This is a genomic window from Lentilactobacillus hilgardii (genome assembly GCF_009832765.1).
Taxonomy (GTDB): Bacteria; Bacillota; Bacilli; order Lactobacillales; family Lactobacillaceae; genus Lentilactobacillus; species Lentilactobacillus hilgardii.
In genome coordinates, this window is sequence record NZ_CP047121.1 from 2,479,876 (window position 1) to 2,595,218 (window position 115,343).

At 40.8% G+C, this 115,343-nt stretch carries 105 protein-coding genes, 1 tRNA gene, 1 pseudogene and 2 riboswitches (2 of these 109 only partly in view); of the genes and pseudogenes, 58 read left to right on the forward strand and 49 right to left on the reverse strand.

Features of this window, described 5'->3' with window-relative positions; translation table 11 throughout:
• From GQR93_RS11810 to GQR93_RS11820, 3 genes are all read right to left on the reverse strand, one after another.
• Positions 1-847, reverse strand: the 5' portion of a protein-coding gene (locus tag GQR93_RS11810) for an NAD(P)-dependent alcohol dehydrogenase (protein ID WP_004466519.1). 287 nt of this gene lie to the left of the window's left edge; the window shows 847 of its 1,134 coding nt (coding positions 1-847); it begins with the start codon at positions 845-847; the stop codon falls past the left edge of the window.
• Between the two features lie 247 nt (positions 848-1,094).
• Positions 1,095-2,123, reverse strand: coding sequence for a D-cysteine desulfhydrase family protein (locus GQR93_RS11815; protein ID WP_004466518.1), 1,029 nt, complete (start codon positions 2,121-2,123; stop codon positions 1,095-1,097).
• A gap of 43 nt (positions 2,124-2,166) precedes the next feature.
• Positions 2,167-2,985, reverse strand: a complete 819-nt coding sequence (locus GQR93_RS11820) for a transporter substrate-binding domain-containing protein (protein ID WP_035444661.1) — start codon at positions 2,983-2,985, stop codon at positions 2,167-2,169.
• A gap of 708 nt (positions 2,986-3,693) precedes the next feature.
• On the opposite strand from GQR93_RS11820, the gene trpX reads away from it, so the two are divergent.
• The 4 genes from trpX to GQR93_RS11840 all read left to right on the forward strand — a co-directional run bounded on the left by trpX (position 3,694) and on the right by GQR93_RS11840 (position 6,965).
• Positions 3,694-4,695: a tryptophan ABC transporter substrate-binding protein gene (trpX, locus tag GQR93_RS11825; RefSeq protein WP_003559135.1), complete on the forward strand. Its 1,002-nt coding sequence runs from the start codon at positions 3,694-3,696 to the stop codon at positions 4,693-4,695.
• Positions 4,692-5,591 (forward strand): ABC transporter permease, encoded by a 900-nt coding sequence (locus GQR93_RS11830; RefSeq protein WP_003559133.1) that lies wholly within the window; start codon positions 4,692-4,694, stop codon positions 5,589-5,591. The genes trpX and GQR93_RS11830 overlap by 4 nt, the downstream gene beginning before the upstream one ends.
• Positions 5,584-6,357 (forward strand): ABC transporter ATP-binding protein, encoded by a 774-nt coding sequence (locus tag GQR93_RS11835; protein ID WP_003559131.1) that lies wholly within the window; start codon positions 5,584-5,586, stop codon positions 6,355-6,357. Before GQR93_RS11830 ends, GQR93_RS11835 begins: the two co-directional genes overlap by 8 nt.
• A 95-nt stretch (positions 6,358-6,452) precedes the next feature.
• Positions 6,453-6,965 carry a ClbS/DfsB family four-helix bundle protein gene (locus GQR93_RS11840; RefSeq protein WP_004466512.1) on the forward strand — a complete coding sequence of 171 codons (513 nt, stop codon included), beginning with the start codon at positions 6,453-6,455 and terminating at the stop codon, positions 6,963-6,965.
• A 105-nt stretch (positions 6,966-7,070) separates the two neighbouring features.
• On the opposite strand, the gene GQR93_RS11845 is transcribed toward GQR93_RS11840, so the two are convergent.
• The gene (locus GQR93_RS11845; protein WP_225430324.1) at positions 7,071-8,033 is read right to left on the reverse strand and encodes a D-2-hydroxyacid dehydrogenase; all 963 of its coding nucleotides are present in this window, start codon (positions 8,031-8,033) and stop codon (positions 7,071-7,073) included.
• A 185-nt stretch (positions 8,034-8,218) separates the two neighbouring features.
• Here GQR93_RS11845 and GQR93_RS11850 point away from each other — a divergent pair, with 185 nt between their 5' ends.
• The 4 genes from GQR93_RS11850 to GQR93_RS11865 all read left to right on the forward strand — a co-directional run bounded on the left by GQR93_RS11850 (position 8,219) and on the right by GQR93_RS11865 (position 13,274).
• Complete coding sequence (locus GQR93_RS11850; RefSeq protein ID WP_004466508.1) at positions 8,219-9,055, forward strand: matrixin family metalloprotease; 837 nt, start codon at positions 8,219-8,221, stop codon at positions 9,053-9,055.
• Positions 9,056-9,485: 430 nt separating this feature from the next.
• Complete coding sequence (locus tag GQR93_RS11855; protein WP_004466506.1) at positions 9,486-11,006, forward strand: YfcC family protein; 1,521 nt, start codon at positions 9,486-9,488, stop codon at positions 11,004-11,006.
• Positions 11,007-11,172: 166 nt separating this feature from the next.
• Positions 11,173-12,522 (forward strand): M20 family metallopeptidase, encoded by a 1,350-nt coding sequence (locus GQR93_RS11860; protein ID WP_004466504.1) that lies wholly within the window; start codon positions 11,173-11,175, stop codon positions 12,520-12,522.
• 200 nt (positions 12,523-12,722) lie between these two features.
• The gene (locus tag GQR93_RS11865) at positions 12,723-13,274 is read left to right on the forward strand and encodes a MarR family winged helix-turn-helix transcriptional regulator (RefSeq protein ID WP_004466502.1); all 552 of its coding nucleotides are present in this window, start codon (positions 12,723-12,725) and stop codon (positions 13,272-13,274) included.
• A gap of 144 nt (positions 13,275-13,418) precedes the next feature.
• Here GQR93_RS11865 and ppdK read toward each other — a convergent pair whose 3' ends face one another.
• Entirely contained in the window at positions 13,419-16,076 is a 2,658-nt protein-coding gene (gene ppdK / locus GQR93_RS11870) for a pyruvate, phosphate dikinase (RefSeq protein ID WP_004466500.1), read from the reverse strand.
• Between the two features lie 273 nt (positions 16,077-16,349).
• Here ppdK and GQR93_RS11875 point away from each other — a divergent pair, with 273 nt between their 5' ends.
• Positions 16,350-16,973, forward strand: coding sequence for a CBS domain-containing protein (locus GQR93_RS11875; protein ID WP_035444660.1), 624 nt, complete (start codon positions 16,350-16,352; stop codon positions 16,971-16,973).
• Between the two features lie 97 nt (positions 16,974-17,070).
• On the opposite strand, the gene GQR93_RS11880 is transcribed toward GQR93_RS11875, so the two are convergent.
• From GQR93_RS11880 to GQR93_RS11900, 5 genes are all read right to left on the reverse strand, one after another.
• Positions 17,071-17,499, reverse strand: coding sequence for a hypothetical protein (locus GQR93_RS11880; protein ID WP_003559113.1), 429 nt, complete (start codon positions 17,497-17,499; stop codon positions 17,071-17,073).
• A 73-nt stretch (positions 17,500-17,572) separates the two neighbouring features.
• On the reverse strand, positions 17,573-18,061 hold the full coding sequence (locus GQR93_RS11885) for a GNAT family N-acetyltransferase (protein WP_035444659.1): 489 nt from the start codon (positions 18,059-18,061) through the stop codon (positions 17,573-17,575).
• A gap of 99 nt (positions 18,062-18,160) precedes the next feature.
• The gene (locus GQR93_RS11890; protein WP_166427833.1) at positions 18,161-19,516 is read right to left on the reverse strand and encodes a uracil-xanthine permease family protein; all 1,356 of its coding nucleotides are present in this window, start codon (positions 19,514-19,516) and stop codon (positions 18,161-18,163) included.
• A gap of 308 nt (positions 19,517-19,824) precedes the next feature.
• Positions 19,825-20,748: a hypothetical protein gene (locus tag GQR93_RS11895; RefSeq protein WP_003559107.1), complete on the reverse strand. Its 924-nt coding sequence runs from the start codon at positions 20,746-20,748 to the stop codon at positions 19,825-19,827.
• 410 nt (positions 20,749-21,158) lie between these two features.
• Positions 21,159-21,608: a GNAT family N-acetyltransferase gene (locus tag GQR93_RS11900; protein WP_004466492.1), complete on the reverse strand. Its 450-nt coding sequence runs from the start codon at positions 21,606-21,608 to the stop codon at positions 21,159-21,161.
• Positions 21,609-21,708: 100 nt separating this feature from the next.
• On the opposite strand from GQR93_RS11900, the gene GQR93_RS11905 reads away from it, so the two are divergent.
• The 10 genes from GQR93_RS11905 (at position 21,709) to GQR93_RS11950 (ending at position 33,023) form a co-directional block, all read left to right on the forward strand.
• On the forward strand, positions 21,709-22,335 hold the full coding sequence (locus tag GQR93_RS11905) for a hypothetical protein (protein ID WP_004466491.1): 627 nt from the start codon (positions 21,709-21,711) through the stop codon (positions 22,333-22,335).
• Between the two features lie 137 nt (positions 22,336-22,472).
• Positions 22,473-22,982 carry a YbhB/YbcL family Raf kinase inhibitor-like protein gene (locus tag GQR93_RS11910; RefSeq protein ID WP_004466490.1) on the forward strand — a complete coding sequence of 170 codons (510 nt, stop codon included), beginning with the start codon at positions 22,473-22,475 and terminating at the stop codon, positions 22,980-22,982.
• Between the two features lie 113 nt (positions 22,983-23,095).
• Entirely contained in the window at positions 23,096-23,578 is a 483-nt protein-coding gene (locus tag GQR93_RS11915; protein ID WP_004466489.1) for a universal stress protein, read from the forward strand.
• 192 nt (positions 23,579-23,770) lie between these two features.
• A complete protein-coding gene (locus tag GQR93_RS11920; protein WP_004466487.1) occupies positions 23,771-25,384 on the forward strand; it encodes an FAD-dependent oxidoreductase in 1,614 nt (537 codons plus the stop codon).
• A gap of 389 nt (positions 25,385-25,773) precedes the next feature.
• Entirely contained in the window at positions 25,774-27,171 is a 1,398-nt protein-coding gene (locus GQR93_RS11925; RefSeq protein ID WP_375711565.1) for a uracil-xanthine permease family protein, read from the forward strand.
• 14 nt (positions 27,172-27,185) lie between these two features.
• On the forward strand, positions 27,186-27,668 hold the full coding sequence (locus tag GQR93_RS11930; RefSeq protein ID WP_004466482.1) for a nucleoside deaminase: 483 nt from the start codon (positions 27,186-27,188) through the stop codon (positions 27,666-27,668).
• A 418-nt stretch (positions 27,669-28,086) separates the two neighbouring features.
• Complete coding sequence (locus GQR93_RS11935) at positions 28,087-29,706, forward strand: APC family permease (RefSeq protein WP_159298797.1); 1,620 nt, start codon at positions 28,087-28,089, stop codon at positions 29,704-29,706.
• 211 nt (positions 29,707-29,917) lie between these two features.
• Entirely contained in the window at positions 29,918-31,516 is a 1,599-nt protein-coding gene (locus GQR93_RS11940) for an APC family permease (RefSeq protein ID WP_004466478.1), read from the forward strand.
• Between the two features lie 507 nt (positions 31,517-32,023).
• Positions 32,024-32,452, forward strand: a complete 429-nt coding sequence (locus tag GQR93_RS11945; RefSeq protein ID WP_223800485.1) for a hypothetical protein — start codon at positions 32,024-32,026, stop codon at positions 32,450-32,452.
• A 142-nt stretch (positions 32,453-32,594) separates the two neighbouring features.
• Complete coding sequence (locus GQR93_RS11950; RefSeq protein ID WP_223802091.1) at positions 32,595-33,023, forward strand: hypothetical protein; 429 nt, start codon at positions 32,595-32,597, stop codon at positions 33,021-33,023.
• A gap of 96 nt (positions 33,024-33,119) precedes the next feature.
• On the opposite strand, the gene GQR93_RS11955 is transcribed toward GQR93_RS11950, so the two are convergent.
• Entirely contained in the window at positions 33,120-33,878 is a 759-nt protein-coding gene (locus tag GQR93_RS11955) for a sulfite exporter TauE/SafE family protein (RefSeq protein ID WP_004466472.1), read from the reverse strand.
• 229 nt (positions 33,879-34,107) lie between these two features.
• Here GQR93_RS11955 and GQR93_RS11960 point away from each other — a divergent pair, with 229 nt between their 5' ends.
• A complete protein-coding gene (locus GQR93_RS11960) occupies positions 34,108-34,857 on the forward strand; it encodes a DUF6612 family protein (protein WP_004466469.1) in 750 nt (249 codons plus the stop codon).
• Between the two features lie 226 nt (positions 34,858-35,083).
• Entirely contained in the window at positions 35,084-37,738 is a 2,655-nt protein-coding gene (locus GQR93_RS11965) for a YfhO family protein (protein WP_035444658.1), read from the forward strand.
• 79 nt (positions 37,739-37,817) lie between these two features.
• Here GQR93_RS11965 and GQR93_RS11970 read toward each other — a convergent pair whose 3' ends face one another.
• Positions 37,818-39,155: an APC family permease gene (locus GQR93_RS11970; RefSeq protein ID WP_004466465.1), complete on the reverse strand. Its 1,338-nt coding sequence runs from the start codon at positions 39,153-39,155 to the stop codon at positions 37,818-37,820.
• A gap of 619 nt (positions 39,156-39,774) precedes the next feature.
• On the opposite strand from GQR93_RS11970, the gene GQR93_RS11975 reads away from it, so the two are divergent.
• Positions 39,775-40,386, forward strand: coding sequence for a LysM peptidoglycan-binding domain-containing protein (locus tag GQR93_RS11975; RefSeq protein WP_187117482.1), 612 nt, complete (start codon positions 39,775-39,777; stop codon positions 40,384-40,386).
• A gap of 154 nt (positions 40,387-40,540) precedes the next feature.
• Here GQR93_RS11975 and GQR93_RS11980 read toward each other — a convergent pair whose 3' ends face one another.
• Both GQR93_RS11980 and kdsA read right to left on the reverse strand, forming a co-directional pair.
• A complete protein-coding gene (locus GQR93_RS11980) occupies positions 40,541-41,494 on the reverse strand; it encodes a KpsF/GutQ family sugar-phosphate isomerase (protein WP_159298798.1) in 954 nt (317 codons plus the stop codon).
• A complete protein-coding gene (gene kdsA, locus GQR93_RS11985) occupies positions 41,481-42,332 on the reverse strand; it encodes a 3-deoxy-8-phosphooctulonate synthase (RefSeq protein ID WP_035444657.1) in 852 nt (283 codons plus the stop codon). The genes GQR93_RS11980 and kdsA overlap by 14 nt, the downstream gene beginning before the upstream one ends.
• Positions 42,333-42,809: 477 nt before the next feature.
• Between kdsA and GQR93_RS11990 the strand changes: the two genes are divergently transcribed.
• Together GQR93_RS11990 and GQR93_RS11995 are read left to right on the forward strand one after the other, a co-directional pair.
• The gene (locus GQR93_RS11990) at positions 42,810-43,421 is read left to right on the forward strand and encodes an ECF transporter S component (RefSeq protein WP_004466455.1); all 612 of its coding nucleotides are present in this window, start codon (positions 42,810-42,812) and stop codon (positions 43,419-43,421) included.
• Complete coding sequence (locus tag GQR93_RS11995) at positions 43,422-44,864, forward strand: aminotransferase-like domain-containing protein (protein ID WP_004466453.1); 1,443 nt, start codon at positions 43,422-43,424, stop codon at positions 44,862-44,864.
• Between the two features lie 160 nt (positions 44,865-45,024).
• Here GQR93_RS11995 and recQ read toward each other — a convergent pair whose 3' ends face one another.
• Positions 45,025-46,788: a DNA helicase RecQ gene (gene recQ / locus GQR93_RS12000; protein ID WP_004466451.1), complete on the reverse strand. Its 1,764-nt coding sequence runs from the start codon at positions 46,786-46,788 to the stop codon at positions 45,025-45,027.
• 422 nt (positions 46,789-47,210) lie between these two features.
• On the opposite strand from recQ, the gene GQR93_RS12005 reads away from it, so the two are divergent.
• The 3 genes from GQR93_RS12005 (at position 47,211) to GQR93_RS12015 (ending at position 49,394) form a co-directional block, all read left to right on the forward strand.
• Positions 47,211-47,843 carry a DUF1700 domain-containing protein gene (locus GQR93_RS12005; protein WP_159298799.1) on the forward strand — a complete coding sequence of 211 codons (633 nt, stop codon included), beginning with the start codon at positions 47,211-47,213 and terminating at the stop codon, positions 47,841-47,843.
• A complete protein-coding gene (locus GQR93_RS12010) occupies positions 47,840-48,736 on the forward strand; it encodes a DUF4097 family beta strand repeat-containing protein (RefSeq protein WP_004466445.1) in 897 nt (298 codons plus the stop codon). The genes GQR93_RS12005 and GQR93_RS12010 overlap by 4 nt, the downstream gene beginning before the upstream one ends.
• Positions 48,737-48,998: 262 nt before the next feature.
• Positions 48,999-49,394, forward strand: a complete 396-nt coding sequence (locus tag GQR93_RS12015) for a hypothetical protein (protein ID WP_004466444.1) — start codon at positions 48,999-49,001, stop codon at positions 49,392-49,394.
• Positions 49,395-49,658: 264 nt separating this feature from the next.
• On the opposite strand, the gene GQR93_RS12020 is transcribed toward GQR93_RS12015, so the two are convergent.
• The 5 genes from GQR93_RS12020 to GQR93_RS12040 form a co-directional block, all read right to left on the reverse strand.
• Positions 49,659-50,873, reverse strand: a complete 1,215-nt coding sequence (locus GQR93_RS12020; protein ID WP_004466438.1) for an FRG domain-containing protein — start codon at positions 50,871-50,873, stop codon at positions 49,659-49,661.
• Between the two features lie 271 nt (positions 50,874-51,144).
• Positions 51,145-51,954, reverse strand: a complete 810-nt coding sequence (locus tag GQR93_RS12025; RefSeq protein WP_004466436.1) for a hypothetical protein — start codon at positions 51,952-51,954, stop codon at positions 51,145-51,147.
• A 325-nt stretch (positions 51,955-52,279) separates the two neighbouring features.
• Positions 52,280-53,872, reverse strand: a complete 1,593-nt coding sequence (locus GQR93_RS15460; RefSeq protein ID WP_225442032.1) for a DUF5776 domain-containing protein — start codon at positions 53,870-53,872, stop codon at positions 52,280-52,282.
• A gap of 412 nt (positions 53,873-54,284) precedes the next feature.
• Positions 54,285-54,356, reverse strand: a tRNA-Arg gene (locus GQR93_RS12035).
• 55 nt (positions 54,357-54,411) lie between these two features.
• Positions 54,412-54,735, reverse strand: coding sequence for a hypothetical protein (locus GQR93_RS12040; protein ID WP_035444656.1), 324 nt, complete (start codon positions 54,733-54,735; stop codon positions 54,412-54,414).
• A 180-nt stretch (positions 54,736-54,915) separates the two neighbouring features.
• Between GQR93_RS12040 and GQR93_RS12045 the strand changes: the two genes are divergently transcribed.
• Genes GQR93_RS12045 through GQR93_RS12055 form a run of 3 tightly spaced genes read left to right on the forward strand, consistent with a single transcriptional unit; the run spans position 54,916 to position 58,072 of the window.
• On the forward strand, positions 54,916-55,563 hold the full coding sequence (locus GQR93_RS12045) for an NAD(P)H-hydrate epimerase (protein WP_004466427.1): 648 nt from the start codon (positions 54,916-54,918) through the stop codon (positions 55,561-55,563).
• Between the two features lie 45 nt (positions 55,564-55,608).
• Positions 55,609-56,172: a M15 family metallopeptidase gene (locus tag GQR93_RS12050; RefSeq protein WP_004466425.1), complete on the forward strand. Its 564-nt coding sequence runs from the start codon at positions 55,609-55,611 to the stop codon at positions 56,170-56,172.
• Positions 56,173-56,191: 19 nt separating this feature from the next.
• Positions 56,192-58,072 carry an FAD/NAD(P)-binding protein gene (locus tag GQR93_RS12055; protein WP_004466422.1) on the forward strand — a complete coding sequence of 627 codons (1,881 nt, stop codon included), beginning with the start codon at positions 56,192-56,194 and terminating at the stop codon, positions 58,070-58,072.
• A 279-nt stretch (positions 58,073-58,351) separates the two neighbouring features.
• Here the strand turns inward: GQR93_RS12055 and GQR93_RS12060 are convergent, their stop codons facing one another.
• Positions 58,352-58,978, reverse strand: a complete 627-nt coding sequence (locus GQR93_RS12060) for an LVIS_2131 family protein (RefSeq protein ID WP_004466420.1) — start codon at positions 58,976-58,978, stop codon at positions 58,352-58,354.
• Positions 58,979-59,101: 123 nt separating this feature from the next.
• On the opposite strand from GQR93_RS12060, the gene GQR93_RS12065 reads away from it, so the two are divergent.
• Entirely contained in the window at positions 59,102-60,040 is a 939-nt protein-coding gene (locus GQR93_RS12065) for a linear amide C-N hydrolase (RefSeq protein WP_004466418.1), read from the forward strand.
• Here the strand turns inward: GQR93_RS12065 and GQR93_RS12070 are convergent.
• Positions 60,026-60,838, reverse strand: a complete 813-nt coding sequence (locus tag GQR93_RS12070; protein WP_004466416.1) for an HAD-IIB family hydrolase — start codon at positions 60,836-60,838, stop codon at positions 60,026-60,028. The two genes, GQR93_RS12065 and GQR93_RS12070, sit on opposite strands and share 15 nt — an antisense overlap.
• A gap of 163 nt (positions 60,839-61,001) precedes the next feature.
• A riboswitch (TPP riboswitch) is annotated at positions 61,002-61,090 on the forward strand.
• Positions 61,091-61,515: 425 nt separating this feature from the next.
• Here GQR93_RS12070 and GQR93_RS12075 point away from each other — a divergent pair.
• From GQR93_RS12075 to GQR93_RS12095, 5 genes are all read left to right on the forward strand, one after another.
• Complete coding sequence (locus tag GQR93_RS12075; RefSeq protein WP_003559037.1) at positions 61,516-62,106, forward strand: ECF transporter S component; 591 nt, start codon at positions 61,516-61,518, stop codon at positions 62,104-62,106.
• A 15-nt stretch (positions 62,107-62,121) separates the two neighbouring features.
• The gene (locus GQR93_RS12080) at positions 62,122-63,552 is read left to right on the forward strand and encodes an ABC transporter ATP-binding protein (protein WP_159298800.1); all 1,431 of its coding nucleotides are present in this window, start codon (positions 62,122-62,124) and stop codon (positions 63,550-63,552) included.
• A complete protein-coding gene (locus GQR93_RS12085) occupies positions 63,552-64,205 on the forward strand; it encodes an energy-coupling factor transporter transmembrane component T family protein (protein WP_004466413.1) in 654 nt (217 codons plus the stop codon). The genes GQR93_RS12080 and GQR93_RS12085 overlap by 1 nt, the downstream gene beginning before the upstream one ends.
• A 112-nt stretch (positions 64,206-64,317) precedes the next feature.
• Positions 64,318-64,632, forward strand: coding sequence for a hypothetical protein (locus tag GQR93_RS12090; RefSeq protein ID WP_003635468.1), 315 nt, complete (start codon positions 64,318-64,320; stop codon positions 64,630-64,632).
• Positions 64,633-64,691: 59 nt separating this feature from the next.
• The gene (locus GQR93_RS12095; protein ID WP_003559029.1) at positions 64,692-64,889 is read left to right on the forward strand and encodes an LBP_cg2779 family protein; all 198 of its coding nucleotides are present in this window, start codon (positions 64,692-64,694) and stop codon (positions 64,887-64,889) included.
• 114 nt (positions 64,890-65,003) lie between these two features.
• On the opposite strand, the gene GQR93_RS12100 is transcribed toward GQR93_RS12095, so the two are convergent.
• From GQR93_RS12100 to GQR93_RS12115, 4 genes are all read right to left on the reverse strand, one after another.
• Complete coding sequence (locus GQR93_RS12100; protein ID WP_004466411.1) at positions 65,004-65,870, reverse strand: SDR family oxidoreductase; 867 nt, start codon at positions 65,868-65,870, stop codon at positions 65,004-65,006.
• Positions 65,871-66,237: 367 nt separating this feature from the next.
• The gene (locus tag GQR93_RS12105; protein ID WP_004466409.1) at positions 66,238-66,474 is read right to left on the reverse strand and encodes a zinc-ribbon domain-containing protein; all 237 of its coding nucleotides are present in this window, start codon (positions 66,472-66,474) and stop codon (positions 66,238-66,240) included.
• Between the two features lie 118 nt (positions 66,475-66,592).
• Entirely contained in the window at positions 66,593-67,765 is a 1,173-nt protein-coding gene (locus GQR93_RS12110; protein ID WP_004466406.1) for a hypothetical protein, read from the reverse strand.
• Positions 67,766-67,825: 60 nt separating this feature from the next.
• Entirely contained in the window at positions 67,826-68,800 is a 975-nt protein-coding gene (locus GQR93_RS12115) for an asparaginase (RefSeq protein WP_035444655.1), read from the reverse strand.
• A gap of 92 nt (positions 68,801-68,892) precedes the next feature.
• On the opposite strand from GQR93_RS12115, the gene GQR93_RS12120 reads away from it, so the two are divergent.
• From GQR93_RS12120 to GQR93_RS12150, 7 genes and pseudogenes are all read left to right on the forward strand, one after another.
• A complete protein-coding gene (locus GQR93_RS12120) occupies positions 68,893-69,264 on the forward strand; it encodes a hypothetical protein (RefSeq protein WP_003559016.1) in 372 nt (123 codons plus the stop codon).
• 62 nt (positions 69,265-69,326) lie between these two features.
• Positions 69,327-70,412, forward strand: coding sequence for an ABC transporter ATP-binding protein (locus GQR93_RS12125; RefSeq protein WP_003559014.1), 1,086 nt, complete (start codon positions 69,327-69,329; stop codon positions 70,410-70,412).
• 13 nt (positions 70,413-70,425) lie between these two features.
• Positions 70,426-71,235 carry an ABC transporter permease gene (locus tag GQR93_RS12130; RefSeq protein ID WP_004466401.1) on the forward strand — a complete coding sequence of 270 codons (810 nt, stop codon included), beginning with the start codon at positions 70,426-70,428 and terminating at the stop codon, positions 71,233-71,235.
• Entirely contained in the window at positions 71,235-72,056 is an 822-nt protein-coding gene (locus GQR93_RS12135) for an ABC transporter permease (RefSeq protein ID WP_004466399.1), read from the forward strand. The genes GQR93_RS12130 and GQR93_RS12135 overlap by 1 nt, the downstream gene beginning before the upstream one ends.
• Positions 72,053-73,124 (forward strand): annotated as a pseudogene (locus GQR93_RS12140) (ABC transporter substrate-binding protein). Before GQR93_RS12135 ends, GQR93_RS12140 begins: the two are co-directional and overlap by 4 nt.
• 78 nt (positions 73,125-73,202) lie before the next feature.
• Positions 73,203-73,532, forward strand: coding sequence for a hypothetical protein (locus tag GQR93_RS12145; protein ID WP_003559007.1), 330 nt, complete (start codon positions 73,203-73,205; stop codon positions 73,530-73,532).
• Between the two features lie 444 nt (positions 73,533-73,976).
• Entirely contained in the window at positions 73,977-75,428 is a 1,452-nt protein-coding gene (locus GQR93_RS12150; RefSeq protein WP_035444654.1) for an MFS transporter, read from the forward strand.
• A gap of 67 nt (positions 75,429-75,495) precedes the next feature.
• Here the strand turns inward: GQR93_RS12150 and GQR93_RS12155 are convergent, their stop codons facing one another.
• The 8 genes from GQR93_RS12155 to lysA all read right to left on the reverse strand — a co-directional run bounded on the left by GQR93_RS12155 (position 75,496) and on the right by lysA (position 86,167).
• Positions 75,496-78,222, reverse strand: a complete 2,727-nt coding sequence (locus GQR93_RS12155; RefSeq protein ID WP_004466392.1) for an HAD-IC family P-type ATPase — start codon at positions 78,220-78,222, stop codon at positions 75,496-75,498.
• A 268-nt stretch (positions 78,223-78,490) separates the two neighbouring features.
• Positions 78,491-79,573 (reverse strand): aspartate-semialdehyde dehydrogenase, encoded by a 1,083-nt coding sequence (locus tag GQR93_RS12160; protein ID WP_003559001.1) that lies wholly within the window; start codon positions 79,571-79,573, stop codon positions 78,491-78,493.
• 99 nt (positions 79,574-79,672) lie between these two features.
• On the reverse strand, positions 79,673-80,860 hold the full coding sequence (locus GQR93_RS12165) for an aminotransferase class I/II-fold pyridoxal phosphate-dependent enzyme (RefSeq protein ID WP_004466390.1): 1,188 nt from the start codon (positions 80,858-80,860) through the stop codon (positions 79,673-79,675).
• Between the two features lie 17 nt (positions 80,861-80,877).
• Positions 80,878-81,651, reverse strand: a complete 774-nt coding sequence (gene dapB / locus GQR93_RS12170; protein WP_004466388.1) for a 4-hydroxy-tetrahydrodipicolinate reductase — start codon at positions 81,649-81,651, stop codon at positions 80,878-80,880.
• Positions 81,652-81,738: 87 nt separating this feature from the next.
• Positions 81,739-82,629: a 4-hydroxy-tetrahydrodipicolinate synthase gene (dapA, locus tag GQR93_RS12175; protein WP_004466386.1), complete on the reverse strand. Its 891-nt coding sequence runs from the start codon at positions 82,627-82,629 to the stop codon at positions 81,739-81,741.
• 48 nt (positions 82,630-82,677) lie between these two features.
• Positions 82,678-83,838, reverse strand: coding sequence for an N-acetyldiaminopimelate deacetylase (locus GQR93_RS12180; protein WP_003558994.1), 1,161 nt, complete (start codon positions 83,836-83,838; stop codon positions 82,678-82,680).
• Between the two features lie 4 nt (positions 83,839-83,842).
• Positions 83,843-84,553: a 2,3,4,5-tetrahydropyridine-2,6-dicarboxylate N-acetyltransferase gene (dapD, locus tag GQR93_RS12185; protein WP_004466383.1), complete on the reverse strand. Its 711-nt coding sequence runs from the start codon at positions 84,551-84,553 to the stop codon at positions 83,843-83,845.
• A gap of 306 nt (positions 84,554-84,859) precedes the next feature.
• Positions 84,860-86,167, reverse strand: a complete 1,308-nt coding sequence (lysA, locus tag GQR93_RS12190) for a diaminopimelate decarboxylase (protein ID WP_004466378.1) — start codon at positions 86,165-86,167, stop codon at positions 84,860-84,862.
• Between the two features lie 114 nt (positions 86,168-86,281).
• Positions 86,282-86,464: riboswitch (Lysine riboswitch) on the reverse strand.
• Between the two features lie 414 nt (positions 86,465-86,878).
• Between lysA and GQR93_RS12195 the strand changes: the two genes are divergently transcribed.
• Complete coding sequence (locus GQR93_RS12195; protein ID WP_004466376.1) at positions 86,879-88,282, forward strand: aspartate kinase; 1,404 nt, start codon at positions 86,879-86,881, stop codon at positions 88,280-88,282.
• A 31-nt stretch (positions 88,283-88,313) separates the two neighbouring features.
• Positions 88,314-89,303 carry a diaminopimelate epimerase gene (gene dapF / locus GQR93_RS12200; protein ID WP_004466374.1) on the forward strand — a complete coding sequence of 330 codons (990 nt, stop codon included), beginning with the start codon at positions 88,314-88,316 and terminating at the stop codon, positions 89,301-89,303.
• A 96-nt stretch (positions 89,304-89,399) separates the two neighbouring features.
• Here dapF and GQR93_RS12205 read toward each other — a convergent pair whose 3' ends face one another.
• Positions 89,400-89,609: a hypothetical protein gene (locus tag GQR93_RS12205; RefSeq protein ID WP_004466372.1), complete on the reverse strand. Its 210-nt coding sequence runs from the start codon at positions 89,607-89,609 to the stop codon at positions 89,400-89,402.
• 1 nt (position 89,610) lies between these two features.
• Complete coding sequence (locus tag GQR93_RS12210) at positions 89,611-90,204, reverse strand: hypothetical protein (protein ID WP_004466370.1); 594 nt, start codon at positions 90,202-90,204, stop codon at positions 89,611-89,613.
• Positions 90,205-90,334: 130 nt separating this feature from the next.
• Between GQR93_RS12210 and GQR93_RS12215 the strand changes: the two genes are divergently transcribed.
• Together GQR93_RS12215 and GQR93_RS12220 are read left to right on the forward strand one after the other, a co-directional pair.
• On the forward strand, positions 90,335-92,701 hold the full coding sequence (locus tag GQR93_RS12215) for an ATP-dependent DNA helicase (RefSeq protein WP_004466368.1): 2,367 nt from the start codon (positions 90,335-90,337) through the stop codon (positions 92,699-92,701).
• 61 nt (positions 92,702-92,762) lie between these two features.
• The gene (locus GQR93_RS12220) at positions 92,763-93,614 is read left to right on the forward strand and encodes a fumarylacetoacetate hydrolase family protein (RefSeq protein ID WP_004466366.1); all 852 of its coding nucleotides are present in this window, start codon (positions 92,763-92,765) and stop codon (positions 93,612-93,614) included.
• A 397-nt stretch (positions 93,615-94,011) separates the two neighbouring features.
• Here GQR93_RS12220 and GQR93_RS12225 read toward each other — a convergent pair whose 3' ends face one another.
• The gene (locus GQR93_RS12225) at positions 94,012-95,064 is read right to left on the reverse strand and encodes a lactonase family protein (protein WP_004466364.1); all 1,053 of its coding nucleotides are present in this window, start codon (positions 95,062-95,064) and stop codon (positions 94,012-94,014) included.
• 35 nt (positions 95,065-95,099) lie between these two features.
• On the opposite strand from GQR93_RS12225, the gene GQR93_RS12230 reads away from it, so the two are divergent.
• The 5 genes from GQR93_RS12230 (at position 95,100) to GQR93_RS12250 (ending at position 100,161) form a co-directional block, all read left to right on the forward strand.
• Complete coding sequence (locus GQR93_RS12230) at positions 95,100-95,666, forward strand: hypothetical protein (RefSeq protein ID WP_004466362.1); 567 nt, start codon at positions 95,100-95,102, stop codon at positions 95,664-95,666.
• Between the two features lie 149 nt (positions 95,667-95,815).
• Positions 95,816-96,289: a Fur family transcriptional regulator gene (locus GQR93_RS12235; RefSeq protein WP_003635435.1), complete on the forward strand. Its 474-nt coding sequence runs from the start codon at positions 95,816-95,818 to the stop codon at positions 96,287-96,289.
• A gap of 300 nt (positions 96,290-96,589) precedes the next feature.
• Positions 96,590-97,555, forward strand: a complete 966-nt coding sequence (locus GQR93_RS12240; protein WP_004466358.1) for a peptidoglycan recognition protein family protein — start codon at positions 96,590-96,592, stop codon at positions 97,553-97,555.
• 453 nt (positions 97,556-98,008) lie between these two features.
• On the forward strand, positions 98,009-98,854 hold the full coding sequence (gene proB / locus GQR93_RS12245) for a glutamate 5-kinase (protein WP_004466357.1): 846 nt from the start codon (positions 98,009-98,011) through the stop codon (positions 98,852-98,854).
• A gap of 62 nt (positions 98,855-98,916) precedes the next feature.
• Positions 98,917-100,161: a glutamate-5-semialdehyde dehydrogenase gene (locus tag GQR93_RS12250; protein WP_004466355.1), complete on the forward strand. Its 1,245-nt coding sequence runs from the start codon at positions 98,917-98,919 to the stop codon at positions 100,159-100,161.
• A 478-nt stretch (positions 100,162-100,639) separates the two neighbouring features.
• Here the strand turns inward: GQR93_RS12250 and GQR93_RS12255 are convergent, their stop codons facing one another.
• From GQR93_RS12255 to GQR93_RS12265, 3 genes are all read right to left on the reverse strand, one after another.
• Entirely contained in the window at positions 100,640-101,419 is a 780-nt protein-coding gene (locus GQR93_RS12255) for a YibE/F family protein (RefSeq protein ID WP_004466351.1), read from the reverse strand.
• Complete coding sequence (locus GQR93_RS12260) at positions 101,419-102,534, reverse strand: YibE/F family protein (RefSeq protein ID WP_003558963.1); 1,116 nt, start codon at positions 102,532-102,534, stop codon at positions 101,419-101,421. The genes GQR93_RS12255 and GQR93_RS12260 overlap by 1 nt, the downstream gene beginning before the upstream one ends.
• 209 nt (positions 102,535-102,743) lie before the next feature.
• Positions 102,744-103,181: a universal stress protein gene (locus GQR93_RS12265; protein ID WP_003558961.1), complete on the reverse strand. Its 438-nt coding sequence runs from the start codon at positions 103,179-103,181 to the stop codon at positions 102,744-102,746.
• 117 nt (positions 103,182-103,298) lie between these two features.
• On the opposite strand from GQR93_RS12265, the gene GQR93_RS12270 reads away from it, so the two are divergent.
• The gene (locus tag GQR93_RS12270) at positions 103,299-104,108 is read left to right on the forward strand and encodes a glucose 1-dehydrogenase (RefSeq protein WP_004466350.1); all 810 of its coding nucleotides are present in this window, start codon (positions 103,299-103,301) and stop codon (positions 104,106-104,108) included.
• Positions 104,109-104,242: 134 nt separating this feature from the next.
• Here GQR93_RS12270 and GQR93_RS12275 read toward each other — a convergent pair whose 3' ends face one another.
• Positions 104,243-104,683, reverse strand: a complete 441-nt coding sequence (locus GQR93_RS12275) for a hypothetical protein (protein WP_004466348.1) — start codon at positions 104,681-104,683, stop codon at positions 104,243-104,245.
• Positions 104,684-104,953: 270 nt separating this feature from the next.
• Here GQR93_RS12275 and GQR93_RS12280 point away from each other — a divergent pair, with 270 nt between their 5' ends.
• Positions 104,954-106,024, forward strand: a complete 1,071-nt coding sequence (locus GQR93_RS12280) for a 2,3-butanediol dehydrogenase (RefSeq protein WP_004466347.1) — start codon at positions 104,954-104,956, stop codon at positions 106,022-106,024.
• Between the two features lie 158 nt (positions 106,025-106,182).
• On the opposite strand, the gene GQR93_RS12285 is transcribed toward GQR93_RS12280, so the two are convergent.
• The 3 genes from GQR93_RS12285 to GQR93_RS12295 all read right to left on the reverse strand — a co-directional run bounded on the left by GQR93_RS12285 (position 106,183) and on the right by GQR93_RS12295 (position 107,874).
• Complete coding sequence (locus GQR93_RS12285; RefSeq protein WP_004466345.1) at positions 106,183-106,653, reverse strand: GNAT family N-acetyltransferase; 471 nt, start codon at positions 106,651-106,653, stop codon at positions 106,183-106,185.
• 194 nt (positions 106,654-106,847) lie between these two features.
• Positions 106,848-107,180, reverse strand: a complete 333-nt coding sequence (locus GQR93_RS12290; protein WP_003558951.1) for an AzlD domain-containing protein — start codon at positions 107,178-107,180, stop codon at positions 106,848-106,850.
• Positions 107,167-107,874: an AzlC family ABC transporter permease gene (locus GQR93_RS12295; protein WP_004466342.1), complete on the reverse strand. Its 708-nt coding sequence runs from the start codon at positions 107,872-107,874 to the stop codon at positions 107,167-107,169. Before GQR93_RS12295 ends, GQR93_RS12290 begins: the two co-directional genes overlap by 14 nt.
• Before the next feature lie 169 nt (positions 107,875-108,043).
• On the opposite strand from GQR93_RS12295, the gene GQR93_RS12300 reads away from it, so the two are divergent.
• A complete protein-coding gene (locus GQR93_RS12300; protein ID WP_187117481.1) occupies positions 108,044-108,610 on the forward strand; it encodes a helix-turn-helix domain-containing protein in 567 nt (188 codons plus the stop codon).
• Between the two features lie 133 nt (positions 108,611-108,743).
• Positions 108,744-108,998, forward strand: a complete 255-nt coding sequence (locus tag GQR93_RS12305) for a hypothetical protein (protein WP_004466338.1) — start codon at positions 108,744-108,746, stop codon at positions 108,996-108,998.
• Between the two features lie 99 nt (positions 108,999-109,097).
• On the opposite strand, the gene GQR93_RS12310 is transcribed toward GQR93_RS12305, so the two are convergent.
• The 4 genes from GQR93_RS12310 to GQR93_RS12325 form a co-directional block, all read right to left on the reverse strand.
• Entirely contained in the window at positions 109,098-109,832 is a 735-nt protein-coding gene (locus tag GQR93_RS12310; protein ID WP_004466337.1) for a sulfite exporter TauE/SafE family protein, read from the reverse strand.
• A gap of 196 nt (positions 109,833-110,028) precedes the next feature.
• Positions 110,029-110,262, reverse strand: coding sequence for a hypothetical protein (locus GQR93_RS12315; RefSeq protein ID WP_004466334.1), 234 nt, complete (start codon positions 110,260-110,262; stop codon positions 110,029-110,031).
• Positions 110,263-110,340: 78 nt separating this feature from the next.
• Complete coding sequence (locus GQR93_RS12320; RefSeq protein WP_004466333.1) at positions 110,341-111,666, reverse strand: replication-associated recombination protein A; 1,326 nt, start codon at positions 111,664-111,666, stop codon at positions 110,341-110,343.
• A 168-nt stretch (positions 111,667-111,834) separates the two neighbouring features.
• Complete coding sequence (locus GQR93_RS12325) at positions 111,835-112,170, reverse strand: hypothetical protein (protein WP_035444652.1); 336 nt, start codon at positions 112,168-112,170, stop codon at positions 111,835-111,837.
• Between the two features lie 276 nt (positions 112,171-112,446).
• On the opposite strand from GQR93_RS12325, the gene GQR93_RS12330 reads away from it, so the two are divergent.
• Positions 112,447-112,671 (forward strand): hypothetical protein, encoded by a 225-nt coding sequence (locus GQR93_RS12330; RefSeq protein ID WP_223800322.1) that lies wholly within the window; start codon positions 112,447-112,449, stop codon positions 112,669-112,671.
• Positions 112,672-112,949: 278 nt separating this feature from the next.
• On the opposite strand, the gene GQR93_RS12335 is transcribed toward GQR93_RS12330, so the two are convergent.
• The gene (locus tag GQR93_RS12335; RefSeq protein ID WP_004466325.1) at positions 112,950-113,831 is read right to left on the reverse strand and encodes a polyphosphate kinase 2 family protein; all 882 of its coding nucleotides are present in this window, start codon (positions 113,829-113,831) and stop codon (positions 112,950-112,952) included.
• Between the two features lie 506 nt (positions 113,832-114,337).
• Between GQR93_RS12335 and GQR93_RS12340 the strand changes: the two genes are divergently transcribed.
• Positions 114,338-115,343, forward strand: the 5' portion of a protein-coding gene (locus GQR93_RS12340; RefSeq protein WP_004466321.1) for a M13 family metallopeptidase. 998 nt of this gene lie beyond the right edge of the window; only the first 1,006 of its 2,004 coding nucleotides appear in the window; the start codon lies at positions 114,338-114,340; its stop codon lies off the right edge, out of view.

A 115,343-nucleotide genomic window follows, 5' to 3' on the forward strand; every position in this document is an offset into this window, starting at 1 on the left:
CGCCCGAAGCCAACGCGGTAATTGCTTGGTGCATAATTGCAGAAATACCAGTCGTATCAATAGCGAAGTTAACGCCTTCACCATTTGTCAATTCTTTAACCTTATCAACCCAATTCTCTTTCAAACTGTTAATCGTATCGGTAGCACCAAGCTCTTTTGCCATTTCCAGACGACTATCATGGATGTCGACACAAATAATCTTGGAGCATCCCTTGATCTTTGCAGCCATTAAAGCACCTGAACCAACGGCACCGGTCCCGACAATTGCAATCGTGTCGCCCTCTTTTGGTTTCAACCCGTTAAAGACGGTTCCCGAACCGGTAACAAAGCCACAGCCTAACGGTCCGACTTTTCGTAAGTCAATATCCTTATCAATCACGGTGACGTTACGCTCTTGAACCAGTGTTTCTGTCGTGAACGATGATTGATTAAAGAAGTTGTGGATAGGTGACCCATCATCACGGGTAAATGCGAATGAGCCGTCTGGACGGGTTCCAGCCATGTTCAATTTGGCCCAATTAATACAGGAAGACGGATGACCGGTCAGGCAGTTGTGGCAAGTACCATCGTAGTCATATGACAGAATAACGTGATCACCAACCTTAACCGTGCTGACCTGTGAGCCGACTTTTTCAACGATTCCGGCGCCTTCGTGTCCGACAACGCCTGGATAAGGATACTCTCCGGCAGAACCGTTTCGAACAGCTTCGTCGGTATGACAAATTCCGCTGGCAACGATGTGCACCAATACTTCGTGGGCTTTCGGCTGATCATCGACTTCCAAACTTTCCAACTTGAATTCAGCATTCAACTTTTCGATGACGGCACCTGTAATTTGTTTAGCCATAATTAAAACTTCCTCTCAAAAATAAAACCGAACTATAATCATCCTGTAAGCCCTTCCACCATTTTCAGAATACAACGATTTTTATGCGGTCACAATCATTTAGACTTGTAATTTTATGCACAATTAACAATGACACAACAAAAAAACAAGCGGCCTACCTGTAACCGCTTGTTATAAGGCGTGGATAATTATTCACATAAGAAATAATCAAAAGTCGACTTTTTCCTGTCACCGTGCTATTGATTAACTACACAATTTCCCCAACAATTTTATGTTCCGCAAACAGTGCTGAAACACCTCCCGTATGCCAGAAAACAACGTTACTTCCGGGCTTGATTTTCCCGGTTCTGACATAGTCCAGCAATCCGGCAAAGGCTTTTCCGGTATACACAGGATCAGTTAAAATACCTTCAGTTCTTGCCAGTAATCGAATGGCATTCGAACCGGCTTCACTCGGAATTTCGTATCCGTCACCAAAGTATGACTGATCAAAATGGGCATCTGTCAGTGAAATTCTGGTCTCAAGATCCAATAACCCCAACGCATCATTTCCCAGATCAACTACTTTTTGATAGTGGCTTTCCGGCTTGGGACTCACATTTATCGACAATATTTGAGTTGGATGGGCTTCTTTGGAAAATACTTTTGCGCCTGCAATCAATCCGGCTGCCGTACCGCCTGTCCCACTGCCATGGACAACATAATCGATCGCCACATCGGGAAGTCGGTCAACCAGCTCTTTGAAGCCAAGCACAAATCCAACCGACCCAATCGGTGTTGCCCCGCCTACCGGAATAATATAAACGTGATGCCCGTTCGCTTCCAAATGCTTCTTTTCTACCAGGGCCTGCTGCATCGATATCTCATCGGCTTGTGCTTCGGTACGACCCTTCATCGAAACATAGTGGATTTGAGCGCCTAAAATTTTATCCAGTAAAATATTTGCCCGATCATCCTGTTGATCATTTGGCGTAATGGTCTCCAAATATAAAATCGTGTTTAGGCCAAGTCGATTGGCTGCCACAGCCGTTTCCATCGCGTGGTTGGACTGGGTGGCCCCAAATGTTATGACCGTATCAGCTCCTTTTTGACGCGCATCCCCCAACAAATATTCAAGCTTACGGATTTTATTGCCGCCGAATAGATTGGGACCCGTGAAATCATCCCGTTTTAAGTACAGATTAATGCCCAACTGTTTGGACAAACGATCCAGGCGATGGACCGGTGTTGGGAAGAAGCCGAGTTTCTCTTTAGGAAGCTGTTTACAAACTGTCATTTCTATTAATCCTTTCTGCTTACCTTAACGATTAATGTCATTTCTATTTAGTCGTAATGTCCTTGCTGAAATACTTTTGCGACAAACGCTTCAATGTCCCGTCTTTTCTGAGTTGGTCGAGAACTTTGTTAAACTTATCTTTTAATTTTGGTGACTTTTTATTAAAGAGGCCGGAAATTTTTGCCGGCTTCTGTTCGGAATCCTTCAGTAATCGATACTTAAGCCCTTTAATCGAGTTGTCTTTGGCATATGTCAGCAATGCCGATTCCGCATTAATTGCGCCCTGTGCCCGACCCTGTTTGATTAAATCCAAGCTGGTCTGGAACTGCTCCTGTGGCACGATAACTGCGCCAAATTTCTTGGCAATCAGCTCATTATCCGATCCTGTCGCTTCGGCAAATTTCTTGTCTTTAATATCCGCAGTCGTTTTAATGGCATTACTTCCGGAACGGGTAATTAAGACATAACGTGAATACACATAGGGCTTTGAGAACAGGTACTGTTTTCGGCGCTCCGGTGTTTGGGTGATATTATTCAATACCACATCGTACTTGCCGCTGCCCAGACCGGCAATCAAACTATCCCATTTTGTTGGAACAAAGTTTGCCTTGACCCCCAGTTTCTTAGCGACTGCCTTTCCAAGTTCAACCTCAAATCCGGTAAGCTTGCCATCTTTTCGATAGGAATACGGCGGATACGTCCCCTCAAGTCCGATCGTCAGCTGCTTGGATTGTTTAAGTTCCGATCGATAAGTACCATTTTTTGATGACGATGAGCTTGAACCACAAGCAGTTAAGGCCACACCTGCTAACGCAATCCCCACAACCAACAGTGATCTTTTTAAAGCCAACTTTAATTTCATGACAATTTCCTCCCGATATCCCGACTGACTTCTAACGACTACCCTGATTTTAAAAAAAAGTCCGCCCCCATGCACCAAAATGCATAGGGACGGACTTTCCGTGTTACCACCCATATTTGCGTCAATCAACGCCTCTAATTGTTAACGTGACCAATCTCACGTACCTTGAGCTTTCACTCTTGGTAATCACTCCGAGTTCATCTTCAAACAACGTTCTGCTCTGCCCTCTCACTAACGACAGTCGCTATCAGCATCTTTATTGCCCTACTCTTCTCATCACAGTGATAATGATTAAATATTGATTAGATTCTTAAATGTTAATAAGTATTCTACACTAAGAATCCGGATTGTCAATATAATTGCGTCATCCGGCTTCGAAATCTTGACACCATCCCCGCCTTCCGCTAAAATTAATGTATTCTATGCGAAAGGAAAGATAGCAATGACATCTCACGTTTATCAAACTTGGCAAAGCCGGTAAACAGGTCACACGGACGGGTGCGACTTGATCTTAAGCATGCGATCATGAACGCATCTGTGCCGGCAATCTTTCCGAAAAGAAACGGTCTGTGCAGATGATTCCGGACAGGCCGAGTTAATTAACGAGTACTTCGGTCAAATCCGGGTACTCGTTTTTTTGTTCGCAATAATTCTCAATCGTTAAGCAATTTATTATTATTTCATATTATTGAAGGGAAGTTATTCATCATGAGAAAGAAATTAACCATACTTGGCGTTATTTTCATTATTTTTGCAATTTTAGGTTACGCTTACTTTGATAATCAAAAGAAGCAGCAGTCCCAATCAAAACCAACCATAGGCATTCTGCAATTAATGTCCCACCCTGCTCTTGATTCCATTCATAAGGGTATCATTGCCGGATTAAAGGACGAAGGCTATACGCCTGGTAAAAACATTAAAATCGATTTCCAAAATGCGGAAAATGATCAAAGCAATTTAAAGACAATGAGCACCAAATTTGCCAATGAAAATGCTGACCTTACCATCGGTATTGCCACACCTGCCGCACAGGCACTGGCTAATACCATGAAAAAGAGTCCGGTTATTCTTGGCGCCATTACCGATCCGAAAGGTGCCGGCCTGGTTAAAAACAATCAAAAACCCGGTGGCAATATTACCGGCGTTTCAGACCAAGCACCTTTAAAGGAACAACTTGGTTTAATCAAACAGTTTATGCCAAAAATGAAGACGTTGGGCATTATCTATACATCAAGTGATGATTCAGCAGTGGCCCAATATAAGAAATTCGTCGTACTGTGCAAGCAGGAACATATCCGTTTAAAGGCTTATTCAATTGCCAACACCAATGATTTAACCCAGGTCGCCGAACAGGCCGCTCACTCAGTTGATGCGATCTACGTTCCAACCGACAACACAATTGCCGGTGCAATGCAAACGCTGGTTGGTGCTGCCGACAAGGCCAAGGTTCCTGTTTTCCCAGCTGTTGATACAATGGTTAAGGCCGGTGGTGTTGCCACTTATGGCATTAACCAATACGAATTGGGCGTTGCAACCGGTAAGATGTCTGCTCAAATTTTGAAAGGCAAGAAGAAACCGTCAACCACCCCGGTTAAGTTCTTCCGTCATGGTAAATTAATCATCAATCAAAAGCAGGCTGATAAATTAGGGATTAAAGTGCCCGCCAACCTGCTTAAAGAAGCGCAGCAAAAAGGAGAAATTATTAAATGAGTATTATTGTCTCGGCTATCGGGCAGGGCCTGATCTGGGGAATTGTCGGAATCGGATTGTTTCTGACATTTCGAATTCTTGATTTTCCCGATATGACCGTTGAAGGTACATTTCCAATGGGAGCGGCAGCGTGTGTGGCCGCAATCTATCACGGCTTTTCTCCATTGACTGCCACTTTGATTGCGTTTGGTGTTGGGATGATTGCCGGGTTTGTAACCGGCATTCTTTACACAAAGGGTAAGATTCCGGTGCTTTTAGCCGGCATCCTTGTCATGACCGCCGCATACTCGGTTAACTTCCGAATTATGGATCGGGCAAACCTGTCCCTTTTTGACAAGCCATCATTGTTAACCGGTAAATTTATGGATTCCTTGCCAAACTACTTTAACAGTGTTGTTCTTGGACTCATCTTTGTCACCGTCGTGTCACTGTTAATTATTTATTTCTTGCAGACCAATTTAGGTCAGGCCTTTATTGCAACCGGTGATAACCCGACAATGGCCCGTTCACTTGGTATTAGTACGGATGCCATGCAGATTATGGGATTAAGTGTTTCCAACGGCTTAATTGCCCTGGGTGGTGCTTTGGTTGCTCAAAATAACGGCTTTGCGGATGTTAACATGGGAATCGGTGTCATCGTTGTTGCTTTGGCTTCCATTATCATCGGTGAAGTTGTATTTGGCGATTTAACAATGAATGAGCGGCTAATTGCGGTTACAATCGGTAGTATTTTGTACCGGTTCGTTATCCTGATTGTTTTAAAACTGGGCTTCAACGCCAACGACCTAAACTTGATTTCAGCAATTGTCCTAGCGCTCTTCATGATGTTCCCGGTATTCGAAAAACGTTTCAGGATTCGCCAAACACTATCAAGGGGGCTAAGCAAACATGACTGAACCGATTTTTGAATTAAAAGATATTGTGGTGACCGTCAACCAAGGAACCCCTGAACAAATCAATATCATGGACCATGTCAATTTTGCAATCTACCCTGGTGACTTTATCACCATCTTAGGGTCTAACGGAGCTGGAAAATCCACACTGTTTAACGTTATCGGTGGTAATATTCGGGTCACAAGCGGCCAAATTTTACTGCATAATCGTGATATTACCAACATGTCCGTTGAACGACGTACCCGATTTCTCAGCCGGGTTTTTCAGGATCCAAAGATGGGCACTGCGCCCCGAATGACCGTTTCAGAAAATTTGTTATTGTCAATGAAACGTGGTCAGCATCGTGGCTTGGGCCCTCGTGGCTTAAAACAAAACATGGCGCAGTTTAAAGAGCTTACCTCGGTTATGAATAACGGCCTTGAAGACCGGCTTAATACTGCTACCGGAAAATTGTCAGGCGGTCAGCGACAGGCTCTAAGTTTCTTAATGGCAACAATCAAGCGACCGGAAATCCTCTTACTGGATGAACATACGGCTGCTCTTGATCCACAAACGTCACAAGAATTAATGAATGCAACCAATAATCAAATCACAACCAATCATTTGACTTGTTTGATGATTACCCACCATTTGGATGATGCGCTGAAGTATGGCAATCGATTGATTGTTCTGGATCACGGTAAAATCACCTATGACATTTCAGGCAGCGAAAAAGATCATTTAACCAAGGAAGAATTGCTAGGATTCTTTAACGAAATCGAAAGTTAACAATCCTAATAGTGGCATTATCTGATCACTCTTCGATATACTAATAAAGATAAGTAACCAGTCAACTCTTACTCATGATATCGAGGTGATCGAAAATGGCACGTCCACAAACCAAAAGGGCTTTGCTTTCACAATCTCAAGATAATTTCAAAAAAATGTCGTCCTTAATTGATCAATTCACACCTGAGCAGGAACAGCAAATTTTTTCGTTTGAGGATCGGGATCGTAATGTTCGTGATGTGTTAATTCACCTATACGAGTGGCATCAACTGTTACTCAACTGGGTTGAAGAAAATCACGTCAATCATCATCAGGCAGATTTTCTGCCGGTTCCTTACACTTGGCGAACCTATGGTGATATGAATGTTCAATTGCAAAAAAAGCATCAGGATACGTCATTAAATGACGCCAAAGCGATGATTGCCGAAAGCCACACAAAGGTGATGACTTTAATTAACCAATTTAGTGATGAGGCGTTATTCACCAAAAGATATTTTCCTTGGACCGGTACCACTTCTGTCGGCAGTTACTGTGTTTCAGCCACTTCCAGTCATTATGATTGGGCATTAAAAAAATTAAAAAAGCATCAACGAACTTTAAAAGAATAAGAAAAAGACGCATCGAGACAGTCGGACGGCAAGGGTTTGCCCACCACTGTCTTGATGCGCTTTTTTGTTTAGAGATCAAAAAATGTGACGCCCTGATTAAGGCTGTTACTTGTTTACCACATTCCTGGATTGACCGGCAATAAAGGCTTTTAGATTTTCAACTGCAATTCCCATAAGACGTTCACGAATTTCAGTTGCCGCCCATGCAATATGCGGTGTCAGGAACACGTTTTTAGCCGTTAATAGTGGATTGTCAGCATTAATCGGTTCCTGGGTAGTGACATCTGCACCATAAGCGTATATTTTGCCGCTATTTAGTGCATTTGCCACATCATTTTCGTTGATCAACCCACCACGGGCTGTATTGAGAAGAATAACGCCATCCTGCATTTTCGCAATTGTCGCTTGATTTATCATTTCTTCAGTTTGAGGTGTTTGCGGTGTATGCAAACTAACAATATCCGATTTGGTCAATACATCTTCCAAACTGACCTGTTTGAGCCAATCCTCACTTACTTCCCGTTCATGATGATTATAAAAGATTATGTTCATCCCGAATGAATGGGCAATTTGAGCCGTTGCCTGACCAATATGACCATATCCGATAATCCCAAGTGTCTTTCCTGTTAACGAAATAAGTGGCGTTTTCCAAAAAGTAAAATCAGTTGCCGAACTCCATTCACCATTCCGAACGGCTTCACTGTGCAATCCGACCTGATTTGTAATTTCAAGCAGCAGCGCAAAAGTGTGTTGGGCAACTGCATCCGTGCCATAGCTTGGGATATTGGTGACCACGACATTATTGTCTTTGGCAGCTGCTATATCAACCACATTATACCCTGTCGCAAGAACACCGATGTACTTTAACTTTGGTGCCTCATTAATCACTTTTTTATCCAGAGGCGTTTTATTTGTCAGTACAATTTCAGCATCCCCAATGCGTTCAAGAATGGTCGCATCGTTTTCTTCCGTCCGGTCATAATTTTTGAAATCCCCGAATTGCTTAAATCCATCCCAACTCAAATCACCGGGATTGAGTGCAAACCCATCCAAATCTATAATTTTCATCTCTAGTCGCCTCCATAAATAGTTATGCCTATCATACCGCACCACCATTTTAATTTGTGGGCAAAAGATCGTTTTTTGTGCCGAATGTTAACCGCTTTGCTGCGCACACTTGTCCTTGCGCTTGAATCACTATAATCACAATGATATGATCTTGTTGAAATAGATGTTATCTTGGGAGGTTTATCATGGGAAAGAAAGAATGGCTGTTATCACTCGCTGTCACAATTTTATTAGCACCAACACTACCGTTTGCGCAAGCAGTTTTACCTGATTCTGTTGCCGTTACTCAGACAGTGGCTGCTAAATCAAAAGCTACATCTAGATCAACCGTTGTTTCTGCCATTAAACAAACACCGGATCTCAATCCAACCGCCAAAGTGCGCCACTTTAGCCAGGCAACCTACGCAAAATACGGTGCACTATTCGATAAAAACTATAACGTTGAGAAAATGAGCCCCTACAGCGTTTTCGGAGACGCCCAAGAAGCCTACGTTTACACGTCATCACCTATACTGAAGAGATACATGTACGCCGCTATGCAGAACTGGAACAAGGCGTTGGGCACCAAAGTATTTAACCTTGGTACCAAATCCCACAAAACCATCACCGTAAAATGGAAATATAATGGCGCCAGTGAAGAATGGGACGGTATGTATCAGGATAACAGCCTTTGGATCAACAAAGACGATTTTGACAATGTAAACTACGTCCCCAACACTTACCAAGCAGCTCTCAATAAAGAGATGCCCGGCGCTGGCAATCCCAATTCAAGTACCTATAAACAGCAATACATTAACTACTGGATCGCCATTATCACCCATGAATTAGGTCACAGTCTCGGCCTTGATCATTCACCGTACACAACCGATATCATGTTTTCGGATTCCGAAACTGCCGGACCTGATTTTAAATACACATGGAAACGGGCTAAAGTAGACGGAAGTTACGCAGAATTTAAAAATTCCCTGTCACAACGGGATATTAATCGAGCAAAGCTGACTAAATTACTTGGTTACTGGTAAGCTTTATTAATTTCGAGAAAAAGTCACCTCATACTTACATTTCAAATAACTAAATGAATGACTCCCAAGAGAGGTTGTGACAAACATCGCTTTGTCCATCCCCTCTTTTTTGTAGCAACAATCTTCTTATTGCCATAATGACTTATCCTTGCGGCTCTACTTTTTATGACAAATTGGTACAAACAATCAAGAAAGAAGGGTTTCTCAGCTTCTTCACGATTAATTCACACTTTTTTCTAGATTGTGCAAATTTAAAGATGCAAACATTTCACATTTGTAAGCGTTTGAAATACACTGATACCGTGCAGAAGGTATCTTCTTTATTAAAGTTAATTGTGAAATACTATATAAATTCTTCTTTATTTGTTCACGGAAAATTAATAGATATTTTGTAAAATTAACTCAGATAAAAGAAAAGGAAGTGAACAACATGGAAAACAAACAACAAGCAACACCAAGAAAGAAATTTAAGATGCCTTCTGCGTATACCATCTTATTTCTGATTATCATTCTTGTTGCTATTTTGACTTGGATTATTCCTGCCGGTCAGTATTCAACTGACAAAGCGGGAAACATTATTGCGCATACCTATAAAGCGGTAGCGTCTAATCCTCAGGGAATCTGGGATGTTTTCACGGCTCCGATTTATGGGATGATCGGTAATGATCATACTGAAGGGGCCATCTCAATTTCACTGTTTATTCTGGTAATCGGTGGTTTCTTGGGCGTTGTTAATCAAACCAAAGCATTGGACGACGGCATCTCGTCGGTTGTTTCCAAATACAAAGGCAAGGAAAAGATTTTAATTCCATTATTAATGATCTTATTTGCCCTTGGTGGTTCAACATACGGTATGGCTGAAGAAACCATTGCCTTTTATCCACTACTCATTCCGGTTATGATCGGGGTTGGTTTTGATAAAATGGTGGCTGTCGCAATTGTTCTGGTCGGTTCTCAAGTGGGATGTCTAGCATCAACGGTTAACCCGTTTGCAACGGGGGTTGCTTCACAAACGCTTAACATCTCACCGGGTGATGGCATTCTGTCACGAATTGTGTTGTTAATTATCACTGTTGCAATTAGTATTTTCTACGTTTATCGTTACGCTTCGAAGATTGAAAAGGATCCAGCTCAGTCAATCGTCTTTGATCAAAGAGAAGACGATCTCAAACGATTCGCATTGGATCATAAAGATCAATCCGGTGCAAAGATGTCCGGTCGTCAAAAAGCTGTTCTCTGGTTATTCGGATTAACCTTCCTGCTAATGATTATCGGGTTGATTCCTTGGGATCAAATCAATGCCAAATGGACATTCTTTGCCAGCTTCACTAAGTGGTTGCAAGGTATTCCTGTCTTAGGCGACTTGATTGGGTCAAATCTGGTACCATTCGGTTCCTGGTACTTCACTGAAATTACAACCCTATTCTTCTTGATGTCGGTCATTATTATGTTCGTCTTCAAGATGAAAGAAAGTACCTTTGTAGACTCATTCCTAAACGGTATGGGCGAATTCTTAGGTGTTGCAATCATCGTGGCTGTTGCTCGTGGAATTCAAGTAATCATGAACGACGGAAACATCACTGCAACGGTTCTTCACTGGGGTGAAATGGGGCTTTCAAATCTCGGCTCAGTTGTCTTCATCATTCTTGCTTATATCTTCTACATTCCAATGTCCTTCCTGATTCCATCCACATCCGGCCTTGCTGCCGCTACGATGGGTATCATTGGACCAATGGGTAAGTTTGCCGGCGTTGACCCAAGCCTGGTTGTCACTGCCTATCAAAGCGCCTCTGGTTGGGTTAACTTGATTACCCCAACTTCCGGTGTCGTTATGGGTGCCTTGGCAATCGCCAACGTCAACATCACCGTTTGGTGGAAATTCATGTTCAAGTTAATGATTTACTTGTTCCTGACAACCGCTATCTTCCTTGGTGTTATGGCATTACTGTAATGTAAGATTTAATAAAATTCATTGGTCATCTTTGGTCAATGAATTTTATTGTGTCGCTAAAATTCGACTAATGATAAGTGAATGATCTGATTCTCATTAACAACTCTTTGCGCTAATCAGCCAAAAAATCAAGTCTACATTGTTAACTTAACAGGAGGTCACTATTATGCAAAAAATTGTTACCGAAACACAACAAAATCAAGCTGTCGACGCTTTAAAACGCCTTGTCAGCAAGCCATCCGTTCACGATGACGATACCGTCACAGAGACAACCCCGTTTGGCAAGGGCATCGATGACGCTTTAACAGAGGTTTTAAAGATTGCCGATGAAAATGGCTTTAAGACCTACAAAGATCCAAAAGGTAATTATGGTTATGCAGAAATCGGTTCCGGAGACGAAACATTTGGGATTATCGGCCACGTTGATGTTGTGCCAACCGGTGATCCAAATGATTGGGATCATAACCCCTTTGACGCAACCGTTGTCGATGGCCATATCTTCGGTCGGGGCACCCAAGATGACAAAGGGCCTTCAATGGCAGCCATGTTTGCCGTTAAAGCCCTTGTGGATCAAGGCTACCACTTTAATAAGACGATCCGTTTTATCTTTGGAACCGACGAAGAAACGTTATGGCGTGACATGAAAGTTTATAACAAGAACGAAAAGCCGATTAATTTAGGAATTGCGCCGGATGCAGAATTTCCACTGATTTACGCTGAAAAGGGATTGGAACAAGCCTACTTGGTTGGTCCCGGACAGGACGATCTCACAGTCGACCTACAAGGCGCATTCAATGCAGTTCCTGCAAAAGCCAGTTATAACGGGCCAAAATTAGTAGAAGTTAAGCAGGCACTGGATGTCCACCATTTCAAATATGAGAATAACGGTGCTGACGGTATTACCGTATTGGGCAAGTCCGTTCATGCCATGAATGCACCACAAGGGACCAACGCTGTCTTGAGATTGGCTATCGCATTGGACGAAGTCTTTCCAAGCAAAACCCTTGATTTCCTTGGTAAATTATTCAAAGAGGACGCAACCGGTACCAATGTTTTAGGTAATATCGAAGACAAACAATCGGGGCATCTGACATTTAATATTTCCAGCTTGAAGATTGATAAGCAAGAAACCCGGATGCAAATCGACATGCGGATTCCGGTAACGGTTGACCGCGATGATTTGATTGATAAATTAAAGACCGCCGTTGATCCATACGGGTTACACTACGAAGCATTTGACTATCTGGCACCACTCTACGTGCCAACTGACAGTCACTTGGTCAAAACGTTGATGGCTACCTATAAAGATCTTACCGGAGATGATACTCAGCCACAGATTTCCGGAGGTGCCACTTACGCCCGAACAATGCACAATTGTGTTGCATATGGCGCCATGTTACCCGGCACGCCGGACTTCATGCATCAAGTCAACGAAAACTGGGAACTCAAATCCATGTTCAAAGCCATGGACATCTATGCCGAAGCGATTAAACGACTTTGTGTGGATGATAAATAATAGATACTAACCGGTCATTCAGCACGATTAAAAGGTTCAAGCAAATTTTGCCTGAGCCTTTTTTACTGTCTTTTTATCAACCTATATTGTTATTTTTACACTAATTAGGTACCGAAACAAAATCGTTGACCTTTTTTGTCCAAGGGAATATACTACTCATTGTTAGGTACCTAAGAAAATAATTTGAAGGAGATTTTTATATGACAGACAAAAATGATTTATTGCGAAAAATCTTTGGTTTCCTTCACGGCTCACAACGCCTTGCTCGGCATTCGGCTCGTCCTTACCAGTTAAGAGGACAGCACCGGGTACTGCACGTTTTGGCTAAAGAAGGATCTTTGATTCAATCACAACTAGCTGAAATTTTGGACATTCGTCCATCCTCGCTAACCGAATTATTGTCCAAGTTGGAAGATCGCGGTTTGATCAACCGCACCCCCGACGAAAACGATAAGCGTGTTACCAATGTTTCCCTGACGGATGAAGGTAAAAAAGCAATCGAAAGTGACGACAGCTCTTCCGACGATTTGATTAATTCGATTTTTGATGGTCTTTCCGACGAAGAAATCGACCAATTAAACGGTCTGTTCGATAAATTGAACGGATCACTTAAAGAGAAACTCCCTGCTCGTGATGAACGACCAGATGGTTTTCCAGGTCATCGTCATCACCATCATGGCTTTGGCGGTCCCGGTTTCGGTGGCCCTCATGGTGGACCTCACGGACACGGTTTTGACCGTCCAAGATTCTAAATTAGAATACGCTTAAAAGGTCTTTACAATGATACTTTGACAGCGTGAACGGGACTGAGACAAAAGTAATTTTGTCCAGTCCCGTTTCATTTCATCACGATGATGACACTCTGAAAGTTAACCGCCCTTTTCCCACTCTCTTTTTTATCTAACCGGATTGACACTCACAGATTGAGAAACCACCCGCTTATTCCTTAGATGGGCCTGAGCAGCAGCCAATCTGGCAACCGGTACTCGAAATGGCGAGCACGAAACATACGAAACATCAAGTTGTTCAAAGAATTCAATTGATTTGGGATCGCCACCAATTTCACCACAGACACCGATAGGCAATCTTGGTTTGGTAAAGCGCCCCTTTTCTACCGCCATCTTCATCAGCTGACCGACCCCCTCAACATCAACTGTTTGGAATGGATCGGCCGGTAAAATACCTTGTTTGATATATTCCGGCATAAAAGAACTCACATCATCCCGTGAAAATCCGAATGTCAATTGTGTCAGATCATTTGTGCCAAAACTGAAGAAGTCGGAAACCTCCGCAACTTTATCAGCCGTCAGGCAAGCCCGTGGCATTTCCATCATTGTGCCAACCGTGTATTGCAGACGGGCATTCTTCTCATCAAAGAGCTGTTCAATCTGCTTCACAACTAACTCTCTAACCCAACTCATTTCCGCTTTTGAACCGGTTAACGGAATCATAATATGTGGTTCAATAATCACATTTTCGTCTAACAGTTGCAGGGCAGCACCAATAATTGCCCGAACTTGCATCTGATAGATATCCGGGAAGGTGACCGCCAATCGATCCCCACGATGTCCCAACATTGGGTTCAATTCCTTTAAGGCGTCAACCCGCTGCGCCAGGTACGCTGGTTCGATATCCAGTTGTGCCGCAACTTCATGAATCTCTTTTTCATCATGCGGCAAGAATTCATGTAGAGGTGGATCGAGCAATCGAATTGTTACTGAACGGCCTTCCGATAATTTATACAATCCGTAAAAATCGCCCTGTTGCATGTCCAATAATCGCTTTAGCGGCAACTTTCTTGCTTCGGCATTTTCTGCAATAATTAAACGACGCATCTCGAGTAACCGTTCCGGCTTGAAAAACATATGCTCGGTTCGCGCCAACCCAATGCCGTCAGCATCAAACTTCAAGGCCTGAGAAAAATCTGCCGGCGTATCAGCGTTTGCATAAACACCAAGGTGACTTTCCTGTTTTGCCCATCCCAACAGCGTCGATAAATTCTCATTAACGGCCATATCAGTGGTTTTAATCTGACCGATATAAATGTTACCCTGTGTGCCATCAACTGAAAGCCAATCGCCTTCATGTAACTGATGACCTGAAAATGATGCAGTTTTGTGCTGATAATCCACTTGTAAATGATTGACGCCCACTGTAGCCGGTGTTCCCATTCCCCGCGCTACCACAGCCGCATGAGAAGTCATACCGCCACGCGACGTCACGATTGCTTCACTAACAACCATTCCTTCAATATCTTCCGGGGAGGTATCTTGACGGACCAGAATAACTGCCTGGTGTTTCTCATCATGAGCAGCCTTAGCTGCCTCAGCCGTGAAATAAACGCGACCGGTGGCGGCACCAGGAGAAGCCGGCAAGCCACTGGCGACAATGTCATTTTTAGCAAGCTCCTGCTCATCGAATTCGGGATAAAGAATTGCCTGTACGGACTCTGGTTTAATCCGCATAAGTGCCTCCTGCCTGGAAATCAGGCCCTCATCAACCATATCCACAGCAATCTTAACGGCAGCTGTTGGCGTACGTTTACCATCCCTGGCCTGAAGCATATAAAGCTTCCCGTTTTCAATTGTAAATTCCAAATCTTGCATATCACGATAATAAAATTCAAGCTTGGCCGCAATTGCTACAAATTGCTCATAGAGATGCGGCATTGTTTCCCTTAATGTACTGATTGGCTGCGGTGTTCGAATCCCAGCAACTACATCTTCTCCCTGCGCATTCAATAGGTACTCACCAAATAACTGTTTTTCCCCAGTAGCAGGATCTCTGGTAAAGGCCACACCGGTGCCGGAATCTTTGCCGGCATTTCCGAAGACCATCATCTGCACATTAACGGCGGTCCCTAAAAAGCTGGGAATATTATTCTCACGACGATAAATTTTGGCCCGATGATTATTCCATGATTCAAATACCGAGTTAATGGCTGCCAATAACTGTTCTGTAGGGTCTTGAGGAAATTCCCGATGCAACTCATTCATATAAATCTTTTTGAATTCGCTTACAATTTGTTTTAAATCATCGGTGGTTAGATCCAAATCAGATTGATAGTGATTTTGTTGTTTCAAATTCTCAATGACCATATCAAAAGTTGCTTCCGAAATACCTTCGACCACGTTGCCAAACATGGCCAATAGCCGGCGATAACTGTCATAGGCAAATCGTTCATTAGCCGTTATTTTAGCAAGAGCTGCCACTGTCTGATCGTTTAGCCCAATATTTAAAATCGTATCCATCATACCGGGCATTGAAATTGCGGCTCCAGAGCGAACCGATACCAGTAATGGTGCGCTTGGACTGTCAAAGCTTTTACCGACCTTTTGGCTTAACTGATCCAGTGCTTCTTTTATTTGATCTAAATTATCATCATTTAATTGATTGTGATTCTTATAAAAGGCGTTGCAGGCTTCTGTTGAAATTGTAAAACCACTTGGCACCGGAAACCCCAGATTGGTCATTTGAGCCAAATTAGCTCCCTTTCCGCCTAATAAACGACGCATATCCTTATTGCTTTCTTCAAACGTATAAATATATTTCATTCTATTACGCCCTTTCTCAATTCACTAAAACATTTCATTAAGTGTCATTATCATATATGAGACGTTCTAATAATGCAAGTCGTCCTTAAAGGAACGTTTTAATAAAGTGTCGATCAAGGCTCGTCACTCTGCGTTTTATAACAATCAAAAAAATATTTTAATCAATCTATTAAGAATCAATAAGACGTTTTATTTAACTTATTTTATGATATGATAAACTTGTCAATTAAATGCTTGTCAACAGACCTCAATTTAAAATTTGGAGAGATTACTTTGGAATTAACCCCACGTCAAGAACAAATTATCAACATTGTCAAAACAGCGCAACCGATTACCAGCCAAAGAATTGCCGACAAACTCCAGCTCAGCATGCCGACAATTCGAACCGATTTGAGACTTTTAACGGCTTTCGGTATTTTGGATGCCAAGCCTAAAATCGGCTACACCTATGATGAATCACCGGACAAGGTTTTAAATTACCAGCAATTATTTGAAACGTCTATTTCAGAAATTCTCCAAAAACCAACTAAGATCATGGAAGCGGCTACCTTGACAGAAGCCGTTAACACCCTCTTTATCGAAGATGTTGGCTCACTATATGTGGTAGATGAACATCTTCATTTGGTCGGTCTTATTTCACGTAAGGATTTACTACGGGCAACACTAAACAACACAAACGCTTCCTTAACGCTCGCAAGCACCGTGATGACACGAATGCCCAACATCTTCACTGTCACGCCGGATATGCCAATTATTAAAGCCGGTCAACTATTACTGGATCGAAAAGTAGATTCACTCCCTGTGGTTGACCAAAATGATCATCAAAAAGTCATCGGCAAAATTACTAAAAATCGCATTTTCCAGCATTTTATCAAAATCGGGTTAGCAAAAAAATAGGATGATATCAATCTGACAATATGCCAGAATTGATGTCATCCTATTTTGCGAAACAACTATTAATTTTTAATCTTAAGAGATAATAGCTAACCCAATCTTACTTTTGATAGAACCATCCCGCGTAATGTTTTGTCCATTTTAACTGGCCATTGACTAAATGACTGCTTTTATACGAAATTCTGGTTTTACCCTGGTATGGGCCAAACATCATTCTCAGATACGTCTGACCACCGTTCTTATAAGTTCCTTTAACTAAATAGGAAACCGGCGTACTTCGCCGGTAAGACACCTTTTCAATGGTAGTCGTCGACTTCGGCAATGTCTTAATCGTCACACCCTTGGCATCAACAGACAAAGTGGGATAAAAGCCCCCGTTTTTGGAATACCGGGACGTAAACGTTCCCTTCAAAATTTTAGGCATCCCGCTTGTCCATTTTGCCGCCATCGTTGGCGTTTGTAGTGCAATGACACCACCTAACGCAATCATCGAAGTCACTAAAACCCTGTATATTTTTTTATCCTGCATTCAACTCACCCCTCACATAGCATCATACCATGTCAGGAATCATTAGGATTAATAAAGTCATTGGCAAAATAATCTACTCATCTAATGAACATTCCAAATAAATCGTGCCGGCAACCGGATTATAACGGTAAGGCGCAATCTCTTTAAAGCCGGCTTCCCGATAAATCTTCTGGGCCGCTTTCATTTGAGGAATCGTATCCAGACGAACGGTTTTATATCCCATGCTCTGGGCGCTTGCCAAAATTCTGGCAACCAATTCATGACCGAGTCCCAGGCTTCGAAACTGCGTTCTAACATATAACCGCTTCATTTCCGCAACCCCGGATTCAAACCGATGGATTGCAATGCCGCCGGCCAACTGTTGATCAACGTATGCCAAAATTAGGTCACCCGTTGATCCCCCATACCGTTTGGGTAATTCATTCAACTCATCGTCAAAGTTTTGAAAGCTTAAATCCATATGCAATGACTGACCATATTCAATAAATAACGCCTTGGCAATTTCGAAATCACGCGACGTTTTGGCATGTCGATAAGTAATCTGTGCATTTGGTTGTTCCATAAGATCCCTCCATATCTGAATATTAGGGGCCATTTTACAATAAGGACGATGAAAAAATCAAGGTTGTGTTGAAGGCCGTTCAGCTGTCCAAGTGCGTCTTCACTTTTTGTCTTGTCCCGTCACATCTTCGGAAACTTCATGCAATTTCTTGTCCAACGCCAATTTTGCTTCATGTTCTCTTTCACTGGCTGCCTTTTGTGGCAAAATCAAATTCAAAACAATGCCAATGACTGTTGCAAAGGCCAATCCTGTAAATTGAAATTTACCAAGTTGAAGATAGGCATTCCCAATGCCGATCACCATCACCGTTGAGGCAATCATCAAGTTTCGTTTTAAGCCCATATCAATCTTGTTTTCAACCATGACCTGAATGCCGGCAGTCGCAATCGTACCAAACAGCAGGAAGCTGATCCCGCCAATAACCGGTAACGGCATCTGCATGATCAATACATTCAATTTGTTCACAAAAGCAAACAGGATAGCAAACCCGGCAGCTCCCATTAACACATAAACACTGTGGATTTTGGTAATGGCCATAACCCCAATATTTTCACCATAACTGGTCATGGCGGGCGCACCAACCAAACCGGCAAACAGTGAAGCTGCACCATCACCGGCCAAGGTTCTGTTCAAACCCGGATCCTTGAAGAAGTCCCGATTGGTTAATTCGTCCAAGACCATAATATGACCCATGTGCTCTGTCATCGTGACAAACGCAATTGGCGTGATCGATAAAATTGCTGCCCAATCAAGTTTAAAATGATAAGACAAACCGGGAATTTCAAAGGCCGGCATTTTAAACCACGGGGCAACCGCGATCGCATGCAGATTCACCAATCCGAAAATCGCTGAAATGACATAACCACAAACAATAGCAAGTAAAACGGGAATCAGCCCAATAAAGCCCTTAAAGAGCATGTTGAATCCGATTGCCAAAAATAATGTGACCAATGCAATAATGAAATATTCCAAATTATAATGTGTGCCTTTCATCATGGCATCTTTAGCGGCACTACCGGCAAGTGAGAGCCCAATCACCATCACAATGGGGCCAACCACAATTGGTGGCAATATCTTATCTACCCAATCCGAACCAATCGCCCAGATAATGCCGGCAACAATCATATAAACAATTCCGACACCAACAATTCCTTGACCGACCGCCGGATAGCCGGCGGTATGCATTAGCGCATACATTGGTGTAATAAAGGCAAAACTTGATCCCATGTAAGCCGGGATCTTTCGTTGCGTAATCATAATATGTAGCAATGTTCCGACACCGGAAGCAAACAACGCAATACTTGGACTTAAACCAACCAGTAAAGGCACAATTACCGTTGACCCAAACATTGAAAACATGTGTTGAAGAGAAAGGCCAACCCACGGCCAGAACGGCGGCATATCGTGAATATCCAAAATTGCGCGGTCATCATGAAACTCATTTTTATCTGCCATTATTGTTAAACACCCCTTATATATTTTGGAACATTCACTCATCAAAAAATCCATCATCCCCGGGATTACCAGTAAGATGATGGATTTTAATTCAGGTCAATAACCCGATTTAAATGTCGTATTCTTACTGGCCTCACGGGACCGGAGTTAAAGATCTTAACGTTCAAATTAAATTATAGTATAGCGAAGAGTGGGATTCAAGGCGGTTATCTGTTAGCCATATAAACAACCGATCAAATAGTTATGGTCCGATTGCCTATAAAGCCGGAAATTGTTTTGAATACGATGCTTTATCCAAGCACCCCAACCTACTCTTCAATCAGTCTTCGACAGACTTCCGTCATGGAACGAAACTTGATTTGCGGCGGCATCACTTCATCGGGTTCGTCATAACTGCTCCCCCGAACATCTCCGTTATATCGATTTAATTCCGACGTATTAAAGTGTTTTTCAATTCCCTGTTTGGGCAGTCCGAACTGTAAAGCGCCCTGATAATTAACAAACATGCCGACTTTTTCAAAATATTTTGGCAGATGATTAATTCGCAGATAGGTTTGCAACTCTTCAGGGTCATGTTTTACCAATTCCCTGACAAAAGTGGAAATACAGTCCGGTCGGGTCTCGGGCAGAAAATCATTTAATCCGGCAATTAATGGAAAACCGTCTTTTTCAGTCGAATGGTCAATCAAAAAGAAACGTTCAAAATCTGCGGTGACTGTTTGCATCTCTTTATTAGCAATTTGCCAATGCTCTCCGATATGCACCAAGATCCGTCTGCCACGGGGAAATCCCAAAGGAATTGCCAGCCCCAATGGCTCATCGGATTGATTCACTGCCGCAATACCACCATAAAGCCTCTCCGTTGCATGCTCATCCTGAATGATATCCAATGGCACACCAGAATAAACTTTTTCCAGGCTAACCAACATATTCATATAACTAATGTCTTTACCAACAGGTGTAAAACCAACGTCAAGAAATAGTCGGCTTTGTGCAAGTTGTTCTTTTGAAAAATCATCGTCAAAATGAAGTGAGTCTCCCATTGCCAAAGTAGGCAGATAAAACATAATGCCGTCATTTTCAAGCATCATTTCCCGGTACTCAGGTGTTGTCCGGCTCACCACGACCCGATCAGAAAAACTATTCACACGTGTAATCAGTGAATCAATCGCATCATCCATTTTCGGGCGAATCTTTTCAAAATTAGGATTGTCAAAAACTGAATCGGTCATAAAATCTCCTCATTATGCTATATCCGATTAACCGATTTTATGATCGTTATAATCGAATTTTCTCTTTCCAAAAGTTCAATATTCAATTTATCTTTAATGAGTATATCTGGATTGAGAGAATTGTGCAACGCTGGGGATATTCCGGGTGTTAACCGCTTTGCCTCACACACTTTTTTAGGACTGCTCCTCAAAGCAACGTTCTGCATGTAAGGGATTGATTTCAAAAATCCAGAACCGGGATTTTCCAAATCAACGCCTTACACTCCGAACGTTAACCGCTTTGATCCGCACACTATACTTAGGACTGCTCCTCAAAGCAACACCACTCCATATAAGGGATTGATTCGAAAAATCCAAACCCGGGATTTCTCCAATCAATCCCTTATATTCCGGGTGTTAACCGCTTTGCCTCACACACTTTTTTCCATATCAATATGCGGAATATCATCCTCCAAATACACGTCACTTACATCATGAAATCCAAATGAATGATAGAAATCTTTCAAATAGGCTTGCCCTGCCAACACAATCTTGTTAGCATTTGGTATTAATCGAACAGATTCTTCGAGTGCTTTTTGAACCAGCTGTTTTGCCAACCCCTTACCACGATAATCCTTGGCAACAATCACTCTGCCGATCCTGGCAATAGTTTCTTTCTCGTCTGGAATAATTCTCAGGTAAGCCATCAGGTCTCCTGTATCATCTCTAAAAGTTAAATGATAGGAAATCAAGTCATCATCATCAACTTCTTGGTAAGGACATTTCTGTTCAACCACAAAAACTGCAACCCTTAATTTATAAATATCGAATAATTCTCTGTTCGTTAATTCGCTGAATGTCTTTGTTTCAATTTTGGTCACGATTCGAATCCTCCTATAATAAGTACAACGTTTTCTCTTTCTGTTATAATATATTCGACTAGGTTAACTTGCAAGATAACTGTAAGAATGAGGTATTGATGTGAATAAGCATGACAATGAACCACAGTATAAAAAATATGATTTCAACTCGGAGCAAACCCGCAGCAGTCAGCGTAAAAGACAATATAGCGGCTGGTGGTTTGCGCTTCTGATACTAATTATTGCGCTTGGAATTGCAGTTTCACTCAGCTGGTTCTTAACAAGGGACAGTAGCAAGTCGTCAAACCGTTCCTCGACAAACAATATCAGCCGAACGATTAAAAAGTCGGAAAGTGCCTTGAAGAACCGAAAAACCAAAGGCGCTCTGACAAGTAAGCTGGAAAGCAATCGTGTTAATTCGTTCAAAAAGCAACTGAATCAGGCTGATAACAACGGGATAACCAGGCAACAGCGCTCTCAATTACAAGAAAGGATTAATCAGGAATCCAATCAATCAGTTAAAAGCAAGGAACAAAGTCTGTTAAATCAAACGCAAAGCAGATCTAATCAACCACCAAAAAAGCCCAAAGCTGCAGATCCCTTTGCGACAAGCCACACCTTTTCATCTATTCAAGACGCTAAGAATTGGGCCAATGCAACAAAGGAAGAGTGGTTGAAAGCCGGCTATGTTAACTATACAATTACATCAAACGGTCAGGGATATTATACATTAAAATTTGTCAAATAAGGAACTTCTTACATCTACTCGTGATTAATCCCAAACCGGTACTGGTTAAGTTCATGTCTATTTTGACACAAATTAAACGCAATTCATTTTCTTAACCTGTAGAAAGACTTATGATGATATTGAAAGGGTGATGAAGAATGGACATCAAAGTGCCACTTACAAAGGGCTTTTTGCCCGATAAATACGCAAAGCATACTGCCCCGGCTAATATTGCCAATGGCAGTCCAATTATTTCGTTTCCAATTCAAATTACAGGTGTTCCAAAAGAAGCTAAATCGTTAGCTTTAACATTGATTGATTGGGATGCTGTTCCGGTCAGCGGATTTCCATGGATCCATTGGATCGCTGCAAATATTTCGCCGGATGTTTTGGAAATTCCTGAAGATAATAGTCGAAACCTGACTGTCCCGATGGTTCAGGGCCGTAATAGTACTGCCGGCGGATTAGTTGGTAACAACGATCCCGATACTGCTTGGCATTACAATGGACCAAATCCCCCTGATAAGGTTCACAATTATCATTTATCAGTCTTCGCATTAGATAGTGAACTTCCATTGAAAAATGGGTTTTGGCTTAATGAACTCCAAGATGCAATGAGAGGACATATTTTAGATACTGCAGAAATTGTCCTGCCAAGCCAAAATTAGTTTTTTGGATCTCATCAGAGGTGTTTAATCACAACTATTTTGTGTTCCAGCTAAAACAAACTAAATTAGTGATATAATAAACATATTAATTTATCGCAAGGGGGCCGCTTCTTATGGAAGCCAATTATAAAACCATCTTGGTACCTGTTGATGGATCCAAACAAGCTGAAGATGCATTAGCTAAAGGTGCTTTAATCGCAAAAAACAACAATGGCCATTTGGACGTCCTTCACGTCCTTAGCACAACCCAATACGGCTACAACTATGGTGGAATGGTTGATGGCGATGTCATCAATAACTTAGTTGAAGATACCACCGATTATCTTAACAAGCTGATTGCTCGTGTTAAAAAGGATGCGGGAATCGACGATATCAACATTCATATCCGTTTCGGCAATCCAAAGACAGTCATTGCTTTTGAATTTCCCCGTGATCATAAATCTGACCTGATCGTTATTGGTGCAACCGGTATGAGTCGTCTTCAACGCGTACTTGAAGGATCGGTTTCTTCATTTGTTAATCGCAACGCTCACTGTGATGTCATGGTTGCACGTACGAATCAAAAGAATGAACCATCGGTACCGGAAAAGAAATAGGATCATTTTTGAAGCATGTCCAACTAAATATCAATGCAGAATTAAAAGTAAGGCAATTTTCTGTTGTCTTACTTTTTTATTGCTCTCATCTCAAAATAGGTTTCCAGAGTGTCTTTTCTTTATCCGCCTCCTTCAATCAGGTATGATGAAATTAGTTATGTAAGCGCTATATATTGATTGGAGGAATGATGTATGAAAGTGCTAGTTATTGGCGGTATCGCGGGCGGCCCTTCGTTTGCAACCCGTTTGCGCCGAATCAATGAAAATGCTGAAATTATTATTTTTGAGCGTGGTGCAGCAATTTCTGTTGCCAGTTGTGCCCTTCCCTACTATTTGGGTGGTTTGATTAGAAACCGATCAGCAGTTATTGAACGAACCCCGGAAATTTTGAAGCAAAAAAATAACATCGACGTTCGTCTGTATAACGAAGTAACTTCAATCGATCCCGATAAAAAGGTTGTCCATGTCATTGACCATCAAAATGATCAAACCTATACGGAAAATTATGACAAACTCATTATTTCAACCGGAGCAAGTCCTTCCGTACCAGCGATTAAGGGTATCGATAAAGCCGATGATGCCTTTGTTTTACGTGCGATTACCGATGCTGACAAGATCAAGCATTTTTTAGATACCCGTCATCCAAAACGCGTCACAATCCTGGGCGCCGGCACTATCGGAATTGAAGTTGCCGAAAGCTTTGTTAACAATAATATGGATGTGACAATCGTTGAACAATCCGATCAAGTCGCGGCACCTTTTGATACTGAAATTGCCGATATTGTGGCTCAAGAACTCGATGAAAAAGGCGTTCACGTTCTGCTCAACCATACCATCAAAGAAATCACCGATAATGGCAAAACCCTAATTTTCGATGATGGGTCAGCTCACCATACCGATATGTTATTTTTGGGTACTGGTGTCCAACCCAACAGTCAGGTTGCCGGTGCCGCTGGAGTTAAATTATCAGATGATCAACACATCATTGTCGATCATCATTTAAAAACAAATTTACCTGATATCTATGCAATCGGGGATGTTGTTGAAACCACCAGTATCATTACCGGCCAACCAATTCCAAGTCTGTTGTCAAGTGCCGCCAATCGGCAAGGACATTTATTGGCAGACATTCTAAATGGTAGTCCTTTGGAATATAAGGGATTCATTGGCGCAGGTGTATCCAAGTTCTTTGACTTAACCGTCAGCTACGTTGGTTACACGGAACAAGCGTTGCAGCAATCCGGGATTAATGACTATCGCTCGGTCTTTATTACCCCGTTTGATCACGCCTACTTCTTCCCAAATGCTGATCGGGTCAACTTTAAACTGCTTTACCAGGACAAGACCGGTAAGATTCTTGGCGGTCAAGCGGTCGGAAGAAACGGTATTGATAAACGAATCTCTCAACTTTCAGTTGCGATCACCGGTAATTTAAATGTAGCCGACCTGCCATCCCTTGAGATCCCTTACTCGCCACCATATTCATCAACCAGGGATGTTTTGAATATTGCAGGTTACGTTGCAATTAATCAATTGACCAACCGAACAGCAACCATCAAACTCGCCGATATCCCGCAAGACGATCTTAATAACGCCTTTTTCCTGGATATTCGTGAAGCTGGTAAGCCTGAAGCCGGTTCGATCAAGCCAACCCTTAATATTCCGTTGTCAGATCTTCGTGACCGAATCAATGAGGTTCCAACGGATAAGAAAGTCTATATTACCTTTAGAAAAGGCTTGGGTCCCTATAATGCATCACGTATTTTAGCCGGTAAGGGAATCAAAGCAATTATGATTGAAGAATAATTGCTTTAAAAAAGTAAAAGTAGTCGTCACCAATCTCTTCTCAGAGTATTTTATACGAATCTAAAAGTCCTTTTAATAAAAGGACTTTTTTATGTTACGTTTTATGACATTCAGGTGGCGATTATATGACTCTTTTTCAAAAAGATAACAGTACGCCCAGTATCAATTATCGTTAAATCTTAACGCTTTATTGTAATAACACCATCATGTTTTTCATGAAAAAGCATTGAAAGCACAGCTTCTGCAGCGTATGATCATGTTTAAGATCTTCAAGTTCGTTTAAAGATCAGGCGGCTATAAATAAGATCACCAATGTCATACTTTCTGACAGGGGTGATGCAAGCAGGCGGCAGGCTTGTCAAAATTGAATAAAGAGGTGTTTTGTAATGATGAAAATACTTGTGAAGAAAACTGACCAAGCATCTACAAAATCATTCAATGTTGCCAAGTCTGCTGATCAGCTGATGGTTACGCCTGACGCAGATATTTCGACAGGCCAGGCCGTACTTTTAGGCCTACAGCATTTATTGGCGATGGACGTTTATGTAGTGCCAATCATCATCGCCGGAATGTTGAGCTTACCACTAGCAAACAAAATGGGATTAATTCAAGCGACCTTTTTAGCAGCTGGTGTTGGAACGATCCTGCAAACCGGTGTTTTTATGAAGATGCCAGTCACTCAAGGTGCATCATTTGTGCCACTTGGTGCACTTGCTGGAATTTATATGGCAGCCGGACGCGGTACCATAGGAATGGCAACTATCTTTGGATCACTTATCGTTGGTGCATTTTTTGTACTGTTCTTGGGATTCACACGTGCAGTGCCCAAACTGATTCATAAATTTGTCCCTTCCCTAGTTGGTGGCACCATTATCACAAACGTGGGCCTATCATTAATCCCCTCGGCTCTCAATGATAATATCTTTCAAGCAAGCGGAAATTTAAACACAAATGTCTTGTTGGGTATGATTACTGCAGGCGCTTTAGTATTCTGTGTGATTATCAGTTTGCATTTTCCACAGTACAATCGTATTTTTCGATTAGGCTCAATTTTAATTGCACTAACTGTTGGTACAATTGCCGCAGCTCTAATGGGACAATTTTCATTTAAATCAGTTCTCACTGCGCCGTGGTTCAGCTTACCCAAATTCTCCTTAACCAGTTATGGACTTCACTTCTCACTTTCGCCAATTTTAACCATGCTGATTATCTACATGGTATTGATGACCGAAACGACAGGTACTTGGTTTGCCGTTTCAGCGGTTACTGGCACTAAATTAACGCCCCAGCGTATCAACCGCGGTGTCTTTGGAGAAGGCATTTCATGCCTGGTATCCGCTTTGGTCGGTTCCACACCGGTTACAGGATATTCAACAAACGCGGGCATTATTTCAATCACCGGGGTTGCCAGTAAGAAGGCCTTTATCAGTGCCGGTGTTTGGTTCATTCTCTTTAGCTTTGTTGGCAAATTGTCTGCCCTTTTGGCAGCAATTCCTTCAGCGGTTATCGGCGGTGTCTTTGCGATTATCTGTTCAACGATTATGCTGAATGGCCTAAGAGTGGTGAGTCAAAGTCATTTTGCCGAACGCGATCTCTATATCTTGGGAATCCCCATCATCCTAACATTAGCCTTGGTCTTAATGCCAAGTAGTTTAAAAAACGAAGTCCCAACATTTGCGCAATACTTACTGGATTCACCAATTGCCACAGCAGCCATTACTGCAATTGTTTTAAATCAACTATTACCCGAAAATTCACAACCAAAATTATCAAAAACAGCAAGATAGGAGTGTTTATATAGATGGAAAATATTAATATCGATCAGTTTATGTCCCTGGCAGCAAAAGAAGCTGAAAATAATTTAAGAACCGGAGACGGCGGCCCATTTGGAGCTGTCATTGCAAATGGCCAAGACATTTTAGTCACAGCTCACAACCAAGTTTTAAAAGATCAGGATCCAACTGCCCATGCGGAAATTACCGCGATCCGAAAAGCTACCAAAAAGCTTGGCAGTTATGATTTAAGCGGCTATACCCTGTATACGTCATGCTACCCATGTCCAATGTGTCTTGGTGCGATCATTTGGTCCAACATAAAAGTTGCTTATTATGGTAATACAGCAAAGGATGCTGCTAAAATCGGATTCCGCGATGACTATATTTATGATTTTATCAAAAACAGTGGTCGAAATGAAAACGTCTTGGATTTAAGACCAAGCCATAGAGATCTGACCATTAAAGCATTTAATGAGTTCAGTGACCAGAGAACAAAGGTCATTTACTAGTGTGTGGATCAAAGCGATTAGCACCCGGAATATAAGGCGTTGATTGGAGAAATCCCGGGTTTGGATTTTTCGAATCAATCCCTTATATGGAGTGGTGCTGCTTTGAGGAACAGTCCTAGAAAAGTGTGTGGATCAAAGCGGTTATCGTTCGGAGTGTAAGGCGTCCCTTTTAAGAATCCCGGGTTTGGATTTTTAAAAGGGATCCCTTACATGTAGAACGATGCTTTGAGGAACAGTCCTAGAAAAATGCATAGATCAAAGCTATCATATCGATAGATAAAGCCAAGATAGGGAGGCATCCTTATCTTGGCTTTTTATCATTTTTCACTTTCATAGCCTTTCAAATCGTTTGTTAATTAAGTTGCAATCCTTCTCATAATTGACTAAAATTATTCTTAACACTGAACGGAGGAACACTATGGATTCAAAAAATACCACAAAGATTAATCTGTTTCAATTAGTCATGCTGGCACTCGGATCACTCATTGGATCAGGATGGCTGTTTGGTTCCTGGGAAGCATCCAGAATTGCCGGACCCGCCTCAATTATTTCCTGGATTATTGGTGGCTTGGTCATTGGTGCGGTAGCCTATGATTATGTTGAAATCGGTGCAATGTTTCCCGAAGCCGGTGGGATGAGCAAATACGCCCAATATTCACACGGACCGCTCTTGGGATTTATTGCTGCTTGGGCAAACTGGATCTCACTAATCACGTTAATCCCGATTGAAGCAGTTGCAGCCGTTCAATACATGAGTACATGGCCCTGGTCGTGGGCAAACTGGACGCATCAATTTTTAAAAGACGGCACGATCACCAATTCCGGATTATTGGTTGTTTTTGGCTTTATCCTTATTTTTACATTGCTAAACTACTGGTCGGTCAGAATACTGACCAGATTTACAAGCCTAATTTCTATTTTCAAAATTGGTGTTCCGACTTTAACCATTGTTATGTTAACGATTTCAGGGTTCCATCCTCAAAACTATGGGCAGTCATGGCATGATTTTATGCCTTATGGAACGGCATCGGTCTTTGCGGCAACCTCCGTTGCAGGCATTATCTTTTCATTTAATGCTTTTCAAACCGTTATTAACATGGGAAGTGAAATTAAAAATTCCCGTAAAAATATTGGTCGTGGTATTGCAATCTCACTATTGATCAGTGGTGTCCTCTACATCATTTTACAAAGTACTTTTATTACCGCCATTGATCCGGCAATGATTGCAAAATCCGGTTGGCACGGTATCCAATTTAACTCGCCCTTTGCCGATCTTGCAATTTTGCTTGGTATTCACTGGTTATCCGTTTTGCTTTACATGGACGCCTTTGTCTCCCCTTTTGGAACCGGTGTTTCATTTGTCGCGTCAACTGCACGGGCGCTTTACGCAATGGAAGGCAATCACCATATCCCAAGCTTTATCGGCAGAATCAACATCACCTATGGCATCCCTCGAGTCGCCATCATCGTCGATACCATTCTAAGCATGGTCATGGTTTCTATTTTTCGATCGTGGGCAGTACTGGCAACCGTAATCTGTACATCGACTCTAATTGCCTACCTAACCGGGCCGGTCACCGCTGTTTCATTTCGAAAAATGGGGCCTGATTTTAAACGACCGGTGAAATTAAAGCACCTTGGTTGGATGGCACCTTTTTCTTTTGTATTGGCATCCTTAGCAACTTATTGGGCGATGTGGCCAACCACCATTGAAGTTATTTTAATTATTATTTTGGGTCTGCCCTTTTATTTCTACTATGAATATAAAGCCGGTTTTGTTAATACACGTAAAGCTTTTTGGTCCAGTCTTTGGATGATCGTTTATCTCATCTTTATCTCCGTTATTTCATACGCCGGAAGCCATCAATTTAACGGGATGAACTGGATTCCGTATCCTGTTGATTTTATCGTCATCATCATTGCCTCTTTAGGCTTTTATTATTGGGGCATTCATAGTTGGCAAATTTTTCCGGATTATTATCAGGCAAAAAAATTGAACGAGACCGTTAAACCGGAAGAAAATGACTCAACCTATTGACACGAAAAACGTGGCATTCAAAATAAATTCCTGTCAGGCAGGCATTTTGCACATTATCATATAAAAATACAATTTCGATACTATTCCTAAAAAAGTATAAAATCTTCTCCTGACTATCATGATAGTCACCAATCGACTTTTTTCATTTTACTTCATTTGCAATAATTTTCTCATTTGTTACACTGGTTGTCATTGCAAATAGGAGGTACAAATGGATTCTGACAAAACGACTAAGATTGGATTATTTCAACTTGTAATGTTAACGCTTGGTTCCTTAATTGGATCAGGCTGGCTTTTCGGTTCTTGGGAAGCTTCGAAAATAGCAGGCCCCGCTGCTATTATTTCATGGGTCATCGGGGGTGCGGTCATTGCCGCAATTGCTTACGATTATGTTGAACTTGGCGCAATGTTTCCGGAAGCCGGCGGGATGAGCCGATACGCACAATATTCCCACGGACCGCTTCTGGGATTTATTTCTTCATGGGCCAATTGGATTTCATTAATTACGTTAATTCCAATAGAGGCCGTTGCTGCCGTTCAATACATGAGTTCATGGCCGTGGTCGTGGGCAAACTGGACCCATCAATTCTTGAAAAATGGCACCATTACCACAGCAGGCTTAATGGTGGTTTTCTTATTCATGTTGGTTTTCACTCTTTTGAACTTCTGGTCAGTTAAAATTCTAACCAGTTTTACCAGTTTAATCTCGGTTTTTAAGATCGGGGTACCAACGCTAACCATTATTATGCTGACAATTGCCAGCTTTCATCCCGAAAACTATGGCCATTCACTCCACGAATTTATGCCATACGGGTCAGCACCGATTTTTGCGGCTACGTCATCAGCCGGTATTATTTTCTCGTTCAATGCCTTTCAAACGGTTATTAATATGGGAAGTGAAATCGAAAACCCAAAGAAAAATATCGGTCATGGCATTTTCATTTCACTTTTGATTAGTGGGATTATCTACATTGTCCTTCAAAGTGTCTTTATAACGGCAATTAAGCCATCCGCAGTTGCAGCACACGGCTGGAGTGGTATTAACTTCAATTCACCATTTGCCGACTTGGCAATTATGCTGGGAATCCGCTGGTTATCCGTTTTGCTTTACATGGATGCCTTCGTTTCTCCCGTCGGAACCGGTGTCTCGTTTGCCGCATCAACAGGCCGAGCACTTTACGCGATGGAAAGTAACCAGCATATTCCGAGTTTCGTAGGTAAGATCAATCAAAAATATGGGATTCCCCGGGTTGCGATGATTGTTAACCTGGTTTTAAGTATGCTGATGGTTTCTGTATTTAGATCATGGGCAACCTTGGCAACGGTTATCTGTACGTCAACCTTAATTGCGTACTTAACCGGGCCGGTAACAGCGGTTGCCTTTCGAAAATTGGCCCCAGATTTTAAACGTCCTGTTAAGTTAAAGCATTTAAATTGGATGGCACCACTTTCGTTTGTCTTGGCTTCACTTGCCGTATATTGGGCAATGTGGCCAACAACCGTTGAAGTTATTTTGGTTATTTTATTAGGATTACCATTCTATTTTTACTACGAGTACCGGGCTGGTTATGTGAATACCCGGAAAGCATTTTGGTCAAGTATGTGGATGATTTTTTATCTCATTTTCATTTCAATCATGTCCTACATTGGCAGTCACCAATTTAACGGTATCAATTGGATCCCGTATCCTTGGGACTTTGTCGTTATTATTATTGCATCCCTTGGCTTTTATTATTGGGGAATCAAGAGTGCTCACGTCTTCCCGGACTTTTATCAGGCCAAGGAATTAAATGATACGGTAAAAGAATAGTCAATATAATTTATAACAACGAATCATTTTTGAGCCTATAACCAAAAAGCGTCAAATTGTCTATCTTCAGATCCTTCTGAATAGTCAATTTGACGCTTTTTAAGTAAACATTGTCCTCCCAAGGCAATTCCTATCATACAACGATAATCCGTTAAAAATAAAGGACGCTAAGCAAGATGACCACCCCGCTGGACAAATCTTCCTCATCATCTGTAAGCCTTTAACCACAAAAAAAGGAAGTTGAGATAAATATGACTTCATCGCAACTTCCCTTAGGCATATAAGTGCCCCTGCCAAGGTTCTTTTATCATAACACCTATTTGGCATTCAGGTGTTACTTCAGTCGTTCAAATAATCATTTTGGGAAGAATTTCCCACCTGTCAGATTACACCCACTGTCCTTATCCTTAAGACAATTCATTGATTAAGAAAATATTTCAAACACCCCATAACTATTGGCAAATCATTAACCACGTGTTATATTAAGGACATTGGAGGATGATAGATATGAATATGACTAAATTCGCAACAAAAGCTTCTATTACATTGGGGGCAGCTTTAGGATTAGGCTTGTTTATTGCACAACAACCTGCACACGCTGCTACTTGGCACAAGGGAACACCTTCAGCCGTTCGGGGAACTTGGAAAACAAAATCAACAAGTATCGCCGTTGGTTCAAAAAAGCAAACGGCTTATGACAAGGTAACCATCGCCAAAAATGCACTTTCCGATTATTCCTACACTGGTAAAAATAAATTAGGAATGAAAGGCACATCAGCAAAATACGCCGTGACCGGAAAATATACCTACATAATTAAGGCCAAGGTTGCAAAGAATGTGACACTTACTCTTCACGTTAAAAAATCAAGTAGTAAAGTGATTGTTATCGGTAATGGTACAAAGAATACCAACCCTGCTAAATATTACAAGGCTTAAGCTGGCAAAAAAGATTCTACTCCTCACTTTGTGTTGGAGCGGAATCTTTTTTGTTAGATGAATGGTTGAATTTTTGCTGACAAGGTTGGCAAGCCCACTAACTGGTGCTATATTAGGAGAATTGGGAGGTGAGTATTTTAAGATGAATCAATCAGTCAGGAAAAGTATAGTCGTTTTTGTAACAGCATTTATATTGACAGTAGTTTTTACACCATTAGCCAGTCACGCGGATACTTGGCACAAAGGAACACCAACCGCCCTTCGAGGTAATTGGAAGTCAAACGCCAAAACAGAGTCAACTGCCAGTGGCAAAGAAATCGTATATTATACACTATCATTTAGTAAGACAGCCGTCGGTAATTCAGCTACAATCAATGGAAAAACACTGCAGTTTAGACTTCACGCTGTCGATTATCAAAAAATCAGCAAGCAAACCTATCTGATCCGAACACTATTCACAGATAATCAAAATGGCATTTTAACCGTTAAACAAACCGGTAAGAAGAAAATCGTTGTCGGTAACGGCACTAACAATACAGATAAAGAATCCTACTATAAAATGGACAAGTAAGAAGAACGGCTATGATCAGCCGCCTTTTTAATACCTGTCCATTTTTTGTTATTCAATTAAACCGGCCACGATTAACATAAGCCAATTTCCAAATGTCTATTTAAAGAAATCGAGCATCAATTTACAGAAAAAGATAACCAAAACCACAATAATAATCGGCTTAGCCACTTTTCGGCCGCCTTTTTTAAACCATGAGGCCCCCAAATAATTACCAACGATCGAAAATAGGCCGGCTGTTAATCCCAGTGGTAAAAGAACTTTCGCGTTAAATAGGAAAACAGCCAATGCAGTTATATTGGTCGTTAGGTTAATCACTTTGGTTGTGCCGGCAGCAACGTTAATCGGCAAATGGTCGAGGCCGGTTAGCAGTAAAATCAAAAACGTTCCGGTTCCCGGTCCATAAAAACCATCATAGCCGCCGATCACAAACGAAATAGCAGCAGCGATAACCATTTGTCGATTCGAAATGCCCGTTTGTACAAAACCGGCAGCTCCCAGTGCCTTTTTGTTGGTCAATAAATAGATAGCTGTCACTGGTAAAACAATTGCAAGAATGATTCTAAAGTAAAAATCAGAAACATGAAGTGCCAGTTGTGACCCGGTTGATGAACCCAGAATAGCAGCAATGACCGTAAAAATAGACAGGCCCAAACGAAGATACCCGCTTCTCGCAAACTTCAGAGTTGCAACAACCGTCCCCATCGCAGAGGATAGCTTATTCGTGCCAATCGCAAAATGAACCGGCATCCCGGTCATTAAATAGGCCGGCAGTGAGATCAATCCGCCACCTCCGGCAATGGCATCCACGAATCCGGCTAAAAACACCAGCGGACAAACAATTATAAAGGTAAGCATGACAACCCCCGTCTTGAAATGAGTTAATACTTACCAGTTTAAATTGCAGAAATCCAATTGTAAACATGCCATAACCAAATAATATTTCGATTCATAAACAATCGAGTGAAATTCTTAATTTTATCACGGTACTACACGTGTTAGAATGATTATTGTAATTGTTCATTTGTTTAATACTATTTATTAACAATGAATACAATATTTTGAATTAATTTGGAGGAATTTTTTTATGAAGAAAGCAATGTTGTTTGTCTTTGGGGTATGTTTATTAGCTTTGGGGGGCTGTGCCAACACATCAAAGGTCGTTTCCAAGTCATCTAAAGCCGTCGACTCAATCAAGAGTGGACAGGCGATCGTCACATTAAAGACCAAGACCAGTGCAGGTACCCAACAAACGATTGATGGTGGTACATTTACACTGAATCCATTCGTTGTCGCTTTGAACCAGTCTAATCAAAGCCAACCAACCAGCCATTATTATATCAACAAGAATGTTCTTTACATTCAAATGAACAAAGTTTGGTACAAACAGACTGTTTCTAAAAACAGCCAGATCATTAAGAACACACGAAGTCAAATGTCTGCTCAATCAGCAGCTCAAATCCTTAAGGGCATCAAAAAAGATTTGAAATTAAAGAGCAATGACAAAACGTACACCCTTTCTTACGATGGCAACAGTAAGAAAGCAACAAGCACCGCTAAAAAGGTATTGGTTGCTCAATCAGGTCAAGCCGGTAAGCAAAATGCCAGCCAAATTGACGTTTCACATCTGACCTTCAAATATACTGTTAATAAGAAGACCTATTTGCCAACTAAATCCAATATCAAGATCAAATATACAAGCAAGGGCCAATCTACAACCAGCACTGTAAGTGGCAGCTACGCAGATCTTAACAAGGTTAAGAAAGTAGACATCCCACAAAGTGTTACCAGCTCAGCTAAAAAGTTCCCAGCTGGTTTAGCTAAATACATGTTTTAATTAGTTCAAAGGAACGCTTCTTATCCTGAACAACCGTTTAAAACAGTCGGCTGATATCCTATCATTAGGAATAAAGACATGATCATAAATCTCCGTCATTGAGGGCGGAACAACTCCTCTCAATGACGGGGATTTTTTATGATTATTAATAATTGATCCCAAGAGTATCGCACAAAATGGTATGATATTATAAGTATTAACATATTTGAAAGGATGTCCGTTCATAATGAAATCGAAGCGGAATACATTAATTATCAGTTTTCTTGCGCCACTAATTATAGTAACCTGCTATTTTATTTATCGTCAGTTTGCGCCGTTCGGCAGTTCGTCGGTGATGACTGTCGATATGGGGCAACAATACATTGATTTCTTTACTTACTTTAGAACCACACTTCTTCATAACCCAGGTGGCATATTCTATTCATTTAATAAAGCCTTGGGTGGCGACATGTTGGGAACGTGGAGTTATTACCTCATGAGCCCCTTAAACCTGCTGATCCTACTATTTCCGCTCAGCAAACTTCCTGCAGTCGTTGGCGTCATCACAATTTTAAAATATGCTTTGGCTGGACTCACCGCCGGCTACATGTTCATCAAGCTTCAGAAGACAACCGGATGGATGGTCGTTGCATTTTCAACATGTTACGCCTTGATGGGCTGGATGGTGGCAAACCAGCTCAATACCATATGGGTAGACGGCGTCATCTTGTTACCGCTCATTTATTTGGGCTTAACCCATATTCTTTCCGGAAGTTCAAGTAAGCTCTATATCATTAGCCTTGCAGCCATTTTAATGATTAACTACTACATCGGTTGGATGATCGCTATTTTTGTATCCGCCTATGTTGTCGTGTTTACACTATGCAAAGCTTACCAAACATCAACTTCTTATCTAAAGGTATTTCTAAAATGGTTGGGGGCTTCCTTAATCAGTGGTGCGTTATCCGCATGGATTCTGATTCCGACCTTTTACGCGCTTCTAAAAAGTAAATCTGATTTTTCTCAATCCCCCTTCTTTTTTACCTTTGAGTACAACCCGATTCGAATGATCGCAAAATTTGTTAATGGCGCCTTTGACTTTACCCAATTACCAAAAGGAACGCCAAATATTTTTGTTGGTAGTATTGTTTTGATCATGTGCCTGTATTACTTTTTTGCCCCATCAATCAAAAAACGATTGAAGATCGCAAATGGCCTGCTGCTTGTCTTTTTAATCCTGTCAATGTGTTTTGAACCACTGGACGTTATTTGGCATGGACTTGCACTCCCTGTGTGGTATCCCTATCGCTTTTCATTTATTTTCTCTTTCCTAATGATTCTAATTGCCTTTTCGGCACTTCAGGATATTCTCAAGAACGGACTTTCATGGCTTGGATTTGATATTTCACTGGGTATTATTGTCCTTGGATTTGTTTATATCGCTATTGCCATGAAGAAGTTCGAATTCTTAACCATTGGCAAATTGGTAACAGGCATCGTCTTCCTGATACTGGCTGTTTTATTGCTGTTCTTCTGGAACAGATTCCCTAAAAAAGCCTTTTTCCCGTTATTATTATTCTTACTGGTCGGTGCCGAGATGGGTACCAATCTAACCGTATCGTTAGCCACTCTTGGCTACCTGGATGCAGCTGACTACACCGAATTTTCAACATTAATGAGGGAAGCAAGCGCCAAGACCAAAAAGATGGATCCCGGTTTTTATCGAACCGCGGCCACCTTTAGCCGAACCAGAAACGATGCCATGACCGGTAATTTCTATGGTGGTTCTGTCTTCTCCTCAACACTGGAAACAGCAACGACTAATTTCTATAACAATATCGGTAATCCCAGTGGTACCTATTATGCCGTTTATTCTAACGGGACTGTCTTTACAGATTCATTATTATCGATGAAGTATTACTTCACACCACGACATGTTAAAAATAAAGTTGAGTCGCGTCGGTCACTTAATTATTTGACGCCACTGACCTCCCGTCCCGACTTAGTAGATTATTCCAAAAAAGCCCATACCAGTTTAATCAACATTTATAAGAACCCGTATGCATTACCACTAGGCTTTCTGTCAAGACGTCAATTCATGTTCCCAATCAATAATATGAATGAAACGGCTGCCTACCAAAACCAGATTGCTTCCCAACTTGACCCCAGAGTGGGTAACCTGTTCTCAAGTATCAGGCCGGCAGAAGTCACTTATGATAATGCCTACCCTGCCGCCAACTTCTCTAATTCACAGATCCGCAAAAAGGACAAAACCGAACCGGCTGGACTTACATTAACCATTCCGGTTAAGAAACACACATCTTATTACATGTCACTTGGTCCACGGATGACACAGGACACGCTGACTTACCTGGTTGACAACAAGCCACTGCAACAATATCGAACTTCCGCAAAAGAAACCCTATTAAATTTCGCAACAGGTACCAATAAGAATCGTACGGTTCATTTGCAAATTCTTGCCAATGTCAACCATGCCCCATTGGAAAATGTTTTCCTTTATGCCCTTGATAATAATAAAGTCAAACAATTATCTACGGATTTAAAGAAGAATTCATATAAGGTGACAAAATATACCGATCGTTCTATTACCGGGACGATCGCTTCTCCAAGCGATGATCGAACCATGACGACCACTATTCCATATTCCAAGGGATGGTCGGCAACCGTTGATGGCAAAAACGTCACGCCAAAGAGATGGGCAAACATGTTCATGTATATCAATGTTAATAAGGGTAAGCACACTGTTAAGTTTACCTATACCCCCGTCGGTTTCAAAAGTGGCCTAACCATTTCATTAGTCGCATTGATTGGGTTAATCGGCCTATGTGGGTATCAATTTTATCGACGCAAAAAAGTCACCGACATAAAGTCAACTCATTAATCCAACTCACTCATCCTATTGGAACATTTCAAAAACGCCCGCTGGCTTCCCCAGTTGAGGCGTTTTTGTTTGTCAATCATTAAAAGGGTTTATCTTTGTCCGCAATATCTCTTGGCAACCCTTTGGCTTGCCGATCCCGATCATCATACAGATACCACACACCGCTTAAGGTAAAAACGATTATCCCGGCAATCATTAATTTCACTGAAAAGCTTAAGATCAGATAGGACGTGACCAGAAGTGCCAAAATCGGAATCAATAAGCCGCCCGGCAACCGGAAACCTCTTGGCAATTTACTGTGATTTTGTAATCGAATCGATGCAAGAATAGTAGGAACATATTGAACAAACGATGTAAAAACGATACACGATGCAAGGAATAGATAATTCCCTGATAGTAGCATCAAGGCACATATCCCGCAGGAAAGCAGTAATGAGACAATCGGCACACCGCGCTTGTCTTGATGCCCCAACACCCGTGGTAATAATTGATGTTCGGAAGCCAGCGAACTTGCAATTAAAGGAGTGGAAAATGAAATCGACAGCGCCACGCCAAGAATTGAAATCAGCATCCCAATCAAAGCTAAATCATAACCAAGCTGGCCGGCGAAATGAAAGAACGAAGCCGCAATCGGTACATTATCAGTCGCAAGGTCCTTGCCGGAAACACCAATTGCTGTCATTTGTACAATCATATATAGGAGCGCAGAGGTCAATAGGACACTTATTAAGGCAATCGGCAGCGTCTTCTCGGGCTTCTTCATTTTGGAAGCAGCAATTGGTAAAAACGAAAAACCGGTAAACATATAAAAAACCATACCAAAGCCTTCATTAAAACGGTTGAATAGCGGTGCTGAATTTGAAACAGTTCCCGAAAGATTACTAAAGTTGGCCGGATGAATAAAGAACAAACCGGCAATGACAAATAATATTAAAACACCAACTTTGGCAATGGTTGAAATATTATCAACCCAATCCATAAACTTTGAACCAATTAGATTCAGCAACGTCAAAACGCCTAATATCAAAAGTGCCACTACGAGATAATGGCTATGCTGATTCAGGGTTGGAAACACACTTTTCAAGCTGGTGACAAGTGCTGAAATTTCGGTTGCCATTGTAATAATACCCAACAGCCAAGTAAAAATACCGATTTCAAATCCTGCAAACCGGCCAAACGCTGTATATGTGTATAACCACGCACCACCATCTCCGGGAATTTTACTGGCAAGGTTGGCAAAACAAAGTGCAATCATCAACACAGCCAAGCCGGCCAACGGCATCAGTAGAAGACTGACATCCCCTAATTTGGCATAGATTCTGCTTGGCATTAAAAAAATCCCGGAGCCAATAATGCCATCGACGCCCAATAGGAAAACACTTAGGAAGCTCAATTGTTTTTTAGTAGTGGCCGTCATTTTACCATCTCCTTTAGATGACTTTTATTCTTAAAACGCTTACATTATTGATTTTAGTTTAACACGCTACTTATTCTTTGATACTTTGATGCACTTGGTGAAATTAAAAACCATCATTATTTTTTTAGATTTACCAATTCTGTAGAATTCAATTTTTAAAAAGTCAATTGATAAATTGAATAGTATGGACGTCAATTAACTTTTAAAATAATTATTTTGTTATCAATAAGGATTAAATAATTACTTTTCAACCAACTTTTAAGTCTCAAACTAAAAAAATAGCATCGAAATAACAATTAATTACCTTTTAAAAGTTAGTATTTTTATTGCATCACGATAACCAACGCCATATTCTGACATCTTTTTGTAACATTCAAACCAAACCTGTGATCGATTCCATTGCCTGTTTATGAGCAATAACTGTTATTTTTTTAGGTGGACAATCACATTACATATATTACTCGAATGTAAGATAAGTCACTTCCACGACACAAACTCGTACACTTCTCGATATTGTCTCGTAACAATAAGCGGTTATACTCTTAGGAGTTAATCGTTGCTGGTTAACATATTGGAAAGAAACAGAAATTTCTCGAATCTACTTATAGGAGTGTCTATCTTGAAAAAATTTATCACAACCATTCTCGCAACATCAGCAGCTGCCGTTGGCTTGTTCTTTGCAGGCGCAGCAGGTGCAAATGCATCCACGACCTACACGGTTAAGTCCGGCGACTCTGTCTGGGCAATCTCGCAACAATTCGGTTCATCAATTAATGCAATCGAAGGCGCAAACAGCATCTCAAATCATTTGATCATGCCAGGTCAAAAATTGGTAATTCCTGACGGAACTTCGACCACAGCTGCTACTACCAACACTACTTCAGCAGCCACTCAGTCAACTACCAATACTCAACAAAAGGCTAGTTACAGCCAACCAGCTGCCAACACTACTGCAAACACAACTTCAGCAAGCAGTAATGCTTCATACGACAGCAGCACAAAGAGCGCTGTTTTAAGTCAAATGGCTTCTAGAACCGGCGTTTCAGCAGCTACTTGGGATGCAATCATCTCTCGTGAATCAAACTGGCAACCATCAGTTCGTAATAGTTCAAGTGGTGCTTATGGTTTATTCCAAAACATGCACATCAATGGCGGTTCAGTTCAACAACAAGTTGACGCTGCCGTTAGCTTATACAACCAACAAGGCATGAGCGCATGGTCTTTAGGTTAAGCTAAATCATTAAATTAAATTTTAAGTCATTCCAAATTTTGGGAATGGCTTTTTATTATGTCACCGGCAAAAAGCATAGCCAGCCATCCAATGAATGAAGAATTGGATTCGCCGGTTATGCTTTTTATTTTGATTCGTTTAGTTTTTCTTTGTTTTACAGCACATCGTGAATTGTAATAACACCCACAACATGATCATCATTATCCCGCACAATTAAATTGGAAATATTACGACTTGCCATCATTCGCCATGCGTCCCGATTACGCTTTTCCTGGTTAATGCTGACAAATCCCCTAGTCATATAGTCTCTAGCTGTTGACCGTTTAACTGCCGGGACATCCAGAAACTTTTTTCGGATATCGCCATCGGTCACAATCCCCGTGATTTGGTTGGTCTCTATATCCCGTACCAAGGTAATTCCAAGCCCAAAATTACTGATTGTATAAATAACATCATTGATTTTGGTATCTTCCTCGACATACGGGATCTTTGTATGCATAACATGCTTAACCTGTTGCAGCAGCATCTTGCCGATACTGCCACCAGGATGATATTGTGCAAACTGTTTCTTGTCAAATGATCGAATCTTTTCCAGTGCAACTAATAAAGCATCTCCCAAAACCAACGTTGCCGTTGTAGAAGATGTCGGGGCCAACCCTGTAACATCGGCTTCTTTTTTGACACTTAAATTAATCACTAAATCCGTATTTTTTGCTAAGGTCGAATTAGGATTCCCAGTAAGAGCAACGGTACTAATTCCGTTTGGAAAAATTGTTTTCATTGCAAACAACGTCTGAACGACTTCTTGTGTTTCACCACTGTTTGACACCAATAAAACGGTATCGTTTTTTGCAAGTCGTCCCAAATCGCCGTGAAAAGCAGTGGCGGCATCAATTGTAAAACTTGATTGCCCAATTGACGAAAGTGATGCTGAAATTTTTTCAGCAATAATTTCTGACTTACCGTTTCCAATAAAAATAACCCGACCAGTTGTTTCGTTAATCATATTGACCAAGTCATCAAAATGTTCGTCAAGTCGTTGAGACACTTCATCTAAAGCCTGCTTTTCAGATTCAAAAATATCTTGAGCAAGTTCATAGTAAGCCATCTTGAACCAACTCCTCTTTTTGCTGACGATTTTCATCAAACAATTTAACGGCCGTCGTTAAAATCGGCTTAATTTTATTGAGATAAAGCTGATTGTCAGCATCTGAAATTGCCGAGGGCGGATCTGGATGGACCTCCGCAAAAATGCCATCGACACCAATCGTCAAGGCTGCCCTCATTAATGGAAAAGCAAAATCCCGATTGCCACCCGAGTGACTACCGTGCCCGCCCGGCACCTGAACAGAGTGAGTTGCATCAAAGATCACCGGAAAGCCAATTTCTCTAAGCTGAATCAGGCTGGTCATGTCGACAACTAATTGATGGTATCCAAACATAGTGCCACGTTCCGTTAGCAATATTTTATTTGAAAACGGCGTGACTTTATCAACAGCTCCCTGCATATCACCGGGCGCCATAAACTGTGCCTTTTTAATGTTCACAACCCGACTGGTTGCTGCTGCAGCAACTAATAAATCAGTTTGCCTGCTTAAAAAGGCCGGTATTTGTAAGACGTCAGCCACTTCGGCAACCGGCGCACATTGATAAGATTCATGTACATCAGTGACAATCGGCACATGGTAAGTTTCTTTAATCCTGCGGAGAATAGCCAATCCGTTTTCCAACCCGGCACCCCGCTTTGAGTCTCCGGAGCTTCTGTTAGCTTTATCAAATGATGATTTGAATACATAGTTAATGTTTAAGTCATCCGTTATTTCTTTTAGTGTTTCGGCGACTTGAGCACAGGTCTCATAAGACTCAATTGCACATGGTCCGGCTAATAAGGTGAGGCGGTCATCACGAAACTGATAATCAGGAAAAATCGTTGAAATTTTTGTCATTATAACCCTCCTTGAGTTAAAAATAACCATTAAATAACGACAACCGGTAACGTTAAACCTAATCTTTCCCCTCATATTCCTCTAAATATCCAAGATTTATGTGTTGACCACTTCCTTTCAGAAGTGCCATTTTCATCTGCCATCAATTGTGGTTCCATGAAAAACCATATTTAAGCCAGACCATCTCTGAAATTATTTATCATTAGCATTATTTTTTTGTGATTTATGGAAGTATAGCACTGTAAGTACCCTATTAACAAATAATGGGCTATTCCTTTTTGAGACACCTTTCATTCTAAATAAGGACTAAGACGGTTTTGACGTGGATATGGCATTGGCTAATACCAAAACCTTTTCCAAATAAATGGTTGGATTTTTTCCCATCCAATTGGCGGTTTTTATCCATCCCTATTATTTTTATACTATTGGTATCAATTTAAAACTTTAATCACCATATAGAAGGGAATTATGTAAATTATGAACTCATTTCGCCACCAAACAACTCAACGTCTTGTCTTGCTTTCAATGTTTATCGCCATTATTATTGTTCAATCACTGGTGCCTTTTTTAGGCTACATGACGATTGGTGTCGTCAGTATTACACTTATTCAGCTAACTGTCGCCATCTCTGCTATTCTACTGGGAAATCGGGCTGGATTGATGACCGGTTTTGTCTGGGGGCTTCTTTCATTTATCCGCTCATGGACGTCTCCAAGCAGCCCGTTGGAAGTTCTTATGTTTCACAACCCGTTCATTGCCATTCTCCCAAGAGTTTTAGTGGGACTTCTTGCCGGAATCGCTTATAATGTGATCAGCAAACGAAAAAATGACATTTTAGCCGCTAGTGTAAGCGGTTTAGTCGCATCAGTTACAAATACCGTTCTAGTGTTGGGGCTGAGTGCCTTTTTCTTCATTGGCCTTCATGCAACTATGGGAACCGTTTCCGGTACCCAATGGCTTTGGATCTTATTGGGGATTGCCGGAAATAATGGGATCTTTGAAGGTATCTTTTCATTTGTCGTGACACCGATTATTGTGACGCCGCTACTAAAATCAAGTCATTTAAAACATCTTTTGCAGGGAGACTAAATGATGGACTGGTATCTTGACCGTTCTGCCCATACCTTTCGTTATCAGCAACTTATTGACCGCATCCAAATCGGTATTCAAAATGGCGAACTTTTACCTGGTGAGAAATTACCCTCAGAGCGTCAATTAGCGCAGCAACTGGGAATAGACCGCTCTACGGTTAACCGCGCCTATAGTGAATTAGCTGCCAGTAACATTGTTTCTCAGGCTGTCGGCCAGGGTACCCGTGTTAAAAAGCAGCCTAATGCCGATAACCACTCAAATTGGTTGGCATACTTACGAACACAATCTGATCCTTTGGAACCACCGTTTGAACCAACGGACCAAGCAAGCCGACTGGATTTAACGACTAACATTCTTCCGCCTCAACTATGGCCGACACTGCCACCGGTGAAATTCCCCCATTATCTGCCAAGAGACGGGTCATCAAACGCTGTTCTGGGATTATCAGGATTACGACATTGTATCTTAGAGGCGACCGTTTCAAAGCAACTAAATGCCAAGATCGATGATACGCAAATTTTGATTACTTCCGGTATTCAGCAAGCTTTTACACTTTTGGTTGAAGGTCTACTTGCACCCGGTGATTCGGTTGCAATTGAGTCACCCTCCTCATTGAATCAATTAAAAATTTTTCAATTGCTGGGCATCAGAATTTATCGAGTGCCGATTACCCAAACCGGTCGACTCAATTTGTCCCAGTTGGCTAAACTAAAACGGCAACACCAAATCAAACTGCTTTTTGTCATGCCAAATTTACAAAATCCCACAGGTGCAACCATGACACTTGAAGATAGGAAAGCCTTGGTAAAGGCCTGCCGTGACTTATCACTGCCTATTGTAGAAGGTGATCCCTTCCAACCATTGTCCCAATCCAAAATCCCGACATTATTTTGTTTGGACCCCGACAACGTCATATATGCCAGCACACTCAGCTTGTTGATGGGCACTCAAACTCGGATCGGTTGGTTATTCGGGCCGGCACACGTCATGTACCAATTGGGGATTTTACGCGATAAACTCGGGGAAAGAATCGGAATGGCACAACAATTAGTCGCCCAAGAATTCTTATGTAGTCCGGCTTTTAAAGATCAACAGAACCAATTACACCAGCGTTTATCGGCTAAGAAGGAACAGTTATTGTTGAAACTGTCCCCGCTGATAAAGTGTGATTGGATTAGCATCACCCCTTCTCAAACCGGTTTTTTTCTCTGGATTAATTTACTGCACCTGCCGCAACTTCAACCACGGGATTACGTTCTTTTCCGTAAGTATGGTTTGTTGATTTTGCCAGCGCCCTACTTTGGTAGTCCAACGAATGGCTTTCGCCTTAGTTTTGTGGCTTTAGAGACCGATCAACAATTCGATGATATAGAAAGTCGCATGGACAAAGCTTTAAAAACACTGCATCAAAAGTTTAATAAAATTCCAAAAAATAGTTAGCCGGCCTTTATCAAAGGAACCGGTTCAAAAAAGCAGCCCATTAACGTTATCTCAACGAAAAACGTAGAGACAATATCAGTTAACGGACTGCTTTTATTCTACTCAACCATTATTCCAGCTTGAGGGCTTCGGCCAACTGACGTCTTCAATGGCTTTTTACTTAGACTTTCACGTCATCTTGATAACTCGAAATCACTTCAAGGAATTGATCGCCATACTTATCCAACTTACTCTCCCCAACACCTTTAACATCCAATAGTTCAGATGCGTTGGTAGGCATTTCGGAACACATTTCATGTAGTGTTTTATCTGAAAAAATAACGAAGGGCGGTACACCTTGCTTTTCGGCCAATCGAAGACGCAATTGACGTAATTGTTCAAACAGCTCATCATTTACCGGTAAACTCTTAGTTGCCTTGGCTGCCATTTTACGCGAAACCTTCTCTTTTCCCTGCAGCACCGTTAATCCCAAGGCCGTGACTTTTAAAACAGGATATTGACCACCATCAGCGGCCAAATACCCTGCAGCCGTCAAATAATCAATTAATTCCGCAATTTCCCTTTTTGACCGTCCTTTCATAATACCGTAAGTTGAAAGTACGTCAAAGCGGAATTTTTTGATTTTTTGATCCTTGGATCCCGCCAGTACTTGAGCAACCAGTGTTTTCCCAAAATGTTCATTCATCCGGCGAACACACGACAATACCTTTTGCGTATCAATTGTAATATCTTGAGAATCCCTGGTATCAAGGCAATTACTGCATCGGCCACATGTAGGCCCATCCTCCCCAAAATAGTTAAGAATGAACTGCTGTAAACATTGTTCCGTATTGGCATATTGCGTCATAACCTGTAGTTTTTCATATTCACGCTGCTTACTTTGTTCGTCACGATCAGACTGGTCGATGAAGAAATGTTGCGTTTGAACGTCTGCTATTTTAAATAATAAAATCGCTTCACTTGGCAAACCATCCCGTCCGGCTCGACCCGCTTCCTGATAATAAGCTTCCAAACTTCCGGGAACCGAATCATGAATCACAAATCGGACATTGCTTTTATCAATTCCCATTCCAAACGCATTAGTCGCAACCATAACCAATGCTCTATCATATAAAAAATCATCCTGGTTTTGCCGACGTTCTTCTCGACTTAGACCGCCATGATACATCGTTACCGAGAAATGACGCTTCCGCAGCAATTTTGTCAAGCGTTCAACTTCTTTACGTGTACTGGCATAGATAATCCCTGACTGATCCGAGTTAAGCTTCAAATAATCGAGTAAATATCGATCGCTGTCTTGATCTTTAACAACTTTGAAGGATAAATTATCCCGTTCAAAACCGGTCTTAACTTCATCTACAAGGTCTAAGCGTGCCTTTATGTCTTCGGCAACTCGCGGTGTGGCAGTCGCTGTCAATGCGACGATTGTGGGCCGTGTCGGCAGTTCATGCAGCCGATCGGTTAGCGCTAAATAGCTTGGTCGAAAATCATGTCCCCACTGCGAGATACAATGGGCTTCATCAACGGCAACCAAATCAATCGGTAGGCTGGCCAACTGTGAGAATGCGCCCGAATCAAGTCGCTCCGGGGAGACATAAAGTAACTTAACGGCCCCTTCTCTGACTTGTTCAAAGCGTTCGTCAATTTCTTCAAAGCTCAACGTGCTATTAACAAAGGTAGCGGGAATGCCGGTTTCATTCAGGGCATCCACTTGATCTTTCATCAATGCAATTAGTGGTGACACGACAAGTGTTACCCCTTTTAACAGCAACGCCGGGATTTGATAACACAACGATTTCCCGCCGCCGGTCGGCATAATGGTCAAGACATTTTTATGAGCCAGAATGTCGTCAATAACCGCCTGCTGTCCCGGTCGAAAGCTGTCATATCCGAATTTGGTTTTTAGAAGTGCTTGGGGTGTCATTGGAATTTTCTACCTTTCTGGAAATACGGTTTACATTAACTATGTACGTCAAAATGTGCCAAGAATTTTTAAAAATACTTGAATTAATGTCAAAAATCATTTCTTCCAATAGGATACCATGTTTAAGCGACAACTTTCATTCATTTTTGGTCAATGTTAGCTGCACGCTTAAATAACCATCTGCTAAAGCTTCTTAAAGAAACATCCCTTCTTTTAGATAGTCAAAAAAACAACTCCAAATCCAATGATTATTTCATTGACAAACTTAAATTTAAGAGGTAATCTTTAGCCAAGATAATGTTATATGATATATAGTATTGCTGATTCAACAATATGCAGTACTAAATAGCTCCTGTTCGCTACATAATTATTGCCAGCACCGATCCAATACATCCAACTAAACAATTTGGAGATGAGCTCTCATGAACCATTACATGGAAGAATTCAAATTATTATTAGACCAATTAACCGTTGACGAAAGGACAGAAGTCACTCACTTTTATCAAGAATACTTACAGGACGGCCACTTTGATTCTTATAATGCATGCGTTAAAGAATTAGGAACACCGCGCCAGCTTGCAAGAAAGATCTTAGCTGATTACTCAATTAAAGCCTCAACTGCTCCAAGAACTGCTTCCTCAAAAAAGCAACGCTCAAAAAACGACGTTAAAACCATTTGGCTCATTTTATTAGCACTATTTTCTTCACCCGTCGCTATCCCGCTTATCGTTGTTGCAGGCGCCCTTCTGGTAGCAGTAATTGCTGTGGCAGGTGCACTCATCATCAGTCTAATTGCCATATTCTTTACGGCCGTTATCAGCGGACTTTGGTCGGCAGCAATCGGGGTCAGCACCATATTAATACAAGTTTGGACCGGACTATTTTATCTTGGCATTGGCTTGTCGTTTATTGGCATTTTAGTCATGCTTGTTCCGGCATTTAAGAATTCAATTGATAGATTGATCCATAAAATGACACTTTTTTCAAAATGGTTATATGATCAAATCATGCCTAAGAATCAGGCTGAAAAAAAGAGAAGAGGTTACCAACTATGAAAAAAACATTTCTAATCGGATTGTGCATTTTTATTTTTGGTATTATCTGTTTTTCTGTTGGACTTAGTCATGGCGGTTACAAAACTGTTTATTGGGACCATGGACTTAATATTGAAGGTGTTGGAAAAAATAGAGAACGTTCAGCATATTTTACAAAAGTTAAACAACTTAAAGTCTCTACCTCAAACCCGGTAACGATTCAAAGAGGCCCGGTTTCAAAAATCAAAGTAACCTATCCTGATAAAACAACAGTTACTAGCACCAATGGCCTCTTAAATGTTCAGGGATCCAAGCATTGGAAAAAAGCCTTTGTTTTATTTGGGTTCCACACCGTCAGAGATAATTTTGGCAATACGGTTATTACAGTTCCTAAAAACACTAAATTTAACACAATCAATTGTGATATTAACGAATTTGATAGTGATAACTTGGATGGTCACGTTACTCTTAACGGCCTCTCAACAAAACGACTCTCCTTTTCTGGCGAATCCCATCTTTCACTTAATAACATTGCGGCATCTGATAAATTAAAAGTTGATAACATGGGACGAATTGCGATCTCTTCAAGTAACTTTAAAGACGGTTCGGTTCACAATGATTTTGGAAGAATCAACTTAAAATCCAACAAATTTGACCGCTTATCGGCCGAAACAGATGCCGGCAATATTTCATTTAATACGCAGAACGTCTCAGAATATTTTTCTGCCAACAGCCAAGCCGGTTCGATCGACGGTCGGGTTAAACGAAACCATCGAACCCAAATTTCTGCTTCAACGTCTGTGGGCAGTAAGTCCATCTTTGGGCACTCAGTTAAGAAATATGGTCATTCAAACATCAAAAATCCTGTCACCTATCGATTTATTACCGAAGTTGGCCACATAAGGATCAAATAAGCTGACATCTAGACAATAAGTAAATCCTAAGCGTATCACGAGCATTCATCCAGCACTTAGGATGTCAACTAAGTCATAACAAAAGCCATCACATTGAAGTGAACCCTTAAAGTTGTCCAAGTTTAAGGGTTCACTTTACATTTTCGGAAGAAAGCTGATGGTTTTTTGTTTGTAATATTATAAAGGTTACTTATATGCAGGGTGATGATCGACAAAGTAGCGGTATCCTGTAGGTAAAACAACTCAACAAGCAGGTGAATATATGCCAAGAAAGCGACTTAATAAGTCCAAACATCGAACATTTAAAATGACGTTATTGATACTCTTATCGATAATAGTTCTGGGAATATTTTTATTCTTCTATATGGGATACAATGTTAAGTACGACCTGCGAGTTCAAATAGACTCACTTTTGGCCTCTCATACAGAAAAACATCTAAGAAGATTGAACACTATTTCAGTTAACAGAGAAACTTTTTGTTTCCTAAAAAATTCTCCCGACAGTAAAATAGGCGATCTATCAGATTTTCAAGGAAACCTCGGTGACTCAAGCGATGGCTATTACACGGGGGCAATTAACGGCAGGACTACCGGCATTATTATGACCAAGGAGAATTATCATTGGCAACTCACGTCCATCCAGATTTACAAGAAGTAATGATTAAATAAAAAACGAAAATGCCATAAAAATAACAAATCCAACATTTTCGTGATTATTTCGCCATTTGATAATACAGTGAAAAAGCGGATACCAACACATACCAAAGTAAAAACATGGCTACTAACATAAATACCTTGAGAAGAATATTTTGAACAGGCAAATCAGCATATCGATTATCAATCCAGTTGTTGGAATTTTTTTCTTTTATATGTGGTTTCGAACCAAGCAGGATCAAATAAATGATTATTATATTAAATATCCTCAGTCTTCTTGTCTCAACACTGCATTCTGATAAAGCCCCAACTTTAAATATTGACAAATATGATCATCATCAAGAAATAAATTTTTTTGATTTATCCCAAAATAATGATCAAGTTCATATAAAATTCTCCGTTTGTTTGCTATCTGAATTGTCCTATAAATGGGGATTTCATGCCCAATTACCGATCGGCCATCCTTAAACGATTGCTTACCAAAAGAATCTTGATTATAAAAACCGCTTGAGTCGCTTAATTGAAAAATGAATCTTCCACTTTGAGCTCTCATCCTATCAAAATTAATTGTTGGTTTTAAAGTAAAATAAATGTTTGGAATAAAATGATTGCCCCCGACAGATGTCGTTCTTGCTATATCAATAAGGAATCCCAGAAGATTTGGAAGGCTAGTATATGTTGGCATCTGTTTGACATCTTTTACATTGAAATCCCTGTATGCATATGTCATATAATTCTCATATGAAGTAGATAATCGAGAGTCTGATTTCTTAACCATTTTCACAAGGTCAGCAATGTTGGCTGTTAACTCGCCAATTTCTTTTTGCCATCCGTCTTTTTGAAAATGACTTTGACCTAGATATTTTTGAATATTCGGAATTAACTCGGATTCAATATATCTTTCAATATATTTCTTCTTATTTGAAAATATGCCTTGTGTTAGAACTTCACTAATTTTAGATGTAAGATTGCTAATATTAGTCTGAGAAAATATATCAAGAGATTTTAATTGGAATGAATATTCTAAATATTTAGGATCTAACGGAATAAACATATCAGGATCAAATATGTAAACGTAACCTGGGCTGAATTTACTTTTATTAAGATTAAGCGCATCACCACAAGCAAAGTAAAGAGCAACTAGTGGTGCAGTTGTTACATCTAAAAGCGGAGTCGGTATTCCATGATGTTGACAATATGCCAAAAAATTTTGATCTATCTCAGCTGATCGATTATTTGTCTCAGCGTGAAACTCATTTAAAATTGAATTTAAACCATAGTCAGTTATAAAACTATAGAATGTCCTTGTCTCCACTGAATCATGCCGTTGAAATGTCTTCGTCTCTGAATGAACCCTTCTAAATAAAGTAGCCATATTTTTACTATCACCATTATCTTTACTTTCCCCTCTGAAGAGAAATGGTTCTAGTGGAAGCTTTTCAATAACTTTTAAGTAGCTTGAAACTGTCGATATCTTTTTCATATATTTCCCCACTTTACATACAACCAATAATATAACTGAACTAAAACAAAAAAATTGCCTATCTCTCAGCGACTTTCCTTAACAAACTCGATTCAATTACTTATGCGTCCCCCGAGAACTAAATGGCGGTTCTCGTACATTCACATAATTTCAAAAATCATTGACCTAACAGCATTCTTCAAAAATTATCTATTCAGGATTGAACATATTTTGAATACAAATGCCGTAAGAATGCCGTAAAAAATTAACTAGCTGGCGGGCAGATACATAATCACTTTCGTTTGAATTTGATATTAGAACTATTCTTAATATCTTTTCGCATAAGTATTCTTTCTTTTTGGTTAAATATTTCCATGTTATCAACTATCGCTTTCTTAAACCATTGGTTTGCCAATGATTTTGGCTTGGGAGTAGCGGTTGAATTACTTAGCCAATAATTATTTAAAATTCTCCAAAGCAGGGTTCTCTTCCAATATGTCATAATTCGCCACAATATATAAAACATTGCAAACAAAATTAATTCGTACACAGCCATATATATGTCTGCTAACAAAAGATTGCTAATACAGGCAATCAAATCTATATAGCAAAGCAGTTTAAAAGTTCCTTCATAGCTACTCGAAAAACGTAAATATATTTTTAAAATACTTAACCGCCTTTGTACATTACTATCTTGGTTTTCAATAGATAGTGCTTCTTGAACACTTAATGCAATTCCTTCAGTAATTGGATACTGAATATTATTTTTTTGCATAACTCCAAAAAGATTAAAAAACCTTAGAATTATTAATTTATTAAAATTGTAAAAATTGGTTGTCATGAATGGAGGAACGTGTTCATCAAAAAATTTACTTGAATGTTCAAATAAATATGCACCTGCCACGAAAGCAATAAAAAATGTAGAAATATTTCCACTTTGCAACTGTGAGTGGTTATAAGACTGATTATAAATAAAAAATAATAATCCAATCCAGTTAAGCGTTGGAAAGATAGCTACAACGCCTAATAATATGAATGTAAAATTCAAACATGTATAAAATGTTTGTCCACTTTGTTCATACAATTCACCTAGATTAATCATAGATCACACCCCAAACAGGTTTAATCATAACTAAATTCCAAGCAATTTACCACACCATTTTTACGCTATCTCATTGCTCTTAGCGTTTTTACTAACTACCGATTTACAAAAAATGCAGTCATAATTAGCTAAGTTGAGGTTTCATAGGCTACTGTATACCTAATAGCAATTTTTAGCCATCCTGCTATCAAGAGATAACGTACAAAGTACCTCGTCATAAATTCGCAATCAGGATGTTCTTTAAATCTGCCCAACAAAAAAGTGGCGAACCTTACTTCACCACTTTTTCGTCAATCTAATATTCTGATTTATTTAATCATGCTTTTTAATAATTACCAGCAATGATTAACTTCTTATTTGCTGTGACATAATGTCCGTTACTCAATTGATAACGAGTCGTTAAATTATGCTTAACCAGCTTCTTAACGGTCAAACGAACACCCTTCTTGTAGTGCTTAGCTTTACCAGTTAAGTTAGCTGACTTGTAAGTGTTAATCCCTTTTTTAGCAATCACAGTAATTTTCTTTGATTTTGGAACGCCTGCGTAATAAACTGGTACAACATATTTGCGACTAGCAGTAATATAACCAGTCTTGCCAGCAGTCTTACGGCCATGGTTTACATCACGAACTTTATATCTCAAAGTACCATTACTAGTTCGCTTGTAACCAGTAACAACAAACATTGGCCGGTTAATCCGTTTTTGCTTAGGGTACCAAGCAATTCGTTTACTCTTGGTGAAGCTGGTACTCTTATACAAAGCGATCTTCTTAGTAGCATAAACAGCTTCACCTTTAACAGCAATGTTAGGACCTACTGAAGTAGAAGGTTTCGTTGTCGTGGTTGGTGTAGAACTACTTGAACTAGTTGTTGACGAGGAGGAAGACGAATTAGTTGGTACATTAGTGGCTGGTGTAAGGGGTGTTACTGGAACAGTAGTAGTACCAGTATTACCACCGGTTGAACCACCACCAGTTCCGCCGCCATTGGTAACTGTTAATGTAAAGGTTGTGTCTCCATAACCATCGGCAGTTAGTGTAACGTTATAAGTTCCAGGGGTCTTAGAAGCAAATTCTTGCGTTACAGTCTCACCCTTATTATTAGTTACCTTAGCAACTGTTGCACTGGCAGGATCGGCATTAAAGGTTGACGCCGTAATAGGTGTATTAGCCGATATAGTTGCATTCTTACCATTGACATTACTTGCAAAGGTACCAACATTGAGATAACCACTGTCTGCACCACTTGTATTCCAACTAGCGTAGTACAGTGGATATACGGCACCATTTTTTAGCGTGTCGCTATTTGAAATGTATACCGGAATTTTAAGCGTAAAGTCTGCACCGGCTTTCAGTGTACCCCAAATACCAACGGCATTAACTTTTTGTTGATCAGTAAGCGTACCATCTGGTTTAAAGTCATAGAAACCAGATGCCCCAGCATTAAATCTTAAGCCTTCTGGCCATCCTTCGGTTCCAGCCCAAATATCAGTAGATGGAACCCCAAGCTGCGTTGGTGTCAACAAATAGTCTGTACTTGTTGCACTCTTACCAATTTTGAAAGCTGGCCCACCATCGGAATTAGTATCTGCAAAAATTACGGCCTCATTCAAAAAGACATCTTGAGTACTTGTATTTTTTATTGGAATGTTGATCGTTAAATCTTTAACGCCCTTAGAAATATAAGTTGTAGCACGACCATCCTTATCATTTCCCGTACCTGCATAGACAGTATCTGCACCATCTGCTGTAAGATACATTGCCTGTTGGATTTGCGGCAAAGTAGTTGGACTTTCAGGAGTAAGTGTCTGCGTCATATTACCAACGACATTTTTAACAGGACTTTGAACACCATCAGCCTTAGCTGTGATTTCAAAGCTTAGAGGACCCCCCCGCAAAATTGTTACTTTGTAATCCAATGGCACCGGCTAACCCTAATGAGGTTAACAGTGTCACAAAAATGATTCTTGATTTCTTCATGAAAATACCCCCTATAACTTTAGTCACTACGAAATAGCCTTCATTCTTATTAAGTAGTGAGATTTATAACACACCCTAAGTATATACATGTGTATTTTGTTCGTCAATTCACTTATTCTTTTTCTTTTTAAAATTAATTATTTAGTTATATACATCTTAAATCAATTCAATTGCAATTAGGTGATTCAGATGCCTCACTGGTTTTAAACACTTACCCCCACTTAGATGAAAGTATAAAAAAAGAAACCACTGAAAAATTCAGTGATTTCCTCGCAAATTAACGTAAATGCTGCAAATGTGCCGCAAGCATTTACACAAATGCTATAGTAACAGCATGTAACGACTATTTGATGCGTCCCCCGAGAGTCGAACTCGGATCATGAGGACCGAAATCTCATGTGCTATCCATTACACTAAGGACGCCTTACATTTATTAATTATAGCGTTTTTTGAATATTAATACAACCACAAAATCAACTTACATTTCCGCCGCTTTGTTAGCTTCGTCTTCTAAATACCCTAAAAGCTTATCGGTATTGGTCTCAAAGTCTTGTTCAAAAGAATCGGTTAACGGTTGAATTTTTTTAGTCACCCTATTTTTCAAATCAAATACCTGAAGTTCATTACCAACAAGCTTGCCTGTGTCATAATGACCGTCTTCCGCGTAGTCTAAATAAGCCTGAAAAGTCTCTTGAATCGTCTGGCGCATGACCTGCTCTCTTGTTACCTTGGGGTCATGTGCCTTTTTAATCGCAAATTTATCTTCAAACTCGCGCATATTTTCCGGATATTCCAATGACATTTTCTCCAACTCCTTTAATGATTTTTTGAATCATTTCAAAATCAACTTTGCCTACTTTAATAATTTCCATATTATATTGTACCACGGTCGGAAATCGGGTTTATCACTTGCTTTTTTTGTCATTTTAGTCGACAATTGAAATTGTATGATTGTCATTTTTTATTAAGGGGGTTTTTAAATTTGACACAAACAATTACAGTAGAAGAATCACGTCAACTGGATGCCAAAACCATTAACGAAATAGGCATCCCTTCCTTAGTGTTAATGGAACGTGCCGGCCTTAAAATTTATGAAAATATGCTTGATAATAAAGACCTCGATTTAAGCAAAATTCTAATCCTCGCCGGCACCGGTAATAACGGTGGCGACGCTTTAGTGGTTGCCCGACTTTTTGCCACTCACGGCTATCACGTTCATACATTAACCGTAGGAAATCCCGCTCATGCCAGCGATGACCACATTGCTCAAGCAAAGATTTGTGATTACTATCAAATTCCAAAAGTCTTTTTAGATGAAAAATTTGATAAATACACTACAATAGTTGATGGCTTGTTCGGCAGTGGCCTTTCACGTAATGTCGGTGGGGACTTTGCTACCGCAATCGACAAGGCAAACGCATCAACCGCCAATATTCACGCTATAGATATTCCATCCGGCTTAAACGGCGATACCGGCAACGTTATGGGAACCGCCATCAAGGCAGCTTCTACTTCAACAATTGCCTATCCAAAGGTTGGCATGGAAAAGGATCAAGCCAAAGCATACACTGGTAAAATTTATGTTGATGACATTGGTATCTACCGTGGCAACCAATTCGAAGGTGAATAATTATTAGCGCCTGCCACTCAATAAAATGGAAAAGAGGAACCGCACATGACCAGCAAAAAGGATCAAGGCTATTTAAACGTTCACGACGTTGACCCCGACATCATCGTTGATCTCAAGTACGCAACCACCGATAATTTTACCCATCAGATTGTTTATGATTTCGACCAGGCAATTTCCAGAATTTACACCGTTAAAAAGCTTGGAAACGCCAGTAAGATTTTGAAAGATCAAGGTTACCGGCTTCGTATCTGGGATGCTTATCGTCCAATCTACGCACAAAAACGGTTATTTGAAGTTTACCCCGATCCAATTTGGGTAGCTGAGCCAAATCCCAACTTTAGTCACCAAAAAGGTGTTACATTTGACCTTACCTTAACTGACCAAGCCGGCAATAACATGGAAATGCCGACACCATTTGATGATTTTACCGGTCTGGCAAAGCGTAGTGAAAAGCCAAACTGGTCAACAGAAGCGCAAAAGAACTACGATATTTTAAATCACGCAATGACGCAGGCCGGCTTTGTCGGTTACGAAAACGAATGGTGGGACTACCGCGATTCGAACGCTGACGAGTTCGGTCCGCTTGAAGTAGATCCAAAAGATTATTAACTTATTTAGGAGAAAACAAATGGAAGTTGGAATCATTGGGGCAGGTCCAAGGGGTATCCTTGTGACCTCCCAACTATTTAATCAATATAAATATAACTCTGATCAGTCAGAACCACTTTCAATTACCTTGTTTGACCCATATGGTGTCGGCGGCCGGGTTTGGCGCAGTGATCAATGGGAAGGGTTAATTATGAATACCCCAGCTGATCAGGTGACTTTGTTTACAGATGAATCCGTTAATATGACCGGTCAGGTTTTCGATGGCCCATGCCTGTTTGAGTGGGCGCCCAGCCACGAAGCCCATGAATATTTAACAACACATGGTTATTCAAATCAGATTATTGATGCCGCCGATAATCTTGGCAGTAAAGATTACGCACCACGAGTACTGTACGGTGCCTATATCCAATGGTTCTATGATGATTTATTAAAATTAGAACCGGAAGAAGTTACGACGACTGTTCATCCTGAACAAGTGACCGCCCTTAACACGCAGCCTGACGGAAAGGTGGTTCTTCAAACGCCTGATCACAGCTTTACTTTTGATAAAGTCGTCATGGCTCTTGGTCAACAGGATAATTACCTAAACGATTCCGAACAGGCACTGGCTCAGTATGCTGAAGATAATCATCTAAGATATCTGGCACCAACTCATCCGGGAGATGCTGATCTAAGCGGTATTCCCGCCGGTGAAGATATTATTATTCGTGGCCTTGGCTTGAGTTTTAATGATTATATTTCTGAGCTAACACTTGGCCGTGGCGGTCAATTTATGCATAACCACGACGGTAGTCTTTCCTATCAACCATCCGGACGCGAACCAAGAATCATTGCCGGTTCACGTCGTGGGATTCCTTATTATCCAAAAGCCGTTAGTGAAAAAGGATACGGCGAACAGGCCGAACCCGCTTTTCTAACCGATGCCAAAATGGATGCTGCATCAGTTAACGGCAAGTTACCATATGCCAAATTTATCGACTTATTAAAATTAGATATGGCATTAGTTTACTATAGCCTGATGATTGATGAACGTTATCCAAGCAAAAACGCAAGTCAGTTTAAAAAAGACTTTATCGCAGCTGATGACCCAGAAGCCGTTGTTAACGCATTTGGCTTTGATGAAGAAGATCGCTTTGATTGGGATTACATTTTGAATCCATTTAAAGACGTTCAAGCTGTCAGCACCCAGAACTACCAGTCAATTATTCTTAATTGGCTGGATAACGTCACAGTTGATGCTAATAAGGGTTCTAAGACCGGGCCATTGGGCTCATCGCTAGAACTACTACGTGATTTTCGAACCCAAATTCGGCAAATGATTGCTAAAGAACGCCTATCAAACGTTGACTATATCAACGATTTTCTCGGAAAATTCGACAGCGATAATAATTTCCTATCAATCGGCGCTCCTGCCCTTCGAAGCGAACAGCTTTCCGCACTCATTCGAAGTGGTATTGTGGTCATTTTGGCACCGGGAATGGAAGTCAAGGGTGAAAACGGTTGGTTTGTGACCGCTGCGCCTAAACGAAATACCGACAAATTCAAATCATCGACATTGCTTGAGGCCAGAGTTCCGAAACCGGATTTGGATATCAGCGCCAATCCGGTTTTGGAAAACTTAGTGGAAAACGGACGTGCCAGAACCCGCATTCTGCAAGCGGACCAAAAGGAAGTTCGGATGGCATCCGTTGATGTTGATCCAACGACTGACCAATTACTAAATAAAGCCGGCAATATTGAAAATGCGATCTATATTTGGGGACTTTCTTTAGAAGGGCTCAGATACATCACTTCTGCGAGTCCTCGTCCGGGTGTTAATGATCCGGCATTACAGACCGCCGACAAAATTGCGGCAGACGTCCTAAATGTGCCAAGTGCTAAAAATGTTCAAATGAATTAATAACTGACTATTTTCGCTTCGCATAACTCATTAGGCTACAAGAAATGGTACTCTCTCAATCTTTTTTGATTAAGAAGGTACCATTTTTTGTACTGATTATTGTCTTAAATTCCCAAGGAGAACCCAACTGTGAAAGCAAGCATCAATAAAAGAATGATGGGTAGAACGTGAAGCCAAAACCGAAAAATACTCATCAGCATTCAACTCACCCTCATACTTAATCAGAAATAATCAGCTATGATGCACAATTGATTTGTAGCGATTTTTAGTCGTTCGACATCATTTTTCAACTGTCATAAATGACTTATCCGGAATTCGGATTAAATTAAACCGGTCAGCCTGCCGACCCGCATGTAATCCTATTCCGTTGAACCAATTCTTCTTGTATGTCGTTGTGACCGTTCCAACCCATGCGTGTTGATAACGATCATCCAAATGATTCAGCCATTCCTTATTCCACTTGTAAGCTTCGGCCTGAACGTTCAAGTTCGATTTGCCGTAAACCACTGTTGCACTTGTACTGTCTGTCTGGTATTTTCGCCCTTCAACATAGTATGTATATCGTTGAATCGGCTTCCGGCCATTTCCATTATTAACCGTAACGTAATCGGACTGATCGGTCTTGTAACGAATAATCAACGGCTTGTAAGAGTAACTAACACGAACCGCATTCGGATTAAGCTTTTTGACATCCTGGAAAAATGTCGTATAAGACATCCCCCAAAATACCAACAAAAAGACAACCAGTTCGCCACAAGAAATCCAAAAGTTCTGCCAAGTAAATGCTTTCTTTTCTTGAACGATTACTTTTAGGCGTCGACTACGCATATCGTGAACCATCCAAATTAAATAAATGAGTAGAATAAGCCATAAAGCCATTCCAATTAAATTCCAGGTGGATTCCATGTCATTCAATTCCCCTTTTAACAATAATTATGATTTCAGTGTACACTAATATTAAAGAGAGTGCGAGAGATTACGGCGTATCGCACTGTCATTTCGAACACTTAAAACTAACGAGGTGATCCCATGTGTACCAGTTTAACTTTGCAAACTTTAAACCATCATGTCCTGCTTGCCCGAACAATGGATTTTCCGGTCCGGGCAGCTTGGAAACCAGCGCTTATTAATCAAGACTATTATGAAACCGCTTTATCGGGAAAACGTGCCATTCGTTATCCTTATATCGGCGGCGGTCGAACCGAGGAAAATGACCAAATACTGGTTGCCGATGGCGTCAATACCAAAGGGCTTAGTTGCGCGGAATTAATGTTCCCTCTTAAAGCCCATTATTTGGATAAACCGATAGCAGACAAGCTCAATTTAACACCGCAGGATTTTCTCCCCTGGGTACTTGGTGAACACGCCTCGCTTCAAGAAGTCAAAGCTGATTTGGCGCATATCGCCATTATTGGTCAAAACTGGCTGGCCGGCAATGAGATCTTTGCCTTTCACTGGATTTTGGCTGATCAGGCAGGTCAAACCTTACTTATAGAACCAACCATTAAAGGTCTTGAAGTCATCTCCGATTCAATCGGTGTTCTAACCAACTCGCCAACCTATCCGGAACATATGGCACGTTTTGCCAAATCACTTCATACTAATGAGGATTTAACTGAACTATCTCAAAAATCACAACAGATTGTGATGAGCCAGAAGTTTCCTCGAGCAACCAACACACCCACAACCAGATTTTTAGTCACCGCCATTAATAAACTTGGTGCCCAGCCCAGTCGAACACAATTCGAGGCTCGAAACCGACTGTTTAATGATTTGGCGACCGTTGCAATTCCATACAAGCCATCCATGCATCAACACCCCAACTTCAATTATACCCACTATATTTCGATTCTTGATTCAACAGATCAAACCTATTATTTTAGATATCACGATTCAAAACAGGTCTTCAGTTATTCTCTGAGTGACGAGTTGGCGCAACATACCAATCAAAACCTATTCCTCATTTAAATAATGATCAATTTGTTCTTGAACGCCTTGTTCATCGTTGGTTAAATGAGTCACGTGTTCAACTTTAACCAGTAAATCCTGGGCAGCGTTTTTCATCGCATAGCCCTCCCTTGCGGCGTTGACCATCTCAAAATCATTACCGTTATCGCCAAAAGCAGCAACGTCATCAAATGATAGCCGCCAGTCATCAAGCAGTGGTTGAATACCGGTCAGCTTGGTCACACCGGCGTTCATGACATCCAATCCGTTCATCCCCGAAGACGTTGCGCTCAGTCGGCCGCTAAATTGATGATTAAACTCATTTTGTCGTTCAAGTACGCCACCCGTCTCCCATGTGATATCAATCTTATAAATTGAATCAAAAACCAATCGCAGATCTTTGGCAGATTGCATATTTTCGTAAAAATACTTGGACGCTTTAAAACGTTTGGATTGGCTTGGCAGATTGCAATACGTTCCGTTTCGGCCAACCAGGATGATCTCGGCCCCGAAGAAACTTGGCGTTTTTAACATCCAATCCAGTGCCTTTCGGAGTACCAAATGGTCAATAATATCTTCCGAAACAATGACACCGCGTTCGTCAACAACCAACGCGCCGTTATTACAAACGTAAGAAATTGGCCCTGACACGTGTTCAAAGGTTTTTAATAAATGTTGATAATGATTGCTGCTGGCTGAAACAAAATGCATCTGTTTTTGGGCTAATCGATCCAATTCACCTTGAAACCTGTTTTCATCGAATGTCCCCCTTTCATTTAAAAAGGTTCCGTCCATATCACTTGCAATTACTTTAATCACGGCAATTCTCCTGACTATCGTTATTTTTAAATTACGAATATATTATATATTTATCCAAATCATTTACTTAATTGTGTATCCAATAAAAGCTACACCCTTAATTTTAAATGTTTCACTCCGTTTGTAAAACAATTTTATATTTAGTATACTGTTCCTTGATGATACAACTTATCTGGGGTGCCTTTAGGCTGAGAGAAACCCATCGAACCTGATCTGGATAATACCAGCGAAGGGAGCATATTCCGTTGTGCACGAAATGGATTAAGCGTATTGATGAATTTCGAGGCTGGGACATCTTGTCCGAGCCTCTTTTTATTGACTAAAATCGCTTGCGACAGGATTTTTCAGTTTTATTTGCAATTTTTATCTTATTCATGTTATTTTCTCGCCTTATCCGCAACTCCAGTGTAGGGACTATCTTGCTCTTCAAAGCAACGTTCTGCATGTAAGGGATTGATTTCAAAAATCCAAAATCGGGATTTCCCAAATCGACGCCTTATATTCCGGGTGTTAACCGCTTTGAATCGCACACTTTTTAGGACTGCTCTTCAAAGCAACACCACTCCATATAAGGGATCAATTTGAAAAATCCAAAATCGGGATTTCCCAAATCGACGCCTTATATTCCGGGTGTTAACCGCTTTGAATCGCACACTATACTATTTGGAGGTCTTTTTATGGAAAACAAGAGTCAAGCAAGCAACAATCAGCATCAAAGTAAATGGACGTTACGCAACATTATTTTGATCGCCTTGATTGCTATTTTTTGTGGCATTATTTTTTGGGGAATCGGCTTTCTCTATACTGCATTAACGGTCGCCCTCACGCCAATTGGTGCTGCGCCATTTGCCAATGATATTTTGATGGGGCTTTGGTGCATGGCCGGTCCGCTTACCGGATTCATCATCCGAACGGCTGGTTCGGCCTTTCTTGGTGAATTTCTTGGTGCTGCCGTTGAAGTCTTCCTTGGCGGTCAATGGGGCGCCGGTGCCTTTATTTCCGGACTGGTTCAGGGAATTGGTTCCGAACTTGGTTTTACCTTCACCGGCTACAAACGTTACGACTGGGTTTCACTAAATGCTTCAATCTTTACAACCGTTGTTGTAACTTTCGCCTGGGACATGATTAAAAACGGATACGATAAATTTGCATTACCGCTTCTGATCGGACTATTCATCACTCGTTACATCTCAACCTTTATTTTCGGTGGCATTGTCACCAAAATGATCGTTAAGCTGTTGGATCGTAGTAATGCATTTAATCTATAAACAGAGGTTTTAGACATGACTGACGTATCGATTAGCGACTTTACCTATCAGTACCCCAAAAGTGAGACCAAGGTACTAAATGATCTTAATTTAACATTCAAGCACAATCACTTTTCCCTGCTTTCCGGACCATCCGGTAGTGGGAAGTCAACGCTCCTGTACTTTATTGCGGGGCTGTACCCAAGATTTATCGGCAACGATGCGACGGGAACCATCAAATTCGGTGATACAAATATTAAGGAAATTCCCCGAAACCATGTCAGCAACCACGTCGCAATGATGTTTCAAAATCCCAATCAACAATTTGCGATGGATACCGTCATCCACGAGCTTACCTTTGTTCTTGAGAATATTCAAACCCAACCTGATCAAATGGATAAAATAATCGATCATGCCCTCACTTTTTGTGGGATTGAAAAATTAAGGGATCGGATCATCAACACCCTTTCCGGGGGCGAGAAGCAACGGGTTGCACTTTCCTGTATTGTCGCCATGGATGCACCGGTTATTGTATTGGATGAACCTTTTGCCAGTATCGACCCTGATTCCAGAATTGATTTAATCCACAAACTAAAGGAATTACAGGAAAAACACGGCAAAACAATTATTCTTGCAGACCATGATTTGGGAAATTACCAGGGAGTCATTGATGAATTTTATTATTTGGATCCCCAGACCCATCACATTGATTTATTAAATCAAGCGGAATCACAACATTTCTTTGATAACTTTGAATCCACCCAAACAATTGATAAGCAGCTTGCGTTACCACCGAAAGATGATAAGAATTCAGTTATCGAATTACGTCATTTCAAATTGGCACCGCACGATTCTTTGCTCCTACAGCTTGATCATTTTAATTTCTATCGCCAAAAAACGACTTTAATTACCGGTGCCAATGGTATTGGAAAATCAACATTATTTAACGCACTAACCAAGTTATTACCGTATGCCGGAATGATTTCTTACGACGGAAAGAACATTAAAAAGATCAAGCCGTTAAACTATGCTAAGAACGTCACGCTATTGTTTCAAGATGCCGAAAACCAATTTCTAAACGTCACGGTTAAAGAAGAACTGGATCTTTCGTTCTCAAACCGGTTTAACCAAGACTACACTCATGAACAGGTTGAACAAATGCTGACACAATTGGGCATGCAGGGTCGCGATGAACAAGTTGTCTATTCTTTAAGTGAGGGACAAAAAAAGAAACTTCAGATTGTCGAAATGCTGATTATGAACCCACCCGTCCTATTGTTGGATGAGCCATTTAAAGGATTGGATTACAAATCACTGCGATTAATGACCGATTTCTTAGAACTGGCCAAAACAAAGTATGGTCAAACTCAAATCATCATTTCCCATCAATTATCCGGACTGGAAGACTTAATTGATTATCATGCCCATTTTGAAAATCAAAATCTGACTTACCAGGAGGTTATCTAATGAATCCTGGAATGAAATTACTCTTAGTTGTCTTAATAGCCTTGGAAATTTCGTTTACCCAAAGTTTAATTGTCAACATTATCTTAATTGCGATTAGTTTTGTATATGTCATGGTTAAACGGATGAACTTTAAGACATTGTTTCTTCTTATATTCTGGCCGCTTTTTCCGGCTTTGGGCCTATTTGTTTCACAATGGTTGTATGGTTCCGATGGGATCCACTTTGCATGGGTTCTTTTTACACGAATCTACGCCTACGTCTTTTTAGGGGCAACATTCACGTTAACAAGCAGTATCACGGACTTGGCACTGACTTTGGAACAAGACTTTCGCCTACCCTCAAAGTTTGCCTACGGGGTGCTGGCGGCCTTTAACCTGATGCCCAAAATCAGGGAAGAAGTACAAATCATCAAAACATCTGCCTTAATGCGTGGAGAGGTTTTTCACGTTTGGTCTCCCAAGCTCTACTTTAAGGCAATTCTGTCATCCATCCAATGGTCACAGAACTTAGCTGAAGCAATGACTTCCCACGGCTTTGTGGAAGACGAGCCACGGACCCATTACAGGGTTATCCGCATTACAGTCTTGGACTGGGCAATGTTTGCCTTCTTGATTATTGCCGTTCAAGTCATGTTATTCTTTATTCGATATTAGTTTTTAATAGAAATTAAAATTTTCTGACATAATCAAAACGCCCCAGATTTCGCAATTCCTACTTTTGCATTATAATTAATGTAATAGAGAGAAGTGAAAGAGGGCGTTTTTTATGCGGGCAAATCAATTCGCATTTGCGTTTGGCATTTTTGCTTTAATTGTTGGAGCCATTGTTGATCTTTATGGGGTGTTTACTCAATTCGGAACGATTGATAGTGCTCAGGAAGTATTGGTCGGCAGCTTTATTTTGGGAATCGGGTTGGCTTTTCTATCGATCCCCAACCGACTGGAACGTTACATTGTTCAAGGTATTATCGGAATTGGCATCTTTTATTATTTTTATATTCAAAACAATAACATTTGGATTGCCCTGATTATTGCGTTTATTCTGGTGGCCTTATTGGAGTATGGCTTGAAACATCGCTAATTATGTGTTCGTTTCACATATTATTGCTATAATAGGAATATAGTAGCTCGAGTCTTACAATGGAGGAATTTAGAATGGCAGAACAATTTAGCACCTTAGCAGAAGAAATTATCAATTACCAAAAGAAGAACGACATGCCAGACACGCAATTAGCATTCAATTTACGGATTACCGTAGAACGCCTCCACGATATTAAGTCGATGGAATCTCAACCGACACCAGAGGAAAAGAAGCTCATTGAAGACTTTGTGCGTTAAACGTGCAGGAACTATTTGAAATCCTATTTCCCAACATCGCGATGTTAACTAAAAGAAGAGACCTTTTGCAATGTCATTTTGCAAAGGGCCTCTCTTTTGGCTTTTAATGGCTGGTTATTTTTCCGGCGCTTTAAATAACGCTTGTACCTGTTCCTCCAAAGTTGGAACGGGCTTTTGTAATACGTCAGCCAAATCCGTTGTGTCTTCTTCCAAAGCATGATTTCGAATTAATTTTTGAATCATCGTCATAATCGCATCTACCTGATCTGGTACATACTTTCTTAAATTGGCCATAAATTCATCATCAGAAACGCTGGCAATCTCAAATTGTTTGCCGGTCACTTTTCGAAGCACATCAGCCAACTCGGCATACGTATGCATTGGACCTGCCAATTCATAAACTTCTTTTGGCTGTTCAGTCGTTAAAATAGTGGCTGCAGCTTCGGCATATAATGCTTCGGGGGCCCAACCAACCTTGCCATCCCCTGCGGAATAAACAAATGGCTCACCATTACTAGCTTCTTCCACAAAATTCATCTCATCTTCCAGATACCAATTATTGCGAAGAAATGAATGTGCAATACCCGACTTTTTAATCAAAGCCTCCGTGGCCTTATGGTCTGCTGCCAAGGGTGCTTCTGTCGTGTCTGCATGTGGAAAGCTGGTGTATGCAATGAACTTAACACCGGCCGCTTTAGCAGCCTGAACCACATTATTGTGTTGATCGATTCGTGACATCACTGCACCGGGTTGCGATGAAATAAACAGTAGTTTATCCACACCCTTCAATGAGTCGATCAACTGATCCGGATCTTCATAGGTACCCGGACGAACCTCAACACCGTCTTTATATATAGACTTTGCCTTTTCAATACTTCGAGCCAGAGCAATGATTGAATCTTCCGGCTTAATTAACTTTTGCAAATACGAAATGGCGTACTTGCCAAAATGACCGGTTGAACCTGTTACAGCATACTTCATAACTTAAAAGCCTCCTAAATCAACTATAGTTTAGTCAGTACATGCCATAGATTATTATAAAGCAACCTGTTGGTTTGTGTTTACATAAGCATGCTGAAATCATCAAAAAATGCCCATTGCCAATTGAAATCAAAAAAGACACTTATGCGCACGTTACTAAAACGCTAAAGTGACTCATCTTGATTTATCATAATAACTTTAATTTTACTGTGCCGAATCGTCTATATCGCTTTGCGCCACACACTTGTTTAGGACTGCTCCGTCAAGCAACATTCTGCATGTAAGGGATTCTTTTTAAAAATTCAAAACCGGGATTTCCAAAAAGAACGCCTTACATTCCGGGTGCTAACCGCTTTGTTCCGCACACTTATAATAATTTCTTCCAAAATGACCGTTTCTTTTTCTTTGAAGTTCCCGACGTTTTTTCGTGGTAACGATCCATGCCTTCCTTATAGGGATTGCTAATCAGTTGGTTCAATGAAGGTCGCGATTTTTTAGCGGCTTCTTCAATCGGCAATTTTCGATGACAATTTGGGCACGTTACCTGATTTTCCGTTAATTTAGTCCCACAATAAGGACAAAAAGCAAACTTTCTGGTTGGCATCTCGATTACCTCGATTGTTGCTTGGTTTGATTACGGTTTCGACATTTAACGGCTTCCAATGTATCGCGAATCCATTTTGGCATTTTAAACTTCTTCTTTGCCATGAATGTTATTCCCCTCAATCAACTTGATTTTCTAACAAGAACGCTTTGAAATAATCAAATGCCATTTCTCGAATTGACTCAATACCAATCTGCTTTGTTGTTGATTCAGTCTGTTCATCAACATCCAGTAGTTCCACTGTTAATAAACCAGTCGTCAGATTTAAATTGGTCGGAAAGGCCGCAAAATTCTCTTTATCGGCTAACTCAAACCGAATAATCTTTCTGAACTTAATCGACTGGTAAAGAATATGCGTTAAAATATTATCCGTATCATCAAAGGCACGTTCGGCATTCAGAACAGGCAAAACAAAGTGCTTGGCATCTTTATTCAATTTAACAAATCGATGAATCAGACGAAGGTAGTCCGAATCCAATAATAGTTCTTTAATATCGTCATATCGAATCCAAACATAACCGCCAAAACGACCGTTCATGTCAACCACCATCATCACCAACTCGTTTGCATTGCCGGCAATCACTTGACCAACATAAAAGTATTTTCGTTCATCATTAGTATCAATAATGATAGCCTTATTTGTACCACGTAATTTTCCAATAGTTTCTCTAAATTTATCCGTGTCGCGTACACTTACATCATCAATATGATTCTCAGGCTTAATCATTGCCAATGTTTCTTGGACCAATTGTAATTCGGTTCCACCAAATTCAATACCGTGAATATCGTCAAATAAGAAGTCCATCATTCGCTGCTTGGAGAAGTCAAATTTGTTCAAGTTTAAAAACGTCAGGCCATCCGCACGAACATCCTTGACCAATCCTTCACTATATTTAAGTTTGCCATCTTCAACCGTAATAATCAATGAGACCCGCTGTTCTTCATAAAGCGTTTTCACAATCCGATCAAATAAAGAATCACTCATTTTTATTGGCATATCAAATGAAGGATTGCTCGATAAGTCATTCATTTCATCAAATGAAATTCGATCTTTCATGCTCGCAAGATCATAACTGTCTGTTTCAATCGATTTAACCGAACTAATTTTTAAATAAACTTCCCCATCTTGAATGCCATAATCGTTATAGGTCAGCATAACAAAATCCTGAGCACCCAAATACTGGATGACACCCGTATATACGATATCGCTATTCTTTTGGAAGGCGTTTATTAACCGCTCATCAATTTGAGCTGACCGCAACTGTTCATATATTGTTTTCAAAAGAGACACCTTCTTTCACATCCGTAGATTATTCGTTATCATAATTATAAGCGCTTATATTCGTGCAATCTATGATATGGCATTGCTGACGAAGGCTCGTAGATCATCACCGGATTTGTGTGCACTAAGACCAACCAATAGTTTGATTCTGGCCTTTTGCCCATTTAATCCCTGGCATAGAATCAGCCCCATTTTTCTGAGTTGAATACCGCCACCCTCATAATCATAAATATCTTGGGCAACACCGTTATAACATCTGGAAACCAGGACGATGGGAATGTTATTATCTATGAGGCGCTTAATTGCAGGAAGCGTTTGGGGCGGTAGATTTCCCGCACCCAGGCCTTCAATAACCAATCCATTAGTAGTCGATCGGTTGATTGCCTCAAATAAATCGCCGTTCATCCCGGCATATGCCTTTATTAAATAAACGCCGGCAGAAACATGATCAATATCGGAAACCTCAGTTTGAATGAGTTCTTGAAAATATTTAGCTTTATTCTGTGTCACAATTCCAATCGGACCAAATGTAGGCGTTCTAAACGTTGCGACATTAGTGGTATGGGTTTTGGTCACAAAACGAGCTGTATGAATTTCATCATTCATCACAACAAGGACACCTTTACCGTAAGATTCATCAGTTGCCGCAACCAAAATTGCATTTCGAAAGTTGTATAAACCATCGGAACCAATTTCATTTGACGATCGCATCGCTCCTGTTACTACGACTGGAATTGTATTTGGTAATGTCAAATCTAAAAAGTAAGCTGTTTCTTCCAGTGTATCGGTTCCGTGAGTAATCACGACACCGTCAACGCCGTCGTTAATTGCTTTCATAATTCGTTGTTTAATCAGCAACATCACTTCAGGTGTGACATGAGGTGATGGTAAATTGAATAGTTCATCGGTAATCAGGTTGATTTGACCATTCAAAATGACTTGTTCTTCTGCGATTGGGTTCTCATCATTTGGAACAACTTCGCCCTTTTCGTTTTGAGACATTGAAATGGTACCACCGGTGTGAATCGCTAAAATTGTTTTCATAGAATTTCGGCCTCCAAAATGATAATCTATACTATTGTACATTATAATTGTAGCTGAGAAAACATACCGACAACACAGAAAGAAGTGAGCTTATGTCAGATTCTGATAGATACTATAAGCCTAAGAATTCAAAAGACGCGATGCGCCAGATTGAAATGTTGTTTAATAAATATAAAGACGCCCCACTAACTCAGGAATTGGTTGATTATCACCAGAATCTGGTTAACAGGCTTAAAACCGATATTATGCAGGCAGCCAACGTGGAAAACATTTCATCCAGAACCGAAAATCTTAACTCAATGATCAACGTCATGACCCGCTGGCTGCAAATCAGACTTTCCGGAAAACCCTTTAACGGTCAAATGAGTCATTTTAAATACGTTAGTGATGAAACCAAAACAACCTTTAAACGTCACGTCCACAAAATTAAGGGTGGCGGCAGTCACCGTGCATCAAGGCATTAATTGGCAGAGCTGATTAAAGAAACAACAGCCCTGTCAGACTACTCACAAGGAGGCTCGAAGAATTGAGCAAAACCATTATCGAATTACAGCACGTCTACAAAAAATATGACGACTTTACCGCACTTAAAGATATTAATTTTAAACTAAACCAAGGAGAATTTTACACCCTTCTTGGCCCTTCCGGTTGTGGAAAGACAACCATTCTTCAAACAATTGCAGGATTTACCGATGCAACTTCCGGACAAGTATTATTTGACGGTCAAAAGATCAATGATATTCCGGCTAATAAACGTCAATTAAACACTGTTTTTCAAGACTACGCCCTTTTTCCAAATATGAACGTTTTTGAAAACGTCGCTTTTGGATTGATCTTGCATAAAGTCAAAAAAGCAGAAGTGGCCGAACGGGTTCATGATGCTTTGAAATTAGTTCAATTGGATCAATATGCCAATCGGGAGATTTCTGAACTTTCCGGCGGCCAGAAACAGCGAATCGCGATCGCCAGAGCAATTGTTAATCGCCCGAAGGTTCTTCTACTGGACGAACCGCTGTCCGCCTTGGATGCTAAATTAAGAAAAGATATGCAGTATGAATTGCGTAGCCTCCAACAAAACCTTGGCATCACCTTCCTATTCGTTACCCATGATCAGGAAGAGGCACTGGCAATGAGCGATCAAATTTTTGTCATGAATAAGGGACAGATTCTTCAAAAGGGTGACCCGGTCGACATCTACGACGAACCCATCAACCATTTTGTGGCTGATTTTATCGGCGAAAGCAATATCATTCCCGGCCACATGGTCCGAGATTACGAAGTCTCATTTCTTGGACATACATTTGAATGTGCGGATGCCGGCATGCGCCCAAACGAACCCGTTGAGGTTGTGATTCGTCCGGAAGACCTTGTTATCACAACTCCTGAAAAAGGAAAGTTACAGGTTAAGGTCAGCACCCAGCTGTTCCGCGGTGACTACTATGAAATACTCGCCTATGATATGCAGGATAACGAATGGTTGATTCATTCCACCAATGCAACAACTGACAATGCGATTATCGGGTTAACATTTGGCCCTAATGATATGCACGTCATGCGTTACAACGAAACCGAAGCCAAGTTTAATTCTCGTTTGGAAACTTACGAAGAATAGGGAGGAAAAAACATTGAAAAAAAGCTTCAGAGCAATGTTTTACACGCCTTACATGATGTGGCTGGCCTTGTTTGTAATCGCACCGGTGGGATTGATCGTTTATTATTCGTTTTTCAACATCTCACATCAGTTTACTTTTGATAATTATGCCACGTTCTTTCGCTCCGGCACTTATTTAACCATGACGGCAAACTCAGTGCTTTACGCCTTTTTAATCACGTTGATTTCTCTTCTAATCAGTTATCCAATGGCATTGGTCATCAGTAAATTGAAACATCGTGATCTATGGATCCTACTCGTCATTTTACCAACATGGATTAACCTGCTGCTAAAAGCATACGCCTTTATTGGCCTACTAAGCCATGACGGACTGGTTAACAATTTGTTTGAATTAGTCGGACTGCCAGCTCAACATATGCTGTTTACAGACACCAGCTTCATCCTCGTTGCGTCCTATATCCAAATTCCGTTTATGATTTTACCAATATATAATTCATTAACCGACATTAGCGACTCTTATATCAAAGCAAGTCATGACCTGGGCGCAACCAATTGGCAGACCTTAACCAAAATCATTATTCCCATGACCATGCCCGGTATTAAATCCGGCGTTCAAATCGTCTTCATCCCTTCCTTATCACTCTTCATGCTTTCAAGATTGATTGGTGGTAACAAGATCATTACACTTGGAACTGCGGTTGAAGAGCATTTCTTAACAACGATGAACTGGGGAATGGGTTCCACTATTGGCGTGGTCTTGATCATCTCAATGGTAGTCGTCATGCTGTTTACCAACACTAAACGAAAGAGGGGGCGCAACTAATGAGCAATCGGTCCTCAAAGCTTGGAAAGATCTATATTGTCATTATCTTTTTGCTTTTGTACATGCCCATCCTCTACCTTATTATCTATTCGTTTAGTAAGGGAACGACAATGACCAATTTCCGCGGTTTCAGCCTCACCCACTATGGTGAACTGTTTCATGACAAACGAATGTTGGCTATTTTTCTTGATACCATTTTAATCGCCCTGTTGTCCTCAGTCTTTTCTACAATTATCGGTACACTAGGTGCTTTGGGGATCAGTAATGCCAAACGGGAAAGATCCAGGCAAACATTGTTATCGTTGAATAATATCCTACTGGTCTCTCCTGATGTCATTATGGGTGCCAGTTTTCTGATCTTCTTTACATCCCTGAAAGTGCCATTAGGATTCTGGTCAGTTCTTTTAAGTCATATTGCATTTGAAATTCCCATCGTCGTTTTAATGGTCCTGCCAAGGCTCGATGAAATGAGTCCCTCACTGATTAACGCCGCAACCGATCTGGGCGCAACTTCTGGGCAGGTTTTAAGCAGAGTGGTTTTGCCTTTTATTCAACCCGGAATTATTGCCGGATTCTTCATGGCGATTACGTATTCTTTGGACGACTTTGCGGTCACTTTCTTTGTTACAGGAAACGGCTTTACGACATTGTCGGTTGAGATTTACTCACGAGCCCGTCAAGGCATCAGTTTGGAAATCAATGCCCTGGCCGGCATTATGTTTGTCTTTTCGTTGATCTTGGTTATTGTCTATTATTTCATCGAAAACCACAATTTGGTTTCACGCCGAAAGAAGGATAAATTGGGGGTGGCTAACCAATGAAAAAGTTTATAATCGCTATTGCAGTTCTATTGGCGATTTGTGCCGGCTTGGGACTTGGCAGCCATGAATTGACCAAATCAACCGGTGATTCCGGCAGTAAAGTTTTGAATCTTTATAATTGGGGAGATTATATCGACCCTTCCCTTCTGAGTAAATTCCAAAAAGAAACCGGTTATCATGTTAATGTTGAAACCTTTGACAGCAATGAAGCAATGTACACTAAAATTAAACAGGGCGGTACCAACTATGATTTAACAGTACCAAGTGACTATATGGTTCAAAAAATGAAAGCAGATCATATGCTGATTCCTTTGGATAAATCAAAATTGACCGGTATGTCTCACTATGGTGCTTCATTTATGAATAAGAGTTTTGATCCGGGCAACCGTTATTCAATTCCCTACTTTTGGGGGACACTTGGTATTATCTACAATGACAAATACATCAAGCCCGGTGAATTAACTCATTGGGACCAACTCTGGCACTCAAAATATCGAAATGACATTATGCTCATTGATTCTGCGAGAGATATTATGGGATTCTCCCTGATTTCTCAAGGCCATTCAGTGAACACAACCAATACGAAAGAATTGATAGCAGCTAAGAATAAATTGAACCGTCTTTCACCAAATGTTAAGGCGGTCGTTGCCGATGAGATCAAGATGTATATGGCCGAAGGCGAAGCACCTATTGCAGTTGACTGGTCCGGTGAAGCGACCGAAATGATGTCACAAAATGCTCATTTACATTACGTTGTGCCAACCGAGGGCAGTAACATGTGGTTTGATAATTTGGTTATTCCAAAAACTGCGAAACATTTTAAAGCAATCTATGCTTTCTTGAACTTTATGAATAAGCCGGAAAATGCCGCTCAAAATGCTAAGTATATTGGTTACTCAACGCCCAATACAGATGCTTATAAACTTTTGCCAAAGTCTGTTCGAGACGATAAACAATTTTATCCCCCCCAAGCGGGTTCTTGATAAACTGGAGGTTTACAGTAACCTCAGTGCGAAGAAAGTCCAACAGTACAATGATCTGTATTTGGAATTCAAAATGCATCATTAAGAATCAATCAACTATCATGATTTGATTGGTCATTGGTAGCGAAAAGATTTACACTAAAATATGAGGTGAATAATAGAAATGGCAAAGCAAAACAGAAGACGAGACATCATTGTCGATATGAACGAATTCATCGTTACATATGCGGCAACCTTGTTAGACCCGTCACAGAATCTTTCAAAACTGATTTATGACACGACCAAAGATGATATTACAAAGATGGATGATCTATTCAAAGACAATGGATTCGGTCGAAAAAATAAATTCGTCAATATCGGTGAGGGTTTCCTTCGCGATTGGAAGGGCTTGGATGAAGAAGAAGCCAAGCAGCAAGCAGATCAATTGGCAAAGGATGCCATTGATTACTTGGGTAAAAATACCGATTATTTCGAAACATGGAGAACGGATTAGTGTGCGAAACAAAGCGGTTAGCACCCGGAGTATAAGACGTCGATTTGGGAAATCCCGGTTTTGGATTTTTCAAATCGATCTCTTATATGGAGTGGTGCTGCTTTGAGGAGCAGTCCTAGTTAGTGTGCAAAACAAAGCGGTTTACGTTCGGAGTGTAAGGCGTTCTTTTTGGAAATCCCGGGTTTGGATTTTTAAAAAGAATCCCTTACATGCAGAACGTTGCTTTGAGAAGCAGTCCTAACCAGTGTGCGAAACAAAGCGGTTAGCACCAACAACCACATAAACTAACGAAACCAAAAGGGTGACCATCAATTGATTTTAATCAGTTGATGATCGCCTTTTTCATCCTATACACTCGTTAAGCAAATCTCGCTCGTTTTCTGCATAACTGCGTATAATGTTATTTGATTAATCAAGTGTTTATGATTCGAGGGGGGACATACATTGAAAAATACATCTAATTCGACACAATCATCACCTTCTACGACACAAAAGAATGGCTGGTGGGTTTTAGTTTCTATTGGAACCTTTGCGTTCATGTCTAATCTGGATTCAAGCATCGTCAATATTGCAATGCCAATTATGGCTAAAGAGCTACATGTGCCGATGAATCAAATCGAATGGGTCGTTTCCGCCTATTTAATTATCTTGAGTGCCCTGCTTTTATTTTTTGGAAAACTGGGCGATCTTTACGGGAAAGTTAAGGTTTTCCGCATCGGAACAGTTGTCTTTCTTGCCGGTTCCTTTATCTCCGGTCTTCAAATCAACTTCCCGGTTCTATTGATTGGCCGAGCGATCCAGGGTATTGGTGCCGCAATGACCCTTTCCAATACGTATGGTATTACAACCTCAACGTTTGGGGTTAAGGAACGTGGCCGAGCAATGGGGTTCGTCGGGACATTTGTCGCACTCGGAGCTATTGCGGGTCCCGGCTTGGGTGGCTTAATTTTGTCCCAGCTTTCTTGGGGATATATTTTTTGGGTCAATCTGCCATTTGGTATTTTTGCCATTATTCTTGGGGCGATTGTCATGCCAAAGTCTTATCAAACTACCGGCAAGGGGATTGACTGGTTTGGCTTTATCAACTTTGCCCTACTCATATTCGGACTCTTCCTGGGCGTTTTCCTTGGTCAGGAAATCGGCTATACAAAACCACTTCCACTTATTTTATTCGCGATTGCCATCGTGACTTTCTGGGGCTTTATTCACACTGAAAAGCGTACCAAGAATCCATTAATGCCCCTTTCGATGTTTAAAATCAAAGCATTCTCCTATGGATTGGGCGCAGCCGTTTTAATCTTCTTATCGAACTTCTTTACGGTTATTATTATGCCATTTTACCTGGAAGATGCACGTGGTTTAACTGCTGGTCAAGCAGGTGCGTTATTGATCATCTTCCCAATTGTAATGGTTTTTGCCGGTCCAATCGGCGGCTGGTTTGCCGACCATTTCTCACAGGCAAAGGTTGCAACCATTGGTCTTGCAATCGTTGCGTTTGCTCAGGCATTATACTATTTTCTAACCCTAAACAGCCCAATATGGGTCTATGTCATTATCACCATTGTTATGGCTGTCGGAACCGGATTATTCCAGTCGCCAAACAGTGATATTGTCATGTCGGTTGTCCCTAAAGACCAGTTGGGAAGTGCCGGAAGTTTGAATGCGCTCGCTAGAAATATCGGGATGATTTCCGGAACTGCTCTGTCAACAAGTGCCTTATTTATTGGCATGAGTATCAAAGCAGGCTTTCATGTGACAACCTACCTGCCAAGTCAACCGGAAGTCTTTATCTCAGGCATGCACATTGCCTTTGCGATTTCACTAATCATTATTATCGGTGCATTAATCCTGTCGATTCTCCAAGGCAGAAACGTTAAGGCAACCGACTTAAAATAGATCCTATTAAAAAACGTTGATCTCCTAATATAAGAGGTCAACGTTTTTTAAAAGCTAGATTTTGTTTTTATTCACGAATCTTTGTAGCCTGCCCCGCACGTTTTCGATATTGAATCCGAATCAGTTTAATAATTTCCGTTACGACCAGCACAACAAATCCACAGATTGCCGGAACAACCCAACCGTAATAGAAATTAATTGTAGCTGTATGGAAGATGCCCTGCATGAATGGTGCGTAAACCAAGAACGCTTGTAAGGCTAGTAGAATTCCGATAATCCCAAAGGCCATCTTATTTTCAAAGAAGTGTTTGGAAATGATCGGATACGAATTACGAATATTGAAGAGATAGAAAATTTTACCGAAGATGATAATGTTAACAGCCATGGTACTGCCCAGAACCGGGTTCAATATATTCGCATCGACAAACTTGTCGAAGGTGAATATACCAAGTGACGAAATCAAAACTGACACATAGACAATTTCAAAAACGTCCATCTTGCCCAAAATCCCCTTAGTCACATCACGTGGTCCTCGCACCATGATCGATTCCTCTGCGGGTTCGAAAATAAATGCGAATTGAATGGTCAAAGCAGAAACGGTGTTGATCCAAAGCAACTGGGTTGGATATAGCGGTAATTCCTGTCCCATAATCATACTGATCAAAACAACCAGTCCCTCAGCAAAACTTGTTGGTAAAAGGAATCGAATTGTTTTTTGAATATTATCAAACACATGTCGACCTTCAGAGACGGCATCTACGATAGTGGTAAAGCTATCCTTAACCAATACCATATCAGCGGATTCTTTGGCAACGTCCGTTCCTTTAATTCCCATAGAAATACCGATGTTGGCTTGCTTTAATGCCGGTGCATCATTAACACCATCGCCGGTCATCGCAACAATTTTCGAATTAACCTGCTGTGCACGAACGATTCGTAATTTATTTGCAGGTGTTGTCCGTGCAAAAACATTATATCGACCAATTTCTTTACTTAATTCTTCATCGGACATCTTGTCAATCTCCGGACCGGTAATCGCATGAATGCTTTCATCCAAATCCAGTTTCTTGGCAATCGCGGTTGCCGTATCAGGATGATCACCGGTAATCATATTAACCTTGACCCCTGCCCGTCGCAAATGATGAATGGCCGGAATGACTTCTTCACGGGGCGGATCCATGATACCAACAATGCCACTTAATTGGATGCCTTGAGAAATATCATCCATCACGATTTCATTTTCGCTGTTGGAAACATCTTTCCAACCCAATGCCACAACTCGTAATCCCCGATCGGTTAACTTGTTAACCTGTTCATACCAAGAATCGGAATCAAAATCAGGATGGCTTGACTTGACCATATCAAAAATCGTTCCAGGAGCACCCTTAACCATTAATTCATTATGCTGCTTGTCATCATCAATCAAGCGGGCGCTATAACGATAAGCCGAATCAAAAGGTAACGTATCCAGCTCGTCAACTTCGGGAGCCCGCCCCATTAATTTATGAAATAGGGTTGTTAAAGCCCCATCGGTTGGTTCACCCGTCAAACGCCACTCACCATCAGTTTGAACAAGTTCGGCATCGGTCGTTGTTCCGGCAATTTTAACCAACTCAACAAAATTTTGATCATTTTGCCAGTCGACTTTTTGACTGTCCAGTAAAACATTACCCGAAACGCCCTTGTCATTATCCACAAATCCTGTACCTGTTACTTGATAGTGATGATCATGGGTAATAACGTCCGTTACCGTCATTTCGTTTTTGGTCAGTGTCCCTGTCTTGTCCGTATCAACAATATCAACCGCTCCAAGGGTTTCAACAGCAGGCAATGTTTTAACAATTGCCCCTCGTTTAGTCATGACTTGAACACCCCGTGCCAAAACAACGGATGTTGATGCGGGTAACCCCTCGGGAATCGATCCAACAACCATGGTGATAATGGCGATCGTTAGAACAGGTAAACTATAAATTTTTGTATATAAACCAAGGATGAAGAGTAAAACTGCAATTACGACGATAAAAACTGATAAATTAACGCCTAATTTATTTAAATTTTTCATTAACGGCGTTACTTGAGTCTTAACATTAGAAACACTTTGCTGAATACTACCGATTTCGGTTCTCGAACCGGTTCCAACGACAATCCCCATTCCGGAGCCTTGTGTTACCGCTGTTGAAGCATAAGCCATATTGGAACGTTCGGCCAACGGAACGGATGCTTTATCAATGGGATCCTCGGTCTTTTCAACCGAATTACTCTCACCAGTTAACGTTGATTCCTGAATTCGTAAATTATCAGCTGAAATCAACCGCATATCAGCAGGAACCGCATCTCCCGCTTCCAAATTCACCAAATCACCAACAACTAATTCTCGAGCCGGAACCTCAATCTTTTGACCATCACGGACAACGTAATTTTGACTAACCAATAATTCTTTTATCTTGGTTAACGCATTGTCTGCTTGGATTTCTTGAAAGAATCCAATAAACGCATTTGCAATAATCACAATCCCGATAACAGATGAATCAGAATAGTGGCGAAGCAGAAGCGTAATGACTGCCGCAGCTATCAGTATATAAATAATACTATTATTAAACTGGGCAATGAATTTAACCAGCTTGCTTTGCTTCTTAACTGTTAATTCATTATAGCCACCTTGAGCTAATCGTTTCTCGGCTTCCTGCTCACCTAATCCATTTTCAGAATTAGTCCCATATTCTTTAACCAATTCCTCAGTAGAATCCTGCCATAAGCCCTGTTCGGGAGGAGCCTCAGTAATTTTCTGTTCCATTCAATGTATCAACCTCTCTTTTAATAAAATTAGACGAACCTTAAAACAATTTAGATCTACTATAAAAATATTATATGATATTTGACGGCATACCTACAAGTAGGACATCCCGAAACGTGTTGGATCATCTATCTTTTTAGACTATATCGATAAATATCGGTTTATAAAAAAAGATCGGGCAAAAGGCTGCTTTGTCTCGATCTCTTGTGAAACGTCATTATTTAACTAAAACGCGCATTAGAAATTTAACTATTCCTTGAACACATCTTTATTTGCCTAAATATGGATTATCAGGAACTCGAACCAAATCATCAGCAACCAATCGTTCAGCAATCTGAACCGTATTCCATGCAGCACCCTTTAGAAGGTTATCAGAAACAACCCACATGTGATAGCTGCCTTCATTTTCATAATCCGGTCGAACCCGTCCGACAAATGTTTCCCGTTTGCCTTCTGCCTCAATTGGTTGTGGATAAATTTGATGTGCCGTATCATCTTGCAAAACAACGCCCGGTGCATCAGCCAAGGCTTTTTTAATTTCATCGGTATTTGCATTGTCATCGGCTACTTCAAAGTAGACCGTTTCACCATGGGCAATTCTGATCGGAACCCGGACACAAGTAGCGGTTACCTTAATATCCTTGGCATCCATATCATCCAACATAATCTTCTTGGTTTCATGAATCATTTTCCATTCTTCATGAGTGTAATAACCATCTTGCTCGAAGACATCAATCTGTGGCAATAGGTTAAAGGCTTGTTGGTAGTGTTTCTTATCACCTTTTGTCGGTAGAATTTTTGGATCGGTCTTTTCACCGTTTAATACCTGTTGGGATTCTTCCATCAATTCATTTAAAGCAGATTGACCGGCACCCGAAACTGCCTGATAGGTTGAAACGATCACCTGCTTTAACCCATATTTCTTATAAATCGGGTTAAGGCAAACAACCATTTGAATTGTTGAGCAGTTTGGATTGGAGATAATTCCTCGATGATTGTACAACGCTTTTTCATTTACTTCTGGAATAACCAACGGAACTTCCGGCTCCATCCGAAAAGCACTGGTATTGTCAACACAGACCGCACCACGTTTAACAGCCTCTGGCAAAAATTTCTTGGAAATAGAACCTCCAGCAGATGCCAATACCAAGTCAACGCCTTCAAATGATTCAGGCTTAGCTTCTTCAACGGTCACATCCCGGCCCTTGAATTTAAGCTTTTTTCCTGCAGAATGAGCCGAAGCAAGCAACTTAACACTCTTAACGGGGATGGTTGATTGTTCCAACTGGCTAATCAGCCGAGTTCCAACGGCTCCAGTAGCACCTAAAATTGCAACGTTAAATTCTCTCATCTCAAAATACTCCCTTATTGTAGAAACTCTAATTATAATATAATCATACTTTAATCTTAAGCGAATCACAAGTGTCTTTCCGACATCTTTGTGGCATCTCTATTTCACCCTATCCAACAGATAAGCGCTCATCCGATCCATTGCCAACTTAATATCTTCGTCCGAGGCCGCATATGACATTCGAATATAGCGTTCACCACCAGGTCCAAAGGCTGACCCGGGAACAACACCGACTTTGGCTTTTTCGGCAAGATCAGTCGCAAATTCTACCGGTGTTTCGTTTATTGTATCAGGAATTTTTGCAAAAATGTAAAAAGCGCCTTGAGGCAATGCAATTTCCATTCCCATTTCTTCCAAACGCTTAGCAATGTAGTCACGGCGCTTATTATATTGTTCACGCATTGGAACCGCATCTTCCAAACCATTTGTCAAAGCTTCCAAAGCTGCATATTGAGCCGGATTTGAAGGACAGGTAACAGCAAAGCCATGCATTTTTGCAGCATTAGTGACAAAATCTTTTGGTGCCGCAAAATAACCGATTCGATACCCGGTCATCGCGTGAGATTTCGAAAGACCATTTACCACAATGGTTTGACCCGGCAAAAGCTTTGCGATTGAATAATGCTTAACGCCATACGTCAATTCGTTATAAATTTCATCAGCCAAGACAAACATGTGGTGCTTTGAAATAATATCAGCCAGGGCTTGCAATTGTTCTTGGGAATATTCTACACCGGTCGGGTTTGATGGATAGTTCAAGACAATTGCTTTGACACGATCCCCGTTTTCATCCAGTGCTTTTTGAAGTTTTTCAGGAGTTAAAACAAAGCCGTCATCCGATGTATCAATTGTAATCAATTCGGCGCCGGCAACCTGAATGATTGGAAAATACAACGCAAAAGCCGGTGTAGGGACAATCACTTTATCTCCGGGATTCAGCATTGATGTTAATGCCGAAAAGATGGCTTCGGTTGCACCAACTGTCACCACAATCTCTGTTTCGGGATCATAATCAACACCGGTACGATTACTTAAATAACGACTGATGGCACGTCGTAATTCGATAATCCCCTTTTGAACCGAATAATGGGATTTATTATCTTCAATACTTTTAATAGCCGCCTGTTTGACATGCTCCGGTACATTAAAGTCCGGTTCACCAAGTGTCAATTTAACAATTCCGGGAATTGACGAAATTTTCTGATCAAATTCTCGAATACCTGAAGGTCCGACTGCCTTAATGTGCTTATTAACAACTTCTGAAAGTCCCTTATCTAACTCTGGCATAATATCCTCCGTCTCGCTTATAAAATATTTTCCAAACCAACAATTAACTTGGTTGCTTTTGCCGCGGCAGGTACCGCAAGTTTAACACCGTTCATAAATGAGCCGCGGTCAAACGAGTCTTGGCGAATTGTCAATGCTTCTCCCGTGCCCCCAAACAAGACCTGCTCGTGAGCAACATAACCCGGAAGCCTGACCGAATGAATCTTTATACCATGATAATCGCCACCACGAACGCCTTTTAACGTTTCTTCGGATTTTGGAGCCGGATGATCTCCACGAACCTCGTCAATCATCTGTGCAGTTGAAAGGGCCGTTCCAGACGGCGCATCCAGCTTATCATCATGGTGCATTTCGATAATTTCAACATCGGGCATGTATTGAGCAGCCTCTTTTGCAAATTTCATCAGTAGAACTGCTGATAACCCAAAGTTGGGTGCGATGATCCCCCCAACCTTCTTTTGGTCTGCTAATTCCCGTAATTGTTGAATCTGGTCATCTTTCATCCCTGAGGTACCGACAACCGGATGAATGCCATGTTCAATCGCGAATTTAACATTACCAAAAACCGCACTCGGAATTGTAAAATCAATCCAAACATCTGCATCGGTCTCAATCTCGTCCAGACTACTAAATAATTTGACGTTCTTATTAAGACCCATGCCTTGCATATGGGCAACATCAATACCTGGATTATAGGCACCAACCAACTCAAAATTATCGTCTTCATTAATCATTTGAACCGTTTTTTGGCCCATCGATCCCATGAAGCCAGCAACTAGAACCTTTATCATAGTAAACTCCTTGTGTAATTAAATATTGTTAATTTATCGAACGCAAGCTGCAAAAAATCAGAAACTTACATTCCGAACGCCAACCGCTTAGTTTTGCACACTCTCCAGGTCTCTGATTCCCAATCTCTTTGCAAGGATGGCCTTTTCTTCATCGTCTAATGACAGGATTGGCAAACGGCAATCGCCAACATGGTATCCCTGAGCGTTTAGGACAGCCTTAACAGGTGATGGTGACGGATAACTGAAAAGCGCTTTGATCTTTGGGCTTAAGAACCTCATTAGGTCACCTGCTGCTTTGTAGTCGCCATCATAGAGATCATCATACATTTGACGAATTTCCTTACCATAGATGTGACTGGCAACCGAAATAACACCACGGCCACCAACGACTTTTGCAAAGAGTGCCTGAGCATCTTCACCCGTGAAAACGTTAAAGTCATCATCGGTATGCTCAACGATATATTCGAAATCATCCATTGACGTACACTGCTTTACACCGGCAATATTAGGATTCTTTGATAACTCAACCACCGTGTCGTTTGCCATTGTGACACCGGTTCGGCCTGGAATATTGTAAATGATCAACGGAACCGACGACTGTTCAGCAACCGCTGTAAAGTGGGCGATCATCCCTCTTTGATCTGGTTTGTTATAGTATGGCACAACAACCAACGCGTAATCAATACCGGGAATGTGACTAACTTCTGAAGTGAATTGTGCGGTTTCGTAAGTGTTATTACTGCCTGTACCGGCAATAACAACGCCGCGACCATTTACGATCTTAGCAAAACGCGTGTACAATTCAATCTTTTCATCATGACTTAAGGTTGGTGTTTCGCCAGTCGTACCACCAATTACAAAGCCTTTGCTACCAGTATCAATCAAGTGATTTGCCAACGTCTCAAGTGCGTCAAAGTTAATCGTACCGTCATCACTAAATGGGGTAATAATTGCTGTCATAATATCTGCGTTAATCATAAAAATCCCTACTTTCTATATTCTTAGTTTCAATAGTCTTCCAATTTTTTATAAAACCGATTCACCCTGTCTGAACTCAAGAAATCTAACAATCGAATTGACGCCTTTAGGAATCGACGATTCTTTTGGATTCAAAGTAGCAGCGTGTAATGCTGAATCATCTTCGACGCCCAACCAAAACATCGTGCCGGGAATTTTTGATAATAAGTACCCGAAATCTTCACCGGTCATTGCCGGTTGAGTTTCAATAAATTGTGTTTGCGGATCCTGCTTAGCAAAATTGATAAATCGTTTTGTCAATTCATCGTTATTTTCTACGGGAAGATACCCACCTTGGTTAAAAGCAATGTTGACAGTTGCACCATAACTGGTTGCCACTCCATTGGCGACCTGTTTGAGTCGGTCAACAATGTGTTCAATCATTTTCTGGGTGAGACCACGAATAGTTCCTTCAATTCGGGCTTGCCCGGCAATCACATTTCGAATGGTCCCGGCATCCAACTTCCCAAATGTAATTACACCGCCCTCAATCGGGTTAACGCTTCGGGAAACAATTGTTTGAACCTGGTTAATAAATTGAGCCGCCGCAACCACCATGTCGTTGGCATCCTGTGGATAAGCCGCATGCCCGCTTTTTCCAATCAAATCAACATTGACTTCCGTTGTTCCCGCAAATAGCGTGCCCATGCGGCAGCCAATTGCTCCCGCGGGTAAGTTGGGATTATCATGCAGTCCGTAAAATTCATCCGGTCTCCATTTGCCGGCAAAAACGCCCTGTTCATAGGCAACTTTACCGCCATTCTGACTTTCTTCTGCCGGTTGAAAGAAGAACACCATATTATCTTTTGGCTGATGCTCACTGAACCAGCTGAGAACGCCCAACGCAACCGTCATGTGGATATCATGGCCACATGCATGCATCACACCGGGTGTTTTAGAAGCAAATGGTAACCCTGTTTTTTCAGTCACGGGCAACGCATCGATATCGGTTCGATAACCAATCGTCCGCTTGGGATCACTTCCGTGAATATACACAAGTAATGCGGTTGGTAGGTCAGGAACCTCTCGGATTTCAAGATATTGCTGGTTAACCCCCTTAATGACAGCTAACAGATATTGATGAGTCTCGAACTCATGCATAGCCAATTCAGGATGCGCGTGCAGGTGCCTGCGAATATCAATTAAGTTTTCCGTTGTTAATTGGGCCATTAAATCACAGCTTTCTTAAATCGTCTTCCAACTCTGTCTTGGACTTAGTCTTGGAATCGACATCCTTGATTTTCTTCGCCGGCATACCGGCAACCATCGTATATGGTGCTACATCTTCAGTCACAACCGCGCCGGCTGCCACAACGGCACCTTCACCAACGTGAACGCCTTCAATGACAACTGCATTGGCGCCGATCAGAACATTGTCATCTATTTGAACCGGTTGGGCAGAAGCCGGTTCGATCACACCGGCCAGTACCGCACCGGCACCAATATGTGAATGCTTACCAACAATTGCACGGCCACCCATCACGACGCCCATATCAATCATGCTGTCTGCCCCGATTTCGGCCCCGATATTGATAATAGCGCCCATCATAATGACAGCATTATCGCCAATTGTGACGTGCTCTCGAATGACAGCCCCCGGCTCAATACGGGCATTGACATTTTTGGCATCCAGCAATGGAACGGCGGAATTTGTTGCATCGGATTCGATTTTCGTGTCTTTAATCTGATCTTTATTTGCCTTCAGGAAAGGCTCAACGTCCTTCCAATCGCCAAACAAAACGGCAGTGTGTTTCTCAACAAACGCTTCTATTGATTTGGGAATCTCAACTTTTCGAAGAGCACCCTTAACATAAACTTTCACCGGCGTCTTCTTCTCGGCATTTCCGATATACTCAATAATTTCCCGTGCACTTAGTTGTTCCATTGCAATAAAGTCTCCCTTATAAGTAGTAGTTTTATGATTTTTATATAGTTGTCTGAATTAGGACTGCTTCTCAAAGCATCACCACGCCACGTAAGGGATCAAATTGAAAAATCCAAATGCGGGATTCCCCAATTTGACGCCTTACGCTCTGGGTGATAACCGCTTTGTTCCGCACACTTGGCTTAGGACTGCTTCTCAAAGCAACGTTCTGCATGTAAGAGATTCATTTCAAAAATCCAAAACCGGGATTTCCGAAATGAACGTCTTACACTCCGAACGCTAACCGCTTTGTTCCGCACACTTACCTTATTCAAGTGGTTGATCAAGTCGAATCAGATCTTCAAACGTTTCTCGACGAATCGCCAAATTATCTTGACCATTTTCAACAAAAATAACGGCTGGTCTTGGATTTCGATTATAATTGGAAGCCATCGCATATCCATATGCACCGGTAGCCAGCATTGCCAAAACATCTCCCGGCTTGGTCTGAGGCAACGCCTGCTTTTGAATTAAAATATCACCGGACTCACAATACTTGCCGGCTACCCGTACCGTCTCTTTAGCCGGTGCCTTGGGATCATTAGCCAAAACTGCATCATATTCAGCTTGATAAAGGGCTGGTCGAATATTATCGCCCATGCCACCGTCAACCGTGACATACGAGCGAATGCCCGGAACGTCCTTTCGACTGCCGACAGTATAAAGATTGTAGCCTGCAGGACCTGCAATTGACCGGCCCGGTTCAATCCAGACAGCCGGCATTGGAAGTGCCAACTCCCCGGCTCGCTTCTTAATTGCTTTAACAATCGCATCAACAAACATTTCCGGTGCAATCGGATCATCTTCTTCGGTATAGCGGATACCAAACCCACCGCCGACATTAACGACTTTTGCCACATACCCGATTTCCTTGTGCCACTGACCGACTGTATCAATCAACTTTGTGGCAGCCAGTTCAAATCCCTTTACTTCAAAAATCTGTGAACCAATATGGGCGTGAATGCCGAGCATTGTCATCCGTTGGTCAGCCAATACTTCATCCAAGGCCTTACGAGCCTGACCACTTTGCAGATCAAAACCGAATTTGCTATCTGTCTGACCGGTTTGATCATATTCATGAGTGTGGGCAGAGACGCCTGGCGTTACTCGCAACATCACATTAATGTGGGCATCTTTATCTTTCAAAATCTGCTTTAGCAAAGCAATTTCATGGAAATTATCCAAGATAATAACCCCGATTTGGTGATCAACAGCCATTTCCAATTCTTCAACGGACTTGTTATTACCATGAAAGCTGACATGATCCATTGGAAAGCCCGCTTTAATAGCGGTATATAATTCGCCTCCTGAAACAACGTCGATATGGACATTTTCCTGATTGACCAGTTGGAACATCGCAATGCAGGCAAATGCTTTGCTTGCGTAACTAACCGCATAATCCACATGATTGTCTTCAAACACCTTTTGAAAATGATGGATTTGATTTCTGATGGCCGATACATCATAGACAACCAGTGGGGTTTTGTATTTTTTGACAAGATCAAGTGCATCTGCACCACCGATTTCCAAATGTCCGGCTTGATTAATCTGAATTTGACTGATATCACTACTCATTTAAATTTCCTCCAACTCATCTTCAAAAAGGGTACAAAAAAATCTCTTTGTTCAGCGGCTAACTAAACAAAGAGATTCAGAATTTTAAGTGCTCTAATATTCTTTATCAATTTTGTCGTCGTTAGCGCCCCGCAGCTGACGATTTTCGCTGCGACAGTCCATAGCCTCTTAAGCTAAGTCCCAGCGCGCCAAGGTCTGCTTCCCTTGGTGCTTCGGCAACCGCCCCTTTCATTAGCTTCAAAGTTCAAGCAGGAACTCCACTAATTACTCTTGTTGGTTGCAACCTCTAATGATTATTTACTAATCAGTTTATAATGCTTCTCATCATCCGTCAACCTTTTAATGCAAATTTGCACAAATCAATTTCTAACACAGCAATGAAAGTCGTAAAGATAAACAAAATGATAAATTTAAGCAACTAATGAACTAATTACAATAAACATTATACACTTTTCTCGTCATTTTTCAGAAAAAATTACTCATCAATCACTTTCCAATATTATTTTTTTGAAATTAACATCTTTCCGTCACATGATGATCTTAACGCGTCACAGCTCAGCATAACGTTTCAAAATGACCAGTCTCCATATCTATTTGTTACTATTAATTTTTTCACGAGACTTTACTAGTTTTCAAAATGTGCTAAAATTCGACTTAACGATTTTTAACTAAATTTTTAATTTATGGGAAAACAGGGAGTGGACGATTGAGATGAAAGTTGTTAAGTTTGGTGGAAGTTCGCTGGCAGATGCGGCGCAGTTCCAAAAAGTGATTCAAATTATCCAAGATGATCCGCAACGAAGGGTCGTCGTCACATCAGCACCGGGAAAAAGATTCACCGGTGACATCAAAGTCACAGATCTTCTAATCAAATATGCCAATGCAACGTTAGCTGAAAAGAAGAATGATTATGCTTCCGCTATTTTTGCGCGTTACCAGGAAATCGGAAATGGTTTTGGTGTTGATCAAAACATTTTGGAAGATATCCACTCAAAACTGATTGCTTTGCCTAATAAGGCTTATCCGAATGACGATTACCTCATGGCTGCTTTTAAGGCACACGGTGAGCGACTCAACGCGGAATTATTCGCGGCATGTCTTAATAAACTTGGCACAAAGGCCCGCTTTGTCGACCCTTCGGAAGCCGGTATTTTACTAACAGACAATCCAAACGGTGCCTCAATCCTTGAAGAAACCTACGCTAATTTAGACCAATTGAAATACGGTGATGAAAAGTTGGTTTTCCCCGGTTTCTTTGGTTTTACCAAAGATGGCAATATCGTGACGTTTGCGCGTGGTGGCTCCGATATCACAGGGTCAATCCTCGCGCGTGGCCTTCACGCTTCCCTGTACGAAAACTTTACTGATGTTGATGCTATTTATGCCGCAAATCCCAAAATCGTTAAAAATCCAATCCCGATTTCTAAAATGACGTTCCGTGAAATGCGTGAGTTATCCTATGCCGGCTTTTCCGTTTTCAACGACGAAGCCATTATTCCCGCCATTCAAGGACAAGTCCCGATCAACGTTAAAAATACAAATAACCCTGAACTTCCCGGCACATTGATTGTGCCTGAAAAGGACCTCTCAATTAAACGTCCCGTAACAGGAATTACCGGTTCAAACCGCTTTGCTGCTCTTTATCTACACCGGTATCTGTTGAACAAGGAAGTCGGCTTTACGCTTAAAATTCTTCAGATCCTTTATAAATATGGTGTTTCCTATGAACACATGCCATCAGGAATTGATGACCTAACGATTATTTTCGATCGCAATCAGCTCGATGACCAGACCATCCATAAGATGTGCAATGATATTCAAAACACAGTTAATCCGGATGATATGGAATGGATTGACGATTATGCGATCATTATGGTTGTTGGTGAAGGAATGCGTGCTAGAATTGGAACAATAGAGAACATTATTCGGCCGTTGGCAACTCATCACATTGCCGTTCATATGATCAACCAAGGGGCTTCACGAATCTCAATTATGTTGGGAACCCGTGAATCCGACGCCGATAATGCGATCAGGTATATTTACGATAATTTTTTTAAATCAGGTGAAATGGCCGCTGAAGAACTTCAAGCCAGCCTTGATTCATCAAGCATTTAATTTATAGAACTTATGATATGGAGGCACAATTATGGTGCAATTACTAAAAGTCCATGGCTCACAAAATCAATTCTTTATCTTGGATCAAACCGAGTTGAAAACGAAATTAAATCAAGAAGAATTGGTGGCACTCACCAAGCAGATTACTGATCCGGCCAAAGGACTTCTCGATGGTGCCGATGGTGTTTTAGTGATTGATCATTCTGATCATGATGGCACTTTAGGCAGCATGCAGGTCATTAACACAGACGGCAGTATTGCGTCAATGTGCGGTAATGGGTTACGCACAGTTTCACGCTATTTGTCAGATAAATACCATCAGAATTCATTTAAAGTTGAAACAATGGACAGCGATCTGGCCGTCCATCGTGAAACCAGCCTTGCACCAGGTGTTCCAACGTTTAGTGTGGAAATATCACCGGTTACTTTTAACAAAGAAAGCCTCCCCTTTGACAATCTTGACGGTGATACTTTGATTGACCGTGAAGTACCGGCATTTACCAAGGGGTTAAAATTCACGGCAATCGCAGTTCCCAACCCACATCTAATCAGCTTTGTCAGCGAAGAGGTCATGAATTCGGACGCTTTAGGAAAATTAGGCAAAGAACTGAATCAGCCAAATCCATATTTTACTGATGGTGTAAATGTCAGCTTTGCCCAAATCCTAGACCATAATCAATTATTTGTTCGGACCTATGAACGTGGTGTCGGTTTTACAAATGCTTGTGGAACCGGTATGTCGGCAACTAGTCTTGCTTTCTGCCTCAATCACCCAGAAGTAAGCGACTTCGAAGAAACCATTTCTGTTTATAATCCGGGGGGCATGGTTAAGACGCGGGTTCATGATGACGATGGCTCTTATCACATCGATTTAATTGGAAACGCCACATTCACACACAAGGTTGAAATCCCAGAAACTGATTTACACGCAAATCAGTTGCAACATGCTGAGATTACCGATACCGGTGAACAAAAAGATTATTTAAACTTTGTAAACGACTTAAAGCAACAGGAAGCCTAATCAAAAACAAAAGCTCGTAAGATCCGCAGCCTTAATGATGCGGATCTTACGAGCTTTTGTTTTTCAATGATTTATCGATTTAATCCACACACTGATTTAATGTTCTGTCTGCCACACTGCCTTAATCAGTTGATTTGCCATCACCCTGCAGATCAACTCAATCAACTGATCCTGCATATACGCTTTGGCGTCAAAGCTGACCGATTCGCCGTTAATCGCCGTTATTGTCATGTCATGAGCTTCAATTTTGATATTATATTCGGCAAAGGTTTTAATAATCGATTGCAATTTAACCTGATCCATCATTTTATTGGCCTCCCAGTCTCAATTTCAACCGCCACTCATCCTGGCGGACTTGATTGATTTTCATTCGTAGATCCATCAACTGCGAAACGGATAATAGAAAGTCTTTAACCTGTTCATAATGCGTCTTACTTGAAAAATAATGATTCGCTTTTCGCTGTGATAATTTATCAATTTTCGTTTGAAGATCCTTGAGATACTTTTCAACAAACTGAATGGTATTTTCACGAATACTGGCCAGATTAGCAATCTGCTCATCTCCAGGATCCTCAATTTCCAATTCCTCAACCAGCTGAAACCCGTTTAGATCTTCAGAATCCGTATTCAGTAACAAAAAGTCCCCACTTTCAACCGCACTTTGATACGTATCAAGGTTTGTTTTCGTTAAATACCCGGGTAGTTGTCTGTCAGTTAATTTCACCAGTAGAACGACATTTCTGGTAATCCCCGCACCAAACTTAATATGAATCACAAAATTCTTTTTGCCTATGTAGTTAACATTGTCCAAAATAAGCTGTGGATTATTTGTAACGACTTCCCCAAGTGAAAAATAAGATTGACCCTTTTTTCTAACAATTTGACCAAAAACCGGCTTCATAGTCTTCCTCCGTCTAATTCATTTTCAAGTTGTATCAAGATGATTTTTGAAATACAATGACACTCAATGTTCATTTTAACGTATAATAGATTGGAACACACGTTCAAGTTAGACCAGTGAAGGGAATACCATGACAGTTCATCAAATCGGCATCCGCCAGCTCGTTGAGTTTTTACTCAGGACCGGCGATTTAAGCCCTATTACATCAAGTGAAAATACGCCTCAAGAGGGCAGTAGAATCCATCGTAAGCTTCAAAAAAGGCGTCCCGACAGTTATCAATCCGAAGTCAGCCTGAAAACCTCATTTCAATATTTAGAGGACGAGTACATTGTCGAAGGCAGGGCTGACGGAATTGATTATCAGGATTCAACCGTTCTAATTGAAGAAATCAAAACTTCGGACTTGGAATTCCAATCGGTTCCGGAGTCAACCATTCAATTATATTGGGCACAAGCAAAAGTCTACGCTTATATTTTAATGGAAAAAGATGCGCTTGACGACATTCGATTACAACTGACATACGTTCAAACTCCCGACGAAAGAATCACGACCAGGTTTAAATCTTACACCAAAGATGAAGCAACATCTTTCTTCAATGAGTTGGTTGCCGAGTATAAAGCTTGGATTAAACTTCGCCGGGAATTAAATGAGCAACGTATCAAATCGGCTAAAGCACTTCGTTTCCCGTTCACAAACTATCGTCCGGGCCAGCATCAGCTTGCTGTCAACGTTTATAAAACAATTATGCTGGAAAAGCATTTATTTATCGAAGCTCCGACCGGAACCGGTAAAACCATTTCTACTCTCTTTCCGGCCATTAAGTCAATGGGTGAATCACTAATTAGCCGAATCTTTTATTTTACTGCCAAACAAAGTACACGTCATGTAGCTGAAAACACCATCTCACTCATGGCCAAAAATGGACTGACACTTAAAAGTATTACCCTGACCGCTAAAGACAAAATAACATTTCAAGAAGAACGGGATGTCCCACCCGAAAAGAATCCCTACATGGTAGGTTACTATGATCGGGTGCGACCGGCAATCAAAGATATTATTTTAAATGAAAATCAAATCACGAAACAAACGATCGAAAAATACGCCGAGAAGCACAAGGTTGATCCTTTTGAATACTCACTCGATGTCAGCCTCTTTTGCGACATTATTATTTGTGACTACAATTATCTGTTTGATCCCCAAGTCCACTTACAGCGGTTCTTTTCCGTTCCGGATAAAGAAAATTGTTTTCTCGTTGACGAGGTTCACAACCTAGTACAGCGCTCCCGTGAAATGTACTCGGCAGCTTTGAAACTAAGTCCAATTAAGCCACTGATCGACACACTCTCGAAACAAAAAGAAGCCAATAAAAAAATCATCAAGAAGCTGGAATCGTTAAAACGCGCCTTTAAAAGGTACAGTAAAGAGGCTGGTGAAACTGTAAGCCGCCAAATTGCCCAAACCGCCCCCATTGATAATTTTAACAAGACACTCGGAGATTTAATTGCTGAAATACATGAATGGTTGGCAAATCAAAAACCTTCCCCAACCGTTGATCTGGTTGTTGACTATTATCTACAATGTCGAAGCTACTATTTGATTTCCCAATTCTATGACGAAACTTACCGTACCCGTGTGATCGTTGACGAAGATCATCATGATATTATTTTTCGACAGTTCTGTATGGATCCCAGTAAGCAATTGAAAGAGAGCTTGAGTTTAGGAAGGGCTGCCATACTTTTCTCAGCCACGCTTAGTCCAATCTCTTATTATCAAAGAGTGTTGGGAGATGAAGCAGACAGTTTGCCAATGATTTCCACCTCATCGTTTCCCCAGCAAAACTGCCAGGTTATCATTGCCAATAATATTAATACACTCTACGCAAATCGGGGCAAGAGTATTCAACCGATCTGTGAAACCATCTTTACTCTTGTTTCTCAAAAAAAAGGGCATTACATGATTTTCTTTCCGTCCATGAATTATCTTGATGCTGTTTTGTCTGAATTTTCAACTATATATCCGGAAATTAAGACCGTTAGACAGGAATCGACAATGGATAATTTTGCCAGGCAGCAATTTTTAGATGAGTTTCGCCAGACTCCGGAGCAAACCAAAGTTGGCTTTGCTTTGCTTGGTGGTATCTTTTCTGAAGGAATCGACTTAAAGAATGACCAACTGATTGGCGTTGGAATCGTAAGTGTTGGCCTTCCTGGGATGAACGCTGAATCTGATTTAATCCGTGATTATTTTGATTCAATCAACGGTGAGGGCTTTTCATTTGCATATCAGCTTCCGGGGTTTAATAATGTAAGTCAAGCTGCAGGAAGAGTGATTCGTACCAACACCGATAAAGGGGTTATCGTTTTAATGGATCGTCGGTTTAATCAAACCAGATACCGAAAAATCTTCCCAAAACACTGGGCAAACATCCAAGTTTCAAATAATCCCAAACAGTTGGAAAATCAGCTCCAAAACTTTTGGAAGCAGTTCCGAAATTAAGACCAAAGGTGTATACTAGTATCACTATTCATTCATTGAATTATGCCAGGAGGGATTCAGTTTGAAATTAGCAATGTATGATCATAAGCCAACGTTTGTCGCGCCACAGAATAATCAAATTTGGGGTGTGCCAATCACTGGGTATGACTCAATCGACGATATCTTGAACGATTGGCAGAGCTTCGAATCCAAAGTACTTATCAATATTTCAGACAAGGCCATTATTAATGACGATCGCGCTGAGCCGCTTGATCCTAAAAAATTTGAGCAGCCCGTTACCCATCCCCGTCAATTACCGGCGCTCGGCTTTAACTACCTTGATCATATGGAGGAGATGTCAACTGCCCGTCCAAAACGGCCAAACGTTTTTAATAAATTTGTCAGTTCTCTTGCCGGTCCAACAAATGCTATTCATTTGAGTAGTGATACTGTTGACTGGGAATCCGAATTGGTTATTGTCATCGGTAACGGTGGCCGCAATATCAGTCGGGAAGATGCTGAGGACGCCATTGCCGGCTACATGGTTGGTCAGGATATTTCAGATCGCACCTTGCAAGCAATCGATGGTCCAAGTACCCAGTTCGATCTCGGAAAATCATATCGTAATTATTCACCGGTTGGCCCTTATATCTCAACAATTGCCGATACTGACGACATTGTTTCAAAGCAAATTACGACCAAGATCAACGGTGAAATCATGCAGCAGGCAACTGTTAGTCAAATGATTTTCGATATTCAAACATTAGTCTCATATATTTCAGGTGTCATCGAGTTATACCCGGGAGACTTGATCTTCACAGGAACACCAAGTGGTACCGGTGTAGGAAGGGATCCACAGGTATTCCTTAAATCAGGAGACGTCTTCACAAGTGAAATTGATGGCTTGGGAATGATTGAAACGAAGGTAAATTAGAGAGTGTGAAAAAAAGCGGTTAACTTCCAGAATATAAGCCAAAAACTTAGATATTCCCGAACTTGGGATATTTAAGTTTTTGGCTTATATGGCCGGAAGTTGCTTTTTTATCACACGTTTCAGCTAAATGACAGCATACATCAACAATAACCCTGGATTTGGGTTATTGTTTTATTAGCTTATATGGCCGGGATCAGTTTTTTGGTGCACGTTTCAGCTGGCTAAAAATGTCCATCTGATATTCCCGAACTTGGGATATTTAAGTTTTTGGCTTATATGGCCGGAAGTTGCTTTTTTATTACACGTTTCGGCTAAATGACAGCATAGATCAATCAAATGAGGCCGAAACAAAGTCACTTTGCTTCGACCTCTTGATTTTTATTGTTGACAATTAACCTTACTTTTTTCTCAATACACAAACCGGTTCTGGTACCTTAACGTCCTTTTGGATCATTGTCAGCTTACCAGTTTGAGCATCTCGTGTGTACAACGTTCCGTTATCAGAATTTTGATTGACACAAATCACAAATGATTCATCGTCACTGAAATTAAAGTCGCGTGGAAAATCGCCTTCGGTTGAGATACGTTGGATCAATTGTACATTACCTTTCTCATCTGAACTAAAGACGGCAATTGTATTATTTCCCCTATTGGACACATAAACGAATTTGCCATCTTTCGAAATCCGAATTGCAGCAGCGCCGTTATGCTCGGTCCAGTCTTCGGGAATTGTTGATGAAATACTTCTTAGTGTTAATTTCCCTGCTTTTTCGTCATAATCCAAAACAGCTAAATGACTACTCAGTTCCCCAACCAGATAAGCAACCCCTTTCTTTTCATCAAAGGCGATATGCCGAGGACCATAACCATCTTCCATTTGTAATTCACTGACAGGGGTTAATTTGCCACTATCATCAAGATCATAAATAAAGACTTTATCAACACCAAGATCCACTGCAACTACTCGATTATCAGGTGTTAAATTAATATAATGGGGATGCGGGCCATCCTGTTGTTCGGGCCGAAAACCCAATGTTCCTTTATCCATGATTCTATCAGCACGGGTAATGGCACCATCACCGGCAATCTTGTAAGTACAAATTGTGCCGGCGTGATAATTGGCCGTAAATACCAACTTGCGTGTCTCATCAACAGCAATGTAGGCTGGCGATGTTTCTTGATCGTGAATCGAGGCAATATCCGTTAATGGAAAATCTTCAGACTTGCCATCCCACTCCTTAAAACCACCCGTTACATTGTCGTCTTTATCTTTAACCTTGGTAATCGCATAAATCCGCTTACTGTTAGATTCAGCAACATACGTGGGGTCAATTGCATCACCAACAAACTGTAAATTCTGCAATTTTTGATTGTCTGTGTCCAATTCAAGCTGATAAACACCTTTACTGATTCGTCTGGTATAAGTTCCAATCAAATATTTTTCTATCAAAAGTTTTGCCTCCAGAATTTGTTTATGTCTACATTATGCCACAGATAGAAGTTAATCAAAATACATTATGTAAGCTTTTTCACGAAAGGATGCTCATTATGGATTCATTTGAAAAATTTCACCCGGTTTTAACAGCCCATTACACACTGGACTGGTTAACACAAACTCAAGTTAAACGCGTTGATGATCTTTTTAATCAACCAAACTTTACAACCGTTTCTGCAGAAAAACTACCAAATCAAATCTTCGATACGGTTAAAGGCATTAATCATGTCATGCAACGTGTGATGAACGCCACAGAACTAACTTGGGGAATTACCGATTCAAACGATGGCTCTTTTAAGGGAATAATAACGATTTCCGGATTCAATCGCGATGACAAAACCGGTATTATCGATTTTACATTCGTTAAAAATGAAGCCAGAGGATTAAGTGAAGTCATCAAACGCGTCGTAGAATTCGCAAAAGATCATTTTGATTTCACTAAATTAGAGGTAAACTTAAATGCTCCTGCTACCGTAATCTCAAGTATCCTCAAAGAAAACAGCTTTGAACCCCTTGACCGTCACCGTTTTGAATTAGACCTATCAACTGCCAACTAATAAAAAATCAGTAAAATAATGCTCAGTTTATTGATTTATTTGTTAATATAGTTTAGAATAATTCTAAAATAAGAATCAAAGTAGCACTGGGAACCGGTTAAAGTTCTAAAAACTTACCACCTTCCACTAGGTATTGGAGGAATCGCGTTATGGCTACCAACACACAACAATTGGATGTATCATTAAAACGACTTAAAAAGAAAGGGATTCGAATAACCCCCCAGCGTGAAATTATCTTGACCTACCTGATCGGCCATCATAATCATCCTTCCGTTGAAACGATTCGAGACGGCATTGACGAAAAGCTGCCTAATTTAAGTGTCGCTACCATCTACAACACACTCAAACTATTCGTTGATAATGGCTTGGTTATTGAGCTGCCTAATAAAGATGGCGGCCTTCGATATGATTTTTTCGGTGTGCCCCATTACCACGCAATTTGTGAAAACTGTGGTAAGATTTTTGATATTTTTGACGAATCATATCCTGATATCGTGGCACATGTTCAGAAAGTAGCCAGGGAAAAAGTTGGTTTTACCGTTACCGGTACACAATTAGAAGTAACTGGCATCTGCCCGAAATGTGAAAAAAAGCTCGCAACTAGAAAGCCATTATCAAAATAATATTACAATGGATAAAGTCTGATATAATAGGATTTAAACCGCTTTTTTATTATTTTGTCAACAACTCTTAATATGATTGACAATAAGTCGTCAAAAGCCCGTAATCATGCGTTAAATCACTGATTACGGGCTTTCTTGCTGCTTGAATCTACTACGCTAAATCGTTTATATTACTAAGCGTAATCAAGTAAGAATGTAAATATTTGATATATTTAAACCAGACTAAATTTAACTAAAAACCGAAACATCATCCAATCATTTAAAAGTAATCCGATCAAACTTCTGAAGGGAAAAATTATTTTGAAAAAAAGAAATTTAATCAAGGCAGTTTGTGCACTTTCATTTGCTGCCGTGGGGATTTTTTCATACGGCAACAGTGCCCATGCCGAAAGTGTCAACACATATATCGCAAACAACAATATTGACCACGCTGATGTAACATCATCTGTTTGGGGCGGGTTTCCGAAAAATGGTTACCGCCACGGTACTGGTAAGCCTGAAGGGGTTGTCGTCCATGAAACCGCAAACCCAAGTTCAACGATTTACAACGAAATTGCATACATGAAACGCAACTATCGGGCTGCCTTTGTTCACACATTTGTTGATGCCAGTCGAATCATCAACATCGCGAACACAGACTATCTGGCTTGGGGTGCCGGATATCCAGCAAACGCACGGTTTGTCCAGTTTGAACAGGTTCGCGTTCATAGTAAGTCAGCCTTTGCACATGAGATTGCAAACTCAGCTTACTACACGGCCTATATTCTGGATAAATATGGTTTAACGCCAAATGATGCCGCCTATGATGGTAAAGGAACCGTTTGGTCTCACAAAGGCATCTCCAAGTTTTTAGGAGGCACAGATCATACCGATCCAACTGCCTATTACTCATCAATGGGTAAAACCTATTTTGGTTCGAGTTATACATTTGCACAGTTTTATCAGCTTGTAAAAACAACGTACGACAACATTTCTGGCTCACACGAAAAGAAGGCATTTGATAAAGTTTCGTATCAGTCAGCCGATGACGAGGCGCTATTAGGAGATAAATATAAATCTTATAAGCTATATAACCATGTAAAAAATTCAAGGGCTAATATTAAGTCATATTCATGGTCATCAGTAGGTGCGACCATCGGTAAGAAAGTATATATCGATAATATCGGCACAAAATCATCCGGCAGTGCCTGGTATCGTATTCGCTTCTCAACTGATAACGGTGTTCAAAAATACTGGGTATACGGTAAGGCGTTGAACTTGGATTAAACGGACAAAAAGCCAAATCGGCTATTAGTTCAATAGGGGTCGAACTTTTCGTTCCGACCTCTTTTGCTTTAGCTAAAATTATTTGTTCTTATTTAGTTGCCTTAAAGCTGTTTTTATCATATCGGAACCAATTTTAAGAATCACAATTTGGCATCATTTATTCACTATTCAGCTTGTTCAGTTGACATTTGAACTTTAATTATATATGATGAGGCTACTTTGGAAGACCAAGTAGTGCGACTACAGAGAAAGCGTTGACTGCTGAAAAACGCTTAAGAGCACGAATCCTATCTTCTATTACGATTATGTCTTAATCAGACACGGATTTTCCCGTTATGAAATCAAAAAGTGTGAAGCCTTGCTTTGAATGAGAATGGTACCGCCCTAATTGGGTGTCTCAATTCAAAGTAAGGCTTTTTGTGTAAAATGAAAGAAGAAATTTAGGTGGCAAATATGAATAATCGAACTATTAATGCAAATCGAATCGTTGTTAAAGTAGGAACCAGTAGTCTCATCCACCCAAGCGGTGCCATTAATTTGGAAACTTTCGACCAATTAGCATACACACTCAGTGCGCTAAATAATCAGGGCAAGGAATTGATTCTAGTTTCGTCAGGTGCAATTGGTGTCGGCCTGAATAAAATGCACCTTAAAAAACGACCGACAGAGATCGGTGCCCAGCAGGCATTGGCAGCAATTGGTCAATCGGAACTCATGACTTTATTTACCCAAAGATTCAACCATTACTTAACAGACATTGCGCAAGTTCTGCTCACCCATGATATTTTTGATTATCCCAAAAGCAATAAATATGTCATGGATACATTCAATTGTCTTCTCAACGACAACGTCATTCCAATCGTTAATGAAAATGATACGGTTGCCACCGACGAATTGGATCACAAAACAACTTTTGGCGATAATGACCAACTTTCTGCAATCGTTGCCAGTCATGTCAACGCAGACTTACTGATTGTTTTATCAGATATTGACGGCTTTTACGATCAGAATCCTAAAAAGTATGTCAACGCCAATCTAATTTCCACCGTTAATCATATTAACGAAGAAACATTCACAGTCGCCGGTGGCTCCGGAAGCCGCTTTGGAACCGGTGGGATGCAAACAAAATTATTGGCAGCGAAACGAATGCTGGATGAGAACCGCCAAATGGTTTTGGCCAATGGCAAGGATCCCAGAGTTATTCTTGATATTCTCGCCGGTAAACAGATTGGAACCCTGTTCTCCAACGATTCAACAAGCAATCAGCATCGTGACTTGGCAAATCTCAATCAAAAATAAAAAGCCAAATAACATTTAGAAATCCCCACTACTTTAAAATCCAACCCTGGGAGGGCTTAATCATGAATGACACTTTAATTCAAATCGGTCAACAAGCAAAGAAGGCGGCTGTCAAAATGGGACAGCTTGATACGATCACTAAAAATCAAATTTTAGGTCAATTTGCAGAAAGTATTGTTGCTCACATTCCTGAAATTCTCACCGCTAATCAAAAAGATTTGGCAAACGCTACTGAAATGCCAACAAAATTTACTGATCGATTAAAATTAACCGACCAGCGTATTAAGGATATGGCAGAAGGCCTACGCCAAGTTGCCGCCCTATCGGATCCCATCGGAAATATTGACCGTGGCTGGACCAACGAAGCCGGCTTATTAATTGAACAAAAACGTGTCCCAATAGGTGTGATTGCGATGATTTTTGAGGCCCGCCCCAATGTCACAGTCGACGCATCTGCTCTGACATTCAAAAGTGGCAATGCCGTTATCCTGCGTGGAGGCAAAGAGGCGCTCAACAGCAATTTGGCACTGGCAGAAGTGATGCGTGAAGTCTTGAAACAAAACGGGTTGGATGAGAATATTATCCAGATTCTTCACGATACAAGTCACAAAACAGCTGATGATCTCATGCACCTGAATGACTATGTGGATGTTTTAATTCCTCGTGGTGGCGCCGGTTTAATTCAGACCGTTCTAAAGAATTCGACAGTACCGGTGATCGAAACCGGTGCCGGTAATTGCCATATTTATGTGGATCAATTTGCGGAAGAACAAATGGCGGTTGATATTGTTGTGAACGCTAAAGTGCAACGGCCTTCTGTCTGCAATGCCGCCGAAAAATTATTAATTCATCAAGACGTTGCCAAAAAGTTACTGCCTGCCATTGCAAAAGCGCTGGAAAAACACGGTGTTGAACTGCGTGGTGATCGGAGAAGTCAGGAGATTGTCGGGTCAATCAAGCCCGCAACTGAAACCGACTGGTCAACCGAATACAACGACCTGATTATGGCCATTAAAATTGTTGATAATGAGCAGGAAGCAATCGATCATATCAACCAGTACTCCACCGGACATTCAGAGGTTATCATCACAGATAATTACCAAAACAGCCAAACATTTTTAAACCAAATCGATTCAGCTTGTGTTTATGTTAATGCGTCAACTCGATTTACCGACGGCTTCCAATTCGGCTTCGGTGCAGAAATTGGCATCAGCACTCAAAAACTCCATGCACGTGGCCCAATGGGATTAAATGAACTCACGACCACTAAATACGTTATCCGAGGAAATGGCCAGATTAGAAAATAAGTGTGCGGATCAAAGTGGTTAGCACCCGGAATATAAGACGTCGATTTGGGAAATCATGGGGTTGGATTTTTCAAATCGATCTCTTATATGGAGTGGTGCTGCTTTGAGGAGCAGTCCTAAATAAGTGTGCGGAGCTAACCTGGGATAAACCGGAGTGTAAGCTGACGGGCAGTGAATTCCCGCTTTTGGAATTTGATGGCTGTTAGCTTACATGCAGGTTTATGGTTAGCGCAGCAGTCCTAAATAAGTGTGCGGAGCAAAGCGATTAGCGTTCGGAATGTAAGACGTTTATTTCGGGAATCCCGATTTTGGATTTTTGAAATAAATCTCTTACATGCAGAACACTGCTTTGAGAAGCAGTCCTAGTGTGCGGATCAAAGCGGATAGCACCCGGACTGTAAGACGTTCATTTCATAAATACCGATTCACATCAAAAAGCGTTCAAACGGCAATCATTATCCGTTTGAACGCTTTTAATTTATTTACCCGATTCACTTTTTTCTTTATCCTGTATTTTCTTTAGACGGTGGCTCATCATTAACGTCGTCCCCGGAATTGTGAGTACAACGCCAATTAATGAAATGATAATTGCGATGAGTTCAGCTGCAAAAACCTTGTCATTTATAATATCTCCAAACGAATAATTCAATCCATAGAACCAGATAAACAGCCCCATTGAGCTGCCAAAGAAACCAAAGAATAATGTATTTACCGCCGTTCCAATAATTTGCTTGCCGATCACGATACCATCTAAGAATAATTGACTGCTTGAAATCTTAGGATGCTGTATCGTAATTTCATCAAGACCGGATGCAATCGCAATTGACGCTTCTGCAATTGCCCCCAAAGAACTCAGGATAGCGGTTGAAATGGCCAATTTTGTAAAGCTGATTCCGACATACATTGATAAGCCCTCAAGTTCCTCGCTATCCTCAAGACCAAAACCGCCAACTCTCGCCCAATATTCAATCGGTATAATAATGACAATCAAAATAATTAGAATCATGACAGAAGCTTGAAAAGCGGTAGTTGATGCGTTATCACTTGCACTACTCCAAAAAATTGTGATCGACAGCAAAATAACACTCGCCACAATAGTGACCGCAATCGGTGGTAGGTGAAAGGCAATGAGTACAATGCTAAAGAAGAGAATGCCAAAATTAATGACCATGCTAAGAAAAGATGAAATTCCCTGCTTACCGCCAACGATGATCATTAGAATCAATAAAAGAGCTCCAAGTGCTGTTAACGACCCCATCAGCGTTCATCCCCTTTGATCAGTAGTCCGGCAAACAAACTGGATAAAATAACGGTTAGGACAATGCCGATTCCACTAATTAAGCTGGAAGTCATTCCTAATGACATATTCATTGAGAATGAGTATTTCCAAGTATTCCCGTTTTTAAGATACAGCAATGTCATCGGCAGCGTCTCAGCCATAAAAATGAAGAATAAGACGTTAATCAATGGCCCCATAATTGATTTACCAATCTGCCGACCGGAATTAAACACTTGTAGTTTACTGAGTTCTGGACGTTCCTGTTTGAGTGTCGCTAATGAAGCAACAATATCCGTTGCCTCATCCATCACCGCTCCCAATACACCGATCAAGACTTCCGCCAAAAATAATGGTTTGGGAAGTTGGGTAACGTACTGCATCGATTCATAGTACATCCCCTTCTCATGTGTGACGCCAAAGACAAGTAATGTCAGTAGAATCGTAATTGCTGTCGCGGAAATGACCGCAGATAAAGTAACCAACATTTTTCGATTCCAACCCATCACCAGAAATAACGTGATTATACAGAAGATAACGGCCAAAATACTAAAGATTGGAATCACTGCTGCACCATTGTTATGATGATCTATCTTGACAGCAAGCCAAAACAATATCGTATTGATCACAATACTGGAAATGACGGTAACACCTCTAAATTTTAAAATAATAAACAATAGGCTCACCGCTAATGCCAGCAAAAAGATAATCGGTGTGTCACGCTTTAAATCTTTAACGGTTGCGTGGAGCTTCGGGCTTGTATGTAAAACAATAAACAGTTTCTGGTTGGTTCGATATTGATGGTCCATTGCTCCGGAATTCGAATAAGCATTTTGGATTTTTAAATGCTTACCGGCATACTTTCCATTCGTAATATGTCCCGATAATAGTTGCTGATGATAGTAATCAACATTATGAAACTCATCGGACATCTTTGTTACCTTACCATTTGTCACCTTGGTGACCTGAAAAATCGGTTCAGAATACAAACTGTCGTCATGAGCAGTCAGAAAAACGGCCACTAGACAAAAAATAACAACGATTAAAACTTGTATCCAAGTCATCCTGCTCTTTAATTTAAAAGCCATGGTCCACATCTTTTCGCTAGAAATTTTAGGGCTATTGTAACATTAGTCATTTTGTTGTGGGAAACCGTGACGGAATATTAAGAAAAATACAAGAGTCATTCTAAAATTATAGCTCATCATAAGCATTCAACGGACGCATTTATGAACACTTTTATAAACTCAAAAAGCCGGGACAAGGCCTGACTTTGTCCCGACAGTAAAATTATTTCAATACAATATTAGTCTCTTGGATAATCAATAACCATCACATTAACTGTTGAATGACGGACAACGTAAGCAGTTGTTGACCCCAGAATTGCTCGTGAAATGCCGTTCACACCTGATTTACCCATTACAATCAAAGAAGCCCCGTATTTTGCAGGTAAGGCTTTAGAAATTTGAATCTTAGGAACCCCCACAACGAAATGGGTTTCAACTTTTGCGCCAAGCTTTTCCGCTTCGTCTCTGGCATCATCCAGAATTTCTTCAGCCCGTTCCTGAAATGATTGCATGACATCTTGCCCCAATGTTACCCCATATTGAACATAGCGTTGATCACTTGCTACGGAAACGATTTGTAACGTTGATCCGAATTTATTTGCCAATTTAGCTGCTTCGCTCACAGCCCGTTTAGAATTATCACTACCGTCAACAGGAACTAAAATTGTTTCATACATAAACAGCCACCTCCAATTTTCATTTTACAACTAAAGTTTACCATTTAATTATTGCAGCAACCTCTATTAAGTTCGTAGAAATCCAAATTATTGGAAACGCTCACAAAGTTATTTATAATGAATGTGATTTCACTCACCAATCTAAGGAGGAAAATGATGATGGATACTCAATTATTAATGAATAAAGTTGCGATTATCACTGGTGCCGGATCAGGAATGGGGGCCGCGATGGCCAAGCTGTTTGCTAAAGAGGGTGCAAAAGTAGTCGCTGCCGATTTGAATATTGATAACGCTAATAAAGTCATCAAGGATATTCAGTCAGATGGCTATGAAGCAGCCGCAATCAAAGTCAACGTTGCAGATCGCCAAGATATTTCGTCAATGTTTGCATTTGCCAAAGATCATTATGACCACGTAGACATCTTGGTCAATAACGCCGGTATTATGGACAACATGGCTGCAATTGGCGACTTGGAAGATGACGAATGGCACAAGGTTATGGCTGTCAACACAGATAGTGTGATGTATGGTATGCGGGAAGCAATCAGGGAATTTCTTCCAAAGCACACTGGTGTTATTTTAAACATTGCGTCCGTCGGTGGGACAAACGGCGCTCGTGCCGGTGCGGCATATACGGCATCCAAACATGCTGTTGTTGGTCTTACCAAGAATACAGCCTATATGTATGCAAACGAGGGTATTCGGGTTAATGCTATTGCACCGGGTGGCATTCAAACCAATATTGCCCAGACAATGGGAAATATAAATGAGTTCGGTATAAAACGCCAAATGACCGGGATGCAAACCTCACCCAAGCCCGGTAGTCCTGAAGAAATTGCTGACACAGCACTTTTCCTAGTTTCCGACAAGGCAGCCTATATCAATGGTGCTGTGTTACCCGTTGATGGCGGTTGGACAGCCTACTAAAGTCATCATTCAATTAAAAAATCTTTTTTATATCGTCTAAAAAGAGGTGGACAATTGCTTTTGTCCACCTCTTTTCTGTTTGTTATTGCACTAATTGTGCGGTTAAATTGAATTCTTTCGATCAGGTATCGAACTCACTCAATATTAAGATGTTTCACAATTTCTTTATTCTCTTGAAGTTCCTGTCGCCGCTTCTTTAATCGCTCCTGATAGTTTTTTACCAAATAAACCTCTTCGGCAGTTTCCGGTATTAACTTGGGAAACTGAACGTCTTCAAGTGGGTTGGTCACAATCAGCGTACAAAATGACATAAACGCCAGCTTGGTTTCTTTCGTTTGTTTATTATATGCTTCAAACTTGCTAAATACCTCAACTGCTTTTTTATCGGCACCGGTTACGTATGATGTGCACTTACTAATATCGCCAGGAGTTAAAGGTGCCAGAAATTGCGTATGGTCATAACCTGCCGTCACAAATGATAAATGACTCGGCAAAAATTTTACACCCGACAGGCCGGCATTGGCATCAAGGATCTCCAATGTTCGCCCACCAAATTGAATTTGATTGTTGTTCATGTCCCCAGGGAAAATATAGCTTTCGTGAATTGCAGCTGTTTGGGCACAGGTAATTGTTTCAACGATAATAAACGCCTCCGGTCAAATCGATTAGTTTCTTTATTAATATGATACCCTTTTCATTAGTGTGATGGCAACAATAACAGGTGATAAGGATCACTTTGTGAATTTAATATTACAAATACAAGCATTTTATTGTTAGCGCTTTCTCAAAGATGTAAAATGTATCTGTACAGAGAAAATAACATTTTCACTTAGGAGGCTCATATCATGAAAGCAGTACGTATTTATGGTGAAAAAGATATTCGTGTGGAAGATGTTGACATACCGGAACCAAAAGATGATCAGGTACAATTAAAGGTTAAGTATTGTGGTATTTGTGGTAGCGACTTACATGCATACCTTGAGGGTTGGGGCTTGCCAACTGTGCCGTACCCATTGACCGGCAAAACAGTACCAATTACACTTGGACATGAATTTTCCGGTGAGGTCGTAAAGGTCGGAAAAGATGTCGACGGACTACAAGTTGGTGACCATGTTGCTGTAGAGCCATTGCTTGCCTGTGGAAAATGTGAAAACTGTCGTGCAGGAAACTATAATTTCTGTAACCGAGCTGTTTCAACCGATGGCGCCGGTAACTTCTTAGGATTTTCAGAAGATGGTGGAATGGCACAATACGCAAACGTTCAAGGTGTCTTTGCTCACAAATTACCAGAAGACATGAGTTTTGAATTGGGCGCTTTGGCTGAACCAACAGCCGTTGTTTACGAAGCCGTCAAGAAGAGCCACTTGCGAGAAGGTCAAAGTGTCGCTGTTATGGGAGCAGGTCCAATTGGATTACTCCAGGCACTTTTAGCTAAAATTGCCGGTGCAAACAAAGTTTATATCGTTGATGTTTCCAAGGTCCGTTTGGAAAAAGCAAAGGAGCTCGGACTGAAACATGCACTTGACCCTACTCAGGTTGATGTCGAAAAAGAAATCAAAAAAGATTTTCCAAACGGTGTTGATATTACATTTGAGTGTGCCGGTGTTCAAGCCACCTTTGATACTGCATTGAAGGTCACAAAACGAACCGGTACCTTACAAGTAGTTGCACTTTATGGGAAACCACTTACAATGAATATGACAGATGATTTAATTATGCAAGGCCTCGATATCATTACGACGCTTTGCTACAACAATTCATTCCCTAATGTTTTAGGAATTATTGACAATCATAAAGATTTGTTCAAGAAGATCGTTACAAAGAAAGTCAGCTTGGATGATGCATTGGATCAAGGAATTAAAGCCTTGGCAACTGATAAATCACAAGTTAAGATTTTGATTGATCCGGCATTATAATCCGGCTTTCCCTGAACAATTGTAGAAATACAGAACCTCACCCTTCCTCTAAGCCCACTTCCTGGTTCTGCTTTGGTGGAAGGGCAACAGATAATTATTCCCTTATGAAAAAATTCACCGACAGCTACTTTGTCGGTGGATTTTTTTCAATAGTGACGTTATTCTTTTGATAACTTCTTCTCCATGTTAATATCGGTTACTTCAAATCCACTTTCCCGATAAACATGAATTGCCCGCTTATTACTGCCAAACACATGCAACGCCATATTCTTAAACCCGATTTTTAAAGCCTCATTACCGGCCAATTTTAAAGCCTGTTTGCCAAATCCCTGATCCTGATACTGCTTCAATATTTGAAGATCGTAAATAAACGCTGTTTCCGGGTTATCCGTACTTTTAGCAATCCAAATAACACCAACTTTGGTTTCGTTATGGTCGATCCTATAAAAATAATTGTCCGGTGTTGCTATACCATTGGGCAGTAAACGCTGATATTCTTCACTTGCCCGCTGAAAGGCCAGTTGTTCGGTCCAAGTCCCCGCCTTAATTTTTTCTCCGGCATAGTCGGTTACTGCTGTCGACAAATAAGTATCGTAATCTTTTTGGGACATAGCATTTAATGTAATCATAGAATCCCTCCAAATCAATTTAATTTCCAATAAAGATATTATAACAGTCAAAATGCGTCAATGGCCTGTCAGCTTTCAGATGATAAACCGAAACCAGGCTATCCACGCATTTTTTACGTCTTTTAAGCAATGACACTTTTAATACAATCGATAAAATAGCTCGTTAAATAACGTTTGGTTAATACCGTTTCTACTTACATCCCCAAAAAGATTCTTAAAAATCCCAGTGAAATAACGCCGACTACCACGGTGACCAGCAAATTTTTTGAAATAACGGCACTCAAAACCGTCGGTAAAGAAGCTAGTAAATTAGGGATATTCAGCGATGGCAGCTGTCCCAAATGTTGTATAAATAAATTTTCAAACCACAAAGCTGACATGATCGCAATTGGAACAAAGCTCAAAAATTCAACAACACCCGCGGATAACTTGAATTTTTTTAAAATAACAAACGGCATAATTCTGGATAGCCAGGTTGCTATTCCGGATCCTAAAATTGTCAAAAAAACAAAACTAGAAGAAGGCATGCTTCATCACCACCCCAAACGCACAAGCTAATAATGTTACAACCAGCGTTAACAGATTTGCCGGAATAAAAATAATGCCGATAAAAGTTGCGACTAAAACAAAACCGACCACTAGCAGCTGTAATTTGAATTTGATCGATTTATCACTAATCAGCTGCAAGTAAAGAAGTCCTATAAACATCGAAACCAGGGCAAAATCCAAGCCGAATTTTTCAGGGTTACTGATAAAGTTTCCCAACAAAGCGCCTACCAGAGACGCAGCTGCCCACGCCAAATAAGCAAACCAGTTGACCGTATTGAACCAGGCAAAATTCAGTTTTCTGTTAGTATAGTTCAGTTTATTCATTCCCAGGGCAAAGCTTTCATCGGTGACCAGCCCACCTAAAATGATGTTCTTTAACAGGCTTTCCTTTTGAAAATAAGGTGCCAAGGTTGTACTCATCAAAATCATTCTTGAATTAACCAAAAATGCCGATAAAATAATCGACAACATTGGACTATGTGTGACAAGCATACTGACGATGATAAATTGCGACGCACCACCATATGTAATCAAAGACATTAACGTGATCATCAGCGGACTGATTCCCGAGGCTTTCCCCACAATGCCATATGCCAAGCCAATTCCTATGTATCCAAATACAGTCGGCAGCGTTTCTTTGGCCGCACTTGAAACCGTTAACTCATTATTCACGCAACATTTCCCCCATTCCTTAATTATTGTTGAACGAGAAGACCGGATTAGTTGACTTCTATCCCAGCTATTGTTTAAAATAAAAGACGAAAGTATAATATATTAAACATTAATGGAATTTTAATTCATTTTTCATCTTATGTCAACACTGGCTGGGGGCTTTTTTACCATGGATATCGGCGCAATTGTCAGCACAAATCTAAGAAAAATCCGACTTGAAAAGGGATTCAGTTTAACTAAATTATCAGAACTCTCCGGTGTTAGTAAAGGGATGCTCTCACAAATCGAGAATAACGGGACCAGTCCCACCATCAACACAATCTGGAAGATTTGTGCCGGATTAAACGTTCCTTACACCGCATTGTTAGAAGGACGTGTTGAAACGACCAAAATTATCAAAAAGTCTGCAATCAATGAACAAAAATCTGCAGATGGTCACTATCGTATTTATTGTTATTATCCCGATTCTCCCCATCATAATTTTGAGCTTTTTCAAATGGAATTGGATAAAGATGCCAGTTATACCTCGGTAGGCCACTCCAAGGTCAGTCGGGAAGGCCGTTCGGAAGAATATATTATGGTTCTATCCGGCCAATTGACACTGGTCGTTGGCGGTGATCAGTTAATCCTAAACGAAAATGACGCAACCCGCTTTGACCCAACCGGTAAACACATCTACCAAAACTCCGGAAATCAAATTTTGAAAGCAACTATCATCAATTTTTATCCGGTTTGAAAAAAGTTTCATCAAATTTGAAAATGGGCTTGCACTCTTTCAGATTTTGAAATACAATAATGTTCCCTGAAGCGCTTGACTGACTTCAGAGGACATTGTTTCTTCAACCAATTCTTGAAACGGAGGCATTTTTATGACTCAACAAAGTATGGTGACCCTTCATCCTTTTGTACTGAAAGTAAGAGGCAAGAAAGTATTGTTCGCACCTAATTATCCGGAAGATGCCCGTAGACGCTTTGTTAAACTTAAGAAGCGTGCGGATAAAGATCCATTTGATACGGATGCTGAATTTGATTTGGCAATTGAAGACAAATTAAGGATCGATGCATTGAACAGTTACTATGAAGACCTCGACGAGAAAGAAGCTTTCCGCGCCAAGGCAGGTTGATTTAAATCGACAAATTTAGCTAATAGACTCATTCAAAAAGTGAGGGACTGGACAAGCCATATTTTGTCCAGTCCCTTTTAATGTCCCACTCTTTTGTCACTAGGACTTAATAAACAACATCATTCCAAATACGATCAATAGACCATATACATATTTGATCATTAACGCATTGTCAATGTGGTCAGTCAACCAATTACCGAATGGAATCACCAAAAACAGAAGTGGTGTAACGATTGCCAGTAATTCAAATACTTCCATGCTCCAAAACCCGGCAATTGCTTGACTGGCAACTACTAAAATACCAACGCACAAAAAATGGGCTTGAAGAATGCCACGAAGTTCCATAACCGGCCACTTTTTTAAAGTCCCGTACACAACAATCGGGACACCATGACTGTTATAAGCACTGCCCATGACACCGGAAATCACCCCGGCTACATAATCAAAGAACAATGACTGAAACCTCGGCTTATTTGTCTTTTGCCGATAAATTCGAATCAAGCAATAACTGCCGTAAACCATCAAGAAAACGCTTAGGATCCGCATAATAATGGTTTTATCAACGTATTTAATGAGAAAAATACCAACCGGAACACCTAATATTGATCCAATAACCAATCTTCGAACAATTGCAACATTTATATGTACGCGATATCGAATTGCCCCAGGTAATGCAACAATCAACCCTAAGGCACCGATCAAAGCAACCGATGTATTTAAATCAAAGGAAATCAGGGCCAATAACGGCATCGTCACTAAAGCTTCACCAAATCCAAATACAGTGCGCACCAAGGCGCCAAATAATGCAATTAAAACTACCAAGAATAAAATCATATCGTTTTCTCCAAATCAATTTATCTTTAGCCATTATTGTCAGTATACAGGAAACAACTACCAAGCAAGCTGTTTTCAGCTAAATAGTGGCAGTAGTCAAAAAAGATCAGAGCAAAATGACTTTGGCCCCAATCTCTTCAAAATATTATTTTTAATGGTTATTTTCAAAAAGCAGATTTATAACATTCTCTGCCTACTAAACATTTGCTTTTTTGTCTTTAAAATCCTGCCAAGCTTTTAACCCGGCATCTGTTAACCCATTAACAGAGCCACCATCACTTTTAATGAGACCTGCATCAATAAGCGGACGCGGATTACCACCGATTGCGTTATCGCAATAATCAACAAAGTGACTAATCAGTGTACCGGATTCAACTCTTCCGGATTTAATGGCGTTTAAAATATCAAAATCAGTTTGTGACAGTTCCATGATTCAATAGCCCCTTTCTTTTTCGAGTTTCATTATAAACGAAACAGGCCAAGTCGGCATCATAAACGTCTTGATTCATCACTTTCTGTGATTGGCTTCCCAATCCTTGATTTGAGCTAATCGGCGCTTAAATCGGCCTTCATTGCCCTGTTCTGTCGGTTCATAGTAGATATGGCCTACCAGTGAGTCCGGCATTGTCTGCATCGTTGTTAATTTGGCTTTAGACTCATGGGCATACTGATATCCCTTACCATAGCCGAGATCGGACATTAGTGATGTCGGTGCGTTTCTCAATTGCAATGGAACTGGTTCATTGACAGAATGCTTCACATCTTCGGCGGCCTTCAATTTTGCCTTATAAACCGCATTTGATTTCGGTGCCAATGACAAATAAATCACAGCTTCTGTTAAATGAACATCGCATTCCGGCATCCCGATAAACTGACAGGCCTGAAAGACATTAACGGCAACGTTTAATGCATTTGTATCCGCTAAACCGATATCTTCACTGGCAAATCTAACCAAACGTCTGGCAATGTATAAAGGATCCTCGCCACCGTTCATCATTCGCGATAACCAGTAAACAGCGGCATCAGCATCACTATTTCGCATTGACTTGTGGAGTGCAGAAATCAAATTGTAGTGTTCCTCACCACTTTTGTCATACAGAAACGATTTAGTTGCCATCAGCTGATGAAGATTATCGGTAGAAACCCTAATACGGTCACCGGACTTCTCGCTATTATTCACGGCCATTTCCAATGTGTTCAAAGCAATTCGGGCATCTCCGTTGGCAAACTCGGCAATTTGTCTGATCGCTTCCCCATCGATTTCTACATGCTGCTTGGCAAAACCATCCGGATGAACCAACGCATGCTTAATAAGTTGGATAATGTCAGTTACTTGAAGCGGTTGAAGGACAAACACCTTACAGCGTGACAATAAAGCGGCATTGATTTCAAATGACGGATTTTCGGTTGTCGCCCCGATTAACGTAATACTGCCTTTTTCAACAAACGGTAAAAAAGCATCCTGCTGGGCCTTATTAAACCGGTGAATTTCGTCAACGAAGACGATTGTTTTACCACCCATGTCCCGATTGGCTTCAGCGTCTTTCATTAACTTTCGAATATCGCGAATGCCACTGGTGACCGCGCTAAACGTGACAAACTTTGCTTTAGTTTTTTTGGCAATGATTTCCGCCAATGTTGTTTTCCCGGAACCGGGTGGCCCCCAAAAAATCATTGACGGCAATTGATCACTCTCAATGATTTCTCGAAGGACCTTCCCTTTCCCAAGCAAGTGTTGCTGGCCGGCAAAGTCTGCTAGAGTCTGTGGTCGGACCCGGTAGGCAAGTGGTTGGGTAGCAAGATCGTTCGCTGCAAATAATGATTGCTGTTTCACAGTGACACCTCCAATACGACAAAACTAATGATTCACGTTTCATTATATCACTTTTTAGCGAACGTTCGTTCATAAATAGCTACTTGCAGAGATGTAAAAAAAGCCCCCACGTTAACGTGACGACTTTTATGAAAAAATTATTTTATAAAAGATAATCCAGTTTCAAAATTAGGCGATCAAATCAGCTGCCATGTGGAATGCATTGGCAAGTGAAACGCCTTTGCTTGCAAACCGTTTGTTAAGCAATAATTGCCGAAAGTCCTCAATGGTAACGTGTTCGGTATCCTTAATCGGCATCCCTTGGCCACTATATGATCCGGTTGTTAGGGTCACAACCAACCCATCCCGGCTGTCCAAATGAATGTCGTAATCCTCAAAATAGTACGAGTCATCATAGTGACCCTTCATTTCTTTGTGACTTGAAAAATAATCCTTGATAAAGTCTTGAAAGGCTTCCTTTGACGTCAATGATTTCTTCCATTGCTCTTCGGTTTCCTTAGCCATAAAAAGACTCCCTTTCTTTTCTCTTTCTCTTACAATCAAAGAACCGTGACCTTCGATATGTAAATGAATCTCTCTTCTCATCTACTAATTTTCATTGTAATCAGGTTATGGTCAATTGCAAGTGAAAAAGTCAATAAAAACGTTACCAGTATGCTTTTTCTGAAGTTTTTAACGTTTGGATAAAAGTAAGCGTTTTTACCCGTAAAACATTAACAATGAGTTATAATAAAGGTGGACCGGGGTAATGGCATTCAGCCTTTAAGGGGGATGAACATCATGAAATTCAACCATAATTTTTACAAGGAACCTGTCTTCTGGGGAGCTTTATTCTTCCTTGCCATGTTTATCACAATGCTCATTGACAAAATCACAGGCATGTACACCGTTAACTGGTGGTTGGCTTTATTAACGGTTATCTTGGCAACCGGTGGCATGCTTTACGGGTTTTTAAAAGGGATTTATCATCATCATGATGATATGAAAAACGGCAAAATGTTGTAATTACTGAATTGATAATAGACTAGTAAACAATATAGAAGAGGCTTTTCAGCCTCTTTTTCTCGTTCCGTTAGTGAACTGAAACGTGGCCCGAAAAATGGCTCCGGCCATATATCAACTATGCTAAAGAACAGCATACTTGGTCAAGACTGTCACCAAGCCGAAACGTGCTCCGCCAACCATAAGTCTGCATGTAAAGGGGCTTGCATCGAATTCCAAATTCAGGAATTCAATGCAAGCCCCTTTACACTCCGACTTATCCCGGGTTGGCTCCGCACTCTCTAATTCTTTTCCAACTCATCCAACGCGCTTTCCAACTGTTCCTTACTTGCCGCATCCAAATCCGGGTACTTCAGTGGTAATTCTTTCATTCTGTGATCAATAATGTCCGAAACACATAAACGCGAATACCATTTATCATCAGACGGGATAACATACCATGGATTCTGCTTTGTAGCCGTCTTCTTCAAAGCGGTTTCGTACGCGTCTACATAGTCATCCCAATATTGGCGTTCCTTAATGTCGGCAGCTGAGAATTTCCAGTTGTGATCCGGCATCTCAATGCGTCTTCTAAAACGATTTTTTTGTTCGTCTTTTGACATATGAAGGAAGAATTTTAAGACCATGAAGCCATTGCGGGTCATATAGTCTTCCAAGAAATTAATATCCTGGTATCGACCCTCAAAGAAATCATCATCAACCTGCTTTAATTTTGTCACACCGCCAATATGAGCATTCAAAATCAATTGTGGGTGAACTTTGCTGACCAAAACATCTTCATAATAAGAACGGTTAAAGATACCAATAATGCCACGTGACGGCATATGACGATGAACCCGCCACAAATAGTCATGGTTCAACTCAATCGAAGTCGGCACCTTAAAGCTGGTGACTTCACATCCCTGCGGATTAACCCCGCTTAAAATATGGCGAATCATACTATCCTTACCAGAACCATCCATTCCTTGAAAAATAATTAAAATACCAAACCGGTTTTGCGCGTAAAGTTTCCCCTGCAGATCCTGCAGCGTCAGGATATTGCTGTCAATTCGAGCCTTAATATCCGTTTTACTCAAATTTTCGTCGATTGCAGCGGTTGGCTTCTTGCTTAATTTAAAATTACTGCCACCGTTATAGCGAAATGATTTTTCACGATCAAACATTTTCTTATTGTCCAAAACCTAATCCCTCCTCTTACTATCGATTTAAAGATAGCACAACGAAAAGATATCCGTACAAATGTTGCCTAAATACTTGAACTTTTAGCTAAACGCATGATCACCTCAATAAAAAAGGTGATCAGGAAAATCAACATATAAATTCCGCAAATAAAATCAACAATATATACGTATGGATTTTTAAGAAGCCACTCTAATGGCCAACAGATAAGGGCAATTGTAGTAACTATGCCAGCGTATCGCATCAGGAACTGAAACCATTTTGAAAATTGTTTTATATTCGGCTTTTTTACTAACACTGTTGTGTCCTCCCTTCGTTAAAACTTAAAACAACATATTTAGCTTGTCAATATCAACCGCCATCAAGCATTAGCTGACTGATTAGTAGCCCGGCCTACACAAAATTGTTAATACACTATTAATTCTTCACGAATTAATTTTTCCCTAACAATCGCTTTGAAAACCTATTCTAATGACATATACTTATTTCAATGAACATTAGACAGGGAGGAATCAGTTTGAAAAAATTAATTGTTAAAGCAACCGAGGCTGAGGGCGGAGACGCTAATCAGCCTACTAATGATTCTATCGACAAGTCATTATTAAAAGATGACCTCTATCAGGCCGTTAACGGCAGATGGGAAAAGACAGCCAAGATTCCTGCCGACCATTCTTCGACGGGTGGTTTTATGGATTTAAACGATAACATCGATAAAGAATTGATGCATGATTTGGATGATCTCAAGGCCAAAAATAAAGACAGCTTTGAAGCACCTTTCTCAGAAATGTTAAAATTATACGAATTGGCCCAAAACTTTAAAAAACGGGACGCAGACGGTGCTGATCCGTTAAAACCTTATTTGGAAAAAATCGAAAATATTTCAAATTTTGCTGATTTAAACGGTCAGCTTGCGGACTGGGTTAAAACCGGATTCCCACTTCCGTTTGGTTTTTTTGTTGAACCGGACATGAAAAACACGCAGGTCAACGCGCTGTTTGCAAACAGTCCCAGCCTATTTCTACCGGACAGAACTTATTACGAAAACAATAACCCTGCCTACAATCAACTCATGCCTGTTTTGACTAAAACACTGAGTCAATTACTCGTATTGGCTGACTATAGTAGTAATGAGGCGGACGAGATTGTGGAGTCGGCTAAGAAGTTTGATGCTGCTATTGCTCCCCATGTTAAGTCCGCGGAAGAATCTGCCGACTATAGCAAGATGTATAATCCGCAAAAGTTCTCAGAGTTTGCTAAATCAAGCAGTCATTTTGATCTGACCAAATTGGCAGACGGGCTGTTTGGAAAAACACCCGAGCAAATTATTGTCACTGAACCTAAATATTTTGAAGCACTCGATGAGATTGTTAATGAAGACAGCTTTCAAGACATGAAGAATTGGATGTTGGTTGGCACGATCTATTCTGCAACAGGCTACCTTTCAGAGGAATTTCGACAAACAGGATCCACATTTAGTCGGGCACTTTCCGGTAAAA

Bases quoted from the DNA above. Each gene is read 5' to 3' on its own strand.
- GQR93_RS11815 (WP_004466518.1), bottom strand. From the start codon at position 2,123: ATGACAGTTTGTAAACAGCTTCCTAAAGAGAAACTCGGCTTCTTCCCA.
- GQR93_RS11820 (WP_035444661.1), bottom strand. From the start codon at position 2,985: ATGAAATTAAAGTTGGCTTTAAAAAGATCACTGTTGGTTGTGGGGATT.
- trpX (WP_003559135.1), top strand. From the start codon at position 3,694: ATGAGAAAGAAATTAACCATACTTGGCGTTATTTTCATTATTTTTGCA.
- GQR93_RS11830 (WP_003559133.1), top strand. From the start codon at position 4,692: ATGAGTATTATTGTCTCGGCTATCGGGCAGGGCCTGATCTGGGGAATT.
- GQR93_RS11835 (WP_003559131.1), top strand. From the start codon at position 5,584: ATGACTGAACCGATTTTTGAATTAAAAGATATTGTGGTGACCGTCAAC.
- GQR93_RS11840 (WP_004466512.1), top strand. From the start codon at position 6,453: ATGGCACGTCCACAAACCAAAAGGGCTTTGCTTTCACAATCTCAAGAT.
- GQR93_RS11845 (WP_225430324.1), bottom strand. From the start codon at position 8,033: ATGAAAATTATAGATTTGGATGGGTTTGCACTCAATCCCGGTGATTTG.
- GQR93_RS11850 (WP_004466508.1), top strand. From the start codon at position 8,219: ATGGGAAAGAAAGAATGGCTGTTATCACTCGCTGTCACAATTTTATTA.
- GQR93_RS11855 (WP_004466506.1), top strand. From the start codon at position 9,486: ATGGAAAACAAACAACAAGCAACACCAAGAAAGAAATTTAAGATGCCT.
- GQR93_RS11860 (WP_004466504.1), top strand. From the start codon at position 11,173: ATGCAAAAAATTGTTACCGAAACACAACAAAATCAAGCTGTCGACGCT.
- GQR93_RS11865 (WP_004466502.1), top strand. From the start codon at position 12,723: ATGACAGACAAAAATGATTTATTGCGAAAAATCTTTGGTTTCCTTCAC.
- ppdK (WP_004466500.1), bottom strand. From the start codon at position 16,076: ATGAAATATATTTATACGTTTGAAGAAAGCAATAAGGATATGCGTCGT.
- GQR93_RS11880 (WP_003559113.1), bottom strand. From the start codon at position 17,499: ATGCAGGATAAAAAAATATACAGGGTTTTAGTGACTTCGATGATTGCG.
- GQR93_RS11885 (WP_035444659.1), bottom strand. From the start codon at position 18,061: ATGGAACAACCAAATGCACAGATTACTTATCGACATGCCAAAACGTCG.
- GQR93_RS11890 (WP_166427833.1), bottom strand. From the start codon at position 19,516: ATGGCAGATAAAAATGAGTTTCATGATGACCGCGCAATTTTGGATATT.
- GQR93_RS11895 (WP_003559107.1), bottom strand. From the start codon at position 20,748: ATGACCGATTCAGTTTTTGACAATCCTAATTTTGAAAAGATTCGCCCG.
- GQR93_RS11910 (WP_004466490.1), top strand. From the start codon at position 22,473: ATGGACATCAAAGTGCCACTTACAAAGGGCTTTTTGCCCGATAAATAC.
- GQR93_RS11915 (WP_004466489.1), top strand. From the start codon at position 23,096: ATGGAAGCCAATTATAAAACCATCTTGGTACCTGTTGATGGATCCAAA.
- GQR93_RS11920 (WP_004466487.1), top strand. From the start codon at position 23,771: ATGAAAGTGCTAGTTATTGGCGGTATCGCGGGCGGCCCTTCGTTTGCA.
- GQR93_RS11925 (WP_375711565.1), top strand. From the start codon at position 25,774: ATGAAAATACTTGTGAAGAAAACTGACCAAGCATCTACAAAATCATTC.
- GQR93_RS11930 (WP_004466482.1), top strand. From the start codon at position 27,186: ATGGAAAATATTAATATCGATCAGTTTATGTCCCTGGCAGCAAAAGAA.
- GQR93_RS11935 (WP_159298797.1), top strand. From the start codon at position 28,087: ATGGATTCAAAAAATACCACAAAGATTAATCTGTTTCAATTAGTCATG.
- GQR93_RS11940 (WP_004466478.1), top strand. From the start codon at position 29,918: ATGGATTCTGACAAAACGACTAAGATTGGATTATTTCAACTTGTAATG.
- GQR93_RS11945 (WP_223800485.1), top strand. From the start codon at position 32,024: ATGAATATGACTAAATTCGCAACAAAAGCTTCTATTACATTGGGGGCA.
- GQR93_RS11950 (WP_223802091.1), top strand. From the start codon at position 32,595: ATGAATCAATCAGTCAGGAAAAGTATAGTCGTTTTTGTAACAGCATTT.
- GQR93_RS11955 (WP_004466472.1), bottom strand. From the start codon at position 33,878: ATGCTTACCTTTATAATTGTTTGTCCGCTGGTGTTTTTAGCCGGATTC.
- GQR93_RS11960 (WP_004466469.1), top strand. From the start codon at position 34,108: ATGAAGAAAGCAATGTTGTTTGTCTTTGGGGTATGTTTATTAGCTTTG.
- GQR93_RS11965 (WP_035444658.1), top strand. From the start codon at position 35,084: ATGAAATCGAAGCGGAATACATTAATTATCAGTTTTCTTGCGCCACTA.
- GQR93_RS11970 (WP_004466465.1), bottom strand. From the start codon at position 39,155: ATGACGGCCACTACTAAAAAACAATTGAGCTTCCTAAGTGTTTTCCTA.
- GQR93_RS11980 (WP_159298798.1), bottom strand. From the start codon at position 41,494: ATGGCTTACTATGAACTTGCTCAAGATATTTTTGAATCTGAAAAGCAG.
- kdsA (WP_035444657.1), bottom strand. From the start codon at position 42,332: ATGACAAAAATTTCAACGATTTTTCCTGATTATCAGTTTCGTGATGAC.
- GQR93_RS11990 (WP_004466455.1), top strand. From the start codon at position 42,810: ATGAACTCATTTCGCCACCAAACAACTCAACGTCTTGTCTTGCTTTCA.
- GQR93_RS11995 (WP_004466453.1), top strand. From the start codon at position 43,422: ATGATGGACTGGTATCTTGACCGTTCTGCCCATACCTTTCGTTATCAG.
- recQ (WP_004466451.1), bottom strand. From the start codon at position 46,788: ATGACACCCCAAGCACTTCTAAAAACCAAATTCGGATATGACAGCTTT.
- GQR93_RS12005 (WP_159298799.1), top strand. From the start codon at position 47,211: ATGAACCATTACATGGAAGAATTCAAATTATTATTAGACCAATTAACC.
- GQR93_RS12010 (WP_004466445.1), top strand. From the start codon at position 47,840: ATGAAAAAAACATTTCTAATCGGATTGTGCATTTTTATTTTTGGTATT.
- GQR93_RS12015 (WP_004466444.1), top strand. From the start codon at position 48,999: ATGCCAAGAAAGCGACTTAATAAGTCCAAACATCGAACATTTAAAATG.
- GQR93_RS12020 (WP_004466438.1), bottom strand. From the start codon at position 50,873: ATGAAAAAGATATCGACAGTTTCAAGCTACTTAAAAGTTATTGAAAAG.
- GQR93_RS12025 (WP_004466436.1), bottom strand. From the start codon at position 51,954: ATGATTAATCTAGGTGAATTGTATGAACAAAGTGGACAAACATTTTAT.
- GQR93_RS12040 (WP_035444656.1), bottom strand. From the start codon at position 54,735: ATGTCATTGGAATATCCGGAAAATATGCGCGAGTTTGAAGATAAATTT.
- GQR93_RS12050 (WP_004466425.1), top strand. From the start codon at position 55,609: ATGACCAGCAAAAAGGATCAAGGCTATTTAAACGTTCACGACGTTGAC.
- GQR93_RS12055 (WP_004466422.1), top strand. From the start codon at position 56,192: ATGGAAGTTGGAATCATTGGGGCAGGTCCAAGGGGTATCCTTGTGACC.
- GQR93_RS12060 (WP_004466420.1), bottom strand. From the start codon at position 58,978: ATGGAATCCACCTGGAATTTAATTGGAATGGCTTTATGGCTTATTCTA.
- GQR93_RS12065 (WP_004466418.1), top strand. From the start codon at position 59,102: ATGTGTACCAGTTTAACTTTGCAAACTTTAAACCATCATGTCCTGCTT.
- GQR93_RS12075 (WP_003559037.1), top strand. From the start codon at position 61,516: ATGGAAAACAAGAGTCAAGCAAGCAACAATCAGCATCAAAGTAAATGG.
- GQR93_RS12080 (WP_159298800.1), top strand. From the start codon at position 62,122: ATGACTGACGTATCGATTAGCGACTTTACCTATCAGTACCCCAAAAGT.
- GQR93_RS12085 (WP_004466413.1), top strand. From the start codon at position 63,552: ATGAATCCTGGAATGAAATTACTCTTAGTTGTCTTAATAGCCTTGGAA.
- GQR93_RS12090 (WP_003635468.1), top strand. From the start codon at position 64,318: ATGCGGGCAAATCAATTCGCATTTGCGTTTGGCATTTTTGCTTTAATT.
- GQR93_RS12095 (WP_003559029.1), top strand. From the start codon at position 64,692: ATGGAGGAATTTAGAATGGCAGAACAATTTAGCACCTTAGCAGAAGAA.
- GQR93_RS12100 (WP_004466411.1), bottom strand. From the start codon at position 65,870: ATGAAGTATGCTGTAACAGGTTCAACCGGTCATTTTGGCAAGTACGCC.
- GQR93_RS12105 (WP_004466409.1), bottom strand. From the start codon at position 66,474: ATGCCAACCAGAAAGTTTGCTTTTTGTCCTTATTGTGGGACTAAATTA.
- GQR93_RS12115 (WP_035444655.1), bottom strand. From the start codon at position 68,800: ATGAAAACAATTTTAGCGATTCACACCGGTGGTACCATTTCAATGTCT.
- GQR93_RS12120 (WP_003559016.1), top strand. From the start codon at position 68,893: ATGTCAGATTCTGATAGATACTATAAGCCTAAGAATTCAAAAGACGCG.
- GQR93_RS12135 (WP_004466399.1), top strand. From the start codon at position 71,235: ATGAGCAATCGGTCCTCAAAGCTTGGAAAGATCTATATTGTCATTATC.
- GQR93_RS12145 (WP_003559007.1), top strand. From the start codon at position 73,203: ATGGCAAAGCAAAACAGAAGACGAGACATCATTGTCGATATGAACGAA.
- GQR93_RS12155 (WP_004466392.1), bottom strand. From the start codon at position 78,222: ATGGAACAGAAAATTACTGAGGCTCCTCCCGAACAGGGCTTATGGCAG.
- GQR93_RS12160 (WP_003559001.1), bottom strand. From the start codon at position 79,573: ATGAGAGAATTTAACGTTGCAATTTTAGGTGCTACTGGAGCCGTTGGA.
- GQR93_RS12165 (WP_004466390.1), bottom strand. From the start codon at position 80,860: ATGCCAGAGTTAGATAAGGGACTTTCAGAAGTTGTTAATAAGCACATT.
- dapB (WP_004466388.1), bottom strand. From the start codon at position 81,651: ATGATAAAGGTTCTAGTTGCTGGCTTCATGGGATCGATGGGCCAAAAA.
- dapA (WP_004466386.1), bottom strand. From the start codon at position 82,629: ATGATTAACGCAGATATTATGACAGCAATTATTACCCCATTTAGTGAT.
- GQR93_RS12180 (WP_003558994.1), bottom strand. From the start codon at position 83,838: ATGGCCCAATTAACAACGGAAAACTTAATTGATATTCGCAGGCACCTG.
- dapD (WP_004466383.1), bottom strand. From the start codon at position 84,553: ATGGAACAACTAAGTGCACGGGAAATTATTGAGTATATCGGAAATGCC.
- lysA (WP_004466378.1), bottom strand. From the start codon at position 86,167: ATGAGTAGTGATATCAGTCAAATTCAGATTAATCAAGCCGGACATTTG.
- GQR93_RS12195 (WP_004466376.1), top strand. From the start codon at position 86,879: ATGAAAGTTGTTAAGTTTGGTGGAAGTTCGCTGGCAGATGCGGCGCAG.
- dapF (WP_004466374.1), top strand. From the start codon at position 88,314: ATGGTGCAATTACTAAAAGTCCATGGCTCACAAAATCAATTCTTTATC.
- GQR93_RS12205 (WP_004466372.1), bottom strand. From the start codon at position 89,609: ATGATGGATCAGGTTAAATTGCAATCGATTATTAAAACCTTTGCCGAA.
- GQR93_RS12210 (WP_004466370.1), bottom strand. From the start codon at position 90,204: ATGAAGCCGGTTTTTGGTCAAATTGTTAGAAAAAAGGGTCAATCTTAT.
- GQR93_RS12215 (WP_004466368.1), top strand. From the start codon at position 90,335: ATGACAGTTCATCAAATCGGCATCCGCCAGCTCGTTGAGTTTTTACTC.
- GQR93_RS12230 (WP_004466362.1), top strand. From the start codon at position 95,100: ATGCCACAGATAGAAGTTAATCAAAATACATTATGTAAGCTTTTTCAC.
- GQR93_RS12235 (WP_003635435.1), top strand. From the start codon at position 95,816: ATGGCTACCAACACACAACAATTGGATGTATCATTAAAACGACTTAAA.
- proB (WP_004466357.1), top strand. From the start codon at position 98,009: ATGAATAATCGAACTATTAATGCAAATCGAATCGTTGTTAAAGTAGGA.
- GQR93_RS12250 (WP_004466355.1), top strand. From the start codon at position 98,917: ATGAATGACACTTTAATTCAAATCGGTCAACAAGCAAAGAAGGCGGCT.
- GQR93_RS12255 (WP_004466351.1), bottom strand. From the start codon at position 101,419: ATGGGGTCGTTAACAGCACTTGGAGCTCTTTTATTGATTCTAATGATC.
- GQR93_RS12260 (WP_003558963.1), bottom strand. From the start codon at position 102,534: ATGTGGACCATGGCTTTTAAATTAAAGAGCAGGATGACTTGGATACAA.
- GQR93_RS12265 (WP_003558961.1), bottom strand. From the start codon at position 103,181: ATGTATGAAACAATTTTAGTTCCTGTTGACGGTAGTGATAATTCTAAA.
- GQR93_RS12270 (WP_004466350.1), top strand. From the start codon at position 103,299: ATGAATGTGATTTCACTCACCAATCTAAGGAGGAAAATGATGATGGAT.
- GQR93_RS12275 (WP_004466348.1), bottom strand. From the start codon at position 104,683: ATGAACAACAATCAAATTCAATTTGGTGGGCGAACATTGGAGATCCTT.
- GQR93_RS12280 (WP_004466347.1), top strand. From the start codon at position 104,954: ATGAAAGCAGTACGTATTTATGGTGAAAAAGATATTCGTGTGGAAGAT.
- GQR93_RS12285 (WP_004466345.1), bottom strand. From the start codon at position 106,653: ATGATTACATTAAATGCTATGTCCCAAAAAGATTACGATACTTATTTG.
- GQR93_RS12290 (WP_003558951.1), bottom strand. From the start codon at position 107,180: ATGCCTTCTTCTAGTTTTGTTTTTTTGACAATTTTAGGATCCGGAATA.
- GQR93_RS12300 (WP_187117481.1), top strand. From the start codon at position 108,044: ATGGATATCGGCGCAATTGTCAGCACAAATCTAAGAAAAATCCGACTT.
- GQR93_RS12305 (WP_004466338.1), top strand. From the start codon at position 108,744: ATGACTCAACAAAGTATGGTGACCCTTCATCCTTTTGTACTGAAAGTA.
- GQR93_RS12310 (WP_004466337.1), bottom strand. From the start codon at position 109,832: ATGATTTTATTCTTGGTAGTTTTAATTGCATTATTTGGCGCCTTGGTG.
- GQR93_RS12315 (WP_004466334.1), bottom strand. From the start codon at position 110,262: ATGGAACTGTCACAAACTGATTTTGATATTTTAAACGCCATTAAATCC.
- GQR93_RS12325 (WP_035444652.1), bottom strand. From the start codon at position 112,170: ATGGCTAAGGAAACCGAAGAGCAATGGAAGAAATCATTGACGTCAAAG.
- GQR93_RS12330 (WP_223800322.1), top strand. From the start codon at position 112,447: ATGAAATTCAACCATAATTTTTACAAGGAACCTGTCTTCTGGGGAGCT.
- GQR93_RS12335 (WP_004466325.1), bottom strand. From the start codon at position 113,831: ATGTTTGATCGTGAAAAATCATTTCGCTATAACGGTGGCAGTAATTTT.